Below are 91,615 nucleotides of genomic sequence, written 5' to 3'. Positions count from 1 at the left end.
ACGCCGCCGACAGCCCGGCGGGGCCGCCGCCGACGATCACGACGTCGTATTCCATCGATTCGCGCGGGCCGTATTGCTCGATGAGGCTTGCGGGGGTCATTGGCGTTCCTCTAACCGTTAGAATGCTTTTATTCGGGAGCGTATTGTCTGCGAAACGAAATGCTTGCCGCAACAGCATGTGCGTAGATTAGCACGATCGTTCTATTTTTCGTGCTAGGGTTATGCTGCGTGGGACAGGGCGCCCGCGGCGGCGAAACGACATCGAAAGGGGATGTGCAATGGGTCGATCGATCAATCTGGAAGGCAAGGTCGCACTGGTCACGGGCGCATCGAGCGGCCTCGGGCAGCGCTTTGCACAGGTGCTGTCGCAGGCCGGCGCGAAGGTCGTGCTCGCGAGCCGCCGCGTCGAGCGCCTGAAGGAGTTGCGCGCGGAAATCGAGGCGGCGGGCGGTGCCGCGCACGTCGTGTCGCTCGACGTCACCGACGTGCAGAGCATCAAGGCGGCCATCGCGCACGCGGAAACGGAAGCCGGCACGATCGACATCCTCGTGAACAATTCGGGCGTCTCGACGATGCAGAAGCTCGTCGACGTGACGCCAGCCGATTTCGAGTTCGTGTTCGACACCAACACGCGCGGCGCGTTTTTCGTCGCGCAGGAAGTCGCGAAGCGGATGATCATGCGCGCGAACGGCAACGGCAAGCCGCCTTACCGGATCATCAACATTGCTTCGGTGGCCGGGCTGCGCGTGTTTCCGCAGATCGGGCTGTATGCGATGAGCAAGTCGGCGGTCGTGCAGATGACGCGCGCGATGGCGCTCGAATGGGGCCGCCACGGAATCAATGTCAACGCGATCTGTCCGGGTTACATCGATACCGAAATCAATCATTACCTGTGGGAAACCGAGCAGGGCCAGAAGCTGCAGTCGATGCTGCCGCGCCGGCGCGTCGGCAAGCCGCAGGATCTCGACGGGCTGTTGTTGCTGCTCGCGGCCGACGAGTCGCAGTTCATCAACGGCTCGATTATCTCCGCCGACGATGGCTTCGGCCTCGCCTGAGTGGATGACATTCAGCAACGAAGAAGACTGCAATGAGCGAATATTCCCCCGTATTTGAAATGTCGATGCCGATCCGCTGGGGCGACATGGATGCATTCGGCCACGTGAACAACACGGTCTATTTTCGCTACATGGAGCAGGCCCGGATCTCGTGGTTCGAGGAACTCGGCATCGCGGGCGGCAACGGCGAGGGGCAGGGGCCCGTGATCGTCACGGCGTCGATGGAGTTCCTGAAGCAACTGCACTATCCGGGTGACGTGATCGCGAGGATGTCGGCCGCGAAGCCCGGCCGCAGCAGCTTCGACACCGGTTTCGAGCTGACGCGCGCGGACGATCCGGAACATGTCTACGCGCGCGGCAACGCGCGCTGCGTGTGGGTCGACTACGCGCTCGGCAAGTCGGTGCCGCTGCCGCAACTGCTGCGCGATACGATCGAGCGCGCGCTCGCGGCGAAGGTCGGCTGAGCGCGGCGGCACCGAAGCCGGCGCTCGGGCGCCGGTGTGTCGCCATTTCCCGTTGAATTCCCGAATCGGCCGCTTCACGCGGCCGATTGTCATTCCAGGGGGCGTTTTACTGGCCGAGCAAGCGCTGCAGCAGTTCCGGCGTATTGTTCGTGCCGTACTTGCGCATCAACCGCGCCCGATAGATGTCGACCGTGCGCGAACTGATGTCGAGCACGCGCCCGATCTGCTTGCTGGTCTTGCCGGTCGCGAGCTGCGCGGCGATCTCGCGCTCGCGCGGCGTCAGCTCGACAGCGACGCGGCGCGTCGCGCTCAGGTCCTCGAACGTCCAGATGCCGGCCGCGAGCGGTGCGGTGCGGTCGAGTGCGCGCCCCGTCACGTGGCACCAGAACAGCTCGCCGTCGGCTCGTTTCATGATTCTGTCATCGGCGTAGGTGCCGTTCGCGATCATCACGCGCGAGATGCGCTCGCCGATGCGCTGGAATTCGTCCGGCGACGGATAGAGCACCTCGTACGACTTCCCGATCAGATCGGCCCGCGCACAGCGGAAGATCGACGCGAGCGCGGCGTTGCAGTCCTCGATCACGCGGTCGCGCGACATCACGAGGCCGAGCGGCGCGAGGTGAAAGGCAGTCTGGTAATCGAGAGCGGGCATGGCGCAGGCAAGCGGAGGCAAACGCTTATGTATTTTTGCGTATTGTGCCGCATCCGCGCCGCATCGTACCCTTTCAGGCATCTCGCGGCGCCTTGTCGCGATATAAAAACAGCGCGCTTCGACGCAGGTATCGCCGTGCATGCATAGAATGATGCGGCGGGCTTGCGGCCCAGTGGGCGCGTGAACCGGTTTTGCTGGTTTCCATAGAGGAAGGGACATACAGATGAACAAAGTCTATCCAAGCGCGGCGGCCGCGCTGGAAGGGATCGTCCGCGACGGACAGACCTTCGCGGTGGGCGGCTTCGGCCTGTGCGGGATTCCGGAGGCGTTGATCGCGGCGCTGCGCGATTCCGCCGTCAAGGGCATCACCTGCATCAGCAACAACGCGGGTGTCGACGGCTTCGGTCTCGGCCTGCTGCTGGAAACGCGCCAGATCAAGAAGATGATCTCGTCGTACGTCGGCGAGAACAAGGAGTTCGAGCGGCAGTACCTGGCCGGCGAACTCGAGCTCGAATTCACGCCGCAGGGCACGCTCGCCGAGAAGCTGCGCGCGGGCGGCGCCGGCATCCCGGCATTTTTCACGAACACCGGCTACGGCACCGTGATCGCGGAAGGCAAGGAAACACGCCAGTTCGGCGATCGCCACTACGTGCTCGAGCCGTCGCTGACGGCCGACGTCGCGCTTGTGAAGGCGTGGAAGGCCGACAAGTCCGGCAACCTGATCTATCGTCGCACCGCGCGCAACTTCAACCCGATGTGCGCGATGGCGGGCAAGATCACCGTGGCGGAAGTCGAGGAGATCGTCGAGAACGGCACGCTCGATCCGGACCAGGTCCATACGCCGGGGATCTTCGTGCAGCGCATCGTGCTGAACGCGACGCCCGAAAAACGCATCGAACAACGCGTCGTACGCGCGAAAGGAGACTGACATGGCCTGGAATCGTGACCAGATGGCCGCGCGCGCGGCGAAGGAACTGCAGGACGGCTTCTATGTGAACCTCGGCATCGGGCTGCCGACGCTCGTCGCGAACCACGTACCGGCGGGCGTCGAGGTGTGGCTGCAGTCGGAAAACGGCCTGCTCGGCATCGGCCCGTCGCCGACCGAGGACGAAGTCGACGCCGACCTGATCAACGCCGGCAAGCAGACCGTCACGACGCTGCCGGGTTCGTCGATCTTCTCGTCGGCCGATTCGTTCGCGATGATCCGCGGCGGCCACATCAACCTCGCGATCCTCGGCGCGATGCAGGTCAGCAAGACGGGCGACCTCGCGAACTGGATGATCCCGGGCAAGATGATCAAGGGGATGGGCGGCGCGATGGACCTCGTCGCGGGTGTGAAGCGCGTCGTCGTGCTGATGGAGCACGTCGCGAAGGGCGATCAGCACAAGATCCTCGACGAATGCAACCTGCCGCTGACGGGGGTTGGCGTGGTCGACCTGATCATCACCGATCTCGGCGTGATCGAAGTGACGCCGAATGGCCTGAAGGTGCTCGAGCTCGCCGACGGCGTGAGCGCCGACGAGATTCAGGCGAAAACGGGCGCGCCGCTCGATGTGAGCGCGGTCGTGTAAGCGCCGGCTTTCCGGCATGACGCTCAACGTCCCGCGTTCCCCTGTGGAACGCGGGGCGTTTTCTCATGGCCGCCTACGCTACGCGATTGCACCGCCGCCGTCGATCAGCACCGTCGAGCCGGTCGCGTAAGGCGTTGCCGCCAGATATACGATCGCATTCGCGACGTCCTCCGGCTGGCCCACGCGGCGTGCCGGAAGGCGCTGCGCGGCGCCCGCGTACATCGCATCGCGCGCATCGGGTGCGAGCTTGTCCCACAGCGGTGTCGCGATCAGGCCGGGTGACACGGTATTCACTCTCACGGGTGCCAGCTCGAGTGCAAGGCCGCGGGCGAGCGCCTCGAGCGCCGCGTTGATCGCGCCCTGCAGTACCGACGATGCGCTCGGCCGTACGCTGAGGAACCCCGACACGAACGTTAGCGAACCGCCGGGCGCGATATCGATCGAGCGTGCGACGCGGTATGCGCCCCAGAATTTGCTGTCCATCGCGGCTTGCGCGTCGGCAAGTGGCAGGGCGCGGACCGGGCCCGTCGCCGTCTTCGCGGCTGAAATCACGACGTGGTCGAACTGGCCGATGCGCGCGCAGAACGCATCGACGGCCGCCGTATCGGTGATTTCGAGCGCTTCGGTGCGGAGGTGCGCGCCCGGCGTGACATCTGCATTGATCCTGGCCGGGTCGCGCGATGCAATCGTGACGACAGCGCCACGTTGTGCGAATGCTTTCGCGGCGGCGGCACCGATGCCGGAACTGCCGCCGACGACGAGTACCTTCTTTCCGTGGAATGAATCGTTCATGGTGGTCCTTTCGAGGTGAAGAGGTGTGCGCAATCGAGTCAGATCGTTTCGGCTTCGCGCACCGTCGAGGGGCTGTGCAGGGCAAAGCGGGCAACGTCGTCCTTGCGCATTAAGGCTACGCCTGGATGCGATCGAGCTCTCCGTCAGCCGACGAGCCCGAGCTGACGCATCAGCGTCAGGTTGTCCTCGATGTGCCAGTTTTCCGCTATCGGGCCATGGTCGATCCGGTAGATGTCCGTCGCAATGAAGTCGATCGACTGTCCGCTTCCGGTCGTCCCATTGAACGTGCCGGTGAAATGTCCGCGAAAGTGCAGGTGCACGACGACACGGTCGCCCGCCACGATCATCTGTTCGATGTCGCAATGCAAGTCCGGGCTGGCTGCGCGCATCGTGCTGGACGCCGCGAGCGGTCCCGCTACACCTTGCTCACGGCCGGCCGGCAATGTCCGGTCGATGAAATCGGCCGCGAGCGCGGTGCGGGCGAGGGTCGCATCGCCGGTATTCCAGAACGTGCCGTAGCGACGCGCGGCGAGGATTTGATCACGTGCCTGCTTAGCCGGCACGTCGGCCGCGACGGTCAGGCTGTGCGGATCGAGAAGGTCGGCGGCGCGGGACGCTGCAGGCAACAGTGCAACGACGCAGGCCGCTGCAGCGATGACGTGGGTAATCGGGCGTGCAATCGAAAAAGGAAAGTGAATCGACATGGTGGCGGGTGTCCTGTGGATTGCGTCGTGAGGCGACGCGCTACAGGTATGGTAGGTTTCCATTTCGAGATTAAATACGGGCAAAAAGCGAATGGATTCTTCGACAAAAGGAAATGTCGACGCTGGACAGGTGCCGCGATGCTGATCGACGATCTCCCGGCGCTCGATACATTCGCCAGAATCGTGTCGGCCGGCAGCCTGTCCGCGGCGGCGCGCGAGCTTGACTTGTCGCTGTCCGTCGTCAGCAAGCGGCTGGCGCATCTCGAGTCGCAACTCGGCGTGCGTCTGCTGCACCGGACGACGCGGCAGCAGACGCTGACCGACGACGGTGCGCAGTTCCATGCGCAGGTGCTGCGCATCCTGGCCGAGGTCGATCGCGCCGAAACGCTGATGAGCGATCGTCGCGGCACGGTCAGCGGCGTGCTGCGCCTGACGGCGCCCGGCGAGCTCGGCCGGCTGCGGATTGCGCCGCTCGTCGCGGCGTTTCAACGGCAACATCCTGAGTTGACCGTGCAACTGATGCTGACCGACACGATCGTCGATCTGCTCGCGCACGACATCGACGTTGCCGTGCGGATCGGCAGCCTTGCCGATTCGACGATGATCGCGCGCGAACTGGCGCCGAATCATCGCGTGCTATGCGCGTCGTCGAGCTATCTCGCCGTGCAAGGGCTGCCGGCTCATCCGGCCGAACTTCGTGCACATCGATGCATCGTGATGGGCGACCAGCCTCGTACGGAGTGGCGGTTCGACGGTGCACAGGGGGCAGTGGCGGTCGAAGTGACGGCCGCACTGCTGACGAACGACGGCGGTGCGGCTCGTACGTTGGCATTGGAGGGCGCGGGAATTGCGCTGAAGTCGATCTGGGACGTCGGTGCCGATCTCGAGGCCGGCCGGCTCGTCCGTGTGCTGCCGACGTTCGCGGCGCCTGCGGCACCGCTTCATGCCGTATACCCCGGCGGCCGTCACGTGCCGCTGCGCGTGCGGACCTTCGTCGATTTCCTGCGCGACCAGTTGCGCGAGACGTGGCGCCGCAGTGCGTGAGCGGTTGCGAACGATGTAGCGGATGACTGCGGCCGCGTGACGGCCCGTCGTTGCGAAGCGGTTTACAATCGTTCGCATCGGGCGGCGCGAGGGTTGCCCGCCGCACCGCCCCCGTTCGACAGGATGCCAACGATGCCATCAACCTCAGCGAATCCTCCGGTTCCCCGTCAGCGACGTGTGCAGTGTGCGAGCGCCGCCGGCCTTCACCACGTCGCCTATACCGAATGGGGCGACCCCGCCAATCCGCGTGTGCTGGTCTGCGTGCACGGGCTGACCCGTTCGGGGCGCGACTTCGACCGGCTTGCCGCCGCGTTGTCCGATACGTATCGCGTCGTCTGCCCCGACGTCGTCGGGCGCGGGCGTTCCGACTGGCTCGCCGATCCGCGGCTTTACGCGATCCCGCAATATGTGGCCGACATGGTCACGCTGATCGCGCGGCTCGACGTCGAGTCGGTCGACTGGTTCGGCACGTCGATGGGCGGGCTGATCGGCATGGCGCTCGCGGGGCTGCCCGGCTCGCCGCTGCGCCGGATGATCGTCAACGACGTCGGCCCGCGCATCGAGCCCGATTCGCTGACGCGCATCGGCGAATACCTCGGCGTGCAGCCGTCTTTCGCGACCGAACAGGAGGGCATCGACTATCTGACGTCGCTGTCGCTGCCGTTCGGTGCGTTGACCGACGACGAATGGCGCGAGATCAATGGGCCGTTGCTGCGCAAGCTGCCCGACGGGCGCTGGACGATGCGCTACGATCCGCGCATCGCCGAGCCGTTCAAGGCGACGACGCCCGAGCTGGCCGCGCTCGGCGAGGCCGCGCTTTGGCATGCGATCGAGACCACCGATGCGTCGCTGCTCGTCGTGCGCGGCGAGCGTTCCGACCTGCTGTCGCGCGACACGGTGGCGGAGATGGTGCGTCGCGGCCGGCACGTGACGCAGGCCGAGATCCGGGACGCGGGTCATGCACCGCCGTTCATCGGCGTCGACCAGATTGCGCTCGCCCGCCGGTTTTTCGTCGAAGGCGGCGCATAAACGCGTCATAATATGCGGTTCGGCGGCACGCGGGCCGCGTCGTCGCCGATTCTCACCCACTCACACGACCGGAACATTCCATGGCAGTCATTCGTCACCACGTCGGAGCGCGTCTCTCCGAAACCGCGATCCACAACGGTACCGTGTATCTGGCCGGCCAGATCGCCGAAGACACCACCCAGGACATCAAGGGCCAGACGCGCGAAGTGCTCGGCCACATCGACCGCCTGCTCGCCGAAGCGAACAGCGACAAGGCTCATCTGCTGTCGGTGCAGATCTACATTTCGGATCTCGCGAACTTCGAAGGCATGAACGAGGAGTGGGACGCGTGGGTCGCGCAGGGCAACACGCCGCCGCGCGCGACCGTCGAGGCGAAGCTCGCGGATCCGGCGCTGCTCGTCGAGATCGTCGTCGTTGCCGCGCAACGGAGCTGAGCGAAGCAAAGTATTCCGATGACCGCGATACGCCTGGCCGTGCGATGACCGAGTCCGTTTCCGCTTCTTCCGTCACAGCGCCGTCGTTCGACGACGTGCTCGCGTTCGTGCGCGAGCGTGCCGGTGACGCGCGCCTGTCTTCGGGCGAACTGCTCGCCGATCACTCGGCGGGCACGGCGTCGATCATGCGCACGCTGAACGTCGACCCGCACGCAATGCAGGCGGCCGCGCTGTTCGTGCTCACACCGCACCTGAACGATCCCGAGCGGGAGCTGACCGAACGGTTCGGCGAAGAGGTCGCCCGGCTCGTATCCGACGTGCGCAAGCTGCTGCGGCTCGGCACCGTCAGCCTGCGCGCCGCGCAGAACATGATGCCCGATGCCGGGCGCGACGCCGCGCAAGAGCGGCGCACGCAGATCGAGGCGTTGCGCAAGATGCTGCTCGCGTTTGCGCAGGACATCCGCGTGGTGCTGATCCGGCTGGCGTCGCGGTTGCAGTCGCTACGTTACTACGCGGCGGCGAAGATCGATCCGCCTCCCGACGTCGCGCGCGAGACGCTCGAGATCTATGCGCCGCTCGCGAACCGTCTCGGTATCTGGCAACTGAAGTGGGAGCTCGAGGACCTCGCGTTCCGCTTCGAGGATCCGGTCACCTACAAGCGCATCGCCAAGCTGCTCGACGAAAAGCGCATCGAACGCGAGGCGTACGTCGCGCAGGCGATCGAGCGGCTGCAGCACGAGCTGGCGGAAGCGCACATCACGGCCGATGTGAGCGGGCGGCCGAAGCATATCTACAGCATCTGGCGCAAGATGCGCGGTAAGGAGCTCGACTTCTCCGAGCTGTACGACGTGCGCGCGTTCCGCGTGATCGTGCCGGACATCAAGGATTGCTACTCGGTGCTCGGCATCGTGCATCACCTGTGGCAGCCGGTGCCGAAGGAATTCGACGATTACATCTCGCGTCCGAAGCCGAACGGCTACAAGTCGCTGCATACGGTCGTGATCGGCGACGACGGCCGTGCGTTCGAAGTGCAGATCCGCACGCAGGAAATGCACCGTTTCGCCGAATACGGCGTCGCCGCGCACTGGCGCTACAAGGAAGCGGGAGCACGCGGCTACGGCGGCCAGTTTTCGGCGAGCGACAAGTACGACGAGAAGATCGCGTGGCTGCGCCAGCTGCTCGCGTGGAAGGACGACGTCGAAGATGGTGCCGAAGTGTCGGGCGACCAGGCGTGGGCGCAGTTGCGCGAGACGTCGCTCGACGACGACCACATCTACGTGCTGACGCCCCAGGCGCGCGTGATCGCGCTGCCGCAGGGCGCGACGCCGGTCGACTTCGCATACCACCTGCACAGCGAACTCGGCCACCGTTGCCGCGGTGCGCGTGTCGACGGTGCGATGGTGCCGCTGAACACGCCGCTCGCGAACGGTCAGACGGTCGAGATCGTCGCGGTGAAGGAGGGCGGGCCGTCACGCGATTGGCTGAACCCGCAGCTCGGCTACCTGAAGAGTCCGCGTGCGCGGCAGAAAGTGCGTGCGTGGTTCAACTCGATCGAGCAGGAAGAGAACATCGCGCATGGTCGCGCGCTCGTCGAAAAGACGTTGCAGCGCGAGGGCAAGACGTCGGTCAATCTCGACAACCTCGCCGCGAAGCTTGGCTTCAAGTCGCCAGAGGAACTGTTCTCGGTCGTCGGCAAGGAAGAATTCAGCCTGCGCAACGTCGAGCATGCGCTGTCCGACGCGCCGCCGCCCGAGCATGCGCCCGAGGCGCCTGCCGATTTCGAGAAGCGCAGCAGCGGGGCGAGTGTCGCGCACGGCGCGTCGACCGGCGTGCTGGTGGTTGGCGTCGATGCGTTGCTGACCCAGCTTGCGCGCTGCTGCCGTCCGGCGCCGCCCGACCCGATCAGCGGTTTCGTGACGCGCGGCAAGGGGATGTCGATTCACCGCAGCGACTGCCCGACGTTCCGGCGGATGGCCGAACGGGCGCCGGAGCGCGTGCTGCAGACAACGTGGTCGGCCGACGTGCTGGGCGGCCGTGGCGTGTCCGTCTATCCGGTCGACCTGATGATCGAGGCGAGCGACCGGCAAGGCTTGCTGCGCGATATCTCCGAAGTGTTCGCGCGCGAGAAGATGAACGTGGTGGGCGTGAAGACGCAGAGCCGCCGGAATGCGGCATTCATGCAGTTCACGGTGGAGGTGTCGAATTCCGCGCAGGTGCAGCGTGCGTGCACGCTGCTCGGCGAAGTGCCGGGCGTGGTGCGGGCGGGGCGCAAGGCGTGACGCCCCCGTAAGTGGGGTTGGGGCGCGATCATTTTGCTGCGGCCGCATAAAAACGCTTGCCAAGTGAACGATAGCCCCATATAATCTTGGCTTCTTTAGGCTCGTAGCTCAGCTGGTTAGAGCACCACCTTGACATGGTGGGGGTCGTTGGTTCGAGTCCAATCGAGCCTACCAACGAATTGAGAATGCCCGGTTTTCGGGTGTTTGATGCAGTAAATAACTCAACGCGAACAAGGCGAATACGGTTATGACACCGCGAACGTTGACCGAAACCTTTTCGGAGCGACGCTAGTCGAGGAACGTTTTCGCCCTTTCAGTTTGAGTGAAGTATCGAATGCGGCCCCTCGAAAGCGGGGCCGCATTTTTTTTGTCGCGAAATTTTCGCGCGTGACTTTGATATCGCGTGCTTGGTTTGCCGCCCACTGTCGGCATCACGGAGATTGCTATGGTTTCGATACGCTTGCCTGACGGCTCAGTTCGACAATACGAGCATCCGGTGACAGTTGCCGAGGTTGCGGCCTCGATCGGTCCCGGCCTTGCGAAGGCTGCGCTTGGTGGCAAGCTCGATGGCGAGCTGGTCGATACGTCCACGGTCATCGATCGCGATGCATCGCTCGCAATCGTCACGGACAAGGATGCCGACGGTCTCGACATCATCCGTCACTCGACCGCGCACTTGCTTGCCTACGCGGTGAAGGACCTGTATCCGGATGCGCAGGTGACGATCGGCCCGGTGATCGACAACGGCTTCTACTACGACTTCTCGTATAACCGCCCGTTTACGCCCGAAGATCTGGAAAAGATCGAAAAGCGCATGCAGGAACTCGCGAAGAAGGATGAGCCGGTGACGCGCCGCGTCGTGTCGCGCGACGAGGCGGCCGGTTATTTCCGCAGCCTCGGCGAGAAGTACAAGGCCGAGATCATCGAATCGATTCCGCAAAGCGACGAAATCAAGCTGTACTCGCACGGCGGCTTCACGGACCTCTGCCGTGGTCCGCACGTGCCGTCGACCGGCAAGCTGAAGGTCTTCAAGCTGATGAAGGTCGCTGGCGCGTACTGGCGCGGCGACTCGAAGAACGAGCAGCTGCAGCGCATCTACGGCACGGCCTGGACGAAGAAGGAAGACCAGGATCAATACCTGCACATGCTCGAGGAAGCGGAAAAGCGCGACCACCGCAAGCTCGGCAAGCAGCTCGACCTGTTCCACATGCAGGAAGAGTCGCCGGGCATGGTGTTCTGGCATCCGAAGGGCTGGGCGCTGTGGCAGCAGGTCGAGCAGTACATGCGCCGCCGCGTGAACGAAGCCGGCTACCTCGAGATCAAGACGCCGATGATCATGGACCGCTCGCTGTGGGAAGCGTCGGGTCACTGGCAGAACTACCGCGAGAACATGTTCACGACGGAGTCGGAGAAGCGCGACTACGCGATCAAGCCGATGAACTGCCCGGGTCACGTCCAGGTGTTCAAGCACGGCCTGCGCTCGTACCGCGACCTGCCGCTGCGTTACGCGGAATTCGGTTCGTGCCACCGCAACGAGGCATCGGGCGCGCTGCATGGCCTGATGCGCGTGCGTGGCTTTGTGCAGGACGATGCGCACATCTTCTGTACGGAAGACCAGTTCATCTCGGAATCGATCGCGTTCAACACGCTGGCGATGAGCGTGTACAAGGACTTCGGTTTCGATCACATCGACATCAAGCTGTCGCTGCGCCCGGACCAGCGTGCGGGCACGGACGAGACGTGGGATCGCGCCGAGCAGGGCCTGCGCGACGCGCTGACGGCCTGCGGCCTCACGTGGGAAGAACTGCCGGGTGAAGGCGCGTTCTATGGCCCGAAGATCGAGTACCACATCAAGGATGCGCTCGGCCGTTCGTGGCAGTGCGGCACGCTGCAGCTCGACATGGTGCTGCCGGAGCGCCTCGGTGCCGAGTATGTCGCGGATGACAGCAGCCGCCGCCGTCCGGTGATGTTGCACCGTGCGATCGTCGGTTCGATGGAGCGTTTCCTCGGCATTTTGATCGAGCACCACGCTGGTGCGATGCCGGCCTGGCTCGCGCCGTTCCAGGCAGTTGTGCTCAATATCGCCGAAAGTCAGGCCGAATATGCGCAATCTCTGGCCCAATCGTTGCAAAAACAAGGGGTTAGAGTGACGGCCGATTTGCGCAATGAGAAGATTAGCTATAAAATACGCGAGCACACGCTGGAAAAGGTGCCTTATCTCCTCGTCGTGGGGGATAAGGAGCGTGATGCGCAAACGGTAGCCGTGCGTGCCCGTGGCGGCGTCGATCTTGGCGTGATGCCGGTCGAAGCCTTCGTTGAGCGTCTGCAGGAAGACCTGCGCTCGTTCAAGTAACCGCCCTGGCAGCGCGGCTCGTTTTTTTAATTTTTAGAGGAAACGTAACATCGCTACTGATAAGTCGTCGCATCGCATCAACGGTGAAATCACTGCGCCGGAAGTGCGTCTGGTCGGGATCGAGAACGAACCGCTCGGTATCGTAAAACTCGCTGATGCTTTCCGTAAATCGGAAGAACTGGATGTTGACCTGGTGGAAATCGCGCCGCAAGCGGTTCCCCCGGTTTGCCGTCTGATGGATTACGGCAAGTTCAAGTACCAGGAATCGAAGAAGCAGCACGAAGCGAAGCTGAAGCAGAAGGTCATCCAGGTCAAGGAAGTCAAGTTCCGCCCGGGTACCGATGACGGGGATTACAACGTCAAGCTCCGCAATCTCGTGCGCTTCCTCGAAGAAGGCGACAAGACGAAGATCACGTTGCGTTTCCGCGGCCGCGAAATGGCTCACCAGGAAATCGGTATGCGGATGCTTGAGCGTCTGCGCACGGATCTCGAGGAAGTCGGCCAGGTCGAGCAGATGCCGAAGATGGAAGGGCGCCAGATGATCATGGTGCTTTCGCCGAAGAAAAAGAAGTAACGGGCCCGCGCGCATGCCGCGCAGGTTCGAAAGTGGTTCGGTGCGTCGCCCGGTCAGGGTGGCGCGCCAACAATGACGGCAACTGCGCAAGCGGTTTGCCGTACACAAGTGGACTGGGTTTCGAAGGGCGGGTCAAGGGCGCAAGCCAACCGCACACCCATCGCCATCAAATAAACTGGAGTTGTTCGTCATGCCTAAGATGAAGACCAAGAAGAGTGCTGCAAAGCGCTTCGTGGTGCGTCCGGGCGGTACCGTCAAGCGCGGTCAAGCCTTCAAGCGTCACATCCTGACCAAGAAAACCACGAAGAACAAGCGTCACCTGCGCGGCGCAACGGCAGTTCATGATTCCGATCTGAACTCCGTCCGCGCAATGCTGCCGTTCGCGTAACCCCTCAACTGATACTCCAAGGAGAGAAACATGCCTCGAGTCAAACGTGGGGTAACCGCACGGGCCCGCCACAAGAAGATCATCAACCTGGCCAAGGGTTATCGCGGCCGTCGCAATAACGTCTACCGCATCGCCAAGCAGGCGGTGATGCGCGCTGGTCAGTACGCGTACCGCGATCGCCGCAACAAGAAGCGTGTGTTCCGCGCACTGTGGATCACGCGTATCAACGCGGCAGTTCGCCAGCACGACATGACCTACAGCGTGTTCATCAACGGCCTGAAGAAGGCGTCGATCGAACTCGACCGTAAGGTCCTGGCCGACATGGCGGTGTTCGACAAGGCTGCTTTTGCTGCGATCGTCAAGCAGGTGAAAGCCGCCGTTGCAGCCTAATTGCGAAATTAGCACTGCGTGGTTAGTTGCAGCGACGTTCCGGTAGTCTCGGCCGCTGCAGCGAAAACGGGGCTCTTCCGAGCCCCTTTTTTGTTTGGATGGGCGATTTCGCTCGCCAAGACCGAATGACGTTGGAAATGATGGGATCTATGGATCTGGACCAGATTGTCGCCGACGCGCAGCAGTCCTTCGAACAGGCTGCCGACATCACCACGCTCGAAAACGAGAAAGCACGATTTCTCGGCAAGTCGGGTGCGCTGACCGAGTTGCTCAAGGGCCTCGGCAAGCTCGATCCCGAATCACGCAAGACCGAAGGCGCACGCATCAACGTCGCGAAGCAGCAGGTGGAAGCCGCGCTGACCGCACGCCGCCAGGCGCTCGCCGATGCGCTGCTGAACCAGCGCCTCGCCGCCGAGGCGATCGACGTCACGCTGCCGGGCCGCGGCGCCGGTGCAGGCAGTCTGCACCCCGTGATGCGCACGTGGGAGCGCGTCGAACAGATTTTCCGCTCGATCGGCTTCGACGTGGCCGACGGTCCCGAAATCGAGACCGACTGGTACAACTTCACGTCGTTGAACAGCCCGGAGAACCATCCGGCGCGTTCGATGCAGGACACCTTCTACGTCGAAGGCAAGGACGCCGACGGCCGCCAGCTGCTGCTGCGCACGCACACGAGCCCGATGCAGGTGCGTTACGCGCGCATGAACCGCCCGCCGATCAAGGTGATCGCACCGGGCCGCACGTATCGCGTCGACAGCGATGCGACCCACTCGCCTATGTTCAATCAGGTCGAGGGGCTGTGGATCGACGAGAACATCAGCTTCGCCGACCTCAAGGGCGTCTATACCGACTTCCTGAAGAAATTCTTCGAGCGCGACGACATCCTCGTGCGCTTCCGTCCGTCGTATTTCCCGTTCACGGAACCGTCGGCTGAGATCGACATGATGTTCGAGCACGGCAAGAACGCCGGCAAATGGCTCGAGATCTCGGGCTCGGGGCAGGTGCATCCGACCGTGATCCGCAACATGGGCCTCGATCCCGAGCGCTACATCGGCTTTGCGTTCGGCAGCGGCCTCGAGCGCCTGACGATGCTGCGCTACGGCGTGCAGGATCTCCGGCTGTTCTTCGAGAACGACCTGCGTTTCCTGCGCCAGTTCGCATAACGCACGCGCCGCGCCGACATGTGCCTGCGCACGCCCCGCCGGACGTTTCCGACGGGGGTCGGGCACCGATCTAACCTGTTTCGAACGTAGACATCCATGCAATTCCCTGAATCCTGGTTGAGAACCTTTGTCGACCCGCAGCTGACGACCGACGAACTGTCGCACGCGCTGACGATGGCGGGGCTCGAAGTCGAATCGCTGAGCAAGGCTGCGCCGCCGACGTCGAAGATCGTCGTCGGCCGCGTGCTCGAAGTCGTCAAGCATCCGGATGCGGACAAGCTCAATGTCTGCCAGGTCGACGCCGGCACCGGCGCGACGCTGAACCTCGTGTGCGGCGCACCGAACGTGGCGCCCGGCATCAAGGTGCCGGTCGCGCTGGTCGGCGCGGAACTGCCGCCGGCGGAAGAGGGCGGCAAGCCGTTCGCGATCAAGCTGTCGAAGTTGCGCGGCGTGGAGAGCCAGGGGATGCTGTGCTCGGCGCGTGAGCTGAAGTTGTCCGAGGACCACAGCGGCCTGCTGATCCTGCCGGAAGACACGCCGGTCGGCCAGGACATTCGCGACACGCTCAATCTCGACGACACGATCTTCGAAATCAAGCTGACGCCGAACAAGGCCGACTGCCTGTCGGTGTTCGGCATCGCGCGCGAGACGGCCGCGATCACCGGCGCGCCGCTGACGCCGGTCGACATCCGTCCGGTGCGCGTCGAACTCGATGAAACGCTGCCCGTGCGCATCACCGCCCCCGATCTGTGCGGCCGTTTCTCGGGTCGCGTGATCCGTGGCGTGAACGCGCATGCGAAGACGCCGCAATGGATGGTCGAGCGCCTCGAGCGTTCGGGCCAGCGCAGCGTGTCGGCGCTTGTCGACATCTCGAACTACGTGATGTTCGAGCTCGGCCGTCCGTCGCACGTGTTCGATCTGGACAAGATCCACGGCGGCATCGAGGTGCGCTGGGGCAAGCGCGGCGAGTCGCTGAAGCTGCTGAACGGCAACACGGTCGAACTCGATGAAACGGTCGGTGTGATTGCGGACGACCGTCAGGTCGAAAGCCTCGCGGGCATCATGGGCGGCGACAGCACGGCCGTCACGCTCGACACGACCAACATCTACCTGGAAGCCGCTTTCTGGTGGCCGGACAGCATCCGTGGCCGCGCGCGCAAGTACAACTTCTCGACCGATGCGGCCCATCGCTTCGAGCGCGGCGTCGACTACGCGACGACCGTCGAGCACGTCGAGCGCATCACGCAGCTGATTCTCGAGATCTGCGGCGGCAAGGCCGGCCCGGTCGACGACCAGGCGGTGAACCTGCCGCAGCGCGCGCCGGTGAAGATGCGTGTGTCGCGCGCGAACCGCATCATCGGCGTGAAGATCGACGCCGACGAGATCGCGAACATCTTCACGCGCCTGCGCCTGCCGTTCGAGCGTGACGACGACGCATTCCTGGTCACGCCGCCGCCGCACCGCTTCGACATCGAGATCGAGGAAGACCTGATCGAGGAAGTGGCGCGCATCTACGGCTTCGAGAAGATCCCGGCGCGTCCGCCGGTCGCAACGAGCGAGATGCGCGCGACCAACGAGACGCGACGTTCGATCCACGACATCCGTCACGCGCTCGCGGCGCGCGACTATGCCGAAACGGTCAACTTCAGCTTCGTCGATGCGGAATGGGAGCACGACTTCGCCGGCAACGACACCCCGATCCGCCTGCTGAACCCGATCGCGAGCCAGCTGTCGGTGATGCGTACGACGCTGTTCGGCAGCCTGATCTCGGTGCTGCGCCACAACCTGAACCGTCGCGCGGATCGCGTTCGCGTGTTCGAGACGGGCCGCGTATTCCTCGCCGATCCGTCGGTGAAGGCCGGCGAACTGACCGTCGAAGGCTACACGCAGCCGAAGCGTGTCGGCGCGCTCGCGTACGGCCCGGCGGTCGACGAACAGTGGGGTGTCGCGACCCGCGCAGTCGATTTCTTCGACGTGAAGGGCGATCTCGAGGCGCTGCTCGCGCCGGCCACCGCGCGCTTCGTGAAGGCCGAGCATCCGGCCCTCCATCCGGGCCGCAGCGCGCGCATCGAGGTCGATGGCCGCGCGGTCGGCTGGATCGGCGAGCTCCATCCGCGCCTGATGCAGAAGTACGAGCTGCCGCATGCGCCGGTGATGTTCGAAATCGACGCGGATGCGCTGATCGCACGTGCGCTGCCGGCACCGACCGACGTGTCGAAATTCCCGCCGGTGCGGCGCGATATCGCGGTCGTGGTCGATCAGGCGGTCGAGGTTCAGGCGCTTTTCGACGAAATGAAGAAGGCGTTGGCCGAAGACGCGTGCCGATTCGTTCAGAAGGTTGTACTCTTCGACGAATTTCGTGCAAAATCAAATACTTCCGGTGGTCTCGCAGCGCACGAGAAGAGCCTTGCCTTCCGCGTGACGCTGCAGGACGCGGCTGGCACGCTACAGGACGAGGTCGTCGATCAGGCGATCCGGACGCTGGTCGAGCGGATGGCTCGTGCGGGTGCCCGCCTGCGCGGCTAAGGAGACGGGCCGCCCCCTCGCGGGCGGCTCTTCCCCATCGTAAGTTTTGGTTTAACGCGCTGTATGGCAGATATGAACGACATGACCTCGAGTGAATTCGAAGCCCTCCTGACGGCGCAACGCAGTGCCATGAACCGCGACGCTTCCGCGCCGGCGTCCCCCGAGACGCCGACGCTGACGAAAGCGGAACTGGCAGAGCTGCTGTTCGACAGCGTCGGGCTGAACAAGCGTGAAGCGAAGGACATGGTCGAGGCGTTTTTCGAAGTGATCCGCGACGCGCTCGAAAACGGCGAAAGCGTCAAGCTGTCGGGGTTCGGCAACTTCCAGCTGCGCGACAAGCCGCAGCGTCCGGGCCGCAATCCGAAGACGGGCGAGGCGATTCCGATCGCGGCCCGCCGGGTGGTAACCTTCCACGCGAGCCAGAAGCTGAAGGCGCTGGTCGAAAACGGCGCGGAGTAACGCCCGCGCGCTGACGTCTCCGCGCGGCCGCCGCGCACCCTTTACCGACGGTTAACCGACGATGACCACTACGGTTGAAAAAGTCGTCTTGCCTCCGATTCCCGCGAAGCGCTACTTCACGATCGGTGAAGTCAGCGAATTGTGCGGGGTCAAGCCGCATGTGCTGCGTTACTGGGAACAGGAATTCACTCAGCTTCGGCCGGTGAAGCGGCGCGGCAATCGTCGGTATTACCAGCATCACGAAGTGCTGCTGATCCGGCGGATTCGCGAGTTGCTGTACGAACAGGGTTTCACGATCAACGGGGCACGCAACCGGCTCGATTCACCGAGCGGCGAGCGCGCTGCTGCCGGCGCACCGGTCGAGCCCGACGTGGTGGCAGCCGATGCGCGTGCATCGGGCAAGCCGGGGGCAACGGTCGACGTGATCGCGCTGCGGCAGGCACTCCTCGACGTGATCGACGGACTTAAGCACGACTGAGCACAACGCTCGGATCGATATGAAGCCCGGTGTGCGAAGTGCCACCGGGCTTTTTTCATGCACGCGGGCCCGCCCGGATCAGCGCGACGCGAGCGGATTTGGCTTGCCCATGTCGACGACCAGCGTGCCATCCGGCAGCATCCGCACCGAGCCTTGCGCGACCTGGCTGCGGTAGCCGTACAGGTCGAAGCGCATCGGGCCTGCCTCGGCCGAGTTCCGGATCAGCGCGCGCACGTTCAGCTCCAGCACGTTGAACATCTTCATGTCCCCGCCTTCCATCCACATGTAGCTCGGTGCGTCGATCTGCGGCCGCTTCGGCGCGGGGGCGTCGGCAACCCGCCGGAACGTCAGGCGTAGTCCGTCGCGTTCGACGGTGGCCTGGCCGAGCTTGCCGTTCAGCACGGGAGGCGGAAAGACGGTGTACTGGTCGAGCACGAGCGTGTCGCCGCGCAGTTCCGCGCCGCGGCGCTGCAGCGGCGTCAGCGACGCGAGCTCGATGCCGAGCGAGCGCAGCAGCTTCGCCTGCGGGATGCCGAGCACCGACACCTGCGACGGACGGAACGCGAGGTGCCGGTCGTCGAGCACCGAAAGCGAGCCCTTCATGTCGGTCGGAAGCCACACGCCGGGCACGTGATTCCAGAGCTTGATGCCGCCCTGGACGCGCAGGTCCTGGCCATCCGCACTCAACTGCAGGTCGTTCAGCGAGCGCGGCGAGTAGTCGAGCAGGTAGTTGTTGAAAAGCGCCGACATCGCCTTCCACGATTCGACGACCGTCCCGCCGAGAATGCGGATGTCGTACTGGTTCGGATCGTCGAGGTCGACCGGTTCGCCCGGCCGTTTCGCGATGAGCTGGACGTCGAGATCCTCGACGTGGAAGCCGATGTCGCCGGACAGGTTGAAGTCGACATTGTGCAGATGGATCGTCGGATTGCGGTTCGACACGTGCCGTTCGTTGAACGGGATGGCCGACGAGCGCCGCATCGCAACTTTCTGCATGCCGGGCTGCGTCGCGCCGGCCGCGAGTGCAAACGCTTCCCAGTGCTGGCGCGAGTCGTGCAACGCAGTCTGCTGCGCGGCGAGGAAGCTGTCGTTCAGGCGAGCAGCCGTGTTGCCGAGCGCGGCACCGCTGGCGGGGCCCGCGTACGACGGCATCCGGATCGCCATCGCGCCGCTTTCGTCGAAATTGAAATAGCCGGCCGATACCTGGTCGCGATAGTGATACAGGTCGAACACGAAATTCTGGTCACGCTTCGTCGGATCGACGGGGCTGATCAGGATGTCCGCGTTCATCGGCATCGAGCGCATGAACTTCACGTCGCCGCCGCGGATGTACATCGCCTGTTGCGGCGCGTTCGCGGGCAGCGCGAAGCCGGCGTGCGAGCCGTCGTCGAGCTTCAGGTCGAGGCCGGCCGGCGTCACGCGCAGCGCGGTGATCCGGATCTTCAGCCGCGGCGGCGGCATCAGCTTGTCGACCGACATCACGAGGTCGTCGCCGGCGAGCCGTGCGATCGGAGTCTCGATCTTCAACAGATCGGCCATCTTCACGTTGGCCGCACGCATCACCGGCTGCGCGTTGATGCCCGACACGCGCACGCCGGTCGGGTGGAATACGAGCTGGCTGCCGTCGCGAATCGTGAGCGTGCCGGTCAGCGAGAACGGCACCCAGCCGTCGCGCTGCATCTCGCCCTGCAGATGGATCACGCCGTCGCCTGCCGATACGGCGAGGTTGCGCAGCGGCGCGTTGCGGTAACCGAAGATGTACGTGTTGAAGAGGGCGGTCAGCTTCGCGTTGTCGAGCGTGACCGTGCCTTCGTGCACGTCGATCTCGAAACTCGTCGGATCGTCGAACACGATCGGTGCGCCGGCCTGCGTCGGCACGAGTGTCGCGGACAGTTGATGGATGAAGAAGCCAAGGTTGTTGACGATACGGAAATCGACATCGCGCAGGAATGTCATCGCACCGTTCTGGCCCGAGTCGCGCAGCGTAAACGGGCGCGGCTGCGTGAGGCTGAGCGACGCGAGCGACGGCACCGTGCGGGCGATCTGCTGTTCGCGGGCGAGGCGTTCGGCCTTGGTGCGCTCGATCTTCGTCGACGAGACCGACGCGTTTCCGTCGCGCTGCGCGCCCGGTTCCGCGCAGCCGGCGCAGAGCAGCGCGAGCGCAAGCGCGCCGCAGCCGAGCGCACGAGAGGTGCCAAGTGAAACCGACGCGGCTGCGCGTCGCGGGCCGCTCATCCAGTCGAAAAATGCCAAAGGCGTGCGATGGCCGCGCCGGACCGCATTCCGCATCGTCTGTCTCCATGTCTTGTCGTGCTCGACGAGGGCGCGCGGCCGATGCGCGGCGCGGACGTCGATGCCGTGCAGTGTGGCATAGCGTGCTAGAGCGGCGTAACCAAACAGCGGGCGGCCGGGCAGGACCGGCCGGCGCGCGACGGGACAATGGATTCGCGGCGGCGGGGCGGAAAAATCAAACGCTCGTTTGGTTTTGCGGCCGAAGCGGGCGGCGCGCGTTGCGCCGGATCGGCAAACCCGGCGTCGGCGTTGGCTGACGCGAGGTACATGCCGGATGAAGGCGGTGTCCGATCCGGGGTGCAGGCGGCGGGCGGGGGTGACGGACGCGCCAGCGCTATTGCCGCCTGCCTGCGGACCGATCAGACCAGCATGCTCTGCCGGATTGCATTCTGCGTCGTCTGATCCAACTGCAGACCATTATCGATGTACGACGCCATCGAGCCGTATGACGCGACGACCTGATCGAATGCCGCCTGCATATAGGCGGCTTGCGCGCCCTGCAGCGCGGCCATCATGTCGGCTGCATCCTGCCCGCCGCTCTTGCGCGCCTGTGCGACATAAGCGGCGATTTCCGACGCGCTGTAGATGTTGGTCAGCAGATAGTCGGCGAGGATCGTCTGCCGCGGGACACCGAGAATCGTGTGCAGAATGGCCGTCGCCCAGCCGGTGCGATCCTTGCCGGCCGTGCAGTGGAAGACCAGGTTGCCGCCGGACGCGGCAAAGCCGGCAAATAGCGTGTGGAAGCTCGCCCGTGCCGTTTCCGACGTCACGAACGCCCGATACATGCTCTGCATGAAGGCCGTGGCAGTCGCGCCATCGGTCGGAAGCGGACCAATACCGGCGACGCCGAGCACGTTGAGGTTCTGCCAGGTGGCGCCGGCCAATGGCACATCCGGCTGCGCGTGGATCTCCGCGGTCGTGCGCAGGTCGCACACGTGCCGGATGCCGAGCGTATCGACCGTTGCGAGGTCGGCCGCGGACAGCGCGAGCGCGGACGACCGGTAGATCATGCCTTTCTTCATCGCTGAACCACTCGCGGTGGCATAGCCCGTTCCGTCCGGTCCCCCGGTGTCGCGAAAGTTCGCTGCCGAAGCGAGCCTGGGCGTCGTGACGGGAGCGACCGCGATCGAGTCGCCGCCGCACGCGGACAGAAGAGACGCGTCTCCCAGCATGATGCCGATCGTGCCGGCACCCAGCCGGAGAAAGTGTCGACGGGACATGTCGTTTTTCTGAGTCATTCACTGGCCTTTGTCTGAGACGGTGACGGGACGTCGCGACCGCCGTTGCGATCGAAACAGCCGCCGGCGTGTCGCGCAGCGCGGCAAAGCGCAGATGTGCGATATCGATCGGCATGCAGTCGGACGATGTGCCGTGCGCGTTGATCTCGCGCCGGGCAAGCGCACGGTAGCGATCCGCGACGAATCGGCCATCGTCCTTTTCGATTAAGGCGCGACACAGGTTGCCCGTGCGAATCGCGCAACTTGCCGTACGTGCGACGGCGGCGGCGCGGTAAGATCGGCGTCAGTGGCTGGATGGATCAAAGCATGGTGGCCGACACGGGGGAGGCGTCATGGATCTGAAGGAGCTCGACGTATTGGGCGCGGATGTAGGCGATCACTGGTACTACGCGTCGAAGGCGAGCGCGATCCGTCGGTTTCTGGGCACGTCGGACGCGAACCGCATACTCGACGTCGGTGCCGGCTCGGGTTTCTTTTCGAAGCATTTGCTCGAGCGCACGCGGGCGACGGAAGCATGGTGTGTCGATACGAGCTATGCCGACGATACCGACGGGGAGACGGCCGGCAAGCCCGTCCATTTTCGCCGTGCCGTCGATCGATTCGATGCCGATCTCGTGTTGCTGATGGATGTCCTCGAGCACGTCGACGACGATGTCGGGTTGCTTGCCCGCTACGTGGCGGGGGCGCCGCAGGGCAGCCGGTTCCTGATCACGGTTCCCGCGTTTCAGTTCCTCTGGAGCGCGCATGACGATTTTCTCGAACACAAGCGCAGGTATACGCTCGCCGGTCTCGAAGACGTCGCGCGTCGTGCGGGGCTGGAGGTCGAGCGCAGCGCGTATTACTTCGGCCTCACGTTCCCGCTCGCGGCGGCATTGCGATTGAGCGAGCGGGCGCGTCGGCAACCGCGCGAACCCGCGTCGCAGTTGCGCCGGCACCATCCGGTCGTCAACGGTTTGCTCAAGCTGATCTGCCGAGCCGAGCTACCGATGTTCCGGTTCAACCGGGTGGCGGGCCTCACGGTCATCTGTGTCGCGCGTCGACGGTAAGCATGCGGCGGATCGCATGGCCGGAGCGCGACGAGCGGGATGCACGTTGCCGCCCGTATCGAAGCCGTCTTGTCCCGTTTGGTCATGTCGCAAAAAATTTCGCAGGAATATGCACAAAATGCATGCGACCCGTTCTAAACCGGCGAACTGTCTGTTATAATTTTTTTCTTTCGGGGCGTAGCGCAGCCTGGTAGCGTACCTGCATGGGGTGCAGGTGGTCGGAGGTTCAAATCCTCTCGCCCCGACCAGACAAAAAAACCCGCGTCAGTTCAGGCTGGCGCGGGTTTTTTCTTGCCGGTCGCTTTTTTGCACATCCCGGCGCGGCCCCGGTAAAATGCAAGGTTGATCCACGGAAAGCGCCGTGATTTAGCGGAAGAGGATTCCCCGAACATGACTGATCTTCGTCTTACCATGCGGTTTGCTGCAGTGCTCGCCACCGGCGCGCTCGTTGCCGGTTGCGGTACGTCGTCGCCCACGAAAGTGGACTACAAGAGCGATTCGAAATCGAAGGAAGCGTCGCTCGCAGTGCCGCCCAACATGCTCGACGAGACGGCCGATCAGCGTTCGCTGCCGCCACAGGGCGGCGCGACTTCCCTGTCCGCGCTTCAGCAGGTTCAGCACGCGGCGCCCGTGACGGACACCGTCGCGCCCGCCGTGACCGGCATGCATATTCAGCGCGATGGCACCGAGAGCTGGCTCGTGATCGACGGCAAGAAGCCCGCCGACATCTGGCCGCAAGTGCGCCGTTTCTGGCAGGAGCAGGGCTTCCTGCTCGTCGTCGACCAGCGCGACAAGGGCGTGATGGAAACCGACTGGAACGAAACCCATCCGCAGATCAACGACGGCCTGATCCGCAGCGTGATCTCCAAGGCGATGGGCAATTCGTACGTGACGGCCGAGCGCAACAAGTACCGCACGCGCCTCGATTCGGCGCCGAACGGCGGCACCTACGTGTTCATTAGCCAGAAGGGCATGCGCGAGGCGATCACCGGCGCGAACAACGATTCGAGCAAGTGGGAAGCGAAGCCGAACGATCCGGCGCTCGAGACCGAATACCTGAAGCGGCTGATGGCGGTGCTCGCACAGAACGAGCAGCGCGCGAAGAACGGCGAGCCGCCAATCGCGAACATCAACGACAACACGGTGCCGAAGGACAAGAAGGCGGATACCGACGCATCGAAGGCCGCCGCCGCTGCAATCGCTGCGCAGAACGTCGCGCGCACGTCGTCGCAAGCGAACGACGTCGATTCGGCCGCGGTGCCGTCCGAAGTCACGCTCGGCGAGCCGTACGACCGGTCGTGGCTGCATGTCGGCCTCGCACTCGATCGCGCGAACTTCACGGTTGACGATCGCGATCGCACGAAGGGTCTGTTTTTCGTGCGTTATGTCGATCCGAAGGATCTCAGCTCGGCCGAGCAGGGCTTCTGGAGCCAGCTGTTCCACGGCAAGAAGGAAAAGCAGGCGAAGCAGTATCGCGTCAACGTGAAGGCGCTGACGCCTGACCAGACGCGTGTGGCAGTCGTCGATGACTCGGGCGCGATCGATACGTCGGGGCCGGCCCGGCAGATCATGGGGCTGCTCGTGAATCAGTTGCGCTGATCGCGGTACGCTCCCGCTCTTCGAAAAGCCCGCCTTCCGGCGGGCTTTTTTTATGGTCGCGCGCGCCTGCCGATTCTGGCGTGTGTGGGACGTTCGTGTCCCTCTCTCGTGACGTTACGTAACACTCGCGCGTTACGGCGGCAGAACGGGTGTTACATCGTCGTGACCACGAAAAATATCCTTATGGATCAATGGCCTGTTTTCGAAAGTGCACCTGGCACGCAAACTGCTTTATAAGTGGGAATCGTTAGGACAGGGAGGATGGCGTCAGAGACCGGGCGAGCGTCGCGAGCGCCCGAACAACGGTTTCGACGTCTTCAGATGCCAGCGCTGCGAGCGCTGGCGTAACCGATGACGACCCGCGCCGCGCGCGGGTCTCGATGGCCCCGTCGCCTATCCTCGTAGGGCGACGGTTTCGCCCGCGCTTCTTCTGAAGCGCGGGCAATTTTTTTGCTGCGTCCGAAATGCGAGGCATGGCGATCCGGCGGGTGCTGGATTCGCTGATTCGCAATCTTTTCTGAATTGGCGGCGTTGGCGCGTGTTCGTCGAGCGCCGCGACGGCGAGGTCGCTTTGGCCGCGCATGCGCGTTCCGCGCACATTCCGGCTCGTCGCGAAGCAGCCTTGGACTGGATCGATCGGCCCGGGATCCGTGTGTGTCGAAGCTCGCGTGAGCAGGGTGGTGCGGCCGGACGTGTTGCCGGCCGCCGCGACGCGTCAGTGCGACGTGTCGGGTACGTCGAGAATCAGGATGATCGTCCAGTCGGCGTCGCCGTCGTGGTGATACTGGCGTTCGGCGACGATGAACGGTTGCTGCTTGCCTTGCGGGCCGAGGAACAGCACGTCGCCCTCCATCGGCAGGCACTCGATCGGCGGCAGCGCGAGGAAGGCGTCCTCCGAGCCGCGCGGCATCAGTTGCTTGATCTTGCGAGTGGCTGCTTCGGTCCACTCGATGTCGAGTTGAATGTTGCTCATGCTGTCCTCCGCACCGGGGTGCGCACGGGTGGAAAATTTCGGTGCGCGACTTTAGCACAGCGCGCAGGCGCCGCAACCAAAAAAGCCGAACCCGGTTGCCCGGATTCGGCCTTTCGCTTGTGCGGTGCCGCCGAACTTACTGGCTGGCAGCGTCTGCCGGAGCGGCCTTGGCGGCCTTCTTGCCAGCCTTCTTCGCTGCCTTGTGGTGAGCGGCCTTCTTGGCATGGTGCTCTTCCTGCGCCGCCGGCTGTGCAGCCTCGGCTGCTTGCTGCTGTTGCAGTGCCTGTGCGCGCTGCTCGATCTCGGCGATCTTGGCCGGGTCGGTGATGGTCTGGATTTGCGTGCTCTCTTGCGCATACGCTGCGCCAGTCAGCGCCGACATCGCGACCAGAATAGCCAGGGACGTCTTCTTCATTGCTTTACCTCCGCTAAGTGGTGATGAACCCGAATGTTGCCGTTTTGTCTGGCGACTGCAATCGAGTGCGTGTCGAGTGTAACAAAAGTGACGGATCAATGTGCACCGGATCGCCGTGCAGCGCAAGGCCCCGTTGAAGTCGCGCAACACTTCGTGCATTCCGTCATGCGCATGCCATCCAGGGGGGGGGCGCCGTCGTTTTTGCACGCGTTGCCATCAGAACCAGCCGAGCCATCGGTAGACGTGGAACTGCGCGATGCCGATCAACTCGTGCAATACCAGATCCGCGTCTTCCAGGTTCTGCCAGCGGGGAAGCCAGCCCGTTTGCGCGCGCCGGTGGGTGGAATAAACGGGCTGCGGATCGATGCCGAAGCGGCGGAAATCGAGCAATGCGCGGCGCATCTGGTAGGACGACGCGACGAGAATGCGCGAGTCGTCATGTTGTGAGCGTAGTATAGAAGCGGTGAATTTCGCATTTTCATAGGTGGTGCGGCTGTTCGGCTCGAGAACGAGGTCGTCGCGAGCGACGCCTTCCGCGATCAGCAGGCGTCCGTAGACGGCCGCCTCGGTTTCGCCGTGATGTTGCGGGTCGCCGCCCGACATCACCACGGTGCAACGGGTGGCCTGCTCGCGGCACGTGCGGTAGAGCGCCGCGGTCGTGCGGATGCGTGCTTCCCCGTCGGGCGGCGGCCGCAAGCCGGTGTCGCTGCGCCGTGTGCCGATGCCGATGATGATCAGCGTGGTTCGGCCGTGCATGTCGGGGTGCTCGACCGGCGTCACGCCCGCCTCGGTCCATGCGATGAGCGGCGCGGTGAGCCAGCCTGTCGCGAGCAGCCAGAGCAGCGCGACGCTGACGATCGCGATGAGTTTTCGCCGCTTGCGGAAGAACATGAAACCGATGAAGAGAAGTACAAATGAATCGAACAGAATCAATTTGATTGGGGTATGGTGTCTTTTTATGGACGGCTGACGATCCGGCCCTGACGCGAAGCCGAACGTCAGCCCCCAGAATCGGTGGCGGTATCGGCGGGTGGAACTCCCGCCCGGCGCGCCGCTTCGCATTGTCGCTGCACTTTAAGAAAGAATCGAGATGGCCACGTATTCCAACGAAGCGGTGCTCGACGCATTGAGACGAGTGCAGTACCGCCAGGTACCGTGGGCGCGCCGCCCGGGCGTGTTCGAGTATCTCCGGTCACTGGGGCTGATGGACACGGTCAGGCAGAAGACGGTTGCCCCCGCGCCGGGTTTCCATGCACCGGTCGACATCGCGGTGCTGACCGATAGTGGTCGGGCCGAATGCGCGCGACTCGAGCGCGACGAAAAATTACTTTCCTGGACCGATCGCCGTATGGACGACTACGCGTTAAGCGAAGCGAGCGCCGTGGCGATTCTCGAAAGCCGCCTGTAGCGGCACACTCCTGACCTCGCGCCGTCGCCGGCGGCACTCAAAAAAAAGCCCGTATCGCGAGGATACGGGCGTACCGGATACTTTTTGCTGTTGCCACGCTGTGCTCATGGCAACGGATGTGACTTGTCGTATGCCGAGCAGTTCCCGAATTCGGGAATTTTCTTTGACGAAATCCTGTGGACTACGGATGACGCGGCATGTCCGTCGGTTGCGAGCCGATGCGCGCACGCGCGTTGCTGGCGATGTCGCCGCGCAAATCGCCGCGCGGCACGGTCTGCCGATTGAGCGGCGTGGCGGGCGGTTGCGGGCGCGGGGTGTTTCGGTGATCCTGCTGGCGGTGCGGTGGCTTCGTGCGATCGTCGGCGTGAGCGGGGGCGGTCGACGCCAACGAAATGACAATGCCGCATGCGACGAGCAGTGACATTGGTTTCATGGCGGGGCTCCCTTCAAGCCATCGACGCGGCTTGTTGATATGTCGCTAAGGTAAGCGCGGGAGTGCAGGCTTGCTGTAAATAATAGTAAATAGATGTATCGCGGCACGACAGCGGTGATCGACGACGCGGGCGCCGCGCAAAGCGCGCTTGGCGCCGAAAGAAGCCGGGCGGCCGAAGCCGCCCGATCGAGCATGCGTTACGCCATCTTCACGGGGGCGCGCCAGGATTCCGGATTGGTCCAGAAGGCGCCGCGCAACCGGTCGCGGCTCGGCGGTGCAGGCGGCTTCGCCGCGCTTGCCCCGATGCGCCCGCGCAGCGAGATCTGGCGGCCGCTCGTGCCGAGGCGCTTGACGATTTCGGCGAGCGTACCGTCTGCCTGCCATTCGTCGAAGCGACGGCGGCAGGTCGGCGGCGACGGATAGCGACCTGGCAGCTTTGACCAGCCTTCACCCGTCGACAGTACCCACAGCACGGCGTTTACCACCGCGCGGGCCTCCACGCGGGGACGGCCGCGCCGTTCACTGCGTGCGGGTTCCGAGCAAAACAGACCTTCGACCAGCGCCCACTCGTTATCTCTCAAATCGTCGAACAGCATCATGTCCTCACCTCAGCGAAGCTAACTCCGGTGCGCTGCCCTGCGCCGCGCACTCTTCAAGCACTCGAGCGTCGAGTGCCGGGTGGGGGCGTCCGGTTAACCGGCAGCGGCGTTTCTGCCTTCCGTCCGACTAAACCTGCGCCCTGTGCGTCAGGTAAAGCACGATGCGTGCCATGTCGGAGGCGATTCCCTCGAAAGCCGCTTGGCAGCGGGCTAACGGCTCAGTCAGCTAGGGGCGTATAAGACGCCAAAATAACCCGCCAGCAAATCAGGACAATCACCAATCTTGTGCAACTCGCCCGTGCCACGTGCGTTTCCGCGCATATTGCACCGCAGCGAGACATGGGTGGCCGGTGCCGGATTCGCAAATCGAAGCCGATTCGCGCATTAAAATCGTGCATCGGTATCGACGATTGATGAGGTGAGGAGATGAACGTTACGCTGCGCCAGCTTCGCGTATTCATCGAGGTTGCGCGGCTGCGGAGCTTCAGTCGCGCGGGTGACGAGATCGGACTCACGCAGTCTGCGGTCAGTCGTTGCGTGCGCGAACTCGAGGCCGAGCTCGGGCTGAAGCTGATCGACCGGACGACCCGCGACGTGCAGTTGACCGACGTCGGGGTGAACCTGATCGCGAGCGTGTCCCGCCTGATCGGCGATCTCGACGACACGCTGCGCGAGATTCGCGAGATCGGCGAGCAGCGGCGGGGGCGCGTGATCGTCGCCGCGAGTCCGACGATCGCGTGCCGACTGATGCCGCGTGTCGTCGCGGCCTGCGAGCGCCAGTTTCCGTTCGTCACGCTCGGCCTGCGCGACGACGTGCAGAGCGATGTGCTGCGAAAGGTGAAGTCGAGCGAGGTCGATTTCGGCGTGGTCATCGGGCCGCTCGCCGTTGCGGACCTCGTTTGCGAACCGTTGATGACCGACTCGTTCTGCCTGGTCGCGCGCGCCGATCATCCGCTCGCGGCGCGGGCCGAGGTGCCCTGGACGGCGCTCGACGGCGAGCGCCTCGTCCTGCTTGACCACGCGTCCGGAAGCCGGCCGTTGATCGACGCCGCGCTGGCCGCCCATCGGGTGAACGCGACGGTCATGCAGGAACTCGGGCATTCGGCGACGGTATTCGCGCTCGTCGAGGCTGGTGTCGGCGTGAGCGTGCAGCCGTGGCTGTCGCTGCCGCTGCCGGCGGGATCGTCGCTGGTTGCGCGGCCGCTGACGCCGCGTACCGAGCGCACCGTCGAGCTGGTGCGCCGTCGCGACCGGTCGCTGTCGCCGGCCGCGCAGGCGATCTGGGAACTCGCGCGCCAGATGCCGGCGCGGGCGGAAGACCTCGATTGAGGGGGCTGATCCGGCGCGCACACCGGTACACTGCGTGGATCGTGTTCCTCGGTGGCGGTGCTCGATGACGCATTCCGCAGATGTCGGCCCGGCGACGGGTGAGCCGACGGCACGCAGCGCGGTCCAGGCGCTGCGTCCGTCGCTGATCAGGGAAGTCGCGAACGCGGGCTTCGGCGTGCCCGACGTGCTGCCGTTCTGGTTCGGGGAATCCGATCGCGTGACGCCGGCATTCATTCGCGACGCGGCTGCCGCTGCGCTGCGCGACGGCGCAACCTTCTACACGCACAACCTCGGCACGGTATCGTTGCGCAACGCGATTGCGGCCTATGTGAGCGCGCGTCACGGCGCGACCGAGGCCGATGCGATCGCCGTGACGAGTTCGGGCGTGAGCGCGTTGATGCTGGCCGCGCAGCTGCTGGTCGGCCCGGGCGATCGCGTCGTCGCGGTCACGCCGCTCTGGCCGAACCTCGTTGAAATCCCGAAAATACTCGGTGCACAAGTCGAGTGCATACCGCTCCGCCATGGTGATGCGGGCTGGGGGCTCGACATCGACCGGCTGCTCGCGGCGCTGACGCCCGGCACGCGAATGCTGTTCGTGAACTCGCCGAACAATCCGACCGGCTGGGTGATGTCCCGTGACGACCAGCGGGCCGTGCTCGCGCATTGCCGGCGTCACGGCATCTGGGTGGTCGCCGACGAGGTGTACGAACGGCTCGCGTTCGGCGCAGACGGCGCGCCGTCGTTTCTCGACATCACGTCGCGCGACGAGCGGGTCATCGTCGTGAATTCGTTCTCCAAGGCCTGGGCGATGACGGGCTGGCGGCTCGGATGGCTGGTCGCGCCGGCGTCGATCATGGGCGATCTGTCGAAGCTGGTCGAATACAACACGTCGTGCGCGCCGGGTTTTATCCAGGCCGCGGGGGAAGTCGCGCTGCGCGACGGCGAGCCGTTCGTGCAGTCGTTCGTTGCGGCGCTGCGTGGCGCACGTGACCATCTGGTTGCCGCGCTGCGCGCGTTGCCGGGCGTCGATGTGCCGCCTCCGCCGGGCGCGATGTACCTGTTCCTGCGTTTGCCGGGCGCGGACGACAGTCTCGCGTTTTGCAAGTCGCTGGTGCGCGAGGCCGGGCTTGGGCTGGCGCCGGGGCGCGCGTTCGGCCCGGAGGGGGAAGGGTTCGTGCGCTGGTGCTACGCGTGCGATCCGGTGCGGCTCGACGCGGGCGTCGAGCGCTTGCGGGCGTTCGTCGCGCGCGGCGCGGGCCTGCGTTGAAGCGGGACGGCGCTGCGGCGGCGGGCCATTCGGCTCATCTTTACGCACCGCGCAATTTTGCGTAAGATGGCGCTCAGTCACGCGGTTCCGTCGTTGAGCCGTGCTGTTCCGTCCGGTTTGGGCCTGGCTTGAAGTTGGTTCGCCGCCCCCGGTTCGTGCTCCCATCAATATGACCGATCAGAATCGGGCGAGCGCGTCTTCCGTTCCTTTCGTCTGTTTGTTGATCCGGTTCGTTTGACCACAGGGTCTGGCCTAGCTGCATGAATACCCAAGAGGCGAAGATCGTCCTCGAGACTGCCTTGATCTGCGCGCAAGAACCGCTGAAGCTCGGTGATTTGCGCAAGCTCTTTGCCGACGTCGTGTCGGCTGACACGATCCGCACGTTGCTCGAAGATCTGAAACAGGATTGGTCCGGCCGCGGTGTCGAATTGGTGGCGCTGGCAACCGGATGGCGCTTTCAGAGCAAACCGGCGATGCGCCAGTATCTGGATCGGCTGCATCCCGAGAAGCCGCCGAAATATTCGCGCGCGGTGCTCGAAACGCTCGCGATCATCGCGTATCGGCAACCCGTGACGCGCGGCGACATCGAAGAGATTCGCGGCGTCACGGTCAATACGCAGGTGGTGAAGCAGCTCGAGGACCGCGGCTGGATCGAGGTGATCGGGCATCGCGACGTGCCGGGACGTCCGGCGCTGTACGCGACGACCAAGCAGTTCCTCGACGATCTCGGCCTGAAGGCGCTCGACGACCTGCCGGCGCTCGAGGAGCCGGCCGCGAACATCGAGGCCGCGTTGCTCGCGCAGCAGGCGATGGACTTCGACGGCGATGCGTCGGTAGCGGACGGGGTGCCGGAAGCCGGCGAAGCGGCGGCCGACGTGCCGCACATGCTGCCGGATGAAGTGCCGGGCGACGCCGCGGCGGAAGGTACGTCGACGCAGGAAATGGCGAACCGCGATACGCTGGGAGCTGATCGCGTTCAGATGGAACAGGACGGCGCCGACGCAGCGCCGGCCGGCGTGCAGCCCGAGCCGCTGCGCGCGGAAGGGAACGAGGAAGATCGCAAGGCGGCCGCCGACGCGGTTGCCGGAGACGGAGCGGAACCGGCCGGCCACATGCCGGGCGAGGCTGGCCAGGCCGACGCCTCACGCGCCCGTCCCGCGGATGGTGAGCTGCTGGACGATACGTCCGACAGCCTCGCCGATGCCGTACGCAGTGCGAGCGCGCCCATCGGCGCCGACGCACTGCCGGACGACGAAGCAGAACCCGAACAGCGCCGCGCCTGATTGCGGCCGACTTCTTGCCGCGCCCGAGCCGGGCGCGAGACCTGACATTTTGAGGTTGTTTTGACTGATATCCACGATATTGAATCGTCCGCGCCTGCCGTGCAGGCCGCGCGTGCCGACGATGCGCCGGAGCAGGATGCTCCGGCCACGGGTGGTGACGAGCGTCCCCGCCGCGGGCTGCGGCGCGGCCCGCGCAGCCTGATCGCGCGCCGCCGCGCGGCGGCCAAGTCGAAGGGCGATGGCGAGTCGCAGGGCGGCGAGGGCGCGGACGCGCAGCCGGCCGCGGCTGCGGAAGCTCAGCCCGCACGCGCGCCGCGCAAGGAAGGCGCGGCCAAGGGCGGCCGCAAGCCGGCCGGCAAGCGTGAAGGTGCGGCCAAGGGTGCCCAGGGCGCGCAAGGCGGCCAGGGGCGGCGCGGCGGTTCGGCGAAGGCCGAGGGCGTCGCTGCGAAGGCCGACGGCGACGCAGCGTCGCAGGACGACCTGTTCGCCTATGTGACGTCGCCGGCGTTCGATGCGGACAATTCGGCGGGCGGCAGCGGCGTACGTGCGCCGATGCTGCGTCGCGGCCGCACCCAGCCGACGAACAAGCGCGTGCTGTCGCCGGACGACGACGCGCCTAAGCTCCACAAGGTGCTCGCAGAAGCGGGCATGGGCTCGCGCCGCGAAATGGAAGAGCTGATCGTCGCCGGCCGCGTGTCGGTGAACGGTGAGCCCGCGCACATCGGCCAGCGCATCATGCCGACCGACCAGGTCCGCATCAACGGCAAGCCGGTCAAGCGCAAGCTGCCGAACAAGCCGCCGCGCGTGCTGCTGTACCACAAGCCGACAGGCGAGATCGTCAGCCACGCGGATCCGGAAGGTCGTCCGTCGGTGTTCGATCGCCTGCCCCCGATGAAGACGGCGAAATGGCTCGCGGTGGGTCGTCTCGACTTCAACACCGAAGGTCTGCTGATGCTGACGACGTCGGGCGATCTCGCAAACCGTTTCATGCATCCGCGCTACAGCGTCGAGCGCGAGTATGCGGTGCGTGTCGTCGGCGAACTGTCCGAAGGGATGCGGCAGAAGCTGCTGCACGGCGTCGAACTCGATGACGGTCCGGCAAACTTCCTGCGCATCCGCGACGGCGGCGGCGAAGGCACGAACCATTGGTATCACGTCGCGCTGGCAGAAGGCCGCAACCGCGAAGTGCGCCGGATGTTCGAGGCGGCCGGTCTGATGGTGAGCCGCCTGATCCGTACCCGTCACGGTCCGATTCCGCTTCCGCGCGGCCTGAAGCGCGGTCGTTGGGAAGAGCTCGACGAAGCGCAGGTGCGCAAGCTGATGGCGACCGTCGGCCTGAAGGCGCCGTCCGAGGAAAAGGGCAAGCGTGGTGGTGGCGGGCAGGCCGAGCGCCGCCAGCCGGATCCGATGCAGACATCGATGGGCTTCATCAGCCGCGAGCCGGTGCTGACCACGCATGGTCAGCTCGATCAGCCGCGTCGCGGTGGCGGTCGACGTGGCGCCCCGGGCTTGCCCGGCCTGAGCGGCTACGGCAGCCTGCCGGTTTCGCCGTCGGGCTATGGCAACCGCTCGGGTGGTGGTCGCGATGTCGATGGCAATCGCGCGTCGTATGGCGCCGGCCCCAAGCGTGAAGGCGCGGCCGGCAAGCGCGGCGGCGGCAAGGGCGGCAATCGCAATCCCAACGGCAACCGCACCGAAGGCGCCGGCAACGGCGGTGGTGGCGCGCGCGGCGGCCAGCGTCCGCAGCGTAGTCGCTCGCGCAGTCGCTGAGCGATTCCGGGCGGCCGGCGGCGTGAAGCCGCCGGTGTGCCGGCAATATCGCTGTGAGTCCGGGCGGGTCGGCACTTCGCCTTGCGCGGTTTGCTTTTGACTGTATATATATCGCGCTGCCGGATTGTGCCGCCTGGTCGGACAGTCCGGTTTCGCATTTTTGGTCGGTAAAGGCGGTCTGGGCGCTGCTTTTACCGGCTGGCTTGGCGTTTGCGCCAAAAATCGCTATAATCGCGGAGTCGCTGGGCGTACGGATTCAATGTGCGGCTCAGGTGCGACCACCAGTAAGAAGATGGGCGTTCCGCCCATTTTTTTTTGCTGAAACGGTTAGGCATCTCGGGTAGCGCTTCCTGCGCCGGCTAAGGCGCGCGCCCGCGGGTGAATCGCGAGCGGCGGGCGCGAACACCTGAGAGGACACTGTGCAACTGACGGAACTGATAGAAACCACGGTCACCGGGCTCGGCTACGAGCTGGTGGATCTCGAGCGCACCGGGCGCGGCATGCTTTGCATCTATATCGATCAGCCTGCCGGCATCTCGCTCGAAGATTGCGAAAAGGTCACACGTCAGCTCCAGCACGTCTTGACGGTCGAAAACATCGATTACGAACGGCTCGAAGTCTCGTCCCCGGGGCTCGACCGCCCGTTGAAGAAGCTGGCCGACTTCGAGCGCTTCGCTGGCAGCGAAGTTTCCGTGACCTTGAAAAAGCCGCTGGACGGGCGCAAGACGTACCGGGGCATTCTGCACGCGCCGAATGGCGAAACGATCGGTTTGGAATTTGAGAGGAAGAAGGGCGAGGCAGCCATGCTGGATTTCACGCTGGCCGATATCGACAAAGCCCGCCTGATTCCGCAAGTTGACTTTAGGAGCCGCAAATAATGAGTCGCGAAGTGTTGATGCTGGTGGATGCGCTGGCGCGCGAGAAAAACGTCGACAAGGATGTGGTGCTGGGCGCCCTCGAGGCTGCGCTCGCGTCCGCTTCCAAGAAGCTGTTCGACGAAGGCGCCGAAATCCGCGTCCATATCGATCGCGAAAGCGGCGAGCACGAAACCTTCCGTCGCTGGCTCGTCGTGCCCGACGAGGCAGGCTTGCAGGAGCCGGATCGCGAGATCCTGCTGTTCGAAGCGCGTGAGCAGAAGCCCGACGTCGAAGTCGGCGAATTCATCGAGGAGCCGGTGCCGTCGATCGAGTTCGGCCGGATCGGCGCGCAGGCCGCCAAGCAGGTGATCCTGCAGAAGGTGCGCGATGCCGAGCGCGAGCAGATCCTGAACGACTACCTCGAGCGCGGCGAAAAGATCATGACGGGCACGGTGAAGCGCCTCGACAAGGGCAACTTCATCGTCGAATCGGGCCGTGTCGAAGCGCTGCTGCGCCGCGACCAGCTGATCCCGAAGGAAAACCTGCGCGTGGGTGACCGCGTGCGTGCATACATCGCGAAGGTCGACCGCACCGCGCGCGGCCCGCAGATCGAACTCTCGCGCACGGCGCCCGAGTTCCTGATGAAGCTGTTCGAGATGGAAGTGCCGGAAATCGAGCAGGGCCTGCTCGAGATCAAGGCAGCCGCTCGCGATCCGGGCGTGCGCGCGAAGATCGGCGTGATCGCCTACGACAAGCGGATCGATCCGATCGGCACCTGCGTCGGCATCCGCGGTTCGCGCGTGCAGGCCGTGCGCAACGAGCTCGGTGGCGAAAACATCGACATCGTGCTATGGTCCGAGGATCCCGCCCAGTTCGTGATCGGCGCGCTCGCGCCGGCAGCCGTCCAGTCGATCGTCGTCGATGAAGAAAAGCACTCGATGGACGTCGTCGTCGACGAGAACGAGCTGGCTGTCGCGATCGGCCGCAGCGGTCAGAACGTTCGCCTTGCCAGCGAGCTGACCGGCTGGCAGATCAATATCATGACGCCGGACGAATCCGCCCTGAAGCAGGGTGAAGAGCGCGATCGACTGCGTTCGCTGTTCATGGCGCGTCTCGACGTTGACGAAGAAGTTGCCGACATCCTGATCGACGAAGGCTTCACGAGCCTCGAAGAGATCGCTTACGTGCCGCTCAACGAAATGCTCGAAATCGAGGCGTTCGACGAGGACACCGTGCACGAGTTGCGCAACCGCGCACGCGACGCACTGTTGACGATGGCGATCGCGAACGAAGAAAAGGTCGAAAACGCAGCGCTGGATTTGAAGGGCCTCGACGGCGTGACGCCGGAGTTGCTCGCGAAGCTGGCCGAACATGGCATGCAGACGCGCGACGATCTCGCCGAGCTGGCTGTGGATGAACTGGTCGACATGACCGGGATGGAAGAGGATGCCGCTAAGGCGTTGATCATGAAAGCACGTGAACACTGGTTCCAGTGAGAAATGACCATGGCGCACTGATTTGATGGCGGCCTTATGGCCTGACCCGATGCTAACCGCAAGGAATCGGTCCTTGCACTAAGAGGAATGAATGGCGAGTAACAACGTAGCCCAATTTGCCGCGGAACTGAAAATGCCTGCTGGTGTGCTGCTCGAACAGCTGCAGGCAGCGGGCGTCCAGAAAGCGAGTGAAGACGATGCGCTGTCCGAGGCGGACAAGGCGCGTCTGCTCGATCATTTGCGCAAGTCGCACGGCGCAACCGACGGCGACAAGCGCAAGATCACGCTGACCCGCAAGCATACGTCGGAGATCAAGCAGTCTGACGCGACGGGCAAGGCTCGCACCATTCAGGTCGAGGTCCGCAAGAAGCGTACGTTCGTCAAGCGCGACGACGTGGCCGAGGGTGCGGAGCAGGGTCAGGCGCAGGTCGCCGAAGCGGATGACGATGCGGATCTGAAGCGTCGCGAGGAAGAAGCGCGCCGCGAGGCCGAGCTGCTCGAAAAGCAGGCGCAGGAACTGCGCGAGCGCCAGGAACGCCTCGAGCGCGAGGAAGCCGAGCGCCGTGCCCGCGAGGAAGCGGCCGAAGCCGAGCGCCGCCGTGCCGAGGAAGAAGCAGCAGCGAAGCGCGCCGCGGCCGAAGCCGCAGCGGCACAGCAGGCTGCGGCCCAGCAGGCCGCTGAAGCCAAGCAGGAAGCAACCGGTGCGCCGTCCGCGCAGGACGAAGCACGCGCGGCCGCCGAACGTGCGGCCCAGCGTGAAGCGGCGAAGAAGGCCGAGGACGCTGCCCGCGAGGCAGCCGACAAGGCGCGGGCCGAGCAGGAAGAGATTCGCAAGCGTCGCGAGGCGGCCGAGGCCGAAGCGCGCGCGATCCGCGAAATGATGAACACGCCGCGCAAGGCCGTGGTCAAGGCAGTCGAGCCGCCGAAGCCGGTGGAACCGCCGAAGCCCGCCGAAGCGAAGGGCACGCTGCACAAGCCGGCCAAGCCGGCAGGCGCAGGCGCGCAGGCACGTCCGGCCGTGAAGAAGCCGGCCGGCGCAGCGCCGGCGACGACGCAGGCACCGGCAGGCGCGGGCGACCGCAACAAGAAGCCGGGCGGCGGCAAGGGCGGCTGGCAGGACGACGCGGCCAAGCGCCGCGGCATCAAGACGCGCGGCGATTCGAGCGGTGGCGTCGACCGCGGTTGGCGCGGCGGCCCGAAGGGTCGCGGCCGTCACCAGGACAGCGCATCGACGTTCCAGGCACCGACCGAGCCGATCGTGCGTGAAGTGCACGTGCCGGAAACCATCTCGGTTGCCGATCTTGCGCACAAGATGTCGATCAAGGCCTCCGAAGTCATCAAGGTGATGATGAAGATGGGCCAGATGGTCACGATCAACCAGGTGCTGGACCAGGAAACGGCGATGATCGTCGTCGAGGAACTGGGTCACCGCGCGGTTGCGGCGAAGCTGGACGATCCGGAAGCGCTGCTGGTCGAAGGCGAGACCGGTACCGATGCGGAGCAACTGCCGCGTCCGCCGGTCGTCACCGTGATGGGTCACGTCGACCACGGCAAGACCTCGCTGCTCGACCACATCCGCCGCGCGAAGGTTGCAGCGGGCGAAGCGGGCGGCATTACGCAGCACATCGGCGCATACCACGTCGAAACGCCGCGCGGTGTCATCACGTTCCTCGATACGCCGGGTCACGAGGCGTTCACGGCAATGCGTGCACGCGGCGCGAAGGCGACCGACATCGTCGTGCTGGTGGTGGCTGCCGACGACGGCGTGATGCCGCAGACGAAGGAAGCCATCGCTCACGCGAAGGCGGGTGGCGTGCCGATCGTCGTGGCGATCAACAAGATCGACAAGCCGGAAGCGAACCCGGACCGCGTCAAGCAGGAACTGGTCGCGGAAGGCGTCGTGCCGGAAGAATACGGTGGCGATTCGCCGTTCGTGCCGGTGTCGGCGAAGACGGGTGCCGGTATCGACGACCTGCTCGAGAACGTGCTGCTGCAGGCCGAAGTGCTGGAACTGAAGGCACCGGTCGAGGCCCCGGCCAAGGGCATCGTGATCGAAGCGAAGCTGGACAAGGGCAAGGGCCCGGTCGCGACGATCCTGGTGCAGTCCGGTACGCTGAACCGCGGCGACATCGTGCTGGCAGGCACGGCTTATGGCCGCGTGCGTGCGATGCTCGACGAGAACGGCAAGCCGACGAAGGAAGCCGGCCCGTCGATCCCGGTCGAAATCCAGGGTCTGTCGGAAGTGCCGGGTGCAGGCGAGGAAGTGATCGTGCTGCCGGACGAGCGCAAGGCGCGCGAAATCGCGCTGTTCCGCCAGGGCAAGTTCCGCGACGTCAAGCTGGCGAAGCAGCAGGCCGCGAAGCTGGAAAGCATGCTCGAGCAGATGGGCGAAGGCGAAGTGCAGAACCTGCCGCTCATCATCAAGGCGGACGTGCAGGGCTCGCAGGAAGCACTCGTGCAGTCGCTGCTCAAGCTGTCGACCGACGAAGTGCGCGTGCAGATCGTGCACAGCGCGGTGGGCGGCATCAGCGAAAACGACGTCAACCTCGCGACGGCATCGAAGGCGGTCATCATCGGCTTCAACACGCGTGCGGATGCACAGGCGCGCAAGCTTGCCGAAGCGAACGGTATCGACATTCGCTACTACAACATCATCTACGACGCAGTGGATGAGGTGAAGGCCGCGATGTCGGGCATGCTGGCGCCGGAGAAGCGCGAAGTCGTGACGGGTATGGTCGAGGTGCGCCAGGTGTTCAAGGTGCCGAAGGTCGGTACGGTTGCCGGCTGTATGGTCACCGACGGTATCGTCAAGCGCTCGTCGTCGGTTCGCGTGCTGCGCAACAACGTCGTGATCTTCACGGGCGAACTCGAATCGCTGAAGCGCTTCAAGGACGACGTGAAGGAAGTCAAGCAAGGCTTCGAGTGCGGTATGTCGGTGAAGAACTTCAACGACATCATCGAAGGCGACCAGTTCGAAGTCTTCGAAGTGACTGAAGTCGCACGTACGCTGTAATCATCGCGTATCGGCTCTTGGGCGGGGCAGGCTTGAGCCTGTCCCGCCCATTTTCATGGTGGCGTGCCAACGGCGCGCCGCTTTATCCTGATAAACGGATCACGGATCGATCATGTCCAGGAAACGTACTTCCCCCAATCGCAACGTTCAGATTGCAGACCAGATTCAACGCGATCTGTCCGAACTCATCATGCGCGAGGTCAAGGATCCGCGCATCGGCATCGTGACCATCCAGAGTGTGGAGCTCACGCCGGACTACGCGCACGCGAAGGTCTATTTCACGGCGCTCACCGGCGATCCGGAGAAGACGCAGGAAGCGCTGAACCACGCATCGGGTCACCTGCACAACCTGCTGTTCAAGCGCCTGCACATCCATACGGTGCCGACGCTGCATTTCCATTACGATCAGACGATCGAAAAGGCGGTGGAAATGTCGCGCCTGATCAAGGAAGCCAACTCGACGCGCGCGAAGGACGACGATGAAGCCGACGCGCCTGCGAACGGCGAGTGAGCGCGCGTGCCCCAATGACGACTGCAGCTCCTCAGCGTCCACGCGTGCCGCGGCGCGCGCTGGACGGCGTCCTTCTGCTCGACAAGCCGGTCGGCCTGTCGAGTAACGATGCCCTGATTCGCGCGAAGCGCCTGCTTCTCGCGAAGAAAGCCGGCCATACCGGCACGCTCGATCCGCTGGCCTCGGGGCTGTTGCCGCTGTGCTTCGGCGAGGCGACGAAGTTCTCGCAGGACTTGCTGGAAGCGGACAAGACCTACGAAGCGACGATGCGTCTCGGCGTGCGCACGACCACCGGCGATGCTGAAGGCGACGTGCTCGACACGCGCGCCGTCGAATGCGACCGGACTGCGGTGGAGGCGGCACTCGCTCGCTTTACCGGCGAGATCGTGCAGGTGCCGCCGATGTATTCGGCGCTCAAGCGCGACGGCAAGCCGCTGTACGAATATGCGCGCGCGGGCCAGACCGTCGAACGGGAAGGCCGCAACGTGACGATTCATGCGCTCGACCTGCTGGCCTGCGAACTGCCGGACGTGACGTTTCGCGTGACTTGCAGCAAGGGTACGTATGTGCGTACGCTGGCGGAGGATATCGGTGAAGCGCTCGGCTGCGGCGCGCATCTGACGATGCTGCGTCGCACGGGCGTCGGCGCTCTGACGCTCGAGCATGCGGTGACGCTGGACGCGCTGTCCGACGCCGCCGAAACAGCGCGCGATGCGTGGCTTCAGCCGGTCGACGCGCTGCTGTCGACGTTTCCGCTGGTGCGTCTCGACGAAGCCTGCGCGAAGCGGTTCCTGCATGGCCAGCGTCTGCCGTTGTCGGCGCTCGATCCGATCGACGCGGCAGAAGGCGAGCGGGTGCGCGTGTACGACGCGGTGCGGCTGCTTGGCGTCGCCCGCAGGGCAAACGGCGTGCTGGCGCCTGAACGTCTCGTCGTGACGGCTCAATGATGCACGGCGCGCTGGCGCCCATCGAAACGAAAAAAAGCCCGGTCTCGACCGGGCTTTTTGCTGCGTGAGCGTGTGGGCGCGGGCTGGCTCAGTGGGCAGCCGACGCGGCCGCACCCGCATCGCCGCCGCCCGCGCGTTCGGGCTTCGTGATCCAGATCAGTCCGATCAGCAGCACGAAGATCGCCGCCGAGATGTAGAACAGGTCGTTCACGCCAAGTTGCGCGGCCTGCTGCGTGGCCATGTTGTTGATGAGGCCATGCGCCTGGTCCTGCGTCAGCCCGAGGTTGCCCATCTGCGTGACGGCCTGGTTGAACGTCGGGTTGTACACGTTGGTCTGCTCGACCAGTTGCGCGTGGTGGAAATTGTTCCGGTGGTCCCACGCGGTCTGGAAGATCGACGTGCCGATACCGCCGCACATGATCCGCACGAAGTTCGACAGGCCCGATGCCGCGGGAATGCGGTGGCCGGGCAGGCCGGACAGCGTGATCGACACGAGCGGAATGAAGAAGCCCGCCATCGCGATGCCTTGCACCAGCGTCGGCAACGTCAGCGACCACTCGTCGACGCCGGTCGTGTAACGCGAGCGCATCCAGAAACACAGTGCGAACGTGAGAAACGCGGCGGTCGCGATGTAGCGTGGATCCGTGCGCGGCAGGAACTTGCCGGTAAGCGGCGACAGCAGGATCGCGAACAGTCCGACCGGCGCCATGACCAGGCCTGCGTCGGTTGCCGTGTAGCCGATCTGGGTCTGCAGCCAGAGCGGCAGGAGCACGAGGTTGCCGAAGTAGAGGCCGTAGCCGACCGCGAGCGCGATCGTGCCGCCGGTGAAGTTGCGCATCCGGAACAGCGACAGGTCGACGACCGGGTGTTCGGCGGTCAGCTCCCAGATCACGAAGAACGCGAACGAGATGAGTGCGATCAGCGCGAGCGCGATGATCGTCGTCGACGCGAACCAGTCGAGATCCTTGCCCTTGTCGAGCATGATCTGCAGCGAGCCGACCCACAGCACGAGCAGCGCGAGACCGACGCCGTCGATCGGCGCGCGGCGCACCGTCGATTCGCGAGTCCGATAGATCGACCACGTGGCGAGCGCGGCGGCGATGCCGACCGGGATGTTCACGTAGAAGATCCACGGCCACGAATAGTTGTCCGAGATCCAGCCGCCGAGAATCGGCCCGGCGACCGGCGCGATCAGCGTCGTCATCGACCATAGCGCGAGCGCCATCGGCGCTTTCGCGCGTGGGTAGCTCGACAGCAGCAGCGATTGCGACAGCGGAATCATCGGCCCGGCGACCGCGCCCTGCAGCACGCGCGACGCGAGCAGGAACGGCAGGCTGGGTGCGAGGCCGCACATCCACGACGAGATGACGAACAGGATGATCGACGCGAGGAACAGGCGAACCTGTCCGAACCGGTCGGTCAGCCAGCCCGTGAGCGGCACGGAGATCGCGTTCGCGACCGCGAACGACGTGATGACCCACGTGCCCTGGTCGGACGACACGCCGAGGTCGCCCGAGATGGTCGGGATCGCGACGTTCGCGATGGACGTGTCGAGCACGTTCATGAACACCGCGAGCGATACCGCGATCGTCCCGAGCACGAGTTGCCCGCCTTGCAGCGGCGGGTGGGAGACAGGAGCCTGTGCCATGTCGGTAGTTTTCCGGAGTCGGAACCGTTACATCATCTTGGCGGCGTTGGTCGATTTCGCCGCAGCCGCGGCCGGGGCCGGTGCGTTGCCGCCGGCGTTCGCGGCGATGATGCGCGCGATCTCGGCGTCGGCTTCGTCGCCATACTTCGCGAACACATTCGTCTCGTAGACGGTGTTCTGCGCGTTCGCAAGCTGGTCGCCGCGCTCGTCCTTGATGTCGACGTCGACCTGCATCGACAGGCCGATGCGCAGCGGGTGCTTCTCGAGGTCCTTCGGATCGATCTCGATGCGCACCGGCAGGCGCTGCACGACCTTGATCCAGTTGCCCGTCGCGTTCTGCGCCGGCAGCAGCGAGAACGCCGAGCCCGTGCCGGCCGAGAAGCCGACGACCTTGCCGTGGTAGACCGCCGACGAGCCGTAGATATCGGCCGTCAGCTCGACCGGCTGGCCGACGCGCATGTGCTTGAGCTGGACTTCCTTGAAGTTGGCGTCGACCCACACCGCGTTCAGCGGCACGACCGACATCAGCGGGTTGCCGGGCGACACGCGCTGGCCGACCTGCACCGAGCGCTTCGCGACATAGCCGGTGACCGGCGCGGGCAGCACGTTACGCGCGTTCGCGAGGTATGCGTCGCGAACCTTCGCCGCCGCGGCCAACACGTTCGGGTGCGATGCGATCGTCGTGTTCGCGGTCAGTGCGCGGTTCGATGCGAGCTGCTGTTGCGCCGCGTCGACCGACGCCTGCGCGGCGCGCACCGCGTCGCGTGCATGGGAGATTTCTTCCTGCGATACGGCGCCCGTCTGCGCGACGGCCATCCGGCGGCGCAGGTCGTCCTGCGCCTTCGACAGGTCGGACTGGCGCAGCGCGACTTGCGCACGGTACTGGTCGTCGTTGACGAACAGGCCGCGCACCTGGCGCACCGTCTGCGCGAGGTTCGCCTCGGCCTGCTGCAGCGCGACCTGCGAATCGGCCGGATCGAGGACGACGAGCGGATCGCCGGCCTTGACCGTCTGCGTATCGTCCGCCTTCACGGCGATCACGGTGCCGGTGACCTGCGGCGTGATCTGCACGACGTTGCCATTCACGTATGCGTCGTCGGTCTCTTCATGGAAGCGCGCGACGAGGAAGTAGTACAGGCCGTACGCAATGGCCGCGATCACGATGACCGCGATCAGCAGCGTCATCATCCGCTTGCGCTTCCCGTTGTTCTGCGGCTGGGCGCTGGCGGCATTTTGTTGGGGGTCGCTCATGGCGATTTTCTCCGTCCGTTATTTCGAGTGTCTGCGTAGTGGTGGCGCCGGATCAGTTGGCGGCCTGTTTCGTGTGCTGGTCGGCGTCGGGCGCGGCGAGCCGCGTGCCGGTCGCGTCGAACCCGCCGCCGAGCGCCTTGATCAGCGCGAGCTGCATGTCGCGCCGGCGCATCTTCAGGTTGGTCACGGTCTGTTCCGACGCGAGGCGGTTGCTGTCCGCGGTCAGCACCTGCAGCTGCGGCGACAGGCCGGCCTTGTAGCGGATCACGGCGAGGTCGTACGCGCGCGTCGACGCGTCGAGCGCACGCTGCGCGTCGTCCATCTGGCGATCGACCGCGCGGATCGACGCGACCTGGGTGGCGACGTCATTCAGCGCGTTGATCAGCGTCTGGTTGTAGTTGGCGACCGACAGGTCGAAGTCCGCATAGCGGCCCTTGAGTTGCGCGCGCAATGCGCCGGCATCGAAGATCGGCAGATGGATGGCCGGGCCGAACTGCGCCTGGCGGCTCGCGAAGTTCAGGAATTTGCCCCAGCCGAACGCATCGAAGCCGAAGCCTGCCGCGAGGTTCACGTCCGGGAAGAACTCGGCCTTCGCCTCCTTCACGTCGTGCATCGCGGCCTCGACCTGCCAGCGCGCGGCGACGATGTCGGGACGGCGCGACACGAGGTCGGCCGGCAGGTTGCCGGGCAGTGCGATTTCGCCTGTCGGGTTCATCACCGGCGCGGCGATCTGCAGCCCGCGGTCCGGCCCCTTGCCGAGCAGCGCGGCGAGTTGGTAGCGCACGGTCGTGATCTGGCCGTCGAGGTCGGACAGCGACGCCTGGGTCGTCGCGATGTTGCCGCGCGCGGTCTGGCGTTCCACGTTGGTGTCGAGGCCGGCCGACACGCGGCCGTCGGTGATCTTGCCGACCGTCTGGCGGTTGGTGATCTCGCGTTGCGCGATGTCGCGCAGCGCATACAGTTGCGCAAGCGAGTTGTAGGTGCGGGCGACCGACGATGCGAGCGTGATGCGCGCCTGCTGCATGTCGGCTTCGGCGGCTTTTTCCTGCGACACGGCCGTATGCAGGCGCTCGCGGTTCTTGCCCCACAGGTCGAGATCCCACGACGCGCTCGCGAGCGCGTTGTTCTCGCTGTACCACTGGCCGCCGTACGGGGGCGGAAACAGTGCGTTCGACGAATACAGCTCACGCGTCCACGAGTAGCTGGCTTCGGCCTTCGGCATCAGGTTCGAGCGCGACGATTCGATGTACGACGACGCCTTCGCGATGCGCGCCTGTGCCTGCGCGATCGACGGGCTGCCCTGGAGCGCCTCGTCGATCAGTTTCGGCAGCTGCGGATCGCCGAACTGGTTTGCCCAGTCGAGCGCCGGCCACTTGCCGCCCTGGGCGGGCAGGCTCTGGGCGGTTTCGAATTGCGACGCGGGAGCGATCTGCTTGTCGCTCTTGATGCCGATGTAGTTTGCGCAGCCCGCCAGCGCCAGCGCGGCGACCGCAGCGGCGACGGCGGCGCGGCACGACCCGGCGCGCAGGGACAACGGGGAGGGTTTCATCGCGCTGTTTTCTGACTCGGAATGAATGATGGACACTGCAAGGATTTCCTTACATTAATCTGTCAAAAGTAATTGTTATGGCAACTATTACGTGATGGTGCCGCCGGCCGTCTCGCAATAGTTGCTGAGAATGCGGCGCAGCATGCTCTTCAGGAAACCGACTTCTTCCGGCGTAAACCCGTCGAGCAGTTCGTCGAGCACGCTGCGAAACACCGGCGGCAGCCGCTCGGCCAGCGCGCGGCCTTCGTCGGTCAGCTCGAGGCGCACGACCCGCCGATCCTCGATGCTGCGCACACGGGACAGCAGGCCGCGCTTCTCGACCCGATCGAGCAGGCGCGTGACCGCGCTCGCGTCGATCCCGTATTCCCGGGCGAGCTCGGCGGCCGTCGAGCATTTGCCGACCGCGATCATGAACAGCATGCTCGCCTGCGTGCCCGTGATGCCGAGCTCTTCCTGCGTGCGCTGCGTGACGAGGTTGGTCATCACGGATTTCACGCGCGACATCAGATAACCGACGCTGTCGTTCATCTGATACGAAGACAGCGGCGAAACAGGCGATTGGGAAGGAGAATCCGACATAAAACTCTGAAGCTGCAATAGTTGACTAGGCAGCAGTATAGGCACAATTGCTTGCCGCGGCAAATGTTAATCGAACAGGTGAGGGCGCGCTCCGTGCCCCAAAATTCCCTTGTCGACGTCAGGGTTTTCGGCGTGCCGCCGGGCCCGTTGGTCGCGAGCGGGGCGGCGGCAGAGTCGGGCGTTTGTTGCGCTGCAACGAACAGCCCGGCTCTCGCCACTCTCACGTGCTATAATTTGTGGTTTCCAAGCTGCAACGCGCGCGCACGTGTCCCGGTGACTGACGAGCGTGCGCGTTTGCGCGTTCAACGATTTCCAGGTTTCTATGACCCGCGCCCTTCGCAACATCGCCATCATCGCTCACGTCGACCACGGCAAGACCACGCTCGTCGACCAACTGCTCCGCCAGTCCGGCACTTTCCGCGAGAACCAGCAGATCGCCGAGCGAGTGATGGACTCGAACGACATCGAAAAAGAGCGCGGGATCACGATTCTCGCGAAGAACTGCGCGGTCGAATATGAAGGCACGCACATCAACATCGTCGATACGCCGGGGCACGCGGACTTCGGTGGCGAGGTGGAGCGCGTGCTGTCGATGGTCGACTCGGTGCTGCTGCTCGTCGACGCCGTCGAGGGCCCGATGCCGCAAACGCGCTTCGTCACGAAGAAGGCGCTCGCGCTCGGCCTGAAGCCGATCGTCGTCATCAACAAGATCGACCGTCCGGGCGCGCGGATCGACTGGGTCATCAACCAGACGTTCGACCTGTTCGACAAGCTCGGCGCGACCGAAGAGCAGCTCGACTTCCCGATCGTCTACGCATCGGGCCTCAACGGCTACGCGTCGCTCGATCCGGCGACCCGCGAAGGCGACATGCGTCCGCTGTTCGAGGCGATTCTCGCGCACGTGCCGGTTCGCCCGGCCGATCCGGAAGCGCCGCTGCAGCTCCAGATCACGTCGCTCGACTATTCGACGTACGTCGGCCGGATCGGCGTCGGCCGCATCACGCGCGGCCGCATCAAGCCGGGTCAACCGGTCGTGATGCGCTTCGGTCCGGAAGGCGACGTGCTGAACCGCAAGATCAACCAGGTGCTGTCGTTCAAGGGCCTCGAGCGCGTGCAGGTCGAGTCGGCGGAAGCCGGCGACATCGTGCTGATCAACGGTATCGAAGACGTCGGCATCGGCGCGACGATCTGCGCGGTCGATACGCCGGAAGCGCTGCCGATGATCACCGTTGACGAGCCGACGCTGACGATGAACTTCCTCGTCAACTCGTCGCCGCTGGCCGGCCGCGAAGGCAAGTTCGTGACGAGCCGCCAGATCCGCGATCGTCTGATGAAGGAACTGAATCACAACGTCGCGCTGCGCGTGAAGGACACGGGCGACGAAACGGTGTTCGAAGTGTCGGGCCGCGGCGAACTGCACCTGACGATTCTCGTCGAGAACATGCGCCGTGAAGGCTATGAGCTGGCCGTGTCGCGTCCGCGCGTCGTGATGCAGGAAATCGACGGCGTGCGGCACGAGCCGTACGAGCTGCTGACCGTCGACGTCGAGGACGAGCATCAGGGCGGCGTGATGGAAGAGCTTGGTCGCCGCAAGGGCGAAATGCTCGACATGGCATCGGACGGCCGCGGCCGCACGCGCCTGGAGTACAAGATCTCGGCGCGCGGCCTGATCGGCTTCCAGAGCGAATTCCTGACGCTTACGCGCGGCACGGGCCTGATGAGTCACATCTTCGACTCGTACGCGCCGGTCAAGGACGGTTCGGTCTTCGAGCGCCGCAATGGCGTGCTGATCTCGCAGGACGACGGCGCTGCCGTGGCCTACGCACTGTGGAAGCTGCAGGATCGCGGCCGCATGTTCGTGAAGCCGGGCGACGCGCTGTATGAGGGCATGATCATCGGCATCCACAGCCGCGACAACGACCTCGTCGTCAACCCGATCAAGGGCAAGCAGCTGACCAACGTGCGTGCGTCGGGTACCGACGAAGCCGTGCGTCTCGTGCCGCCGGTCCAGATGTCGCTCGAATACGCGGTCGAATTCATCGACGACGACGAGCTCGTGGAAGTGACGCCGCAGTCGATCCGTCTGCGCAAGCGCTTCCTGAAGGAGCACGAGCGTCGCCGCGCGAGCCGCGAAGGCGCGGTCGACTAAGTATCGGCTGTTCCCGTGCATGACGAAAAGGCTGCCCTTTTGGGCGGCCTTTTTTGCATTTGCGCAGGGTGCAATCGGGCGGGTTGCAAAACACTGTTCCCGCGCGTCGTGGCAATCCGGAGAAACACCGCCACGCGGTGCTTTCAGGCACATTTCGCCGTGAACTCCGGTATCGGTTCTGTGATATGCTGCGCGCACGCAAGTTTTAGGTCCTTCCAAGCAAGACTTGATTCGCAATCCGCTAAACGGTCAGGCCGTGTCGCGGAAGGTTGAGCAACCCGCTATTTCTCGAGAAGCTCGAAGAAAGGTGAGCGTAAAATGTCAGATGTAATGAAGCAGTTTCAGCTGAACTCCTATCTGTTCGGCGGCAATGCTTCGTACGTTGAAGAACTGTACGATGCATACCTCAACAATCCGGCGTCGGTGCCGGAGAATTGGCGAGAGTATTTCGACGCGCTGCAGAACGTGCCTGCAACCGACGGCTCGAATGCCAATGACGTCGCTCATTTCCCGATCGTCGAATCGTTTGCCGAGCGTGCGAAGGCCAATGCCTTCATCCCGCGCGAAAGCACGAGCAATCTGGCGACCGCACGCAAGCAGGTCCACGTCCAGTCCCTCATCAGCGCATATCGCTTCCTCGGCTCGCAATGGGCCAATCTGGATCCGCTGAAGCGTCGCGAACGTCCCGCCATCCCCGAACTCGAACCTGCGTTCTACGACTTCTCCGAAGGCGACCTCGACCAGACGTACAGCGCGAGCAACCTGTATTTCGGTTTCGACCAGGCTTCGCTGCGCGACATCGTCAAGGGCCTGCGTGACACGTATTGCGGCACGATCGGCGCCGAATACATGTACATCAGCGATCCGGAGCAGAAGCGCTGGTGGCAGGAGCGCCTGGAATCGATCCGCGCGACGCCGTCCTTCTCGGTCGACAAGAAGAAGCACATCCTGAATCGCCTGACGGCAGCGGAAGGCCTCGAGCGCTATCTGCACACCAAGTACGTCGGCCAGAAGCGCTTCTCGCTCGAAGGCGGCGAAAGCTTCATCGCGGCGATGGACGAAGTCGTCCAGCATGCGGGCAAGCGCGGCGTGCAGGAAATCATCATCGGCATGGCCCACCGCGGCCGTCTGAACGTGCTGGTCAACACGCTGGGCAAGATGCCGGCCGACCTGTTCGCCGAATTCGAAGGCAAGCACGTCGACGACCTGCCGGCAGGTGACGTGAAGTACCACAAGGGCTTCTCGTCGGACGTGTCGACGGAAGGCGGCCCGGTCCACCTGTCGCTCGCGTTCAACCCGTCGCACCTCGAAATCGTGAACCCGGTGGTCGAAGGTTCGGCGAAGGCACGGATGGATCGTCGCGGCGACGAAGACGGCCTGCAGGTGCTGCCGGTTCAGATCCACGGTGACGCGGCCTTCGCTGGCCAGGGTGTCGTGATGGAAACGCTGAACCTCGCGCAGACGCGCGGTTACGGCACGCACGGCACGCTGCACATCGTCATCAACAACCAGATCGGCTTCACGACGTCCGACCCGCGCGACGCGCGCTCGACGCTGTACTGTACCGACGTGGTCAAGATGATCGAAGCGCCGGTGCTGCACGTGAACGGTGACGATCCGGAAGCCGTGGTGCTCGCGACCCAGATCGCGATCGACTACCGGATGCAGTTCCACAAGGATGTCGTGATCGACATCGTCTGCTTCCGCAAGCTGGGTCACAACGAGCAGGACACGCCGGCGGTCACGCAGCCGCTGATGTACAAGAAGATCGCGCAGCACCCGGGCACCCGTGCGCTGTACGCCGAGAAGCTCGTGCAGCAGGGCGTGATCACCGCGGAAGACGCCGACAACTACGTGAAGGCGTACCGCAAGGCGATGGACGACGGCCACCACACCGTCGATCCGGTTCTGTCGAACTACAAGAGCAAGTACGCGGTCGACTGGGTTCCGTTCCTGAACCGCAAGTGGACGGATGCAGCCGATACGGCCGTGCCGCTCGCCGAACTGAAGCGCCTCGGCGAACGCATCACGACGGTCCCGGAAAACTTCAAGGTCCACCCGCTCGTCGAGCGCGTGATCAACGACCGCCGCAACATGGCGCGCGGCGACCAGCCGCTCGACTGGGGCATGGGCGAACACCTCGCATTCGCGTCGCTCGTCGCATCGGGCTACTCGGTGCGCCTGACGGGCCAGGACTCGGGCCGCGGCACGTTCACGCACCGTCACGCGGTGCTGCACGACCAGAACCGCGAGCGCTGGAACGACGGCACGTACGTGCCGCTGCAGAACATCGCCGACGGTCAGGCGAAGTTCACGGTGATCGACTCGGTGCTGTCGGAAGAAGCGGTGCTGGGCTTCGAATACGGTTACTCGACCGCCGAGCCGAACACGCTCGTGCTGTGGGAAGCCCAGTTCGGCGACTTCGTCAACGGCGCGCAGGTCGTGATCGACCAGTTCATCTCGTCGGGCGAAGTGAAGTGGGGTCGCGTGTCGGGTCTCACGATGCTGCTGCCGCACGGCTACGAAGGCCAGGGTCCGGAACACTCGTCGACGCGTATCGAGCGTTTCCTGCAGCTGTGTGCCGATCACAACATGCAGGTCGTTCAACCGACGACGCCGGCGCAGATTTTCCACCTGCTGCGTCGCCAGATGATCCGTCTGTTCCGCAAGCCGCTGATCGTCGCAACGCCGAAGTCGCTGCTGCGCCACAAGGAGGCGGTGTCGGACCTGTCGGAACTCGCGAAGGGTTCGTTCCAGCCGGTGATCGGCGAAACCGACGGCGGCATCGACGCGAAGAAGGTCAAGCGCGTGCTGGTGTGCTCGGGCCGCGTGTACTACGACCTCGTCGCGCATCGCCGCGAAGCGAAGGCGAACGACATCGCGATCATCCGTATCGAGCAGCTGTATCCGTTCGCGCACAAGCAGTTCGAAGCCGAAATGAAGAAGTACGAGAACGCGACTGAAGTGGTCTGGGTGCAGGACGAGCCGCAGAACCAGGGCCCCTGGTTCTACGTCGAGCACCACCTGAAGGAAGGCATGAAGGAAGGGCAGAAGCTGGCATACAGCGGCCGTCCGGCTTCGGCCTCGCCGGCGGTTGGCTACTACGCGAAGCACTACGAGCAGCAGAAGGCCCTCATCGAAGGTGCGTTCGGCCGCCTGAAGAGCGCATCGATCGCGAAATAACCGACGTCAAGCGAAACGGGAAGGCGCGCTGCGCTTTCCCGTGTCTTTTGGCCCGCCGGGCGCGTCGCGCGCCGCACCGGCCGAAGGAATCGCACGAACCTCGTCATTACCCAGATTAAGCATCCAGGAAAATCACATGGCTATCGTAGAAGTCAAAGTCCCCCAGCTTTCGGAGTCGGTTTCGGAAGCCACCATGCTGCAGTGGAAGAAGAAGCCGGGCGAAGCAGTCGCGCAGGACGAAATCCTGATCGAACTCGAGACCGACAAGGTCGTGCTCGAAGTGCCGGCGCCGGCCGCGGGCGTGCTCGCGCAAGTGCTGCAGAACGACGGTGACACGGTCGTCGCCGACCAGATCATCGCGACGATCGACACCGAAGCGAAGGCAGGTGCTGCCGAAGCAGCGGCAGGCGCCGCCGAAGTCAAGCCGGCAGCAGCCCCCGCTGCAGCCGCACCGGCAGCGCAGCCGGCTGCCGCAGTTGCATTGAGCTCGGCCGCTGCATCGCCGGCCGCAGCGAAGCTGCTGGCCGAGAAGGGCCTGTCGGCAGGCGACGTCGCAGGTTCGGGCCGCGACGGCCGCGTCACGAAGGGCGACGCGCTGGCCGCAGGCAGCGCACCGAAGGCTGCTCCGGCCGCCGCACCGGCGAAGACCGCCGCTGCAAAGCCGTCGCTGCCGGAAGTGAAGGTGCCGGCGTCGGCCGCGACGTGGCTGAACGACCGTCCGGAACAGCGCGTGCCGATGTCGCGCCTGCGTGCGCGTATCGCCGAGCGTCTGCTCGAGTCGCAGCAGACCAACGCAATCCTGACGACGTTCAACGAAGTCAACATGGCTCCGGTCATGGAGCTGCGCAACAAGTACAAGGACAAGTTCGAGAAGGAACATGGCGTGAAGCTCGGCTTCATGTCGTTCTTCGTGAAGGCGGCCGTGCATGCGCTGAAGAAGTTCCCGCTCGTGAACGCGTCGATCGACGGTAACGATATCGTCTACCACGGCTACTTCGACATCGGTATCGCCGTCGGCTCGCCGCGCGGCCTCGTGGTGCCGATCCTGCGCAATGCCGATCAACTGAGCCTCGCGGACATCGAGAAGAAGATTGCCGAATTCGGTCAGAAGGCGAAGGACGGCAAGCTGTCGATCGAGGAAATGACGGGCGGTACGTTCTCGATCTCGAACGGCGGTGTGTTCGGCTCGATGCTGTCGACGCCGATCATCAACCCGCCGCAGTCGGCCATCCTCGGCGTGCACGCGACGAAGGAGCGCCCGGTCGTCGAAAACGGCCAGATCGTGATCCGTCCGATCAACTACCTGGCACTGTCGTACGACCACCGCATCATCGACGGCCGCGAAGCCGTCCTGTCGCTCGTCGCGATGAAGGATGCGCTGGAAGATCCGGCACGCCTGCTGCTCGACCTGTAAGCCGAGTCTCACTGCATTGACCCGCTCCGCACGGTCGCGTACACGCGCGACCGTGCGGGCGTACAAGTAGAAAGGATTGTCATGTCCAAGGAATTTGACGTCGTCGTGATCGGCGCCGGCCCCGGCGGCTACATCGCCGCGATTCGCGCTGCGCAGCTCGGCAAGACCGTTGCCTGTATCGAGAAGTGGAAGAACCCGGCCGGCGCGCTGAAGCTCGGCGGCACCTGCCTGAACGTCGGCTGCATCCCGTCGAAGGCGCTGCTCGCTTCGTCGGAAGAGTTCGAGAACACGTCGCATCACCTGGCCGACCACGGCATCACGGTCGACGGCGTGAAGATCGACGTCGCGAAGATGCTCGGCCGCAAGGATGCGATCGTCGAGAAGATGACGAGCGGGATCGAGTTCCTGTTCAAGAAGAACAAGATCACCTGGCTGAAGGGCCATGGCAAGTTCACCGGCAAGACCGACGCCGGCGTGCAGATCGAAGTGAGCGGCGAGGGTGAAGCCGAAGTCGTCACCGCGAAGAACGTGATCATCGCGACGGGCTCGAAGGCGCGTCACCTGCCGGGCATCCCGGTCGACAACAAGATCGTGTCGGACAACGAAGGTGCGCTGACGTTCGACTCGGTGCCGAAGAAGCTCGCCGTGATCGGCGCAGGCGTGATCGGCCTCGAACTCGGCTCGGTGTGGCGTCGCCTGGGCGCCGAAGTGACGGTGCTCGAAGCGCTGCCGGCGTTCCTCGGCGCAGCTGACGAAGCGCTCGCGAAGGAAGCGGCCAAGCTGTTCAAGAAGCAAGGCCTCGACATCCATCTCGGCGTGAAGATCGGTGACGTGAAGACGACCGCGGACGGCGTGTCGATCGCCTACACGGACAAGGACGGCAACGCGCAGACGCTCGACGCCGACCGCCTGATCGTGTCGGTCGGCCGCGTACCGAACACCGACAACCTCGGCCTCGAGGCGATCGGCCTGAAGGCGAACGAGCGCGGTTTCATCGACGTGGACGACCACTGCCGTACCGCGGTGCCGAACGTCTATGCGATCGGCGACGTGGTGCGTGGCCCGATGCTCGCGCACAAGGCGGAAGACGAAGGCGTGCTGGTCGCGGAAGTGATCGACGGCCAGAAGCCGCACATCGACTACAACTGCATTCCGTGGGTGATCTACACGTACCCGGAAATCGCGTGGGTCGGCAAGACGGAGCAGCAGCTGAAGGCGGAAGGCCGCGAGATCAAGTCGGGCAAGTTCCCGTTCTCGATCAACGGCCGCGCGCTCGGCATGAACGCACCGGACGGCTTCGTGAAGATGATCGCGGACGCGAAGACCGACGAACTGCTCGGCGTGCACGTGATCGGCGCGAACGCGTCGGACCTGATCGCGGAAGCCGTGGTGGCGATGGAATTCAAGGCGGCGTCGGAAGACATCGCCCGCATCTGCCATCCGCACCCGTCGATGTCGGAAGTGATGCGCGAAGCGGCGCTCGCCGTCGACAAGCGCTCGCTGAACAGCTGAGCACGGTGTAGCGCCTGCCGGCCATCGGCCGGCACAGCCGTCTCATGACGAAGGCGGGCGGGGTTTCCCGCTCGCCTTCGTTCTTTCCGGTTTGCCCGATGAACGTCACCGAATACTACACGCGCGAACTGACCACGCGCGGCTATCAGTCCGATCCCGCCCAGCGCGCGGCCGTCGATCGCCTGCAGTGCTGTTTCGACGAGTGGGTTGAATACAAGGCGCGCCGCTCGAACGCATTCAAGAAGCTCATCAATCATCCGGACCTCCCGCGCGGCGTCTACATGTGGGGCGGCGTCGGCCGCGGCAAGAGCTTCCTGATGGACAGCTTCTACGCGGTGGTGCCCGTGCAGCGCAAGACGCGCCTGCACTTCCACGAATTCATGCGTGAGGTACACCGCGAACTCGAGGAACTGAAAGGGCAGGCCGATCCGCTCGACGAGCTCGCGCGACGCATCGCCAAGCGCTACCGGCTGATCTGCTTCGACGAATTCCATGTGTCGGACATCGCGGACGCGATGATCCTGTACCGGCTGCTCGATCGCCTGTTCAACAACGGCGTGCAGTTCGTGATGACGTCCAACTACGATCCCGACGATCTGTATCCCGACGGCCTGCATCGCGACCGCATGCTGCCGGCGATCGAGCTGATCAAGCAAAAGCTCGATGTGCTGAACGTCGATGCGGGCGTCGACTATCGCCAGCGCACGCTCGCGCAGGTGCAGATGTACCACACGCCGCTCGGCGCGGATGCCGATCGCGAACTGCGTCATGCATTCGCGAAGCTCGCCGCGGTGCCGGACGAAAGCCCGATCCTGCACATCGAGAAGCGCGAGTTGAAGGCGCTGCGCAAGGCCGACGGGGTCGTCTGGTTCGATTTCGCGACGCTGTGCGGCGGCCCGCGTTCGCAGAACGACTATCTCGAGCTTGCCAGCCGCTTCCATGCGATCGTGCTGTCGGAAGTGCCGCAGATGTCGCCGCGAATGGCGTCCGAGGCTCGGCGCTTCACCTGGCTCATCGACGTGCTGTACGACCACAAGGTCAAGCTGCTGATGTCGGCGGCGGTGCCGGCGGAGCAGTTGTACGTCGAAGGGCCGATGGCGAACGAATTCGCGCGCACGGTATCGCGGATCGTCGAGATGCAGTCGAAGGAGTATCTCGAAACGCCGCGCCGCATCGTCGATACTTCGCTAACCTGATCGCAGTTTTTCGACAAGCGACGGACTTCAAACGTCAATTCCGGTCAAATTCCCGCAATCTCGGGGTATTTTCGGACTTGTCTTATGTTCACGGTTGAGGGCAGTCGATATCGTGTGCCATGGTTACTAAGGCTGGAGATGTCCATGACACCGTATCGCGATCTGACCGACCATGAGTGGCGCTGCGTCGTGCCGCTTCTGCCCGAAATGCGGCCGCGCACCGAGTTGCGCGGCCGTCCGTTGGCCAACACGCGCGCCGTCCTGAACGGCGTACTCTGGGTGATTTACAGCGGCGCGACCTGGTCCGCGATGCCGCGTCGCTACCCTTCGTACCAGACATGCCATCGCCGCTTCAAGGTCTGGCACGAGACCGGCACGTTGATGCAGGTGATGCGCGAGCTGTACGGCGACGCCGGCGAGAATCTGTGCAAGGAACTGTCCACGCGCATGCGCAAGCACGCGCAGTCGAAGGCGGCGGAGGTGCGCAGTGCTGCGGCGCCGGCGTATCGCGCACCCGGCGGCTATGCACCGGACGCGCTGAAGCATGCAGCGTGATGTCGATCGATTGCATTCACGCCCGTATCAAAACAAAATCGGCCTGCGACGTCGTCGTCAGGCCGATTTTTCATTGCGTTGCGCGTATCGACGCGCCTCGCGTTATTGCGCGCGAACCCAGGTCTGCGATCGGCCGAGCAGCGACACGCCGATGTAGCCGCGCACGACGAGCTTCTGGCCGCCGTCTTCCAGCGACATCTTGCACTTGTAGACCTTGCCGTTTTCCGGGTCGAGGATATTGCCGCCGTCCCAGTGGTCGCCTTCCTTCTTCATCGCCTTGATGATCGTCATGCCCTTGATGAGCTGATCCTTGCGCTCGTCCGTGCATGCGGTGCAGCGGCGATCGGGCGTGTCGTTGGCGCCGAGGCCCTTGACGACCTTGCCCGACAGCGAGCCGTCGCCGTCATCGGCGATCTGCACGAGCGCCTTCGGCTGATGCGTGTTGTCGTCGATCGTCTGCCACATGCCGATGGGGCTATCGCCTTGGGCGAACGCAGGTGCGGCGCAAGCGAGCAGCGCGCTTGCGATTGCCAGCGTGCGCAACGGGCGGGTCAGTTGAATCATCGTCTTCCTCCTTGTTTCATTTCGTATTCGATGCGCCCGCACGACCGTCTGCATGGGGCGGTGGCATGTTGCGAGCTTCATCAGAATACGTGAAACCGCGCGCTGCGTTTGATAGAGGGGGTTCTAATCCAAACAGCCTGCGAGACGCAGGCTGTTTGGTGACCGATCAGTTGAGCTGATACGAGAACGCGGCATTCACGCGCGGGCTGCGCGACGCGCTTTCAACCGGCGCATCGCCCACCGGCTTCGCGATATTCAGGTCGAGACTGTAGTAACGGCTGTCCGTAAACCGCACGCCGATACCGACCGACGACAGGCGGCTTGGCGACGGCGTGCCGGTATGCAGATACACGCGCGCCATGTCGTACGCGATGTAGGGCGTGACGGATTTCATATACGTCCAGCCCGGCGTGAAGCCACGGTTGACCTCCAGCGACATCCCCCAGCCCGAGTCGCCCGACGTTTCGCCGGGCTGGTAGCCGAGCGCATAGCGCGTCGAACCGAACGAGATCTGTTCCGACGTCGGCAGCGAGTCGGGGCTGTACTGGCCGGTCAGCGAGACCGACGTGCCGATCTTGAACGGCCATTCGTTGGTCTGCGTGAAAGTTGCGCCGGTGCGGACGAACGTCAGCGAGATCGGGCTATCCACCGATGTCGTGTTCGAGCCGATCGTGATGTCCTGCGATTTCGACGCGCCGAGAATGTTGAAACCCTTCGCGACGTTGACGCTCAGCTTCTGTATCTGCTTGGCCGACACGCTCGTGTAGTCGAGCTGCATTTGCAGCACGCGGACCTGCGAGCGCGTGTCGATGCTGTTGCCGGAAATCTTGTTCTGGTAACGGTCCTCGTTGTGCGACGCATAGCCCGACACGGTGCCGAGCAGGCTGCGCTGGTTGTTCAGCAGCAACGGATAGGATGCCGAAAGACCGAGCTTCTCGTTCTTGACGGTGCGCTCGACGGTCGACGGCAGCCCTGGATTGTCGGTCGGCTTGCCGCGATACGTGCTGGCGTCGAGGCGCGTGACCAGGCCGCTGCTGCCGACCGGCACCGCGCCGCTGAACGCGACGTAGGTTTGCTTGTCGCGTCCGGGCGGCACCAGCGCGGAAATGCTCAATTGCTCGCCAAACGACGTGAGGCCGTTCTCCGTCGCGGTGATGAGGCCTTGCACGCCCGGGTGATTGAAATCGATGCCGGTGCTGATGTTGAATGCCTTGCGGTCGACGGCCAGTTCGAGCGTCGTTGCGCCGTCGGTCGTCTGCGGCGGCGGAACATTGGCCTTCACCGTCACGCCGGGCAGGAGGCCGAACGTGTTCACGTAGCGTTCGAACGTCGCGCGGCGCAGCGGGCGATCGGCCGTGATGTGCGCGGCGATCGCGCGGATCTTCGATTCCATCGCGCCGGGCTTGCCGGTGACCTTGACGTCCGACACATAGCCTTCGACGACCGTGACGCGCACGACACCGTTTTCGAACGTCTGCGCGGGAATGAACGCGAACGACAGCGCATAGCCGCGATCCTGGTACAGCTTGGTCACGCCGTTCGCGGTTTCGATCAGCTCGCCGATCGTGATGTCCTTGCCGACGAGGGGCGTGAAGCGACGCGAGATTTCGTCGAACGGCACCGACTTCACGCCTTCGACCTGGAACGTCGCCGGCGTCAGGTGCCGCGACAGCAGTTCCTGCAGTTGCGGTGCCTGCGGCGTGACCTGCACGGTGACGCTCGGGCCTTTCTGCGGCGCGTTGATCTGGGGGAGCGAATCGAGCGGGTTACCTGCGGCGCGCGTCTGTGCATGTGCCGTGCCTGCCGCCGTGATGGCGAGCAGCATCATCCATCTGTCGAGTCTGGATTTCATTGTTCTTCCTCGTAGGCCTTGCTTTTCGTCTTCTTTCTAATGCAGGCGCGCGACACCAGGGTGTCGCGCGTCGCGTGCCGCATTGCCGGTTGTGTTTGTACGGTCGCGCCTCTTGTTCCGGCTGCAAAGGCGCGAACGTCTTCCTTACTTGCCAACGCTACCCAGCGTGCCCAGCAACCCCGTTACCGGCGCGAGGAGCCCCGTCGAGCTGCCCGACGATGCCGTCCCCGTCACGCCGCCGACGAGCGACGTAACCGGTGCGAGCGGATTCGACGAAGCCCCGGATCCCGCTGCACCGCCGACTGCTCCGGTGACAGTATTCAGCAAACCGGTGACGGGCGCGAGAGGGTTTGCACCGCCTGCGCCACCCGTTGCGCCGCCGAGCGTGCCCGTCACCGTCGACACGAGACCGGTGACCGGCGCGAGCGGGCCGCCGCTGGTGCCGCCCGCTGCACCGCCGAGTGCACCGGTGACGGTGGAGACGAGGCCAGTAACCGGCGCGAGCGGGTTGCTGCCCGAGCCGCCCGTTGCGCCACCGAGTGCGCCGGTGAGCGAACCGAGCGGCGTCGAACCGAGACCGGACAGCAGGCCGCCGAGCGGGTTCGTCGAGCTGGAGCCCGACGACGAGCCGTTTTGTACGGTAGCCGTCGAGCCGCCGACGAGGCTCGTGATCAGGCCGGGGATCGGCGCCGCGCCGTTCGGCCCGTTCGGGTTCACGAGCCCGCCTGCGTTGGTCACGGTGTTGCCGACCGCGGTGACGAGCTGGCCGACGTCGCCGACGAGCGGCTGATTCGACGTGCTGCCGACCTGCTTGCCCGCCGAGCTGATTGCGCCGCCGATCTGGCCCAGCAGGCCCGACACCGGTTGTCCGAGACCCGTGGTCGTGCCGACCTGCTGCGTGACCTGACCCGCGGTGATCACCAGCGGCGTGATTGCCGAACTGAGCGGCTGCGTCACTTGCTGCACGGCGCCCGACGACAGCGTCGAGCCGATCGTCGTGCCCGCGGCCGACAGCCCGTTGGCGACCGTGTCGAGCACGGTGCCGACCGGCGTCGTGACAGGGGCGAGCGGTGCGAGCGGACCCGTGCCGAGCGCCTTGACCGTCGAGCTCAGTCCGGACACGGTGTTGCTCGTTGCGCCGACGACATTCCCGAGGCCGGCGACCGTCGTTCCGACGGGATCCTTGATCGAGCCGGTCTGTCCCAGCCCGTTGCTCAACGCATCGGCTGCCGCGTTGATGATCGTGCCGGTGCTCGAGACGGTGCTGCCGACGCCCTTCGTCACGCCGTCGCCGAGGCCCGGCACGCTGACGTTGCCGATCGTGCTGCCGAGATCGGTTGCGGTCTGGCCGATCGTGCTGACAGCACCCTTGGTGCCGCTGGACGAGCCACTGGTGCCGCTCGTGCCGCTGGTACCGCTCGTGCCGCTGGAACTGCCGCCGTTGTTGCTGACCGGCGGCGTGCTGACGCTGTTGCCGCCGCAGGCAGCCAGCAGGCACGCTGCGGCGAAAGCGGTGAGGGGCGCGCGCCACTGGCGCAGGACGGCCGTCGTCATGGAACGTTGCTGGGACATGATGGACTCCTCGCTGTCTTGTCGATGAATGGATGTTCGATTACTTGCCGTGCGTGCCGCCGAGCAGGCCGCCGATCAGCGACGTGACAGGCGCGAGCAGATTCGAGCCCGAGCCCGAATTCGTGACGCCGCCCGTGGAGCCGCTCAGTGCCGGCACGCCGACCGTGCTGGTGACGGAGGACACCGCGCCCGTCACGGGGGCGAGCGGGTTGCCGCCTGCGCCGCCCGTTGCGCTGCCGAGCGCGCCGGTGACCGTGGAGACCAGGCCCGTGACCGGGGCGAGCGGACCGCTGCTGCCGCCGGCTACGCCGCCGAGTGCGCCCGTGACTGTGGAGAGAAGGCCGGTGACCGGAGCGAGCGGTCCGCCGCTGGTGCCGCCCGCTGCACCGCCGAGTGCGCCGGTGACGGTCGAGACGAGGCCAGTAACCGGAGCGAGCGGGCCGCCGCTGGTGCCGCCCGCTGCGCCGCCGAGTGCGCCGGTGACGGTCGAGACGAGGCCGGTCACCGGGGCGAGCGGTCCGCCGCTGGTGCCGCCCGTTGCGCCGCCGAGCGTACCGGTGACCGTCGTGAGGAGGCCCGTGAGCGGCGCGAGCGGGTTGGTTGCGCCGCCGGTGCCGCCCGTGAGCAGGCCGCCGACGGACTTCACGGTATTGCCGGCCGACGAGACGGTGTTGCCGAGGCCGGTCGTGACGGGGTTGCCGCCCGTCGATGCGATCAGCGCGCCACCCTGGTTCAGGCCGTTGCCGATCGTGCCGAGCAGCATGTTGAGCGGGGCGCCGAGGCCGGTGGCCATCCCGACCGTCTGCGTCGTCTGACCGACCATCGTCGTGATCGGCGTGATCGCCGAGCTGACCGTCTGCGTGACCTGCTGGATCGGACCGGTCGACAACACGTTGGACAGCGTGGTGCCGCCGTTCGATACGGCGTTGCCGACCTGCGTCACGAGGCCGCCGACGGCGCCGGTGACGGGAGCGAGCGGCGACAGCGGGCCGCTGCCGAGGCTCGTGACCAGGTTGCCGGTCTGCGTGACCGCGCCACCGAGCTGGTTCACTACGCCGCCGGTGCTGGCGACCGTGACGCCGACCGGGTCCTTCGTCGAGCCGAGCTGGCCGAGGCCGTTGCCGAGGCCATTGCCGAGCGCAGTCACCGCGCCGCCGACGTTCTGAACGATGCCGCCTGTGGCCTGCGTCGTGGCCGGGTTGACGCCGGGCAGCGACTGGCTGCCGATCATGGAGCCGAGGCCGGATACGGCGCCGCCGAGATTCGTGATGAGATCGCCGCTTCTTGCGAGGACAGGTGCTATCGCGTTTGACGACACGCCGGAGGTGCCGCTCGTGCCGCTGCTTGTTCCACTCGTGGTGCCGCTCGTGCTGCCGCTGGTGCTGCCACTCGTCGAGCCGCTCGTGCTGCCGCTGGTCGAGCCGCTGGTGCTACCCGACGTGCTGCCGCTCGTTGAGCCGGACGTGCCGCCCGAGGTGCCGCCGCCCGACGTGGAGATCGAATCGCCACCGCCGGAGCTGGAGCCCCCGCTGAGCCCCTTGCTGATGGAACCGGAACCGCCGCACGCGGAGAGGGAAAGCATGGCTGCTACGGTGGCCGCGATCATAGTCGTCCGGAGCGTGCCATGGGGGATAACCTGAATGTCCATTTCGTCCTCGCATTGAAGCTGATGTTGTGTTGAGTGATGCGGGGATTACTCTGCAACTGTCGTGCCATTTCGATGGCCGGCGGGTCGACGATTGGTTTCAAACGAGCCAATTCCTTGTTGGAAAAAGGAATTAGGCAAAATGAAAGATTGTTGAATCTGTTTAAGAACAGTCGAATGGGAACGGTTTCGTCCGTTTCGTAACGTAACGTCACAACATTGGCGTTACGCGTGCGGCGTAACGTGAGGGGCGACGAGGGCTGGCGGGCGGTCTGAATGTTTTACTGGTGGACTAGGTGTGCACATCTAACCTATCGTAAATCCTATGTGTAAGTCGTACCGAAACGCCGTACAAATACGATGTGCTCCCGGAAAGTTTTTTCGACCCGGTCTTAAAAGAGGTTGGAAGTTAAATAGGAACGGATATAGAATCCGGAGCAGGTGTAAGCAAATGTACAGTTCCGTACACGACGTTCGAGGAGGGTCGCTATCGCGAATGTTAACTTGCATCAAATGTTGATACATACCCTTCGGGGTGGCATATAAAGAAGGCGCACTCGGCTGTCGTTTCGCATGTGTAACGAACGGCGCGAGGCAAGGGCCAGATATACGGGGACGCACAACGTATAAAAGGCCAAAGAACGTACATACAGGCACGAGGAATTAAAAAATGAAAGCACTCATCAAGCGCTTCCTGAAGGAAGAAGACGGGGTTACCGCGATCGAGTATGGCCTGATCGCGGGGCTGATCGCGGTGGCGATCATCGCAAGCGTTTCGACGATCGGTACCAGTCTCGGAACCATGTTCTCGACTATCTCAAGCTGCGTAACCACACCCGCTTCCTGCAACAAGGCCGGCTGATATTACTCTCTGCTGGGTAGGCAGCGAACGCATTACGTTCGCTGCCTACCCGTTAGCAGTCGGTTGTTGCTATGGCGCACCTATTGTTTACCGGGATTTTCCTGGTATGGGCTACGCTGGTCGGGGCCACTGATATTCGGTATCGACGTATTCCGAATTCGCTCGTTATTGCGGGTTTGGCAAGTGCATTGATCGGTACGGCCATCAGTGGAAATCCGTTCGGGGTTGCCATGGGTCAGTCAGCGATCGGCGCGTTTGCGGGCCTGGTCTGCTTCTCCCTTTTCTTCGCATTACGTGTAATGGGCGCGGCCGACGTCAAGGTATTCGTCGTGCTCGGTGCTTGGTGCGGTGTGCAAGCGTTGCCGTGGTTGTGGCTCATCGCAAGCATAGCCGCTGCTTTCCATGCGCTCTGGGTAATGGTGTTGTCACGGACTTCAATTTCTGCGCTATGCAAGCGCGATACGCCGGCGATGACGCTTGGTGGCCGCCGAGCGACGCCTTACGCAGCGTTTCTGGTGATGCCGGCTGCTGTTTGGCTTCTGCATCTTATGCATGTGAGGGGAGTGTGATGGCTCGGTGGATGCAAGCGCGCCAGTCGCCCGCATGGCGGCGGCAACGGGGAGTGGCGGCTATCGAGTTCGCGTTTGTATTTCCCTTGTTCTTCCTCATGTTTTACGCGATCGTCACCTTCGGGATGGTTTTCATCATCCAGCAAAGCCTGACGTTCGCGGCAACCGAAGGTGCACGTGCCGCGTTGAACTACGCGTCAACGCCGTGCGACCGGCTGCAGGTCAATGCTCGGAATGCCGTGGCGCGAGCGCTGGCCGGCGCACCGTGGTCGCAGAACGTCAGTTTTGCCGCACAGGTTTCCACGTCGGTGCCGGCGCCCACCACGACGCCCGGCGTCACCTGTAGTGGAACGTTCACTTCGACGTCCACGTCGACATTCAACGTGATGGTGACGACGAGTTATTCGTACGCGGCGAATCCGCTGATCCCGTGGATATTCATATTCAGTGCGCCGCAGTTGCAGAGTAGCGCGACCGTGCAGGTTCAGCCGAGCATGCTTTGAATTGAATCCCAGTTGAACCGAGTCATCCCACCGTTGCCACGCTCCAGAACCGAATCCGGCATTTTCATATCAACATGGCCAACAATCTGACAAAAATCGTCGCGGGGTTGCTGATTGCGATCGCTATTCTGCTCGGAATATACGCGTGGATGCTTGGACGCAGTACGTCGCGCCCCGTCCCCGCACAACAGGCCATCACCGCGAGTTCCGTGCCGGTGCCGGTGGTCTTCGCGACGCGCACGCTCCCGGTCGGCCAGCCGATTGCCGCTGATGCATTGAAGGTTCAACCGACCGCCTCGGCGCCAGCGGGTGCATTTGCCGATCCTGCCGTCCTGGTCGGCCGTGTTCCTGCGAAGGACATTCCAGCGTCAGCGCCGGTCGTGTCGGACGCCCTGGTATCAGGGCTTGCCGAGGACATTCAGCCCGGCGAACGTGCGATTGCGGTTCGCGTCGACGAGACCAACGCCGTCGGCAACCGCCTGCGGCCCGGCAACTTCGTCGACGTATTCGTGAATCTGAAGCGCGAACCGAGCAGCGCGATGCTCGACGGTGAAGTTTCGCAGACACAAGCGCGGCTGCTGATGTCGAAGGTGCGCGTGCTGTCGTTCGGCGACGCGACGCCGGAACGTGACAGTGGCAGCAACACTAACGGCAACAACGGACAGCCGAGCAACGCGCGCATTGCGGTACTTGCGGTACCGACAGCTCAGGTCGACGCGCTGACGCTCGGCGAATCGAGCGGCCGGCTGACGCTCGCGCTGCGTAACCCGCGGGACGATGAACTCGCGACGCAGACGGTGGCCATGCGTACGGACAACAAACTGTCGCCGTCGGCGCTTGCTGCGGCCGGTGTGTCGCTGCAACAGTTGTCCGGCACGTCGAGGACCGCGGTGGCCAGTGTGAGCGTGCCGCCGCTCCCGTCGCGCCTGCCGCCGTCGGTGCGTTCGGGCGGGAGCGGAAGCGGGGGCAGCATCGAGGTGATTCGTGGCGGCCGGTCAGAGACGGTTTCATATTGAACAGCATCGATGGCCATCGACATCAGCGACGACAAGTAACGGCCGTGCGACGGTCCAACAAACAATGAAAAACACACTGATTGCATTCGCGATTGCACTCTGGGCCCTGACATTCGCTTCCATTGCAAGCGCGGGCGGCACGATCGAACTCGCAGTCGGCGCGCAGCGGCAGCTTTCCGCCGGCCGCGCGCTGCAACGGGTCGCCGTTGGCGATCCGGTGATAGCCGACGTGCTGATCATGAAGGGCAGTCGTTCCGGCTCCGTACTGCTGACCGCGAAGGCGCCCGGTGCAACGAACGTGATGTTATGGGAGCGCGGTCGCGACGAGCCGACGGTCTGGCGCGTCGAAGTCGTCGATGCAGCTGCGCATGCCGTACTCGACGGTTCGACGCCGCAGGTTAAGGCGTACGGCGGGACGTCGGTACTCCAGGGAACGGCGACTTCGCTCGATGCGCACGAACGGGCTGCGGCCGTCGCCAAAAACATGAGCCCGAAAGGCACAGTGATCGATCGCTCAACGCTGGCCGGCAAGAATGTCGTGCAGGTCGACGTGCGCGTCGTCGAGTTCAGCCGCTCAGTGCTCAAGCAGGTCGGGTTCAACTTCTTCAAGCAGAGCAACGGTTTCTCGTTCGGCTCGTTCTCGCCGGGCGGCGTGCAGTCATATAACGGCGGATCGGGGCCGGGCACGGCAGGATACATCCCGACGCTTGGCGCACCGGTTGCATCGGCATTCAACCTGGTTGTTAACGCAGCTGGGCGTGGCATCTTTGCCGACTTGTCATTGCTCGAGGCGAGCAACCTGGCGCGCGTGCTCGCGGAGCCGACGCTTGTCGCGCTGTCCGGTCAGAGCGCCAGCTTTCTCGCCGGCGGCGAGATTCCGGTGCCGTCGCCTCAGGGGCTCGGCTCGACCGCGATCCAGTGGAAGCAATATGGCGTCGGATTGTCGCTGACCCCGACGGTGCTGAGCCCGAACCGGATTGCGCTGAAGGTTGCGCCGGAGTCGAGCCAGCTCGACTTCGTCAACAGCGTGACGATCAGCGGCGTTGCGGTACCTGGCATCACGACGCGCCGCGCAGATACGACGGTCGAACTCGGCGATGGCGAGAGCTTCGTGATCGGCGGCCTGATCGACCGCCAGACCATGTCGAATGTAAGCAAGGTGCCGCTGCTCGGCGACCTGCCGATCATAGGCACGTTCTTCAAGAACTTGAATTACCAGCAGAGCGACAAGGAATTGCTGATTATCGTGACACCGCACCTGGTTGCGCCGATCGCGAAGGGCGCGGTACTGCCGGCGACACCCGGCGAGTTGTCCGAGCAGCGCGACGGGCCGGTGTGGCGATCCTATCTGGGCGGTGCGGCGTCGCCGGACGCCGCGCCGGGATTTTCCAAATGAATGTGAAGCATGGCGCGTTGCGACACGTCGCGACGCCTTGCGTAATCGGGGGTGTTCGACATGAACGCACGAATCCAATCATTGTGTGAACCCGCCGTGATCGACTATTTCGTTTGTGCATCGACAAAGGAAGCACATGTGCGCTGGCTGGCCGATACATTGGTGTCCGCCGGTGCGGTCGAGGCTGCGTCGCTGGAACCGGGCATGCTTGCGCAGCGCATCACGGGGCTGAATCCGGCGCTGGTCTTTATCGATTTCTCCGAGCGCAGCGAAGTGGCGAGCGCCGCGGTTGCCGGGGTGCGCGCAGCACATCCGGGGTTGCCGATCGTCGCGCTCGGCTCGCTCGCGCAGCCAGAGAGCACGCTTGCCGCGCTGCGGGCGGGCGTGCGCGACTTCATCGACGTGTCGGGTACCGCAGAGGATGCGCTGCGGACCACGCGCGGATTGCTGTCACACGTCAGCGAGCCGGCGAGTCGGCACGGCAAGGTCGTTGCGTTGCTCGGCGCGCGTGCCGGCATGGGAGTCAGCACGCTCGCCGCGAATCTCGCGGTCTGGCTGCAGAAGCGCGCGCTCGGGCCCGGCGCGACGGGCAACGCGAACGGTGGCGCGCCAGCCGGCCGGCAGACCGCTCTGATCGACCTCGGGCTCCCTGCCGGAGATGGCGCTTTGTTCCTGAACACGCGCTGCGAATTCCACTTTATCGATGCCGTGCAGAATCTGCGTCGCATCGATCGCACGTTCGTGAACACTGCACTGACCCGCCATCACAGCGGTGTTGCGTTGACGACGCTGCCACCTGACCTCAGTGGGTTGCGCGACGTGTCCTACGCGTCATGCATCGGACTGCTGAACCGTTTCCGTGCATTCTTCGACCAGCAGGTCGTCGATCTCGGCGGGTTCTCGAATCGCGAGTTCGTCACGCAGATCGCCACCTCGGCCGACGAGGCATGGCTCGTCTGCGATCAGGGCGTCGCGTCGATCGTTTCGGCCGCCGACCTGCTCACCGGTCTGCGCGATGCGGGCGTCGATACCGATCGCGTCAAGCTCGTGGTCAACCAGTACGATCCCGCGCTGGACCTGATGCCAGGGCAGATCGCCGAGCGTCTCGGGTTGTCGCTGGTCGGCACCTTGCCCGCACGTCGCGTCGCGATCGGCCATGCGGCGAACCAGGGGCGACTCATCGTCGACGCGGCGGAGCGCGACCCGTATGTGCGCGCACTCGAATCCCTCGCCACGCGGCTGCCGGGTATATCGGGCATGGCGGGCGCGTCGCGCGCGGCGCCCGGCCTGTCGGCGCTCAAACGTTTCATTCAACCCTCGTCCAAGCGGTCATAACCGATGGCACACGACATTCAATTTGCCGACGGCTCAGCGCCGTTCTCCCAGACGCAGCAATTCCACGACATCAAGAATGCCGCGCATGAACACCTGCTGACGCGGATCGAGGAACTGGGCGCCGAGTTCGGCCGATGGTCGCGTCAGGCGATCAATCAGTTCGTCGATCTCGAGATCGACAGCTTCGTCCGCCTGCGCCGCATTCCGCTCAACGAGAACGAGGTGCGCGCGATCGCCGAGGCGCTGACGAAGGAACTCGCGGGCTTCGGGCCGATCGAGGATCTGCTCGCGGATCCTGCGGTCGAGGACATCCTGATCAACGGCTACAACGACGTGTACGTGTCGCGGCACGGGATCCTCGCGAAGTTGCCGGTGCGCTTTACCGACAATGCGCACTTGCTGCGAATCGTGCGCCGGATCCTCGCGCCGATCGGGCGCCGTCTCGACGAATCGAATCCGATGGTCGACGCGCGACTGCCCGATGGCGGCCGCGTGAACGTCGTGATCGAGCCGTTGTCGATCGACGGTCCGATCGTGTCGATCCGGAAATTCCGCAAGGATCCGCTCAAGCCCTCGGACCTGCTCGGCAACGGCACGTACAACGAGGAGATCGGCGCGCTGCTCGAGGCGGCGGTCGAGGCACGCTGCAACGTGCTCGTGTCGGGCGGCACGAGTTCGGGCAAGACGTCGCTGCTCAATGCGCTCGCATTCCACATTCCGGAGGCCGAGCGTGTCGTGACGATCGAGGATACGGCGGAGCTGTCGCTGAATCACCCGCACGTCGTGCGGCTCGAAAGCCGTCCGGGCGGATTCGACGGTAGCGGTGTCGTGACGATTCGCGACCTGTTGCGCAACACGCTGCGGATGCGTCCGGACCGGATCATCGTCGGCGAAGTGCGCGGCGGTGAAGTGCTCGAAATGCTGCAGGCCATGAACACGGGCCATGACGGCTCGATGGGCACGGTGCACGCGAGTTCGCCGCGCGAGTGTCTGTACCGTCTCGAGATGCTCGCTGGCTTCGCCGGCTTCCAGGGGACCGAGTCGAGCTTGCGTCGCCAGATCGCGAACGCGATCGACTTCATCGTGCAGATCGGGCGGCTGTCGAATGGACGCCGCCGGATTCTGTCGATCACCGAGGTGACCGGGCTGTCCGACAACATCATCGCGACGCAGGAGCTGTATCGCTACGAAGCGCGCGTGACGCCGGAAGGCGAGGAAGTCGATCACTGGGAATCGCTCGGCATCCATCCGCATTCGCCGAAGCTCGCGCGCTTCCGCCAGACGCTGACGAACAGCGGATCGGGTGGCAGCGGGTTCGGCGGCGGCGGATTCGGCCGCGGCGGGGGCTTCAATGTATAGCGCAATGATCTGGGTGCTCGCGGTCGCGATGCTGTGCGCGGCGTCGGCGCTGATGCTGTGGCGACATGCGGAAACCCGGCGCGTGCGTACCGATGCGAAGCGCTTCATCGATAGTCGGCTCGAACCGGGCGCGCGCGGAGTGGCGCAGGCCGCCAGGCCGGCGGCGTCGACTGCGCCTCGCGCCTCGTCGTCGACCAGCGTGCGCAACGCGGCATCGAGTGCGTTCTGGATACACTGGTACGGGGCGGTAAAAGAGCATCTGACCAATCTCGTGAGCCGTGCCGGGATCGAGGGTGCGCGTGGCAAGGCTATCGGCGCGCTTGCCGTGCTCGTCGCAATCGCGGCGATGGCGGGTAGCCGCGGTGGCGCGCTCGCATCGTTCGCCGCGCTTCTCTGCGGGAGCACGATTTTCGGCATCTGGCTCACTTCGCGAATTCAGCGGCGGCGATTGAAGATCGTCCGGCAGATCCCTTCGTTTCTCGACGGAATCGTGCGGCTGGTGACGCTGGGCAACAGCGTGCCCGCGGCATTTCAGGCAGCGTTGCTGACGACGGAGGAGCCTTTGCGGGGGTGTCTCGATCATGTTTCCCGGATGTTGCGGACGGGTGTCGAGATCGATCGCGCGATGCTTCATATCGCGAAAATTTATCGGACCCAGGAATTCGAACTTCTCGGTTCGGTGCTGCGTTTGTCGGTCAAGTACGGCGGTCGGGCGGACGTGATGCTCGATCGCATGGCCGTGTTCATGCGTGACCTCGAGCAGGCGGAGCGTGAACTGGCAGCGATGTCGGCGGAGACGCGATTGTCGGCCTTCGTCCTCGTGATGCTACCTATCGCGATTGGCAGTTTTGTCGTGATGACCAACCCGAAGTATCTGGAAGGCATGTGGAACGATCAGAGCGGTCGAATGCTCCTCATGTTCGCGTTTCTCGCGCAAGTGGCGGGCAGCGTATGGTTGTATCGAATGGCTCGACTCAGGTGATGCGATGACGGCAACTCAGATCGGATCGGTTGCCCTGGCGCTCGGCGCGCTGGGCGTGCTGTTGTTCGGAATGGTCGCGTTGCTGCGTGCGAGCGCCGCCTCGCGTGCCGAACGTGCGCTTGTCGATGCGCTCGACCGGCACATGGCAGCACTCGAGGCGGCCAAGGTGCGGCCGGCGACCGACGGCAGTACTGACACGCAACCGGCTACGCGTAATCGCCAGCGCCTTCAACGTGTGCTTGCACGCGTATCGGAGGCGGGGATGCGCTGGCTCGATACCGGTTTCGGCAAGCACATCGTCGCGGAAGAAGATCGCCGCCTTCTTGAGCAATGCGGCTACATCGACACCCGCACGCGCGGACTGTTCCTGAGTGCGCGGATCGCGTGCGGGGTTGGGCTGCCGCTTCTCTTCGCGATTTTCGCCAGCGGGCGAATGACGGGCGGATACTGGACGACCGGGATGTTCGCTGCGTTCGCGTTTGGCTTCATGCTGCCGAAGATGTTCTTGCAGCGCCGTGCCGCGGCGCGTCGACAAAGCGTGGTCGATGAACTACCGTTGTTCGTCGACATGCTACGGCTGTTGCAGGGCGTCGGACTGTCGCTGGATCAAAGCTTGCAGGTCGTGACGAACGATTTTCGCGGAATGATGCCTGTGCTGTCGTCGGAAGTCGGGATCGCGCAGCGCCAGTTTGCGGCCGGCCGCACGAGAGACCAGTCGATGCAACGGTTGTCAGGCGGATTCGACAACGAGGACTTGCGCGCGATTGTCCGTTTGATGGTGCAGGTCGACAAGCACGGCGGCGCGGTGCAGGAGCCGCTCAAGCAGTTCGGCGACAGGCTACGCGAGACGCGTCGTGCGATGCTTCGCGAACGCATCGGTCGACTGACGGTGAAGATGACGGGGGTCATGATCCTGACGCTGCTGCCCGCACTGCTGATCGTGACTGCTGGCCCCGGATTTCTGGCAGTGATGCATGCGCTGTCGGCGCATCATTAATACGTGGAAGGAATGACGATGAATCGGATCAGCAGAGCAGCAAGGCGCGCAGGTATGGCGACAGCGGTGCTGCTGCTTGGCGCTTGTGCGACCAAGGAGAGCGGATACGGCGTCGGCGTGCAAACTGAACGAGCGGCACTGATTCAGGCGGCTGAGCAGAAACAGGCGGTGCCGGACACGCCCGCTATGTATCTCGGTTTGATCCAGCGAATGCAGGCCCAAGGTCTCTATTACGCGTCGCTTGCACACATCGACGCCTATGACAAGGCATACGGCATCTCGCCGGATACGATTTTGCTTCGCGCGGACGCGTTACGCATGACGGATCAGCCCGCCGCGAGCGCTGCCGCCTACACGCAGTTGCTGAAGACGCCGCTCGCCGCTCGCGGGTATCGCGGACTCGGATTGATCGCAGGCGCGGCTGGGGATTTCGATCAGGCGGTACGGGCTCTCACACAGGCGTCGGAGCTTGCGCCGACGGACGCGCCGCTGCTGTCCGATCTCGCCTATGCGAAATTGCGTAACGGCGACGTGGTCGGCGCGCGGGTGCCCTTGATGAAGGCCGCGGAACTGGACCAGCGCAATCCGAAGATCGTCAGCAACCTCGCTTTGTATCTGATCGCTGCCGGGCGTACACAGGACGCGCAGCGGCTTATGAGCCAGCAGCGACTACCGGCAGATATCCGCAAGGACATCGCGAGCGATGCTGCGAAGATTGCGGCCGCGGGACGAGCGCAGCAGCGTGCAGTTGCGATGCCATCGGTGGTGTCGCGGCACGCGCCGAACGCGCCCATCACACCGATGGCAAACAATTTCGGCTATGACCAGACCGTGCCGCTGCTGCAACGGTTTGCACAATGAACAAGAATGCGGGGATCGACATGAACAACAAACATTATCGAAACGCGCGTGCGAATCGCATCATGATGCTTGCCGCGATCATGACGATGACGATGGGCACCGCAGTCGCGCAGGTACGGCAGGAAGTAACGCCGGCCGCTTCCGATGTTGACCGTTCGACGAAGGAATGGCTCTCGATCCAGCGAGACAACCGTGCTGCGGCACCAGCACAACCGATGCTTGGCGACGTCGCGTCGCTGGTCTATCAGCGCTATCTCGATTCATTCAAGAACAAGATTCCGGTATCGATGAGCACGCAGCTGGGCAGTTCGTCGGGCGGCATGTCCGGTAGCGGGCAGAGTGCGCAGTAGGCGAGATGACGATGCGCGTAGATCAGACACTTGAGTTCCCGCGGCGCGGCGCTCGCTGGTTGGGCAAGCGGCGTCAACGTGGCTCCATTGCGGTCATGGCAGCGATCTGGGTCATGGTAGCGATCGTGGTGCTCGGCGTGATCGACGTCGCGAATCTGTATTTGCAGAAGCGCGATCTGCAAAGGGTTGCGGACCTGGCTGCGTTGGCGGCAGTGCAGCCGATGTCGAGTGATCCGACCAATTGCCTGAGCGATGCAAAGAACAATGTGACGACGAGCGCGAATATCAATGACAAGGGTTATGCTTTCACGCTGATAAGCGCCACGGCGACCCCAAGTCCGACCGTGGGAAACGACCAGATCGCCGTTAGCTGCGGGAAGTGGGACTCCTCGACCGCTTACGTGACGCCGGCGCCGACTGCTGCGAATGCCGCTCAGGTTACGGCGTACCGGCAGGTGAACTACTTCTTCCTGGGGCTGCTGAACCAGTTGAGCGGACGGCGGGCGGTGATCTCCGCGACGGCGACCGCACGTGCGGCCGCAATCGACACGTTTAGCGTGGGTTCGACGCTTGCGAACCTGAATACCTCTTCGTCCGCAATACTTGATCCCCTGTTGACCGGATTGCTGGGCGCTTCGACCAATGTCAATGTGGGTTTGGCCAATTACCAGGCGTTGGCCGGGGCCAACGTCACGCTGGGACAATTGGCGAACGTCGCGACTCAACTCGGCACGGCAGGCATGTCGAGTCCAGCCAGCGTCGGGAAGTTGCTTGGTCTTAACCTGACTGTATCGGATCTCCTGAACCTCACCGCTACGGCGGTGGGCAGCAATACCACGGTCGGCACGGTCCTCACCGTACTGAAGAACAGCGTTGGCGCAAACGTCAATGTGAACAAGATTGCTTTGGGCAGCCTCCTGCAATACTCGGGCAGTAATCCGGAGGCGGCGGCGAATGCGAGCATCAACGTGCTTCAGTTGCTGCTGGCGACGGCGCAGATCGGCGCATACAACAGCGCGCTGACTGTATCGGTTGGGCAGGCCAACTGCCCCGGCAGTGCGTTCTGTCCGCTTATTTCAGCGGTGTCGTCGCTGGTTCGAGTCAATAGCCTGCAATTGCAGGTGCTCGCGCCGCCGTCGATCGGAATTGGCGAAGCCGGACAGCTGAACGGCATCTGGCGCACGCAGGCGTCGCAAGCGGAGATCGGGCTTTACGTTGATGTGCAAGCGCTGTCGGATCCGCCGCCGCTGGGTATTCCCGGTCTGTTGACGCTTCAATTGACGGGACCGCATTTGCCCCTATATATCATCCTTGGTGGCCCCGGTCGGGCATGGCTGGCCAACACGAGTTGCCAATCGACGCCTGCATCGAGCACCGCGACGTTCGGTGCGTTGCCGGGTGTGGCTATGATTTGCGCCGGACAGAATACCGGCGGCACGGTGAACCTCAATTCCCCGAGCTGTGCGTCCAGTTCTGCCACGATTCCTGTTGCGAAATTGTCGGCGTCCGGAATACTCGGAAACTTTAGCGCCCTGCAAGTTGCCTTGTCGCTGTCGAACCCCGTTGCGTACGTGGGGAGCAGTACCAGCACGCCTATCTATAGCGGGCCGCCATTGCCTTCGACTCCGGGGGCACTGAACGCCAGCCTGCCATTGACCGGGACGGGGATCGTTTATCCGAACAATTCGCAATACTCGTTCTGCAATACCAAGCCGAGCAATGGTGCGTGCGCGTCATCCGCATGGTCTCCGGGACCTAACTGGACCACGTCGTCGACAGCAACCAACTCGCTCAACGTACAACTGACCAATCTGTTGAACGGAACGTTGCTCCAGCTCAATGTTTTAGGGATGGATCTATCAATTTTGACTCAGATTCTTCAGCCGCTCACGGGGCAGCTCATTCCTTTGCTGCTCGGTCTCGTCAATCCGTTGATCAACGTGTTAGTGACGCCATTGCTGACGGCACTAGGATTGCAAATCGGGCAACTGACCGTGATACAACACAGCCTGACTTGCAACGCCCCGCAAATCGTTCATTGAAAGCATTAGCAATGAGAACCACCTCCGCAATCGCAGAACTCGACCTGTACGTCTGGGAAGGCAAGGCGGACATCGTCGACCGCGTTGCCCGCTGCATGGCGAGCTTCGACGTCGAAGTGATCCGCGCCGACAATGCGGAAATCTCGCCGGAGCGCGCCGCATTGCGGCCGTCGCTCGCGATCATCAGCGTGACGATGATCGAAACCGGCTCGGCATTCCTGCGCGACTGGCAGGCCAACATCGGCATGCCGGTCGTCTGGGTCGGCGCCGCGCGCGACCACGACGCGTCGCAGTATCCGCCCGACTATTCGCACATCCTGCCGCTCGACTTCACCTGTGCCGAACTGCGCGGGATGATCGGCAAGCTCGTCACGCAGCTGCGCGCGCATGCAGCCGATACGCTGCAACCTTCCGAACTCGTCGCGCACTCGGAGTCGATGCAGGCGCTGCTGCGCGAGGTCGATACGTTCGCCGACTGCGACACCAACGTGCTGCTGCACGGCGAAACCGGCGTCGGTAAGGAACGTATTGCGCAATTGCTTCACGAAAAGCATTCGCGCTACCGGAACGGCGAATTCGTTCCGGTCAACTGCGGCGCGATTCCGGATGGCCTGTTCGAATCGCTGTTCTTCGGGCACGCGAAAGGCTCGTTCACCGGCGCGGTTGTTGCGCATAAAGGCTATTTCGAGCAGGCGGCGGGCGGCACGTTGTTCCTCGACGAAGTCGGCGACCTGCCGTTGTACCAGCAGGTCAAGCTGCTGCGCGTGCTCGAGGACGGCACCGTGCTGCGGGTCGGCGCGACGACGCCGATCAAGGTCGATTTCCGTCTCGTCGCGGCCAGCAACAAGAAGCTGCCGCAACTCGTGAAGGATGGCCTGTTCCGCGCGGATCTCTACTATCGGCTCGCGGTGATCGAGCTGAGCATTCCGTCGCTGGAAGAACGGGGCGCGGTCGACAAGATCGCGCTGTTCAAGTCGTTCGTCGCAGAGGTGGTGGGCGACGAGCGGCTCGCGCAGTTGTCTGACCTGCCTTACTGGCTCGCGGACGCGGTAGCGGACAGCTATTTCCCCGGCAACGTGCGCGAACTGCGCAACCTGGCGGAGCGGGTCGGGGTGACGGTGCGGCAAACGGGCGGCTGGGATGCCGCTCGACTGCAGCGGCTGATCGCCCATGCGCGCAATTCGGCGCAGCCGGTGCCGGTGGAGAGTGCGGCAGAGGTCTTCGTCGACCGCAGCAAGTGGGACATGAACGAGCGCAGCCGCGTGATCGCTGCCCTCGACGCAAACGGTTGGCGGCGCCAGGATACGGCTCAGCAGCTCGGCATCAGCCGGAAGGTCCTGTGGGAAAAGATGCGCAAATATCAGATATTCGACGAAGAGCCCGAGACCCGCGAAAGCGATTAATTAATGAGATAAAATCGCGCTGAATTACAACGACACGGGCGGGGAATTGAAATTCATGAGCCAGATGACGAGGTTGGGGCGGGCGTGTGTGTTGCTCGCCATGATGGGAGGCATGCAGGGCGCGTTCGCGCAGGGGTTGGCCGGCAACGCATCGCCGGCGGTACAGCAGGCGTCGGCACCGGTGGCGGCGATTCCGGTGATCGATCAGCAGGTTCAGACGTCGGTGCAGCCGCAGGCGGGCGAGACGACCGGGCAGAGCACGGTCGACGAGCTTCAGCGCCAGATCCAGGCGCATTCGCTGACGGAAATGCGCACCAGCTATAACGGCAGCTACGGCGCGAGCATGCTGTTCAGCGTGAAGGACGGTTCCTATTTCGTCGCGCTGTTCCAGCAGAAGGCGTTCTGGCGTGTGATCAAGACTTACGACGAGACGCGGGCGGAAACGATCTATCGCGATTTCTCGCGTCAGGCGGAACGGCTGGCCGTCAACGAGCTGCGTGCGGCGAAGCTGGAATCGCAGAAGGCGCAGATGGACCGGCAGATCGAAGTCACGCAGGAGCGGGCGCGGCGTCTGCAGGCGGACATCTCGATCGCACGCGAGCAGCAGGCAGCGGTCGCGGATCGCCAGAAGAGCGTCCGCGCCGAAACGGCGGCGTTGCAGGCGCAACAGGCGCAGCTTCAGTCGCAATTGCGCGCATTGCAGCAGCAGGTGCGTTCGCTGCAGCGCGAGGCCGACGCAGGCTTGCCGACGACGGCACACTGAGCGACCACGGCACGGGCGGTGCGGCGACATGCCGCGCCGACCCACCAGAAAAAAGGGCAAGCCATTTGGCTTGCCCTTTCGTTTTACTGGCCGTCCGGCACGATTCGCCGGCGGCGCGTAACGATCACCGGCCCATTGCCGCCGCGTGTGTCGGACGGTGACGTGTTGCCCGATGCGTCGCCGGCGTCGCGGGGTGCGCTGTAGCTTTCGCGCGGGGCGCCGTAGCCTTCGCGGGGCTCGCGCGGCGCGCCATAACCGTCGCGCGGTTCGCGCGGGGCGCCATAGCCTTCGCGCGGTTCACGGGAGCCATAACCTTCACGCGGTTCGCGCGAGCCGTAGCCGCCGCCGTCGCCGCGCGATTCACGGGCGCCACCGTGCGAGCCGTACGGGCTGTGGCCGCCGCCTTCGCGGCCGCCCGGCCGACCACCGGTGCGCGGGCCGCGGGGGCCGCCGCCGCCCGGGCGCGAACCGCCCGTGTCGAGCTGAATCGTGGAAATCGCACGCTTGTAGATGCCTTGCAGACCCACGGGGGTGCGCAGCATCACCAGGTACTGGTCGAACGACTCGATACACCCCGTCAGACGAATGCCGTTGACGAGATAGATTTCAACACGCTTACGTTCCTTGCGCGCCGAATTGATGAAGTCGTTTTGCGGATGGGATTCTGCGGGATTGGCCATTGAGGTGCGGCAGGAGCCTGCGTCAGAGAATATGTTGTGCGTGTGTGGCGTGGTTGCCCACCAAGTGTTTGGCGGGATTTTACCCTGTTCGTTCCACCAGTGCGCAGTCGCGATTGTGTCGAACCGTAACCCACTATAGACGTTCCCGTGCATTTGCGCGATTCGGTCGAATGGCTAATGCCGTTTCGTTACGTCGCGTTACGACTCTCGCACCGGCGTAGCACCTGATGGCGCGCGGCGCGATTACCTTCGACGCGCATGCCGGGCTGGCCGGCGGATCTGGGAAGGGGAACATGAACAAGCAGGGATTGGCAATGTGGATCGGGAGTGTGGCGTTGCTCGCTTCCGGCAGTGCAATGGCGGGACACGTCGACCTGTCGGTGGGCATCGGCGTGCCGGTCGCACCGGTCTATGCCGAACCGGCGCCGGTCTATGTGGCGCCGCAGCCGGCGGTGGTCGCCTATCCGGGTTACGGATACGGCTACTACGGCGACGAGGACGACGACGGTTACCGGAGATGGCGCAGGCACGATCACAGGCATTGGCATAAGCATCACGACGATGACGACGATTGAGCGCGCCCCGCGCGGCGCCGGTGACGATCAGAACGCGTAATCCGGATTCTTCGGGTCGAACGCGGATTCGTCGAGCGTCGCCGGCGCGATTTTCTCGATGATGATCCGTTCGAAGATCTTGCCGTCGTTGTCATAGGATTCGACAGTCCTGAAGTACGGCGCGTGCAGGTCGAGCCCGAGGGTTTCCTTCTTCGCATAGAACTGCGGGCGGCCGGTCGGCGTCTCGTAGGTGAGCGCGACGACGCGCACCCCGCCGATCGTCTTCGCTTCCACCTGCGTCGGCCGCTGCACGCCGGCTTCCTGGTATTTCTTCCCTTCGGTCAGGTACAGGTTCGTGATGAACTCGGTGCCGAGATCCTTCACCTGGTGATTCGACTGCGCGCGTGCGAGTGCGCCGTCGAGCGCCGTCCACAGCGGAATCTTGCCGAGCAGGCCGCCGAGATGGCCGTACATCTCGTCCTTGCGCCGGGTCGTGTCGTAGATCGTCTCCTGTCCCGCATGCGCGCCGCCCGGCAGCCATTTCGCATACACCCGCAACGGTTCGCGGGTCGTCTTCACGAGCATGCGGTCGGGCGTATCGGACCATTTCCCGTTGATGCGCTCCTGGCGCACCATCGTGAACTGGTACGACGGATAGCCGTTGGGACCATTGCGGATATAGAGCGGGACGGTGAGCGGATCGAGTGCCGTGAACAGCGCCGTGAGCGTCGCGTCGTCAAGTTGTGCGAGCGTGCCGCGCTGGGCGGCCGTGCGCAGCCAGTGCGCCTGCTGCGCGACCGGCTCGCGCGTGACCTTCGCCAGGTCCGCCGGCAGTGCATCATCCTGGACCGTGCTCGCGGCAGCAGCCGTTTCCTGCGCATGCAGGCCGGCTTGCGCGAGCGACAGCATGCACACAATGGCCGCGGCGGCGTGCCGTGTGCGGCGCTTCGTTCCTTCGTTCATCGACAGCGTCTCCTGGGGGCGATGGATCGTTCAGCTGCGCTTCGCGGCGTTGAGCTTGGCGAGTTCCTCGTCGCGCAGCGCACGGCGCAGGATCTTGCCGACATTCGTCTGCGGCAGCGCGTCGCGGAACTCGACGAACTTCGGCATCTTGTAGCCGGTCAGGTTCTTGCGGCAATGCGCGAGCACGTCGTCGACCGTCAGCGTCGGGTCGCGGCGCACGACGAAGACCTTGATCCGTTCGCCCTGGACTTCGTCCGGGATGCCGATCGCGGCGGCTTCGCTGATGCCCGGATGCATGACCAGCACTTCCTCGATTTCGTTCGGATACACGTTGAAGCCCGAGACGAGGATCATGTCCTTCTTGCGGTCGATGAGGCGGATGAAGCCGCGTTCGTCCATGACGCCAATGTCGCCGGTGCCGAGCCAGCCGTCGGCGTCGATCACCTTCGCGGTCTCGTCGGGCCGCTGCCAGTAGCCGCGCATCACCTGCGGGCCGTGCACGCACAGCTCGCCGGGCTCGCCGATGCCGGCCCAGGTGCCGTCCTCGCGGCGAAAGCGCACCATGGTCGACGGCGCGGGCAGGCCGATCGAGCCGCTGAATTCGGCCATGTCGTTCAGGTTCACCGGATTCATCGTGACGATCGGCGAGCATTCGGTGAGCCCGTAGCCTTCGACGACCGGCCGCCCCGTGACCTCGTGAAAGCGCTCCGCGACCGCGCGCTGCATTGCCATGCCCCCCGCCATCGCGAGCTTGAGCTTCGAGAAGTCGCGCTTGCGGAATTCCTCGTTGTCGAGGAATGCGTTGTACAGCGTGTTGATCCCGGTGATTCCGGTGAACGTTTCGTTGCGGATGATCTTCATCACCATCTTCATGTCGCGCGGATTCGCGATCAGGATGTTGCGACCGCCGAGCCCCATGAAGATGAACGCGTTCACCGTCAGCGAATAGATGTGATAGAGCGGCAGCGGCGTCAGCACGGTCTCGACGTCGCCCGAGACCTGGTCGGCGATCCACGCCTTGGCCTGCAGCAGGTTCGCGATCAGGTTGCCGTGCGTGAGCATCGCGCCTTTCGCGACGCCTGTCGTGCCGCCCGTGTATTGCAGGAACGCGAGATCGTCGCGCGTCGTCTGCACCGGTTGCGGTTTGCCGCGTGCGCCGAGCGCGAGGGCGGCGCGCAGCTGGATCGCCTGCGGCAGGCTGTAGGGCGGCACGAGCTTCTTCACGTGCTTCAGCACGAAATTGATCAGGCGCCCCTTCGCATTGAAACCGTCGGCGAGCAGGTCGCCGAGCGCGGTGACGACGATGTTCTTCACCTGCGTTTCCGGCAGTGCCTCCTGCAGCGTGCTCGCGAAGTTCTCGAACACGACGATCGTCTGCGCGCCGCTGTCTTTCAACTGGTGCGCGAGTTCGCGCGCGGTATAGAGCGGGTTGACGTTGACGACGATCGCGCCGGCCTTCAGCGTCCCGAACAGCGCGACCGGGTACTGGAACGTATTCGGCAGCATGATCGCGACGCGGTCGCCCGGCTTCACGCCGATGCTTTGCAGATACGACGCGAATGCATCGACTTTCTGCGCGAGCGTGCGGTAGGTCATCGATGCGCCTGCGCTCACGTAGGCGACCCGCTCGGCGAAGCGTGTCGTGCATTCGTCGAAGAATTGCACGAGCGATGCGTATTGCGTGACGTCGATCTCGTGCGGCACGCCGGGCGGATACGACGCGTACCAGATGCCGTCGGTGTTCGGCGGGAGCTGGGCCGCTGCGGTTGCTGCGGATGAGGACATGATGTGTCTCCGGTGTCGGTGAGAGTTGGCGCTTTAGCGCCTACTCTCACCCCATGCTTTGCGGTCGGCGAGAGTCGACGCTTCAGCGCTTGCTCTCACCCCATGCTTTGCGGTCGGCGAGAGTTGGCGCTTCAGCGCTTGCTCTCACCCCATGCTTTCCAGTCAGTGAGAGTCGACGCTTCAGCGCGATATTCTCGCCATGCCTTTTTTGTCGACGAGCGCAAGCCACCTTGGCTCCCGCCGCATGACATTCGTTCGGCCCGGGCCAGCGCATCAACGCCGGTCCGGGCCGCCAAAATCGTGAATCGCCGCCTGCGCGGCTCGGCGCGATCAGCTCGCCGAATGCACCGTCGCCGAATCGGCAGCCGGCGCGCTCGAGGACAGCCCGAACGCCTCGCTCGCACCCGCATCGTCGAGCACGGCCGCGAAGATCGACAGCTGCGCGCTGTCGGGCATCGGCGCCTTCAGTGCGGCGACGATCAGCGACGACAGCCGCGCGATCATCTGCACGTCGTTCATCGTGCGGCCTTGCGAGAATTCGTCGATCAGGCTTTCGGTTTCGGCACCGGCCAGCGCGCCGGACAGCGCACCGATCGCGAAGTGCAGCCGCCAGCCGAGCTCCGTGCGCGGCAGATGCGGCAGCGCGCGCTGGAACGCATCGAAGAAGCGGCCGGCGACGCTCGCGTAGTGCGCGGTCAGGAAGTTGCGCACGAACGGCGACGGGTCGGTGTACGCGCGGCCGATCAGCCGCAGGAATGCGGGGCCGCCGCGGTCGGGGTCGCGCGACGCCTTCAGCGCGGGAATGAACATCGCGCCGAGCACGTGTTCGCAGGTGATGTGCGCACCGAGCTGCGCATCGAAGCGGTCGAGAATGCCGAGACGTTCCTGGTTGAGCTGGTCGAGCCGACGCGACAGCATCGCGTGGATCAGCGCTTCCTTGCTGCCGAAGTGGTAGTTGACCGCGGCGAGGTTCACGGCCGCGCGCGACGTGATCTGCCGCATCGACATCGCTTCGAAGCCGTGCTCGATGAACAGGTCCTCGGCCGCATCGAGAATGCGCGCCTTCGTCCCGCCGGTCTGCCGATTGCCGGATGACCGCGTCCCCGACGGCCGTCCCGCCGACGGTCGCCCCTCCTGACTGACTGCCATGTCCCGCCTCCCAATGCCGGTCGCCCGGCCGCGAACAGGTGATTTGTTTATCTGATTCAAACAGCCGTTTTTATTAAGATAAAAAAACGCAGGCGGCACGGGCAAGCGAGGAATCTGGACAAATTCCTCTAGTTCGATGTGCAGATGCGGAAAGTATGTCGCGTGGCCCCGGCGGGACGGGGCACACGTGATGGTGCGATGCGGCAATATTCAGGCTCACCCGACGGTGGTACGCGTATTGACCGATTGCGTCATGTCGATGCCGCGCCGTTCGCGGCTGAACAGGATCAGCACGGCGATCACGACGGCCACGATGCCGGCCACGAGCGCCAGGGCGAAACTGTAGTTGTTGCCCTGGGAAACCGCGAGCGACGCCTGCATCGTCGCGTTGCCGGACGCGAGCAGGTTGCCGAGCTGATAGACGACACCGGGGAAGGTCGCGCGAATCTCGTCGGGCGAGATCTCGTTCAGGTGAACCGGTATCACGCCCCACGCGCCCTGTACCGAGATCTGCATCAGGAACGCGCCCGCGGCGAGCGCGACCGGGCCGCTCGAGAATGCCCACAGCGGCAGAACCGGCAGCGCGATCAGCGCGGCGATGAAGATCGCGCGGCGGCGGCCGATCTTCTCCGAAATCGAGCCGAACGACAGGCCGCCGACGATCGCGCCGATGTTCAGCACGATCGTGATCAACGAGACGGTATGCGGATCGAAGTGATGCTGTTCGCGCAGGAAGGTGGGGTAGAGGTCCTGCGTGCCGTGCGAGAAGAAGTTGAACGCGGTCATCAGCACGATCGCGTAGATCGTGAGTTTCCAGTTCTGCTGGATCGTGGCCGCGAGACTCGGCCGCGGACGCTTTTCCATCTGCTTCCAGGCCGGCGATTCGGGCACGTGCGTGCGCACATACAGCACGAGAAGCGCAGGCAGCACGCCGACCATGAACATGCCGCGCCAGCCGATGTACTGGTAGAAGAGGCCGAACACGACAGACGCGAGCAGGTAGCCGCTCGGATAGCCAGCCTGCAGCAAGCCCGACACGAAGCCGCGCGCGTGGGTCGGCACGGTTTCCATCGTCAGCGCGGAGCCGACGCCCCATTCACCGCCCATCGCGATGCCGAACAGCGCGCGCAGCACCAGCAGCGCGGCGAGGCTCGGCGCGAAGCCCGACGCGAGTTCGAGCAGCGAATAGCACGCGATGTTGATCATCAGCGTCGGACGGCGGCCGAAGCGGTCGGCGAGCCGGCCGAAGATCAGCGCGCCGATCGGACGCATCGCGAGCGTGAGCGTCAGCGCAAACGCGACGGCGGGGATCGTCGACGCGAATTCGGCGGCGATGTCCTTCAGCACGAAGACCATCAGGAAAAAATCGAACGCGTCGAGTGTCCAGCCCAGGTAGGCGGCGATCGTGACGTTGCGTTGTTCGCGGGTCCAGCTCATGTCCGAGGTCTCCTCGTAGGCTTGCGCGCTCACGATCCGCAGGCGGATGCCGACCCGGCTTGCGCGCGGTGCGGGGGGGCATGGATCGAGTGTAGGCCGCGGCACCGAACGATGTGGGGTGCGATAACCGCGAATCGGGAATAATCCCTATGAAATGGGCTGTTGAGAAAACCGAAATGAGCGTGCACGAGACAGGCGACAGGCGTCTGTATCATGCTGGAAGGCTTTTTGTATCAGTTATGTAATGTGCGCGATGCGCATCGCTACCGAATCAGGAGTCCAGATGACCCGACCATCCGTTGCCGCGTTGCCCGTCCTGGAGACCGGGCGGCTGTGGCTGCGCCCGCGCGTGCTGGCAGATCTCGACGCGTGCATCGAGATGGATCGCGATCCCGAGGTCACGCGCTACATCGCGGGCCCGTGGCACGACCCGGACGAACATCGCCGCTTCGTCACGCACCGGATCACACGCGCGTATCCGCCGGGCCTCGGCTACTGGTCGATCTTCGAGAAGGCCGCGCCCGACGCGTTCATCGGATGGATCCTGTTGATTCCCGACTATGCGGGCGGCGCGCGCGACGTCGAGATCGGCTGGCGGCTCGTGCGCGCGGCGTGGGGGCGCGGCATCGCAAGCGAGGCCGCCGCGGCCGTCGTGCGTCATGCGTTCGACACCGTGCGGCTGCCGCGCGTGATCGCCGATATTGCCGAGGCGAACACGGGTTCGCTGAACGTCGCCCGCAAGCTCGGGATGCGGCGCGTGAGCGTCGTGCATGACGGAATTTCCTATGTTCGTCATCGTCTCGAGCGCGACGACCTGCGTGCATAGTGTTTGCGTTCGGTTGTCAGAGATGGTCAAGCACATGCATATCGAGGCCGCGACGTATTAACGGCGCGCAAGATCAGGAGTATCGTTGCCGGAAATTCGTAACATGGGGTACGACCATGGCACTGGGCAACGACGTTCATCTCATTCCCGTCCGGCTCGACGCGCTGCGTCCGACGCAAATGACGGTCGGCTATCGCGAAGTGAAAGCGAAGCGCAAGCACTGGAAGACGCTCGACAAGCGTGCACGCAAGGCCGCGATCGAGTCGCACTGGTTTCCGACCGTCCTCGGCCCGGACGGGCTGCACTACATCACCGACCATCACCATCTCGGCCTCGCGCTGATCGAGGAAGGGGAGACGCGTGTGAACGCGATGCTGCTGAAGGATCTGTCCTGGCTCGACAACACGATCTTCTGGCGGATGATGGAACACAACCAGTGGGTGCATCCGTTCGGCGCGGATGGTTCGCGTCGCGATTACGCGCATCTGCCGAAGGCGCTGACGGGGCTCGAGGACGATCCGTACCGGAGCCTTGCGGGCGAGCTGCGCACGGCCGGCGGCTACGCGAAGGATGCGACGCCGTTCAGCGAATTCCTGTGGGCCGACTACCTGCGCCAGCACGTGACGCTCGACCAGATCCGCAAGAACTTCTCGAAGGCGCTCGACCTCTCGCTGCGCCGCGCGCATGAGCAAGACGCCCGCTATCTGCCCGGCTGGTCGGGTGTCATCGCCGTCAAACCCTGATACGCGCCTGGCGCCTGCCACTTCATGACGACCGTTCCCCCCCATTCGGATGCCGGCCCGCAGCATCCCGGGCATTTCGCTGCACTCGATGCGGCAACGCCGTCGGTCAGGCAGCGCATCGGTCTCGATGCGCTGGCCGGCCTGTCGATCGCAGGGCTGCTGATTCCCGAGGCGGTCGCATATGCGGGTCTCGCCAACCTGCCGCCGCAAGCCGGCCTCATCGCACTGCTGTCGGGGCTCGTCGTCTATGCGCTGACCGGCAGCAGTCGCTTTGCGATCGTGTCGTCGACGTCGTCGTCGGCGGCCGTGCTCGCCGCGACCGTGCTGGCCGAGTCCGGGATGGCGCTTGCCGCGCAGCTCGCGCTGGCGGCCGCGCTCGTCACGATGACGGGCGTGCTGTTCATCCTGGCGGGCGCCGCGCGACTGGGCGGCATGTCGGATTTCGTCGCGCGTCCGGTCCTGCGCGGTTTCACGTTCGGCCTGGCGCTGACGATCGTCATCAAGCAACTGCCGAAGATTCTCGCGATCTCCGTGCAGCACAGTGACGCGCCGCATGTCGTGCTCGACCTCGTCGCCGGCGCATCGCACGCGAACCTCGCGAGCGTCGCGCTCGGCGCGACCGCGCTCGCGTTGCTGTTCGTGCTCGGCCGGCGCTCGCGCGTGCCCGCGACACTGGTCGTGATCGTGCTGTCGATCGCGGCCGGGTATATGGTCGACTGGCAGCACTACGGGATCGCGATCGTCGGACACATCGATTTCCGGCACATCGAATTCGGGCTGCCGTATCTCGACCGCAATGCATGGATGCAGACGGTCGAACTTGCTTTCGCGCTGATGCTGATCCTGTATGCGGAGTCGTACGGATCGATTCGCAACTTCGCGCTGAAACACGGTGACACCGTGTCGGCGAACCGCGACCTCGTCGCGCTCGGCTGCGCGAACCTCGTGTCGGGGCTGCTGCACGGGATGCCCGTCGGCGCCGGCTATTCGGCGACGTCCGCGAACGAGGCGGCCGGTGCGCAGTCGCGTTTCGCGGGCTTGTGGGCGGCCGGCGTGGTCGCGCTGATCGTGTGGCTGCTGCTGCCGCAGCTTGCGCGCACGCCGGAGCCCGTGCTCGCGGCGATCGTGATTTTCGCGGTCAGCCACTCGCTGCATCCGTCGGTGTTCCGGCCGTACTGGGTCTGGCATCGCGACCGGCTCGTCGTGATCGCCGCGCTGCTCGCGGTGCTCGTGCTCGGCGTGCTGCACGGACTGCTCGCAGCCATCGGCGTGAGCTTGCTGCTGACGCTGCGCAAGTTGTCGGAGCCGAACGTGAGCGTGCTCGGCCGGCTGCGCGACGGGCACGACTTCGTCGACGTCGCGTATCACGCCGATGCGAAGCCGGTACCCGGTGTGCTGATCGTACGGCCCGAGGCGCAGCTATTCTTCGCGAACGCGGACCGGATGCTCAATCGCGCGCGTGCGCTGATGAAGGCCGCGCCGGATACGCGTACCGTGCTGCTGAGTCTCGAGGAAACGCCGGACGTGGACGGCACGACGATCGAGTCGTTGCGCACGTTCGCGGCCGAATGCGCGGCCCGCGGGCTGCAGTTCGCGATCGTGCGCCTCAAGGAACACGCGCTGCATGCGCTGCGCCGCGCGGCCGACGAGACGTTGCGCGACGACGCGATGTCCGAACTGAGTGTCGACGAGAGCCTGCAATTGCTGCAGGCGCGCGGCAATGGCGGCAATGGGGGGAAGGGCGCGCAGGCCGGTGCGTGACGATGCGAGGCGAACGCGCCGTCGGGCAAGTCGGCCGGATCGAACGCGAGATCGGCGCTGTTGTCGCCGATGAAGAAATAGTCGGGCGGCCGTTTCGACACGACCATCGCGAGCAGCGGCGCGCGATCGACCTGCCGGATGAAGCGCGGGTCGAGCCCGGCGTCGGCGCTTTTGCGCATCAGTTCGTCGCCGAAGATATCGCGGCTGACCGTGCCGGCGAACGCGGTCGGCACGCCGAGCCGCGCGCCGACGCGCGCCACGTTCCAGCACGAGCCGCCGGCGCCGCTGCGCCAGTGCTGCGCATCGTCGCGGATGAAATTGGTCAGTGCTTCGCCGAATACGATCAGGCGGGGGAACGTCGTCGTCACGTCGAAGTCTCGTGCCGTGGCGTGTCGCGCGGCGGTGCAGCGATTGAGGTGAGGGGGCGGGCAGGGCCGGGCGCCGCGCGCGGCGACGCGGCCCGGCACCGCCCGGGATCGCGGGTGGCGTCGCGCGATCAGCGCGGGCTGCTCCAGCCCTTGTAGCCCTTCACGTTGTCGCGCGTGATGAGCGTCGGCTCGATCAGGATCATCGGGTTGGCCGGCTTCTGGCCGTTCATGATCCCGTAGCCGACGTTGACGGCCTGCTGCGCCATCGCCCATGGATCCTGGCTCGACGACGCCTGCACGAGCGTGTTGGACTTCAGCGCCACCTCGATGTCCGGCGCGCCGTCGACCGACGTGATCACGATGTTCGGGCGATTCAGCTGCTTCGCCGCAAGATCGCTGCCGATCGCCTGCGGGTCGTTGATCGTGAACACGCCGTCGAGCTTCGGAAAGCGCGTCAGGTAGCCCTGCATCGCGTTCATCCCGCCTTCGCGCGAGCCCTTGCCGTCCTGGTCGCTCGACAGCAGCTTGATGCCCGGGTTTTTCGCGAGCACGGCCTTGCAGCCGTTCACGCGATCGATCACGGCCGATACCTGCGGGCCGTTCTCGATGATCACGTTCCCCTTGCCGCCGAGCTTCTTCGCGAGGAAGTCGCACGCCAGCTCACCGGCCTTCACGTTGTTGGTCTGCACGGTCGCGTTCGCGCCGGCTGCCGCGACGTCTACCGCGACGACCGTGATGCCGGCCGCCTGCGCCTTCTTCACCGCCGGCTCGATCGCCTTCGGATCGGTCGCGTTGAGCAGGATCATGTCGACGTGCGCGGAGATGAAGTTGTCGATCTGCGTGAATTGCTTGTTCAGGTCGTAGTCGGCAGAAACCGCGGTGACCTTCGCGTTCGGGTTGAGCTGTTTGGCGCGTGCTTCGGCACCCTTCACGATCGTGACGAAGTACGGGTTGCCGAGCGACCCGACCGTGACGCCGATCGATTTCAGCGGCTTGTCGGCTGCGTGGGCGGTGGCGGCGCCGAAGGCGAGCGCGCAGGCGACGGCGGTCAGGGCGGCTTTGTGCTTGAACATGTCGTTGTGTCTCCGGAAGGTCCGTTGGCGGCCGGGCGCAGGAGGACCTGCCTGCGCCCTGATGGTTGAATGGTGGGAAATGCGCGGTGCGGAATGCGTGTCAGGTACGGGCCGAGTCGCGCTGGCGATAGCGGTCGAGCGCAACGGCGCCGATGATCACGAGCCCCTTGATGATGTATTGCCAGATGTCGGACACGCCGAGCAGCACGAGGCCGTTGGTCAGTACCGCGATGATGAGCGCACCGATCAGCGTGCCGACGATCGAGCCGACGCCGCCGACGAAGCTCGTGCCGCCGAGGATCACCGCGGCAATCGCATCGAGTTCGTACGACTGGCCGAGCTGCAGGCCGTTGGCCGCATAGAGCCGCGCTGCCGACATCACCGCGCCCAGGCCCGCGAGCAGACCCGACGCGGCATACACGAACAGCTGGATCGCCCGCACGTTGATGCCCGACAGCCGTGCGGCTTCCGGGTTGCCGCCGACCGAATAGATCCGCATCCCGAGCACCGTGCGGCGCAGGATGAACCAGGACAGCGCGATCACCGCGCACGCGATCACGACGAGCCACGGCACGCCGAGGATCGTGCCGTTGCCGATGAACGCGAACGGCAGTTGCGGATTGAAGACGGTCGTATCGCTGCCGATCAGGCGGGCGACGCCGCGCACGGCCGTCATCGCGCCGAGCGTGACGATGAACGGCGGCAGGCGCAGGAACGAGATCAGGCCGCCGTTGATTGCGCCGAACACGAGGCCGACGGCGAGCGCGATCGGCACGCCGAGCCAGCCCCAGCCGGGAATGGTCGACGCGAGCAGCGCGGCGACGGCCGATGCGGCGAGCACCGAGCCGACCGACAGGTCGATGCCGCCCGTCAGGATCACGAAGGTCATGCCGGCGGCGAGCACGATGTTGATCGACGCCTGCTGCGTGACGATCGACAGGTTCTGCAGCGTGAAGAAGCCGTCGGTCAGGAATCCGAAGCCGATGCACAGCACCAGCAGCACCGGCAGCATGCCAGCGGTGCGCATCAGCGATTGCATGCGCGCGCGATGATCGGCGCCGCGCATCAGGGGCGTACGGTTGGCCACCGGATGGGCCGTCGCGGAAGCGAGGTTCCGCTGCTTGGTCGGGTTGATCATGTCGGTACCTGGACGAAAGAGGGAGATGAAGGGGCCGTGGTCAGTTTGCGTCGGCGAGTTCGGCCTGCGAGCCGGTGGCGAGCGCGATGATCGCTTCCTGCGTGATGGGCGTGTGCATGTGGCCGCCGAGTTCGCCGGCGATCTCGCCTTCGCGCATCACGAGCACGCGATCGGCGACGCCGATGATTTCCGGCAGCTCGCTCGAGATCACGATCACGCCGACGCCCGCACGGGCCAGTTCGTTGATGATCCGGTAGATCTCGGATTTCGCGCCGATGTCGACGCCGCGGGTCGGTTCGTCGAGGATCAGCACGCGCGGCTTCGTCTCGAGCAGGCGCGACAGCAGCACTTTCTGCTGGTTGCCGCCCGACAGCGCGCCGACGTTTACGTTCGCGTTCGGCACGCGGATCGACAGCGAGGCGATCGCGTCGCGCGCGCGTTGGGCGCCGCGTGCGAGATCGAGCGCACCGAGCCGCGCGTCGCGGTTGCACACGGAGATGTTGATGTTGTCGCGCACGCTCATGTCCAGGAACAGGCCCTGGCGCTTGCGGTCTTCCGTCAGGTAGACGAGGCCCGCGTCGATCGCGTCGCGTGGCGAATGTGCGCCGAACGTACGATCGCCCAGCTTCACGTCGCCGCGCGTGCGGGGTTCCGCGCCGAAGATCAGCCGCGCGAGCTCGGTGCGGCCCGCGCCGACGAGCCCGGCGATGCCGAGCACCTCGCCCGCATGCAGGTCGAGGCTGCAGCCGCGCACGCGGTTGCCGTCGGCGATGTCGCGTACCGACAGCAGCAGATGGCCGGGGTCGTACGGCGCATGTTCCTTCTTGTAGAAGCCGGAGATGTCGCGCCCCACCATCATCGCGACGAGCCGTTCGGCCGACAGCGATTCGCGCTCGAGCGTGCCGACGTACGATCCGTCGCGCAGCACGGACACGCGGTCGGACAGCTCGTAGATCTCGGCCATCCGGTGGCTGATGTAGATGATTGCGAGACCTTCCTCGCGCAGTTGGCGGATCAGGCCGAACAGGTGCTCGGTCTCGCGCGATGACAGCGGTGTCGTCGGTTCGTCCATCACGAGGATGCGGGCGCGGGTATGCACGGCGCGCGCGATCTCGACGAGTTGCTGCTCGGCGATCGACAGCGTGCCGACGAGCGTGTCGGGCCCGAATGGGGCGCCGAGACGCGTGAGCACGTCCTGGCAGCCGCGCGCCATCGCCGCGCGGTCGATGGTGCCCCAGCGCCGGTTGCCGCGCCGCAGTTCGCGGCCGACGTAGATGTTTTCCGCCACGGTCAGGTTCGGCGCGAGGCACAGCTCCTGGTAGATCACCGCGACGCCCGCGTCGCGCGCGGCGAGCGGGCCATCGACGTCGATGCGCTCGCCGTCGATCAGGATTTCGCCGCCGGCGTCGGCGCGGTACGCACCCGACAGGATCTTCATCAGCGTCGATTTGCCCGCGCCGTTCTCGCCCATCAGCGCGTGGATCTCGCCCGGATAGACGGTCAGGCTGACGTTGTCGAGCGCGCGCACGGCCGGGAACGTCTTGCTGATCCGGCGCATCTCGAGCAGCGGCCGGGGCGACTCAGAACGCGACATGGTTGACCTCCTGCGATTCGGTGCGGGCGCCCTGGAGGATGCCGGCCCGCGGGGAGAAGTTGAAGAACATCGGCAGCGTCGCGGCGCCGATCGCACCGGCGTCGGCGCCGAACGTGCCGCGCACGAGCGTCGGCGTGCCGCGCGCTTCCGGCGCGGTGGCGACGAGCGCCGCGCGCAGGCGCGTCGTCAGCGCATCGAGCAGGCCGGCGTCGGTATCGGCATCGAGCACGACCACCGGCGCATCGACGACGCACAGCACCGCGCGCAATGCCGGGGCGAGTGCGTCGACGCAGTCGTCGATCCATTCGTCGACCGCCGGCAGGCCGCGCGCGATGCAGGCCTCGAGGTCGGCACGGTTCTCGACGGTCTCGCCGTGATGGCGCAGGTGGCGCACGAGCGCATGCAGCGATGCGCGGGCGAGGAGGATGTCCCACGGGCCGCGAGGCGGCGGCGCGGAGGCCAGCCGGCTCGGCGGCACGGGAATCACGGCGATGTCGCCGGCATTGCCGGTCACGCCGCGCAGGCAGTCGCCGTCGATCGCGATGCCGCCGCCGATCGCGGGACCGATGAACAGGTACACGAAGTCGTCGCACTGCCGGCCGTACCCGTAGAACAGTTCGGCGATCGCGGCCGCGTTGCCGTCGTTTTCGCCGAACACGGGCAGCGACAGCGTGCGCCCGAGGTCGCTCGCGAAATCGACGTCTTCCCATGCGCGGAACGTGTCGGGCGCGAGGCCGAGTTCGCGCATCCATGCGCCGAGGTTATACGGCTGCGCGACGCCGACGCCCGTCAGGCGCGCGCGCTCATGCGCGGGGAGCAGATCCTGCATCGCATCGATGTCGCGCCGCACGATTTCGAGTACGTCGGCCGGCGGGGGGAGCAGCGTGTCATGGGAGCGGCGGCCGAGCACGTCGCCCGCGAAATTGACGAGCGCCGTCTCGATGCGCATACGGTCGAGATGGACGCCGATGCCGAACGCACCGCGCGGATCGAGGCGGATCAGCGAGGCCGGCTGGCCGCGCTGGCCTTCGGTGCGGCCGGCGAATGCGATCAGCTTTGCGTCGGCGAGCGACGCGATGATGCTGCCGACCGCCGTGCCCGTCATGTTCGCGAGACGGGCGAGGTCGGCCTTCGACGCGCTACCCGCACGGCGCAGTGTCTTCAACAGCAGGCGCTCGTTGTAACGGCGCACGTTGGCCGAGTTGCTTCCCTGGCCGATGTGCGGGCTTCTCATGGCGTCTCCTTCCATGGGCGCGTCGGTTGCGACGCATTAAATAAATCACGTTGATTTATTTAACCGCGTGAGAGGCGGCGTGTCAGCCTAGGGAAATCCCGGTTTCGTTCCGGGGCGACGATGGACGTGGCGGGGAGGAGGCAAGGACGGAGCGCATCACGAGGGCGAAGCGATCCGCGTGCAGGAGGGCCGGCGTGGAACCGGCCCGGCACTCGGTTCGGATTGGCGGGCGGGTGCGAGTCGCGCTGCGGCTGCGGTGGATCCGCAAGGGCGCACGCAGCGATTCCGGAGCCGGTGTCAAGTCCTGGAATAGGTTGACAGTATCCAGGCGCTAGAACGCCCGATGCACCGCATCGGGCGTTTTGTATTTCA

The 91,615-nt window shown here is 64.7% G+C and carries 79 protein-coding genes, 2 tRNA genes and 4 pseudogenes; 55 read left to right on the top strand and 30 right to left on the bottom strand.

The features are described from left to right. Positions 1-278 precede the first annotated feature (278 nt). Together WS75_RS25630 and WS75_RS25625 are read left to right on the top strand one after the other, a co-directional pair. A complete protein-coding gene (locus WS75_RS25630; RefSeq protein WP_059467666.1) occupies positions 279-1,055 on the top strand; it encodes an SDR family oxidoreductase in 777 nt (258 codons plus the stop codon). 32 nt (positions 1,056-1,087) lie between these two features. Continuing rightward, on the top strand, positions 1,088-1,519 hold the full coding sequence (locus tag WS75_RS25625; protein ID WP_059608589.1) for an acyl-CoA thioesterase: 432 nt from the start codon (positions 1,088-1,090) through the stop codon (positions 1,517-1,519). 106 nt (positions 1,520-1,625) lie between these two features. Here WS75_RS25625 and WS75_RS25620 read toward each other — a convergent pair whose 3' ends face one another. Continuing rightward, a complete protein-coding gene (locus WS75_RS25620) occupies positions 1,626-2,171 on the bottom strand; it encodes a LuxR C-terminal-related transcriptional regulator (RefSeq protein ID WP_059684516.1) in 546 nt (181 codons plus the stop codon). Between the two features lie 223 nt (positions 2,172-2,394). On the opposite strand from WS75_RS25620, the gene WS75_RS25615 reads away from it, so the two are divergent. Continuing rightward, a complete protein-coding gene (locus tag WS75_RS25615; protein WP_012363722.1) occupies positions 2,395-3,099 on the top strand; it encodes a CoA transferase subunit A in 705 nt (234 codons plus the stop codon). A gap of 1 nt (position 3,100) precedes the next feature. Continuing rightward, on the top strand, positions 3,101-3,742 hold the full coding sequence (locus WS75_RS25610) for a CoA transferase subunit B (RefSeq protein ID WP_059684514.1): 642 nt from the start codon (positions 3,101-3,103) through the stop codon (positions 3,740-3,742). Between the two features lie 78 nt (positions 3,743-3,820). Here the strand turns inward: WS75_RS25610 and WS75_RS25605 are convergent, their stop codons facing one another. From WS75_RS25605 to WS75_RS25600, 3 genes and pseudogenes are all read right to left on the bottom strand, one after another. Next, a complete protein-coding gene (locus WS75_RS25605) occupies positions 3,821-4,534 on the bottom strand; it encodes an SDR family oxidoreductase (RefSeq protein ID WP_059684513.1) in 714 nt (237 codons plus the stop codon). A gap of 38 nt (positions 4,535-4,572) precedes the next feature. Further along, a pseudogene (locus WS75_RS34755) lies at positions 4,573-4,677 on the bottom strand (polysaccharide deacetylase family protein); the annotation flags it as partial. Further along, the gene (locus WS75_RS25600; protein WP_059684512.1) at positions 4,678-5,238 is read right to left on the bottom strand and encodes an ester cyclase; all 561 of its coding nucleotides are present in this window, start codon (positions 5,236-5,238) and stop codon (positions 4,678-4,680) included. Positions 5,239-5,376: 138 nt separating this feature from the next. On the opposite strand from WS75_RS25600, the gene WS75_RS25595 reads away from it, so the two are divergent. The 13 genes from WS75_RS25595 (at position 5,377) to WS75_RS25535 (ending at position 18,355) form a co-directional block, all read left to right on the top strand. Next, complete coding sequence (locus WS75_RS25595; RefSeq protein ID WP_059684511.1) at positions 5,377-6,282, top strand: LysR family transcriptional regulator; 906 nt, start codon at positions 5,377-5,379, stop codon at positions 6,280-6,282. 132 nt (positions 6,283-6,414) lie between these two features. Continuing rightward, positions 6,415-7,311 (top strand): alpha/beta fold hydrolase, encoded by an 897-nt coding sequence (locus tag WS75_RS25590; protein WP_059684510.1) that lies wholly within the window; start codon positions 6,415-6,417, stop codon positions 7,309-7,311. Between the two features lie 80 nt (positions 7,312-7,391). Continuing rightward, complete coding sequence (locus WS75_RS25585; protein ID WP_059684509.1) at positions 7,392-7,745, top strand: RidA family protein; 354 nt, start codon at positions 7,392-7,394, stop codon at positions 7,743-7,745. Between the two features lie 44 nt (positions 7,746-7,789). Further along, on the top strand, positions 7,790-10,024 hold the full coding sequence (locus WS75_RS25580; RefSeq protein ID WP_059684505.1) for a RelA/SpoT family protein: 2,235 nt from the start codon (positions 7,790-7,792) through the stop codon (positions 10,022-10,024). A 97-nt stretch (positions 10,025-10,121) separates the two neighbouring features. Beyond that, positions 10,122-10,198 (top strand) — tRNA-Val (locus WS75_RS25575). A gap of 271 nt (positions 10,199-10,469) precedes the next feature. Next, positions 10,470-12,377, top strand: coding sequence for a threonine--tRNA ligase (thrS, locus tag WS75_RS25570; RefSeq protein ID WP_059608581.1), 1,908 nt, complete (start codon positions 10,470-10,472; stop codon positions 12,375-12,377). A 49-nt stretch (positions 12,378-12,426) separates the two neighbouring features. Then, entirely contained in the window at positions 12,427-12,951 is a 525-nt protein-coding gene (gene infC / locus WS75_RS25565; RefSeq protein ID WP_071734130.1) for a translation initiation factor IF-3, read from the top strand. A gap of 190 nt (positions 12,952-13,141) precedes the next feature. After that, positions 13,142-13,339, top strand: coding sequence for a 50S ribosomal protein L35 (gene rpmI / locus WS75_RS25560; protein ID WP_004191477.1), 198 nt, complete (start codon positions 13,142-13,144; stop codon positions 13,337-13,339). Positions 13,340-13,369: 30 nt separating this feature from the next. After that, a complete protein-coding gene (gene rplT / locus WS75_RS25555; protein ID WP_004192938.1) occupies positions 13,370-13,729 on the top strand; it encodes a 50S ribosomal protein L20 in 360 nt (119 codons plus the stop codon). 149 nt (positions 13,730-13,878) lie between these two features. Further along, entirely contained in the window at positions 13,879-14,892 is a 1,014-nt protein-coding gene (gene pheS / locus WS75_RS25550; protein ID WP_059608580.1) for a phenylalanine--tRNA ligase subunit alpha, read from the top strand. Positions 14,893-14,988: 96 nt separating this feature from the next. Beyond that, positions 14,989-17,418 carry a phenylalanine--tRNA ligase subunit beta gene (gene pheT, locus WS75_RS25545; RefSeq protein ID WP_059684501.1) on the top strand — a complete coding sequence of 810 codons (2,430 nt, stop codon included), beginning with the start codon at positions 14,989-14,991 and terminating at the stop codon, positions 17,416-17,418. 72 nt (positions 17,419-17,490) lie between these two features. Beyond that, positions 17,491-17,877 (top strand): integration host factor subunit alpha, encoded by a 387-nt coding sequence (locus WS75_RS25540; protein WP_034190156.1) that lies wholly within the window; start codon positions 17,491-17,493, stop codon positions 17,875-17,877. A gap of 61 nt (positions 17,878-17,938) precedes the next feature. After that, positions 17,939-18,355, top strand: a complete 417-nt coding sequence (locus WS75_RS25535; protein ID WP_059684500.1) for a MerR family transcriptional regulator — start codon at positions 17,939-17,941, stop codon at positions 18,353-18,355. A gap of 78 nt (positions 18,356-18,433) precedes the next feature. Here WS75_RS25535 and WS75_RS25530 read toward each other — a convergent pair whose 3' ends face one another. Then, a complete protein-coding gene (locus tag WS75_RS25530) occupies positions 18,434-20,644 on the bottom strand; it encodes a hypothetical protein (protein WP_059684499.1) in 2,211 nt (736 codons plus the stop codon). A gap of 362 nt (positions 20,645-21,006) precedes the next feature. Further along, the gene (locus tag WS75_RS25525) at positions 21,007-21,819 is read right to left on the bottom strand and encodes a tyrosine-protein phosphatase (RefSeq protein ID WP_257129452.1); all 813 of its coding nucleotides are present in this window, start codon (positions 21,817-21,819) and stop codon (positions 21,007-21,009) included. 398 nt (positions 21,820-22,217) lie between these two features. Here WS75_RS25525 and WS75_RS25515 point away from each other — a divergent pair, with 398 nt between their 5' ends. From WS75_RS25515 to bamC, 3 genes are all read left to right on the top strand, one after another. Next, entirely contained in the window at positions 22,218-22,931 is a 714-nt protein-coding gene (locus WS75_RS25515) for a class I SAM-dependent methyltransferase (protein WP_059684492.1), read from the top strand. A gap of 171 nt (positions 22,932-23,102) precedes the next feature. Further along, a tRNA-Pro gene (locus WS75_RS25510) sits at positions 23,103-23,179 on the top strand. A gap of 142 nt (positions 23,180-23,321) precedes the next feature. Next, on the top strand, positions 23,322-24,530 hold the full coding sequence (gene bamC, locus WS75_RS25505; RefSeq protein ID WP_059684491.1) for an outer membrane protein assembly factor BamC: 1,209 nt from the start codon (positions 23,322-23,324) through the stop codon (positions 24,528-24,530). 247 nt (positions 24,531-24,777) lie between these two features. Here the strand turns inward: bamC and WS75_RS33860 are convergent, their stop codons facing one another. Beyond that, a complete protein-coding gene (locus WS75_RS33860) occupies positions 24,778-25,113 on the bottom strand; it encodes a hypothetical protein (RefSeq protein ID WP_156429884.1) in 336 nt (111 codons plus the stop codon). On the opposite strand from WS75_RS33860, the pseudogene WS75_RS34750 reads away from it, so the two are divergent. Next, positions 25,069-25,185, top strand: a pseudogene (locus tag WS75_RS34750) (putative quinol monooxygenase); the annotation flags it as partial. The gene WS75_RS33860 and the pseudogene WS75_RS34750 sit on opposite strands and share 45 nt — an antisense overlap. A gap of 60 nt (positions 25,186-25,245) precedes the next feature. Here the strand turns inward: WS75_RS34750 and WS75_RS25500 are convergent. The 3 genes from WS75_RS25500 to WS75_RS25490 all read right to left on the bottom strand — a co-directional run bounded on the left by WS75_RS25500 (position 25,246) and on the right by WS75_RS25490 (position 26,851). Next, positions 25,246-25,503: a hypothetical protein gene (locus tag WS75_RS25500; protein WP_059608571.1), complete on the bottom strand. Its 258-nt coding sequence runs from the start codon at positions 25,501-25,503 to the stop codon at positions 25,246-25,248. Positions 25,504-25,639: 136 nt separating this feature from the next. Next, positions 25,640-25,918 (bottom strand): hypothetical protein, encoded by a 279-nt coding sequence (locus WS75_RS25495; RefSeq protein WP_059684490.1) that lies wholly within the window; start codon positions 25,916-25,918, stop codon positions 25,640-25,642. A 216-nt stretch (positions 25,919-26,134) separates the two neighbouring features. Beyond that, positions 26,135-26,851 (bottom strand): YdcF family protein, encoded by a 717-nt coding sequence (locus tag WS75_RS25490; RefSeq protein ID WP_059684489.1) that lies wholly within the window; start codon positions 26,849-26,851, stop codon positions 26,135-26,137. Between the two features lie 157 nt (positions 26,852-27,008). Between WS75_RS25490 and WS75_RS25485 the strand changes: the two genes are divergently transcribed. Beyond that, positions 27,009-27,326: a hypothetical protein gene (locus tag WS75_RS25485; RefSeq protein WP_059510817.1), complete on the top strand. Its 318-nt coding sequence runs from the start codon at positions 27,009-27,011 to the stop codon at positions 27,324-27,326. A gap of 181 nt (positions 27,327-27,507) precedes the next feature. Here the strand turns inward: WS75_RS25485 and WS75_RS34745 are convergent, their stop codons facing one another. Continuing rightward, entirely contained in the window at positions 27,508-27,759 is a 252-nt protein-coding gene (locus tag WS75_RS34745; RefSeq protein WP_059684488.1) for a hypothetical protein, read from the bottom strand. Between the two features lie 200 nt (positions 27,760-27,959). Then, positions 27,960-28,355: pseudogene (locus WS75_RS25475) on the bottom strand (transposase); the annotation flags it as partial. A 429-nt stretch (positions 28,356-28,784) separates the two neighbouring features. Between WS75_RS25475 and WS75_RS25470 the strand changes: the two are divergent. From WS75_RS25470 to truB, 9 genes are all read left to right on the top strand, one after another. Next, complete coding sequence (locus WS75_RS25470; protein ID WP_059684487.1) at positions 28,785-29,687, top strand: LysR family transcriptional regulator; 903 nt, start codon at positions 28,785-28,787, stop codon at positions 29,685-29,687. Positions 29,688-29,751: 64 nt separating this feature from the next. Continuing rightward, positions 29,752-30,954, top strand: a complete 1,203-nt coding sequence (locus WS75_RS25465; protein ID WP_059684484.1) for a pyridoxal phosphate-dependent aminotransferase — start codon at positions 29,752-29,754, stop codon at positions 30,952-30,954. A 260-nt stretch (positions 30,955-31,214) separates the two neighbouring features. Next, positions 31,215-32,237: an SMC-Scp complex subunit ScpB gene (scpB, locus tag WS75_RS25460; protein ID WP_059684479.1), complete on the top strand. Its 1,023-nt coding sequence runs from the start codon at positions 31,215-31,217 to the stop codon at positions 32,235-32,237. Positions 32,238-32,297: 60 nt separating this feature from the next. Beyond that, positions 32,298-34,007 carry a 23S rRNA pseudouridine(2605) synthase RluB gene (gene rluB / locus WS75_RS25455; RefSeq protein WP_059684476.1) on the top strand — a complete coding sequence of 570 codons (1,710 nt, stop codon included), beginning with the start codon at positions 32,298-32,300 and terminating at the stop codon, positions 34,005-34,007. Positions 34,008-34,426: 419 nt separating this feature from the next. After that, positions 34,427-34,885 carry a ribosome maturation factor RimP gene (gene rimP, locus WS75_RS25450; protein ID WP_014897219.1) on the top strand — a complete coding sequence of 153 codons (459 nt, stop codon included), beginning with the start codon at positions 34,427-34,429 and terminating at the stop codon, positions 34,883-34,885. Continuing rightward, positions 34,885-36,360, top strand: a complete 1,476-nt coding sequence (gene nusA, locus WS75_RS25445) for a transcription termination factor NusA (RefSeq protein ID WP_059467643.1) — start codon at positions 34,885-34,887, stop codon at positions 36,358-36,360. Before rimP ends, nusA begins: the two co-directional genes overlap by 1 nt. 91 nt (positions 36,361-36,451) lie before the next feature. Next, positions 36,452-39,373, top strand: coding sequence for a translation initiation factor IF-2 (gene infB / locus WS75_RS25440; protein ID WP_059684475.1), 2,922 nt, complete (start codon positions 36,452-36,454; stop codon positions 39,371-39,373). Positions 39,374-39,563: 190 nt separating this feature from the next. Then, positions 39,564-39,884: a 30S ribosome-binding factor RbfA gene (rbfA, locus tag WS75_RS25435; RefSeq protein WP_373558515.1), complete on the top strand. Its 321-nt coding sequence runs from the start codon at positions 39,564-39,566 to the stop codon at positions 39,882-39,884. 14 nt (positions 39,885-39,898) lie between these two features. Then, positions 39,899-40,831, top strand: a complete 933-nt coding sequence (gene truB, locus WS75_RS25430; RefSeq protein ID WP_059684469.1) for a tRNA pseudouridine(55) synthase TruB — start codon at positions 39,899-39,901, stop codon at positions 40,829-40,831. Between the two features lie 88 nt (positions 40,832-40,919). Here the strand turns inward: truB and WS75_RS25425 are convergent, their stop codons facing one another. The 4 genes from WS75_RS25425 to WS75_RS25410 all read right to left on the bottom strand — a co-directional run bounded on the left by WS75_RS25425 (position 40,920) and on the right by WS75_RS25410 (position 45,858). Next, complete coding sequence (locus WS75_RS25425; protein WP_059684466.1) at positions 40,920-42,479, bottom strand: DHA2 family efflux MFS transporter permease subunit; 1,560 nt, start codon at positions 42,477-42,479, stop codon at positions 40,920-40,922. Positions 42,480-42,506: 27 nt separating this feature from the next. Further along, a complete protein-coding gene (locus tag WS75_RS25420) occupies positions 42,507-43,730 on the bottom strand; it encodes an HlyD family secretion protein (protein ID WP_059684464.1) in 1,224 nt (407 codons plus the stop codon). Positions 43,731-43,782: 52 nt separating this feature from the next. Continuing rightward, on the bottom strand, positions 43,783-45,279 hold the full coding sequence (locus WS75_RS25415; protein WP_059684460.1) for an efflux transporter outer membrane subunit: 1,497 nt from the start codon (positions 45,277-45,279) through the stop codon (positions 43,783-43,785). An 87-nt stretch (positions 45,280-45,366) separates the two neighbouring features. Further along, positions 45,367-45,858: a MarR family winged helix-turn-helix transcriptional regulator gene (locus WS75_RS25410; protein WP_059608556.1), complete on the bottom strand. Its 492-nt coding sequence runs from the start codon at positions 45,856-45,858 to the stop codon at positions 45,367-45,369. Between the two features lie 322 nt (positions 45,859-46,180). Here WS75_RS25410 and typA point away from each other — a divergent pair, with 322 nt between their 5' ends. The 6 genes from typA to WS75_RS25380 all read left to right on the top strand — a co-directional run bounded on the left by typA (position 46,181) and on the right by WS75_RS25380 (position 55,867). Beyond that, positions 46,181-48,007 carry a translational GTPase TypA gene (gene typA, locus WS75_RS25405; protein ID WP_059467636.1) on the top strand — a complete coding sequence of 609 codons (1,827 nt, stop codon included), beginning with the start codon at positions 46,181-46,183 and terminating at the stop codon, positions 48,005-48,007. Between the two features lie 318 nt (positions 48,008-48,325). Further along, positions 48,326-51,190, top strand: coding sequence for a 2-oxoglutarate dehydrogenase E1 component (locus tag WS75_RS25400; protein ID WP_059684458.1), 2,865 nt, complete (start codon positions 48,326-48,328; stop codon positions 51,188-51,190). A gap of 136 nt (positions 51,191-51,326) precedes the next feature. Then, positions 51,327-52,604, top strand: a complete 1,278-nt coding sequence (gene odhB, locus WS75_RS25395; protein ID WP_059684455.1) for a 2-oxoglutarate dehydrogenase complex dihydrolipoyllysine-residue succinyltransferase — start codon at positions 51,327-51,329, stop codon at positions 52,602-52,604. 81 nt (positions 52,605-52,685) lie between these two features. Then, complete coding sequence (gene lpdA, locus WS75_RS25390; RefSeq protein WP_059684452.1) at positions 52,686-54,116, top strand: dihydrolipoyl dehydrogenase; 1,431 nt, start codon at positions 52,686-52,688, stop codon at positions 54,114-54,116. A 98-nt stretch (positions 54,117-54,214) separates the two neighbouring features. Beyond that, a complete protein-coding gene (gene zapE, locus WS75_RS25385; RefSeq protein ID WP_059684451.1) occupies positions 54,215-55,312 on the top strand; it encodes a cell division protein ZapE in 1,098 nt (365 codons plus the stop codon). A 144-nt stretch (positions 55,313-55,456) separates the two neighbouring features. After that, positions 55,457-55,867: a transposase gene (locus WS75_RS25380; RefSeq protein ID WP_059684450.1), complete on the top strand. Its 411-nt coding sequence runs from the start codon at positions 55,457-55,459 to the stop codon at positions 55,865-55,867. A gap of 102 nt (positions 55,868-55,969) precedes the next feature. On the opposite strand, the gene WS75_RS25375 is transcribed toward WS75_RS25380, so the two are convergent. The 4 genes from WS75_RS25375 to WS75_RS25360 all read right to left on the bottom strand — a co-directional run bounded on the left by WS75_RS25375 (position 55,970) and on the right by WS75_RS25360 (position 61,503). Beyond that, positions 55,970-56,431, bottom strand: a complete 462-nt coding sequence (locus WS75_RS25375) for a DUF2147 domain-containing protein (RefSeq protein ID WP_059684447.1) — start codon at positions 56,429-56,431, stop codon at positions 55,970-55,972. A gap of 166 nt (positions 56,432-56,597) precedes the next feature. Then, a complete protein-coding gene (locus WS75_RS25370; RefSeq protein ID WP_059684445.1) occupies positions 56,598-58,283 on the bottom strand; it encodes a ShlB/FhaC/HecB family hemolysin secretion/activation protein in 1,686 nt (561 codons plus the stop codon). Between the two features lie 144 nt (positions 58,284-58,427). Then, positions 58,428-59,855, bottom strand: coding sequence for a collagen-like triple helix repeat-containing protein (locus tag WS75_RS25365; RefSeq protein WP_059684442.1), 1,428 nt, complete (start codon positions 59,853-59,855; stop codon positions 58,428-58,430). 40 nt (positions 59,856-59,895) lie between these two features. After that, positions 59,896-61,503, bottom strand: a complete 1,608-nt coding sequence (locus WS75_RS25360) for a collagen-like triple helix repeat-containing protein (RefSeq protein ID WP_059684440.1) — start codon at positions 61,501-61,503, stop codon at positions 59,896-59,898. Positions 61,504-62,170: 667 nt separating this feature from the next. On the opposite strand from WS75_RS25360, the gene WS75_RS25355 reads away from it, so the two are divergent. The 14 genes from WS75_RS25355 to WS75_RS25290 all read left to right on the top strand — a co-directional run bounded on the left by WS75_RS25355 (position 62,171) and on the right by WS75_RS25290 (position 75,938). After that, a complete protein-coding gene (locus tag WS75_RS25355; protein WP_059684437.1) occupies positions 62,171-62,362 on the top strand; it encodes a Flp family type IVb pilin in 192 nt (63 codons plus the stop codon). 71 nt (positions 62,363-62,433) lie between these two features. After that, complete coding sequence (locus WS75_RS25350) at positions 62,434-62,931, top strand: A24 family peptidase (protein ID WP_059684435.1); 498 nt, start codon at positions 62,434-62,436, stop codon at positions 62,929-62,931. Further along, a complete protein-coding gene (locus WS75_RS25345) occupies positions 62,931-63,434 on the top strand; it encodes a TadE/TadG family type IV pilus assembly protein (RefSeq protein ID WP_059684432.1) in 504 nt (167 codons plus the stop codon). The genes WS75_RS25350 and WS75_RS25345 overlap by 1 nt, the downstream gene beginning before the upstream one ends. Before the next feature lie 74 nt (positions 63,435-63,508). Continuing rightward, positions 63,509-64,450 carry a Flp pilus assembly protein CpaB gene (gene cpaB, locus WS75_RS25340; RefSeq protein WP_059684429.1) on the top strand — a complete coding sequence of 314 codons (942 nt, stop codon included), beginning with the start codon at positions 63,509-63,511 and terminating at the stop codon, positions 64,448-64,450. Between the two features lie 64 nt (positions 64,451-64,514). Next, on the top strand, positions 64,515-65,846 hold the full coding sequence (locus WS75_RS25335) for a type II and III secretion system protein family protein (RefSeq protein ID WP_059684427.1): 1,332 nt from the start codon (positions 64,515-64,517) through the stop codon (positions 65,844-65,846). 60 nt (positions 65,847-65,906) lie between these two features. Continuing rightward, positions 65,907-67,181 (top strand): fimbrial protein, encoded by a 1,275-nt coding sequence (locus WS75_RS25330; protein ID WP_059684532.1) that lies wholly within the window; start codon positions 65,907-65,909, stop codon positions 67,179-67,181. Positions 67,182-67,184: 3 nt separating this feature from the next. Further along, complete coding sequence (locus WS75_RS25325; RefSeq protein ID WP_059684425.1) at positions 67,185-68,540, top strand: CpaF family protein; 1,356 nt, start codon at positions 67,185-67,187, stop codon at positions 68,538-68,540. Beyond that, positions 68,533-69,522, top strand: coding sequence for a type II secretion system F family protein (locus tag WS75_RS25320; RefSeq protein ID WP_059684423.1), 990 nt, complete (start codon positions 68,533-68,535; stop codon positions 69,520-69,522). Before WS75_RS25325 ends, WS75_RS25320 begins: the two co-directional genes overlap by 8 nt. 4 nt (positions 69,523-69,526) lie before the next feature. Then, positions 69,527-70,519 (top strand): type II secretion system F family protein, encoded by a 993-nt coding sequence (locus WS75_RS25315; RefSeq protein WP_059684421.1) that lies wholly within the window; start codon positions 69,527-69,529, stop codon positions 70,517-70,519. Between the two features lie 18 nt (positions 70,520-70,537). Then, the gene (locus WS75_RS25310) at positions 70,538-71,380 is read left to right on the top strand and encodes a tetratricopeptide repeat protein (RefSeq protein WP_059684526.1); all 843 of its coding nucleotides are present in this window, start codon (positions 70,538-70,540) and stop codon (positions 71,378-71,380) included. A gap of 20 nt (positions 71,381-71,400) precedes the next feature. Then, entirely contained in the window at positions 71,401-71,730 is a 330-nt protein-coding gene (locus WS75_RS25305; protein ID WP_059684529.1) for a DUF3613 domain-containing protein, read from the top strand. A gap of 11 nt (positions 71,731-71,741) precedes the next feature. Beyond that, the gene (locus tag WS75_RS25300; RefSeq protein WP_179948950.1) at positions 71,742-73,772 is read left to right on the top strand and encodes a pilus assembly protein TadG-related protein; all 2,031 of its coding nucleotides are present in this window, start codon (positions 71,742-71,744) and stop codon (positions 73,770-73,772) included. Positions 73,773-73,783: 11 nt separating this feature from the next. After that, positions 73,784-75,175 (top strand): sigma 54-interacting transcriptional regulator, encoded by a 1,392-nt coding sequence (locus WS75_RS25295; RefSeq protein ID WP_059684417.1) that lies wholly within the window; start codon positions 73,784-73,786, stop codon positions 75,173-75,175. Between the two features lie 55 nt (positions 75,176-75,230). After that, complete coding sequence (locus WS75_RS25290) at positions 75,231-75,938, top strand: DUF2968 domain-containing protein (protein ID WP_059684524.1); 708 nt, start codon at positions 75,231-75,233, stop codon at positions 75,936-75,938. A gap of 83 nt (positions 75,939-76,021) precedes the next feature. Here the strand turns inward: WS75_RS25290 and hfq are convergent, their stop codons facing one another. Continuing rightward, the gene (gene hfq / locus WS75_RS25285) at positions 76,022-76,618 is read right to left on the bottom strand and encodes an RNA chaperone Hfq (RefSeq protein WP_059684415.1); all 597 of its coding nucleotides are present in this window, start codon (positions 76,616-76,618) and stop codon (positions 76,022-76,024) included. 293 nt (positions 76,619-76,911) lie between these two features. Here hfq and WS75_RS25280 point away from each other — a divergent pair, with 293 nt between their 5' ends. Beyond that, positions 76,912-77,193, top strand: a complete 282-nt coding sequence (locus tag WS75_RS25280) for a hypothetical protein (protein WP_059684522.1) — start codon at positions 76,912-76,914, stop codon at positions 77,191-77,193. Positions 77,194-77,220: 27 nt separating this feature from the next. On the opposite strand, the gene WS75_RS25275 is transcribed toward WS75_RS25280, so the two are convergent. The 4 genes from WS75_RS25275 to WS75_RS25260 form a co-directional block, all read right to left on the bottom strand. Next, positions 77,221-78,135 carry a DUF1571 domain-containing protein gene (locus WS75_RS25275; protein ID WP_059684412.1) on the bottom strand — a complete coding sequence of 305 codons (915 nt, stop codon included), beginning with the start codon at positions 78,133-78,135 and terminating at the stop codon, positions 77,221-77,223. Between the two features lie 30 nt (positions 78,136-78,165). Then, the gene (locus tag WS75_RS25270) at positions 78,166-79,920 is read right to left on the bottom strand and encodes an AMP-binding protein (RefSeq protein WP_059684410.1); all 1,755 of its coding nucleotides are present in this window, start codon (positions 79,918-79,920) and stop codon (positions 78,166-78,168) included. A 330-nt stretch (positions 79,921-80,250) separates the two neighbouring features. Beyond that, positions 80,251-81,069 (bottom strand): TetR/AcrR family transcriptional regulator, encoded by an 819-nt coding sequence (locus WS75_RS25265; RefSeq protein WP_059684408.1) that lies wholly within the window; start codon positions 81,067-81,069, stop codon positions 80,251-80,253. A gap of 216 nt (positions 81,070-81,285) precedes the next feature. Further along, positions 81,286-82,506 (bottom strand): MFS transporter, encoded by a 1,221-nt coding sequence (locus WS75_RS25260; protein WP_059684407.1) that lies wholly within the window; start codon positions 82,504-82,506, stop codon positions 81,286-81,288. 283 nt (positions 82,507-82,789) lie between these two features. Between WS75_RS25260 and WS75_RS25255 the strand changes: the two genes are divergently transcribed. The 3 genes from WS75_RS25255 (at position 82,790) to WS75_RS25245 (ending at position 85,836) form a co-directional block, all read left to right on the top strand. After that, positions 82,790-83,332, top strand: a complete 543-nt coding sequence (locus WS75_RS25255) for a GNAT family N-acetyltransferase (RefSeq protein ID WP_059684520.1) — start codon at positions 82,790-82,792, stop codon at positions 83,330-83,332. A gap of 116 nt (positions 83,333-83,448) precedes the next feature. Then, on the top strand, positions 83,449-84,075 hold the full coding sequence (locus WS75_RS25250; protein WP_059684405.1) for a ParB-like protein: 627 nt from the start codon (positions 83,449-83,451) through the stop codon (positions 84,073-84,075). Between the two features lie 24 nt (positions 84,076-84,099). Beyond that, positions 84,100-85,836: a SulP family inorganic anion transporter gene (locus WS75_RS25245; protein WP_059684402.1), complete on the top strand. Its 1,737-nt coding sequence runs from the start codon at positions 84,100-84,102 to the stop codon at positions 85,834-85,836. Positions 85,837-85,850: 14 nt separating this feature from the next. Here the strand turns inward: WS75_RS25245 and WS75_RS32850 are convergent. The 5 genes and pseudogenes from WS75_RS32850 to WS75_RS25220 form a co-directional block, all read right to left on the bottom strand. After that, positions 85,851-86,204: pseudogene (locus tag WS75_RS32850) on the bottom strand (PfkB family carbohydrate kinase); the annotation flags it as partial. A gap of 128 nt (positions 86,205-86,332) precedes the next feature. Continuing rightward, positions 86,333-87,277: an ABC transporter substrate-binding protein gene (locus tag WS75_RS25235; RefSeq protein ID WP_059684396.1), complete on the bottom strand. Its 945-nt coding sequence runs from the start codon at positions 87,275-87,277 to the stop codon at positions 86,333-86,335. A gap of 100 nt (positions 87,278-87,377) precedes the next feature. Continuing rightward, positions 87,378-88,415 (bottom strand): ABC transporter permease subunit, encoded by a 1,038-nt coding sequence (locus WS75_RS25230; RefSeq protein WP_059684394.1) that lies wholly within the window; start codon positions 88,413-88,415, stop codon positions 87,378-87,380. A 40-nt stretch (positions 88,416-88,455) separates the two neighbouring features. Further along, positions 88,456-90,009 carry a sugar ABC transporter ATP-binding protein gene (locus WS75_RS25225; protein WP_059684391.1) on the bottom strand — a complete coding sequence of 518 codons (1,554 nt, stop codon included), beginning with the start codon at positions 90,007-90,009 and terminating at the stop codon, positions 88,456-88,458. Beyond that, on the bottom strand, positions 89,996-91,243 hold the full coding sequence (locus tag WS75_RS25220; protein WP_059684518.1) for an ROK family protein: 1,248 nt from the start codon (positions 91,241-91,243) through the stop codon (positions 89,996-89,998). The genes WS75_RS25225 and WS75_RS25220 overlap by 14 nt, the downstream gene beginning before the upstream one ends. Positions 91,244-91,615: the final 372 nt, after the last annotated feature.

This window comes from Burkholderia sp. FL-7-2-10-S1-D7 (assembly GCF_001524185.1).
GTDB classification, from domain to species: Bacteria; Pseudomonadota; Gammaproteobacteria; order Burkholderiales; family Burkholderiaceae; genus Burkholderia; species Burkholderia diffusa.
Note: the sequence above shows the minus strand (reverse complement) of the source record. Positions and strands in the feature narration are given on the sequence as shown.

Bases quoted from the DNA above. Each gene is read 5' to 3' on its own strand.
- WS75_RS25630 (WP_059467666.1), top strand. From the start codon at position 279: ATGGGTCGATCGATCAATCTGGAAGGCAAGGTCGCACTGGTCACGGGC.
- WS75_RS25625 (WP_059608589.1), top strand. From the start codon at position 1,088: ATGAGCGAATATTCCCCCGTATTTGAAATGTCGATGCCGATCCGCTGG.
- WS75_RS25620 (WP_059684516.1), bottom strand. From the start codon at position 2,171: ATGCCCGCTCTCGATTACCAGACTGCCTTTCACCTCGCGCCGCTCGGC.
- WS75_RS25615 (WP_012363722.1), top strand. From the start codon at position 2,395: ATGAACAAAGTCTATCCAAGCGCGGCGGCCGCGCTGGAAGGGATCGTC.
- WS75_RS25610 (WP_059684514.1), top strand. From the start codon at position 3,101: ATGGCCTGGAATCGTGACCAGATGGCCGCGCGCGCGGCGAAGGAACTG.
- WS75_RS25605 (WP_059684513.1), bottom strand. From the start codon at position 4,534: ATGAACGATTCATTCCACGGAAAGAAGGTACTCGTCGTCGGCGGCAGT.
- WS75_RS25600 (WP_059684512.1), bottom strand. From the start codon at position 5,238: ATGTCGATTCACTTTCCTTTTTCGATTGCACGCCCGATTACCCACGTC.
- WS75_RS25595 (WP_059684511.1), top strand. From the start codon at position 5,377: ATGCTGATCGACGATCTCCCGGCGCTCGATACATTCGCCAGAATCGTG.
- WS75_RS25590 (WP_059684510.1), top strand. From the start codon at position 6,415: ATGCCATCAACCTCAGCGAATCCTCCGGTTCCCCGTCAGCGACGTGTG.
- WS75_RS25585 (WP_059684509.1), top strand. From the start codon at position 7,392: ATGGCAGTCATTCGTCACCACGTCGGAGCGCGTCTCTCCGAAACCGCG.
- WS75_RS25580 (WP_059684505.1), top strand. From the start codon at position 7,790: ATGACCGAGTCCGTTTCCGCTTCTTCCGTCACAGCGCCGTCGTTCGAC.
- thrS (WP_059608581.1), top strand. From the start codon at position 10,470: ATGGTTTCGATACGCTTGCCTGACGGCTCAGTTCGACAATACGAGCAT.
- rpmI (WP_004191477.1), top strand. From the start codon at position 13,142: ATGCCTAAGATGAAGACCAAGAAGAGTGCTGCAAAGCGCTTCGTGGTG.
- rplT (WP_004192938.1), top strand. From the start codon at position 13,370: ATGCCTCGAGTCAAACGTGGGGTAACCGCACGGGCCCGCCACAAGAAG.
- pheS (WP_059608580.1), top strand. From the start codon at position 13,879: ATGGATCTGGACCAGATTGTCGCCGACGCGCAGCAGTCCTTCGAACAG.
- pheT (WP_059684501.1), top strand. From the start codon at position 14,989: ATGCAATTCCCTGAATCCTGGTTGAGAACCTTTGTCGACCCGCAGCTG.
- WS75_RS25540 (WP_034190156.1), top strand. From the start codon at position 17,491: ATGAACGACATGACCTCGAGTGAATTCGAAGCCCTCCTGACGGCGCAA.
- WS75_RS25535 (WP_059684500.1), top strand. From the start codon at position 17,939: ATGACCACTACGGTTGAAAAAGTCGTCTTGCCTCCGATTCCCGCGAAG.
- WS75_RS25530 (WP_059684499.1), bottom strand. From the start codon at position 20,644: ATGCGGAATGCGGTCCGGCGCGGCCATCGCACGCCTTTGGCATTTTTC.
- WS75_RS25525 (WP_257129452.1), bottom strand. From the start codon at position 21,819: ATGCTGGGAGACGCGTCTCTTCTGTCCGCGTGCGGCGGCGACTCGATC.
- WS75_RS25515 (WP_059684492.1), top strand. From the start codon at position 22,218: ATGGATCTGAAGGAGCTCGACGTATTGGGCGCGGATGTAGGCGATCAC.
- bamC (WP_059684491.1), top strand. From the start codon at position 23,322: ATGACTGATCTTCGTCTTACCATGCGGTTTGCTGCAGTGCTCGCCACC.
- WS75_RS33860 (WP_156429884.1), bottom strand. From the start codon at position 25,113: ATGCGCGGCCAAAGCGACCTCGCCGTCGCGGCGCTCGACGAACACGCG.
- WS75_RS25500 (WP_059608571.1), bottom strand. From the start codon at position 25,503: ATGAGCAACATTCAACTCGACATCGAGTGGACCGAAGCAGCCACTCGC.
- WS75_RS25495 (WP_059684490.1), bottom strand. From the start codon at position 25,918: ATGAAGAAGACGTCCCTGGCTATTCTGGTCGCGATGTCGGCGCTGACT.
- WS75_RS25485 (WP_059510817.1), top strand. From the start codon at position 27,009: ATGGCCACGTATTCCAACGAAGCGGTGCTCGACGCATTGAGACGAGTG.
- WS75_RS34745 (WP_059684488.1), bottom strand. From the start codon at position 27,759: ATGAAACCAATGTCACTGCTCGTCGCATGCGGCATTGTCATTTCGTTG.
- WS75_RS25470 (WP_059684487.1), top strand. From the start codon at position 28,785: ATGAACGTTACGCTGCGCCAGCTTCGCGTATTCATCGAGGTTGCGCGG.
- WS75_RS25465 (WP_059684484.1), top strand. From the start codon at position 29,752: ATGACGCATTCCGCAGATGTCGGCCCGGCGACGGGTGAGCCGACGGCA.
- scpB (WP_059684479.1), top strand. From the start codon at position 31,215: ATGAATACCCAAGAGGCGAAGATCGTCCTCGAGACTGCCTTGATCTGC.
- nusA (WP_059467643.1), top strand. From the start codon at position 34,885: ATGAGTCGCGAAGTGTTGATGCTGGTGGATGCGCTGGCGCGCGAGAAA.
- infB (WP_059684475.1), top strand. From the start codon at position 36,452: ATGGCGAGTAACAACGTAGCCCAATTTGCCGCGGAACTGAAAATGCCT.
- rbfA (WP_373558515.1), top strand. From the start codon at position 39,564: ATGCGCGAGGTCAAGGATCCGCGCATCGGCATCGTGACCATCCAGAGT.
- truB (WP_059684469.1), top strand. From the start codon at position 39,899: ATGACGACTGCAGCTCCTCAGCGTCCACGCGTGCCGCGGCGCGCGCTG.
- WS75_RS25425 (WP_059684466.1), bottom strand. From the start codon at position 42,479: ATGGCACAGGCTCCTGTCTCCCACCCGCCGCTGCAAGGCGGGCAACTC.
- WS75_RS25420 (WP_059684464.1), bottom strand. From the start codon at position 43,730: ATGAGCGACCCCCAACAAAATGCCGCCAGCGCCCAGCCGCAGAACAAC.
- WS75_RS25415 (WP_059684460.1), bottom strand. From the start codon at position 45,279: ATGAAACCCTCCCCGTTGTCCCTGCGCGCCGGGTCGTGCCGCGCCGCC.
- WS75_RS25410 (WP_059608556.1), bottom strand. From the start codon at position 45,858: ATGTCGGATTCTCCTTCCCAATCGCCTGTTTCGCCGCTGTCTTCGTAT.
- typA (WP_059467636.1), top strand. From the start codon at position 46,181: ATGACCCGCGCCCTTCGCAACATCGCCATCATCGCTCACGTCGACCAC.
- WS75_RS25400 (WP_059684458.1), top strand. From the start codon at position 48,326: ATGTCAGATGTAATGAAGCAGTTTCAGCTGAACTCCTATCTGTTCGGC.
- odhB (WP_059684455.1), top strand. From the start codon at position 51,327: ATGGCTATCGTAGAAGTCAAAGTCCCCCAGCTTTCGGAGTCGGTTTCG.
- lpdA (WP_059684452.1), top strand. From the start codon at position 52,686: ATGTCCAAGGAATTTGACGTCGTCGTGATCGGCGCCGGCCCCGGCGGC.
- zapE (WP_059684451.1), top strand. From the start codon at position 54,215: ATGAACGTCACCGAATACTACACGCGCGAACTGACCACGCGCGGCTAT.
- WS75_RS25380 (WP_059684450.1), top strand. From the start codon at position 55,457: ATGACACCGTATCGCGATCTGACCGACCATGAGTGGCGCTGCGTCGTG.
- WS75_RS25375 (WP_059684447.1), bottom strand. From the start codon at position 56,431: ATGATTCAACTGACCCGCCCGTTGCGCACGCTGGCAATCGCAAGCGCG.
- WS75_RS25370 (WP_059684445.1), bottom strand. From the start codon at position 58,283: ATGAAATCCAGACTCGACAGATGGATGATGCTGCTCGCCATCACGGCG.
- WS75_RS25365 (WP_059684442.1), bottom strand. From the start codon at position 59,855: ATGTCCCAGCAACGTTCCATGACGACGGCCGTCCTGCGCCAGTGGCGC.
- WS75_RS25360 (WP_059684440.1), bottom strand. From the start codon at position 61,503: ATGGACATTCAGGTTATCCCCCATGGCACGCTCCGGACGACTATGATC.
- WS75_RS25355 (WP_059684437.1), top strand. From the start codon at position 62,171: ATGAAAGCACTCATCAAGCGCTTCCTGAAGGAAGAAGACGGGGTTACC.
- WS75_RS25350 (WP_059684435.1), top strand. From the start codon at position 62,434: ATGGCGCACCTATTGTTTACCGGGATTTTCCTGGTATGGGCTACGCTG.
- WS75_RS25345 (WP_059684432.1), top strand. From the start codon at position 62,931: ATGGCTCGGTGGATGCAAGCGCGCCAGTCGCCCGCATGGCGGCGGCAA.
- cpaB (WP_059684429.1), top strand. From the start codon at position 63,509: ATGGCCAACAATCTGACAAAAATCGTCGCGGGGTTGCTGATTGCGATC.
- WS75_RS25335 (WP_059684427.1), top strand. From the start codon at position 64,515: ATGAAAAACACACTGATTGCATTCGCGATTGCACTCTGGGCCCTGACA.
- WS75_RS25330 (WP_059684532.1), top strand. From the start codon at position 65,907: ATGAACGCACGAATCCAATCATTGTGTGAACCCGCCGTGATCGACTAT.
- WS75_RS25325 (WP_059684425.1), top strand. From the start codon at position 67,185: ATGGCACACGACATTCAATTTGCCGACGGCTCAGCGCCGTTCTCCCAG.
- WS75_RS25320 (WP_059684423.1), top strand. From the start codon at position 68,533: ATGTATAGCGCAATGATCTGGGTGCTCGCGGTCGCGATGCTGTGCGCG.
- WS75_RS25315 (WP_059684421.1), top strand. From the start codon at position 69,527: ATGACGGCAACTCAGATCGGATCGGTTGCCCTGGCGCTCGGCGCGCTG.
- WS75_RS25310 (WP_059684526.1), top strand. From the start codon at position 70,538: ATGAATCGGATCAGCAGAGCAGCAAGGCGCGCAGGTATGGCGACAGCG.
- WS75_RS25305 (WP_059684529.1), top strand. From the start codon at position 71,401: ATGAACAACAAACATTATCGAAACGCGCGTGCGAATCGCATCATGATG.
- WS75_RS25300 (WP_179948950.1), top strand. From the start codon at position 71,742: ATGCGCGTAGATCAGACACTTGAGTTCCCGCGGCGCGGCGCTCGCTGG.
- WS75_RS25295 (WP_059684417.1), top strand. From the start codon at position 73,784: ATGAGAACCACCTCCGCAATCGCAGAACTCGACCTGTACGTCTGGGAA.
- WS75_RS25290 (WP_059684524.1), top strand. From the start codon at position 75,231: ATGAGCCAGATGACGAGGTTGGGGCGGGCGTGTGTGTTGCTCGCCATG.
- hfq (WP_059684415.1), bottom strand. From the start codon at position 76,618: ATGGCCAATCCCGCAGAATCCCATCCGCAAAACGACTTCATCAATTCG.
- WS75_RS25280 (WP_059684522.1), top strand. From the start codon at position 76,912: ATGAACAAGCAGGGATTGGCAATGTGGATCGGGAGTGTGGCGTTGCTC.
- WS75_RS25275 (WP_059684412.1), bottom strand. From the start codon at position 78,135: ATGAACGAAGGAACGAAGCGCCGCACACGGCACGCCGCCGCGGCCATT.
- WS75_RS25270 (WP_059684410.1), bottom strand. From the start codon at position 79,920: ATGTCCTCATCCGCAGCAACCGCAGCGGCCCAGCTCCCGCCGAACACC.
- WS75_RS25265 (WP_059684408.1), bottom strand. From the start codon at position 81,069: ATGGCAGTCAGTCAGGAGGGGCGACCGTCGGCGGGACGGCCGTCGGGG.
- WS75_RS25260 (WP_059684407.1), bottom strand. From the start codon at position 82,506: ATGAGCTGGACCCGCGAACAACGCAACGTCACGATCGCCGCCTACCTG.
- WS75_RS25255 (WP_059684520.1), top strand. From the start codon at position 82,790: ATGACCCGACCATCCGTTGCCGCGTTGCCCGTCCTGGAGACCGGGCGG.
- WS75_RS25250 (WP_059684405.1), top strand. From the start codon at position 83,449: ATGGCACTGGGCAACGACGTTCATCTCATTCCCGTCCGGCTCGACGCG.
- WS75_RS25245 (WP_059684402.1), top strand. From the start codon at position 84,100: ATGACGACCGTTCCCCCCCATTCGGATGCCGGCCCGCAGCATCCCGGG.
- WS75_RS25235 (WP_059684396.1), bottom strand. From the start codon at position 87,277: ATGTTCAAGCACAAAGCCGCCCTGACCGCCGTCGCCTGCGCGCTCGCC.
- WS75_RS25230 (WP_059684394.1), bottom strand. From the start codon at position 88,415: ATGATCAACCCGACCAAGCAGCGGAACCTCGCTTCCGCGACGGCCCAT.
- WS75_RS25225 (WP_059684391.1), bottom strand. From the start codon at position 90,009: ATGTCGCGTTCTGAGTCGCCCCGGCCGCTGCTCGAGATGCGCCGGATC.
- WS75_RS25220 (WP_059684518.1), bottom strand. From the start codon at position 91,243: ATGAGAAGCCCGCACATCGGCCAGGGAAGCAACTCGGCCAACGTGCGC.